At 45.1% G+C, this 114439-nt stretch carries 112 protein-coding genes (2 of these 112 cut by a window edge); 65 read left to right on the top strand and 47 right to left on the bottom strand.

The genetic code is table 11. The annotated features are described in order from the left end of the window. Positions 1-83: the 5' end (the start) of an isopenicillin N synthase family dioxygenase gene (locus tag V6M43_RS08055; protein ID WP_332734114.1), read on the bottom strand. Its footprint begins 862 nt before the window's first position; only the first 83 of its 945 coding nucleotides appear in the window; the start codon lies at positions 81-83; the stop codon falls past the left edge of the window. Positions 84-124: 41 nt separating this feature from the next. Between V6M43_RS08055 and V6M43_RS08050 the strand changes: the two genes are divergently transcribed. The 6 genes from V6M43_RS08050 to V6M43_RS08025 are packed head-to-tail and all read left to right on the top strand — an operon-like array spanning position 125 to position 6613. Next, positions 125-1165, top strand: a complete 1041-nt coding sequence (locus V6M43_RS08050; protein ID WP_332734112.1) for a DUF3089 domain-containing protein — start codon at positions 125-127, stop codon at positions 1163-1165. Continuing rightward, on the top strand, positions 1162-2811 hold the full coding sequence (locus V6M43_RS08045) for a glycosyltransferase family 39 protein (protein WP_332734110.1): 1650 nt from the start codon (positions 1162-1164) through the stop codon (positions 2809-2811). Before V6M43_RS08050 ends, V6M43_RS08045 begins: the two co-directional genes overlap by 4 nt. Continuing rightward, positions 2804-3481 (top strand): glycosyltransferase family 2 protein, encoded by a 678-nt coding sequence (locus V6M43_RS08040; protein ID WP_332734108.1) that lies wholly within the window; start codon positions 2804-2806, stop codon positions 3479-3481. The genes V6M43_RS08045 and V6M43_RS08040 overlap by 8 nt, the downstream gene beginning before the upstream one ends. Then, a complete protein-coding gene (locus V6M43_RS08035; protein WP_332734106.1) occupies positions 3478-3834 on the top strand; it encodes a DUF2304 domain-containing protein in 357 nt (118 codons plus the stop codon). The genes V6M43_RS08040 and V6M43_RS08035 overlap by 4 nt, the downstream gene beginning before the upstream one ends. Further along, positions 3831-5015, top strand: coding sequence for a glycosyltransferase family 2 protein (locus V6M43_RS08030; protein ID WP_332734104.1), 1185 nt, complete (start codon positions 3831-3833; stop codon positions 5013-5015). Before V6M43_RS08035 ends, V6M43_RS08030 begins: the two co-directional genes overlap by 4 nt. Continuing rightward, positions 5012-6613: a hypothetical protein gene (locus V6M43_RS08025; protein WP_332734102.1), complete on the top strand. Its 1602-nt coding sequence runs from the start codon at positions 5012-5014 to the stop codon at positions 6611-6613. Before V6M43_RS08030 ends, V6M43_RS08025 begins: the two co-directional genes overlap by 4 nt. A 30-nt stretch (positions 6614-6643) precedes the next feature. On the opposite strand, the gene asnS is transcribed toward V6M43_RS08025, so the two are convergent. Then, complete coding sequence (gene asnS, locus V6M43_RS08020) at positions 6644-8080, bottom strand: asparagine--tRNA ligase (RefSeq protein ID WP_332734100.1); 1437 nt, start codon at positions 8078-8080, stop codon at positions 6644-6646. Positions 8081-8162: 82 nt separating this feature from the next. Between asnS and V6M43_RS08015 the strand changes: the two genes are divergently transcribed. The 4 genes from V6M43_RS08015 (at position 8163) to selD (ending at position 13253) form a co-directional block, all read left to right on the top strand. Next, a complete protein-coding gene (locus V6M43_RS08015; RefSeq protein WP_332734098.1) occupies positions 8163-9146 on the top strand; it encodes a 2-hydroxyacid dehydrogenase in 984 nt (327 codons plus the stop codon). Positions 9147-9339: 193 nt separating this feature from the next. Beyond that, positions 9340-11037, top strand: coding sequence for a transcription termination factor Rho (gene rho, locus V6M43_RS08010; RefSeq protein WP_332734096.1), 1698 nt, complete (start codon positions 9340-9342; stop codon positions 11035-11037). Positions 11038-11095: 58 nt separating this feature from the next. Continuing rightward, positions 11096-12196 (top strand): tRNA 2-selenouridine(34) synthase MnmH, encoded by a 1101-nt coding sequence (gene mnmH / locus V6M43_RS08005; protein ID WP_332734094.1) that lies wholly within the window; start codon positions 11096-11098, stop codon positions 12194-12196. Position 12197: 1 nt separating this feature from the next. Then, positions 12198-13253 carry a selenide, water dikinase SelD gene (selD, locus tag V6M43_RS08000; RefSeq protein ID WP_332734092.1) on the top strand — a complete coding sequence of 352 codons (1056 nt, stop codon included), beginning with the start codon at positions 12198-12200 and terminating at the stop codon, positions 13251-13253. Positions 13254-13256: 3 nt separating this feature from the next. On the opposite strand, the gene V6M43_RS07995 is transcribed toward selD, so the two are convergent. The 4 genes from V6M43_RS07995 to V6M43_RS07980 are packed head-to-tail and all read right to left on the bottom strand — an operon-like array spanning position 13257 to position 16264. Further along, the gene (locus tag V6M43_RS07995) at positions 13257-13496 is read right to left on the bottom strand and encodes a 4a-hydroxytetrahydrobiopterin dehydratase (RefSeq protein ID WP_039130101.1); all 240 of its coding nucleotides are present in this window, start codon (positions 13494-13496) and stop codon (positions 13257-13259) included. Between the two features lie 9 nt (positions 13497-13505). Further along, entirely contained in the window at positions 13506-14147 is a 642-nt protein-coding gene (locus tag V6M43_RS07990; protein ID WP_332734047.1) for a GNAT family N-acetyltransferase, read from the bottom strand. 27 nt (positions 14148-14174) lie between these two features. Continuing rightward, positions 14175-14609, bottom strand: a complete 435-nt coding sequence (locus V6M43_RS07985; protein WP_332734045.1) for an IPExxxVDY family protein — start codon at positions 14607-14609, stop codon at positions 14175-14177. Positions 14610-14623: 14 nt separating this feature from the next. Continuing rightward, a complete protein-coding gene (locus tag V6M43_RS07980; RefSeq protein ID WP_332734043.1) occupies positions 14624-16264 on the bottom strand; it encodes a M20/M25/M40 family metallo-hydrolase in 1641 nt (546 codons plus the stop codon). Between the two features lie 154 nt (positions 16265-16418). Between V6M43_RS07980 and V6M43_RS07975 the strand changes: the two genes are divergently transcribed. Further along, positions 16419-20180 (top strand): SNF2-related protein, encoded by a 3762-nt coding sequence (locus V6M43_RS07975; RefSeq protein WP_332734041.1) that lies wholly within the window; start codon positions 16419-16421, stop codon positions 20178-20180. Between the two features lie 81 nt (positions 20181-20261). On the opposite strand, the gene V6M43_RS07970 is transcribed toward V6M43_RS07975, so the two are convergent. Beyond that, complete coding sequence (locus V6M43_RS07970) at positions 20262-20435, bottom strand: hypothetical protein (RefSeq protein ID WP_332734039.1); 174 nt, start codon at positions 20433-20435, stop codon at positions 20262-20264. Between the two features lie 86 nt (positions 20436-20521). On the opposite strand from V6M43_RS07970, the gene tatC reads away from it, so the two are divergent. From tatC to V6M43_RS07950, 4 genes are all read left to right on the top strand, one after another. After that, positions 20522-21376 (top strand): twin-arginine translocase subunit TatC, encoded by an 855-nt coding sequence (gene tatC / locus V6M43_RS07965; RefSeq protein WP_332734037.1) that lies wholly within the window; start codon positions 20522-20524, stop codon positions 21374-21376. Then, a complete protein-coding gene (gene rpiB, locus V6M43_RS07960; protein WP_332734035.1) occupies positions 21342-21878 on the top strand; it encodes a ribose 5-phosphate isomerase B in 537 nt (178 codons plus the stop codon). Before tatC ends, rpiB begins: the two co-directional genes overlap by 35 nt. A gap of 33 nt (positions 21879-21911) precedes the next feature. Next, positions 21912-23468, top strand: a complete 1557-nt coding sequence (locus V6M43_RS07955) for a M28 family peptidase (RefSeq protein ID WP_332734033.1) — start codon at positions 21912-21914, stop codon at positions 23466-23468. A 100-nt stretch (positions 23469-23568) separates the two neighbouring features. Next, complete coding sequence (locus tag V6M43_RS07950; protein ID WP_332734031.1) at positions 23569-23943, top strand: hypothetical protein; 375 nt, start codon at positions 23569-23571, stop codon at positions 23941-23943. An 89-nt stretch (positions 23944-24032) separates the two neighbouring features. Here V6M43_RS07950 and V6M43_RS07945 read toward each other — a convergent pair whose 3' ends face one another. The 3 genes from V6M43_RS07945 to V6M43_RS07935 form a co-directional block, all read right to left on the bottom strand. Next, a complete protein-coding gene (locus V6M43_RS07945; protein ID WP_332734029.1) occupies positions 24033-25007 on the bottom strand; it encodes a deoxyhypusine synthase family protein in 975 nt (324 codons plus the stop codon). Between the two features lie 103 nt (positions 25008-25110). Further along, positions 25111-25563, bottom strand: coding sequence for a hypothetical protein (locus V6M43_RS07940; RefSeq protein ID WP_332734027.1), 453 nt, complete (start codon positions 25561-25563; stop codon positions 25111-25113). 53 nt (positions 25564-25616) lie between these two features. After that, positions 25617-26063, bottom strand: coding sequence for a hypothetical protein (locus V6M43_RS07935; protein WP_332734025.1), 447 nt, complete (start codon positions 26061-26063; stop codon positions 25617-25619). Positions 26064-26401: 338 nt separating this feature from the next. Here V6M43_RS07935 and V6M43_RS07930 point away from each other — a divergent pair, with 338 nt between their 5' ends. Then, positions 26402-27013, top strand: a complete 612-nt coding sequence (locus V6M43_RS07930; RefSeq protein ID WP_332734024.1) for an acyl carrier protein phosphodiesterase — start codon at positions 26402-26404, stop codon at positions 27011-27013. On the opposite strand, the gene V6M43_RS07925 is transcribed toward V6M43_RS07930, so the two are convergent. Then, positions 27014-28309 (bottom strand): acetyl-CoA hydrolase/transferase family protein, encoded by a 1296-nt coding sequence (locus tag V6M43_RS07925; RefSeq protein ID WP_332734022.1) that lies wholly within the window; start codon positions 28307-28309, stop codon positions 27014-27016. A 119-nt stretch (positions 28310-28428) separates the two neighbouring features. Between V6M43_RS07925 and V6M43_RS07920 the strand changes: the two genes are divergently transcribed. From V6M43_RS07920 to V6M43_RS07900, 5 genes are all read left to right on the top strand, one after another. Next, entirely contained in the window at positions 28429-28992 is a 564-nt protein-coding gene (locus V6M43_RS07920) for a DUF2911 domain-containing protein (protein ID WP_332734020.1), read from the top strand. Next, positions 28955-30874, top strand: coding sequence for an asparagine synthase (glutamine-hydrolyzing) (asnB, locus tag V6M43_RS07915; RefSeq protein WP_332734018.1), 1920 nt, complete (start codon positions 28955-28957; stop codon positions 30872-30874). Before V6M43_RS07920 ends, asnB begins: the two co-directional genes overlap by 38 nt. 72 nt (positions 30875-30946) lie before the next feature. Continuing rightward, positions 30947-32086, top strand: coding sequence for a cystathionine gamma-synthase (locus tag V6M43_RS07910; protein ID WP_332734016.1), 1140 nt, complete (start codon positions 30947-30949; stop codon positions 32084-32086). Beyond that, on the top strand, positions 32067-32903 hold the full coding sequence (locus V6M43_RS07905) for a TIGR02757 family protein (RefSeq protein WP_332734014.1): 837 nt from the start codon (positions 32067-32069) through the stop codon (positions 32901-32903). Before V6M43_RS07910 ends, V6M43_RS07905 begins: the two co-directional genes overlap by 20 nt. A 9-nt stretch (positions 32904-32912) precedes the next feature. After that, positions 32913-33344 (top strand): hypothetical protein, encoded by a 432-nt coding sequence (locus V6M43_RS07900; protein ID WP_332734012.1) that lies wholly within the window; start codon positions 32913-32915, stop codon positions 33342-33344. Between the two features lie 4 nt (positions 33345-33348). On the opposite strand, the gene V6M43_RS07895 is transcribed toward V6M43_RS07900, so the two are convergent. Both V6M43_RS07895 and paaZ read right to left on the bottom strand, forming a co-directional pair. Continuing rightward, positions 33349-34128, bottom strand: coding sequence for an enoyl-CoA hydratase/isomerase family protein (locus tag V6M43_RS07895; RefSeq protein ID WP_332734010.1), 780 nt, complete (start codon positions 34126-34128; stop codon positions 33349-33351). A 25-nt stretch (positions 34129-34153) separates the two neighbouring features. Continuing rightward, a complete protein-coding gene (paaZ, locus tag V6M43_RS07890; RefSeq protein ID WP_332734008.1) occupies positions 34154-36199 on the bottom strand; it encodes a phenylacetic acid degradation bifunctional protein PaaZ in 2046 nt (681 codons plus the stop codon). A 101-nt stretch (positions 36200-36300) separates the two neighbouring features. On the opposite strand from paaZ, the gene V6M43_RS07885 reads away from it, so the two are divergent. Further along, positions 36301-36765, top strand: coding sequence for a hypothetical protein (locus V6M43_RS07885; protein ID WP_332734006.1), 465 nt, complete (start codon positions 36301-36303; stop codon positions 36763-36765). A 20-nt stretch (positions 36766-36785) separates the two neighbouring features. Here the strand turns inward: V6M43_RS07885 and V6M43_RS07880 are convergent, their stop codons facing one another. Both V6M43_RS07880 and V6M43_RS07875 read right to left on the bottom strand, forming a co-directional pair. Then, positions 36786-37250: a DinB family protein gene (locus V6M43_RS07880; protein WP_332734005.1), complete on the bottom strand. Its 465-nt coding sequence runs from the start codon at positions 37248-37250 to the stop codon at positions 36786-36788. A gap of 5 nt (positions 37251-37255) precedes the next feature. Beyond that, positions 37256-37837: an adenylate kinase gene (locus tag V6M43_RS07875; protein ID WP_332734003.1), complete on the bottom strand. Its 582-nt coding sequence runs from the start codon at positions 37835-37837 to the stop codon at positions 37256-37258. Between the two features lie 134 nt (positions 37838-37971). Here V6M43_RS07875 and msrB point away from each other — a divergent pair, with 134 nt between their 5' ends. Both msrB and V6M43_RS07865 read left to right on the top strand, forming a co-directional pair. Beyond that, positions 37972-38535 carry a peptide-methionine (R)-S-oxide reductase MsrB gene (msrB, locus tag V6M43_RS07870; RefSeq protein ID WP_332734001.1) on the top strand — a complete coding sequence of 188 codons (564 nt, stop codon included), beginning with the start codon at positions 37972-37974 and terminating at the stop codon, positions 38533-38535. 104 nt (positions 38536-38639) lie between these two features. Continuing rightward, on the top strand, positions 38640-40571 hold the full coding sequence (locus V6M43_RS07865) for a S9 family peptidase (protein WP_332733999.1): 1932 nt from the start codon (positions 38640-38642) through the stop codon (positions 40569-40571). A gap of 261 nt (positions 40572-40832) precedes the next feature. Here V6M43_RS07865 and V6M43_RS07860 read toward each other — a convergent pair whose 3' ends face one another. Continuing rightward, positions 40833-41420 carry a YceI family protein gene (locus tag V6M43_RS07860; protein WP_332733997.1) on the bottom strand — a complete coding sequence of 196 codons (588 nt, stop codon included), beginning with the start codon at positions 41418-41420 and terminating at the stop codon, positions 40833-40835. Positions 41421-41525: 105 nt separating this feature from the next. Here V6M43_RS07860 and V6M43_RS07855 point away from each other — a divergent pair, with 105 nt between their 5' ends. Further along, on the top strand, positions 41526-44717 hold the full coding sequence (locus V6M43_RS07855) for a VPS10 domain-containing protein (RefSeq protein ID WP_332733995.1): 3192 nt from the start codon (positions 41526-41528) through the stop codon (positions 44715-44717). 53 nt (positions 44718-44770) lie between these two features. Here the strand turns inward: V6M43_RS07855 and V6M43_RS07850 are convergent, their stop codons facing one another. Beyond that, positions 44771-45109, bottom strand: a complete 339-nt coding sequence (locus tag V6M43_RS07850) for a response regulator (protein ID WP_332733993.1) — start codon at positions 45107-45109, stop codon at positions 44771-44773. A gap of 206 nt (positions 45110-45315) precedes the next feature. On the opposite strand from V6M43_RS07850, the gene V6M43_RS07845 reads away from it, so the two are divergent. From V6M43_RS07845 to V6M43_RS07835, 3 genes are all read left to right on the top strand, one after another. Then, positions 45316-45585, top strand: a complete 270-nt coding sequence (locus V6M43_RS07845) for a YtxH domain-containing protein (protein WP_332733991.1) — start codon at positions 45316-45318, stop codon at positions 45583-45585. Positions 45586-45651: 66 nt separating this feature from the next. Next, positions 45652-45993 (top strand): phage holin family protein, encoded by a 342-nt coding sequence (locus V6M43_RS07840; protein ID WP_332733989.1) that lies wholly within the window; start codon positions 45652-45654, stop codon positions 45991-45993. Then, the gene (locus tag V6M43_RS07835; protein WP_332733987.1) at positions 45986-46360 is read left to right on the top strand and encodes a hypothetical protein; all 375 of its coding nucleotides are present in this window, start codon (positions 45986-45988) and stop codon (positions 46358-46360) included. The genes V6M43_RS07840 and V6M43_RS07835 overlap by 8 nt, the downstream gene beginning before the upstream one ends. A gap of 12 nt (positions 46361-46372) precedes the next feature. On the opposite strand, the gene V6M43_RS07830 is transcribed toward V6M43_RS07835, so the two are convergent. Both V6M43_RS07830 and V6M43_RS07825 read right to left on the bottom strand, forming a co-directional pair. Further along, positions 46373-46810 (bottom strand): response regulator, encoded by a 438-nt coding sequence (locus V6M43_RS07830; RefSeq protein WP_332733985.1) that lies wholly within the window; start codon positions 46808-46810, stop codon positions 46373-46375. An 82-nt stretch (positions 46811-46892) separates the two neighbouring features. After that, complete coding sequence (locus V6M43_RS07825; protein ID WP_332733983.1) at positions 46893-47057, bottom strand: DUF1328 domain-containing protein; 165 nt, start codon at positions 47055-47057, stop codon at positions 46893-46895. A 121-nt stretch (positions 47058-47178) separates the two neighbouring features. On the opposite strand from V6M43_RS07825, the gene V6M43_RS07820 reads away from it, so the two are divergent. Next, complete coding sequence (locus V6M43_RS07820) at positions 47179-47502, top strand: hypothetical protein (protein WP_332733981.1); 324 nt, start codon at positions 47179-47181, stop codon at positions 47500-47502. Here the strand turns inward: V6M43_RS07820 and V6M43_RS07815 are convergent. Beyond that, positions 47477-48868, bottom strand: a complete 1392-nt coding sequence (locus V6M43_RS07815) for a sensor histidine kinase (RefSeq protein WP_332733979.1) — start codon at positions 48866-48868, stop codon at positions 47477-47479. The two genes, V6M43_RS07820 and V6M43_RS07815, sit on opposite strands and share 26 nt — an antisense overlap. Positions 48869-49071: 203 nt before the next feature. On the opposite strand from V6M43_RS07815, the gene rpoN reads away from it, so the two are divergent. The 4 genes from rpoN to V6M43_RS07795 are packed head-to-tail and all read left to right on the top strand — an operon-like array spanning position 49072 to position 55435. Then, positions 49072-50481: an RNA polymerase factor sigma-54 gene (gene rpoN / locus V6M43_RS07810; RefSeq protein WP_332733977.1), complete on the top strand. Its 1410-nt coding sequence runs from the start codon at positions 49072-49074 to the stop codon at positions 50479-50481. A 36-nt stretch (positions 50482-50517) separates the two neighbouring features. Beyond that, positions 50518-52005, top strand: coding sequence for a sigma-54-dependent transcriptional regulator (locus V6M43_RS07805; protein ID WP_332733975.1), 1488 nt, complete (start codon positions 50518-50520; stop codon positions 52003-52005). Continuing rightward, positions 52005-53975, top strand: coding sequence for a PAS domain-containing sensor histidine kinase (locus V6M43_RS07800; protein ID WP_332733973.1), 1971 nt, complete (start codon positions 52005-52007; stop codon positions 53973-53975). The genes V6M43_RS07805 and V6M43_RS07800 overlap by 1 nt, the downstream gene beginning before the upstream one ends. An 8-nt stretch (positions 53976-53983) precedes the next feature. Further along, on the top strand, positions 53984-55435 hold the full coding sequence (locus V6M43_RS07795; RefSeq protein WP_332733971.1) for a hybrid sensor histidine kinase/response regulator: 1452 nt from the start codon (positions 53984-53986) through the stop codon (positions 55433-55435). 3 nt (positions 55436-55438) lie between these two features. Here V6M43_RS07795 and amyA read toward each other — a convergent pair whose 3' ends face one another. Genes amyA through V6M43_RS07780 form a run of 3 tightly spaced genes read right to left on the bottom strand, consistent with a single transcriptional unit; the run spans position 55439 to position 59045 of the window. Continuing rightward, positions 55439-56917: an alpha-amylase gene (amyA, locus tag V6M43_RS07790; RefSeq protein WP_332733969.1), complete on the bottom strand. Its 1479-nt coding sequence runs from the start codon at positions 56915-56917 to the stop codon at positions 55439-55441. 9 nt (positions 56918-56926) lie between these two features. After that, on the bottom strand, positions 56927-58129 hold the full coding sequence (locus V6M43_RS07785; RefSeq protein WP_332733967.1) for an NAD(P)/FAD-dependent oxidoreductase: 1203 nt from the start codon (positions 58127-58129) through the stop codon (positions 56927-56929). 4 nt (positions 58130-58133) lie between these two features. Next, positions 58134-59045, bottom strand: a complete 912-nt coding sequence (locus tag V6M43_RS07780; protein WP_332733965.1) for a YihY/virulence factor BrkB family protein — start codon at positions 59043-59045, stop codon at positions 58134-58136. Between the two features lie 182 nt (positions 59046-59227). On the opposite strand from V6M43_RS07780, the gene V6M43_RS07775 reads away from it, so the two are divergent. Both V6M43_RS07775 and V6M43_RS07770 read left to right on the top strand, forming a co-directional pair. Further along, positions 59228-59377 carry a lmo0937 family membrane protein gene (locus tag V6M43_RS07775; protein ID WP_156123609.1) on the top strand — a complete coding sequence of 50 codons (150 nt, stop codon included), beginning with the start codon at positions 59228-59230 and terminating at the stop codon, positions 59375-59377. Positions 59378-59450: 73 nt separating this feature from the next. Next, complete coding sequence (locus V6M43_RS07770) at positions 59451-59975, top strand: lipocalin family protein (protein WP_332733962.1); 525 nt, start codon at positions 59451-59453, stop codon at positions 59973-59975. 54 nt (positions 59976-60029) lie between these two features. Here the strand turns inward: V6M43_RS07770 and V6M43_RS07765 are convergent, their stop codons facing one another. Both V6M43_RS07765 and V6M43_RS07760 read right to left on the bottom strand, forming a co-directional pair. Then, positions 60030-60371, bottom strand: coding sequence for a hypothetical protein (locus V6M43_RS07765; RefSeq protein ID WP_332733960.1), 342 nt, complete (start codon positions 60369-60371; stop codon positions 60030-60032). Between the two features lie 18 nt (positions 60372-60389). Beyond that, positions 60390-60848 (bottom strand): ferritin-like domain-containing protein, encoded by a 459-nt coding sequence (locus V6M43_RS07760; protein WP_332733958.1) that lies wholly within the window; start codon positions 60846-60848, stop codon positions 60390-60392. 190 nt (positions 60849-61038) lie between these two features. Between V6M43_RS07760 and V6M43_RS07755 the strand changes: the two genes are divergently transcribed. Then, positions 61039-61530 carry a hypothetical protein gene (locus V6M43_RS07755; protein ID WP_332733956.1) on the top strand — a complete coding sequence of 164 codons (492 nt, stop codon included), beginning with the start codon at positions 61039-61041 and terminating at the stop codon, positions 61528-61530. A gap of 12 nt (positions 61531-61542) precedes the next feature. Then, positions 61543-62109 (top strand): hypothetical protein, encoded by a 567-nt coding sequence (locus V6M43_RS07750; protein ID WP_332733954.1) that lies wholly within the window; start codon positions 61543-61545, stop codon positions 62107-62109. Between the two features lie 88 nt (positions 62110-62197). Here the strand turns inward: V6M43_RS07750 and V6M43_RS07745 are convergent, their stop codons facing one another. Beyond that, complete coding sequence (locus V6M43_RS07745) at positions 62198-62911, bottom strand: hypothetical protein (RefSeq protein ID WP_332733952.1); 714 nt, start codon at positions 62909-62911, stop codon at positions 62198-62200. A 96-nt stretch (positions 62912-63007) separates the two neighbouring features. On the opposite strand from V6M43_RS07745, the gene V6M43_RS07740 reads away from it, so the two are divergent. Then, positions 63008-63340: a hypothetical protein gene (locus V6M43_RS07740; RefSeq protein WP_332733950.1), complete on the top strand. Its 333-nt coding sequence runs from the start codon at positions 63008-63010 to the stop codon at positions 63338-63340. 11 nt (positions 63341-63351) lie between these two features. Here the strand turns inward: V6M43_RS07740 and V6M43_RS07735 are convergent, their stop codons facing one another. Then, positions 63352-63696, bottom strand: a complete 345-nt coding sequence (locus V6M43_RS07735) for a DUF3127 domain-containing protein (RefSeq protein ID WP_332733948.1) — start codon at positions 63694-63696, stop codon at positions 63352-63354. A 128-nt stretch (positions 63697-63824) separates the two neighbouring features. Here V6M43_RS07735 and V6M43_RS07730 point away from each other — a divergent pair, with 128 nt between their 5' ends. Further along, the gene (locus V6M43_RS07730) at positions 63825-64289 is read left to right on the top strand and encodes a hypothetical protein (protein ID WP_332733946.1); all 465 of its coding nucleotides are present in this window, start codon (positions 63825-63827) and stop codon (positions 64287-64289) included. Positions 64290-64324: 35 nt separating this feature from the next. Here V6M43_RS07730 and V6M43_RS07725 read toward each other — a convergent pair whose 3' ends face one another. Then, entirely contained in the window at positions 64325-65428 is a 1104-nt protein-coding gene (locus V6M43_RS07725; RefSeq protein ID WP_332733944.1) for a hypothetical protein, read from the bottom strand. A gap of 92 nt (positions 65429-65520) precedes the next feature. Between V6M43_RS07725 and V6M43_RS07720 the strand changes: the two genes are divergently transcribed. Then, the gene (locus tag V6M43_RS07720; protein WP_332733942.1) at positions 65521-67368 is read left to right on the top strand and encodes an amidophosphoribosyltransferase; all 1848 of its coding nucleotides are present in this window, start codon (positions 65521-65523) and stop codon (positions 67366-67368) included. A 155-nt stretch (positions 67369-67523) separates the two neighbouring features. Further along, the gene (locus V6M43_RS07715; protein ID WP_332733940.1) at positions 67524-68021 is read left to right on the top strand and encodes a SixA phosphatase family protein; all 498 of its coding nucleotides are present in this window, start codon (positions 67524-67526) and stop codon (positions 68019-68021) included. On the opposite strand, the gene V6M43_RS07710 is transcribed toward V6M43_RS07715, so the two are convergent. Both V6M43_RS07710 and V6M43_RS07705 read right to left on the bottom strand, forming a co-directional pair. After that, complete coding sequence (locus V6M43_RS07710) at positions 68002-68919, bottom strand: DMT family transporter (RefSeq protein ID WP_332733938.1); 918 nt, start codon at positions 68917-68919, stop codon at positions 68002-68004. The genes V6M43_RS07715 and V6M43_RS07710 overlap by 20 nt on opposite strands. A 13-nt stretch (positions 68920-68932) precedes the next feature. Next, on the bottom strand, positions 68933-69973 hold the full coding sequence (locus tag V6M43_RS07705) for a glycosyltransferase (protein ID WP_332733936.1): 1041 nt from the start codon (positions 69971-69973) through the stop codon (positions 68933-68935). Between the two features lie 192 nt (positions 69974-70165). Between V6M43_RS07705 and V6M43_RS07700 the strand changes: the two genes are divergently transcribed. Then, positions 70166-70411 (top strand): hypothetical protein, encoded by a 246-nt coding sequence (locus V6M43_RS07700; protein ID WP_332733933.1) that lies wholly within the window; start codon positions 70166-70168, stop codon positions 70409-70411. 171 nt (positions 70412-70582) lie between these two features. Beyond that, positions 70583-71764, top strand: coding sequence for an NAD(P)-dependent malic enzyme (locus V6M43_RS07695; RefSeq protein ID WP_332733931.1), 1182 nt, complete (start codon positions 70583-70585; stop codon positions 71762-71764). Between the two features lie 51 nt (positions 71765-71815). Here the strand turns inward: V6M43_RS07695 and V6M43_RS07690 are convergent, their stop codons facing one another. Next, positions 71816-73072 (bottom strand): pyridoxal phosphate-dependent aminotransferase, encoded by a 1257-nt coding sequence (locus tag V6M43_RS07690; RefSeq protein WP_332733929.1) that lies wholly within the window; start codon positions 73070-73072, stop codon positions 71816-71818. 81 nt (positions 73073-73153) lie between these two features. Next, on the bottom strand, positions 73154-74074 hold the full coding sequence (locus V6M43_RS07685) for a pirin family protein (protein ID WP_332733927.1): 921 nt from the start codon (positions 74072-74074) through the stop codon (positions 73154-73156). A gap of 111 nt (positions 74075-74185) precedes the next feature. Between V6M43_RS07685 and V6M43_RS07680 the strand changes: the two genes are divergently transcribed. Together V6M43_RS07680 and V6M43_RS07675 are read left to right on the top strand one after the other, a co-directional pair. Next, positions 74186-77083, top strand: a complete 2898-nt coding sequence (locus tag V6M43_RS07680) for a DEAD/DEAH box helicase (protein ID WP_332733925.1) — start codon at positions 74186-74188, stop codon at positions 77081-77083. A gap of 105 nt (positions 77084-77188) precedes the next feature. Then, positions 77189-78538 carry a cystathionine gamma-synthase family protein gene (locus V6M43_RS07675; protein WP_332733921.1) on the top strand — a complete coding sequence of 450 codons (1350 nt, stop codon included), beginning with the start codon at positions 77189-77191 and terminating at the stop codon, positions 78536-78538. A 126-nt stretch (positions 78539-78664) separates the two neighbouring features. On the opposite strand, the gene V6M43_RS07670 is transcribed toward V6M43_RS07675, so the two are convergent. The 4 genes from V6M43_RS07670 to V6M43_RS07655 are packed head-to-tail and all read right to left on the bottom strand — an operon-like array spanning position 78665 to position 84905. Continuing rightward, the gene (locus V6M43_RS07670; RefSeq protein WP_332733919.1) at positions 78665-81793 is read right to left on the bottom strand and encodes an efflux RND transporter permease subunit; all 3129 of its coding nucleotides are present in this window, start codon (positions 81791-81793) and stop codon (positions 78665-78667) included. An 8-nt stretch (positions 81794-81801) separates the two neighbouring features. After that, positions 81802-82869 carry an efflux RND transporter periplasmic adaptor subunit gene (locus V6M43_RS07665; protein ID WP_332733917.1) on the bottom strand — a complete coding sequence of 356 codons (1068 nt, stop codon included), beginning with the start codon at positions 82867-82869 and terminating at the stop codon, positions 81802-81804. Between the two features lie 12 nt (positions 82870-82881). Continuing rightward, positions 82882-84246: a TolC family protein gene (locus tag V6M43_RS07660; RefSeq protein ID WP_332733915.1), complete on the bottom strand. Its 1365-nt coding sequence runs from the start codon at positions 84244-84246 to the stop codon at positions 82882-82884. Continuing rightward, positions 84243-84905, bottom strand: coding sequence for a TetR/AcrR family transcriptional regulator (locus V6M43_RS07655; RefSeq protein WP_332733913.1), 663 nt, complete (start codon positions 84903-84905; stop codon positions 84243-84245). The genes V6M43_RS07660 and V6M43_RS07655 overlap by 4 nt, the downstream gene beginning before the upstream one ends. A 282-nt stretch (positions 84906-85187) precedes the next feature. Between V6M43_RS07655 and V6M43_RS07650 the strand changes: the two genes are divergently transcribed. Further along, positions 85188-85793: a TetR/AcrR family transcriptional regulator gene (locus tag V6M43_RS07650; protein WP_332733911.1), complete on the top strand. Its 606-nt coding sequence runs from the start codon at positions 85188-85190 to the stop codon at positions 85791-85793. A gap of 66 nt (positions 85794-85859) precedes the next feature. Continuing rightward, positions 85860-86225 (top strand): thioredoxin, encoded by a 366-nt coding sequence (trxA, locus tag V6M43_RS07645; protein ID WP_332733909.1) that lies wholly within the window; start codon positions 85860-85862, stop codon positions 86223-86225. Between the two features lie 20 nt (positions 86226-86245). On the opposite strand, the gene V6M43_RS07640 is transcribed toward trxA, so the two are convergent. The 4 genes from V6M43_RS07640 to V6M43_RS07625 form a co-directional block, all read right to left on the bottom strand. Next, positions 86246-86725 (bottom strand): GNAT family N-acetyltransferase, encoded by a 480-nt coding sequence (locus tag V6M43_RS07640; RefSeq protein ID WP_332733907.1) that lies wholly within the window; start codon positions 86723-86725, stop codon positions 86246-86248. Positions 86726-86823: 98 nt separating this feature from the next. Continuing rightward, positions 86824-87081, bottom strand: coding sequence for a hypothetical protein (locus V6M43_RS07635; protein ID WP_332733905.1), 258 nt, complete (start codon positions 87079-87081; stop codon positions 86824-86826). Between the two features lie 120 nt (positions 87082-87201). Next, on the bottom strand, positions 87202-87846 hold the full coding sequence (locus V6M43_RS07630; protein ID WP_332733903.1) for a hypothetical protein: 645 nt from the start codon (positions 87844-87846) through the stop codon (positions 87202-87204). Positions 87847-87918: 72 nt separating this feature from the next. Continuing rightward, the gene (locus V6M43_RS07625; RefSeq protein WP_039129966.1) at positions 87919-88371 is read right to left on the bottom strand and encodes an Hsp20/alpha crystallin family protein; all 453 of its coding nucleotides are present in this window, start codon (positions 88369-88371) and stop codon (positions 87919-87921) included. Positions 88372-88634: 263 nt separating this feature from the next. On the opposite strand from V6M43_RS07625, the gene V6M43_RS07620 reads away from it, so the two are divergent. From V6M43_RS07620 to V6M43_RS07610, 3 genes are read left to right on the top strand one after another with little or no spacing between them, the layout of a single operon-like run. Beyond that, positions 88635-89738, top strand: a complete 1104-nt coding sequence (locus tag V6M43_RS07620) for a lipase family protein (protein ID WP_332733898.1) — start codon at positions 88635-88637, stop codon at positions 89736-89738. 9 nt (positions 89739-89747) lie between these two features. Further along, positions 89748-90380 carry a phosphoribosyltransferase gene (locus tag V6M43_RS07615; RefSeq protein WP_332733896.1) on the top strand — a complete coding sequence of 211 codons (633 nt, stop codon included), beginning with the start codon at positions 89748-89750 and terminating at the stop codon, positions 90378-90380. An 18-nt stretch (positions 90381-90398) separates the two neighbouring features. Beyond that, complete coding sequence (locus V6M43_RS07610; protein ID WP_332733894.1) at positions 90399-91304, top strand: helix-turn-helix transcriptional regulator; 906 nt, start codon at positions 90399-90401, stop codon at positions 91302-91304. A 31-nt stretch (positions 91305-91335) separates the two neighbouring features. Here the strand turns inward: V6M43_RS07610 and V6M43_RS07605 are convergent, their stop codons facing one another. Beyond that, complete coding sequence (locus V6M43_RS07605) at positions 91336-91923, bottom strand: RteC domain-containing protein (protein WP_332733892.1); 588 nt, start codon at positions 91921-91923, stop codon at positions 91336-91338. A gap of 255 nt (positions 91924-92178) precedes the next feature. On the opposite strand from V6M43_RS07605, the gene V6M43_RS07600 reads away from it, so the two are divergent. After that, positions 92179-92358, top strand: a complete 180-nt coding sequence (locus V6M43_RS07600) for a hypothetical protein (protein WP_332733890.1) — start codon at positions 92179-92181, stop codon at positions 92356-92358. 54 nt (positions 92359-92412) lie between these two features. On the opposite strand, the gene V6M43_RS07595 is transcribed toward V6M43_RS07600, so the two are convergent. Together V6M43_RS07595 and V6M43_RS07590 are read right to left on the bottom strand one after the other, a co-directional pair. Then, positions 92413-93810: a vanadium-dependent haloperoxidase gene (locus V6M43_RS07595; protein WP_332733888.1), complete on the bottom strand. Its 1398-nt coding sequence runs from the start codon at positions 93808-93810 to the stop codon at positions 92413-92415. Positions 93811-93921: 111 nt separating this feature from the next. Further along, entirely contained in the window at positions 93922-94797 is an 876-nt protein-coding gene (locus V6M43_RS07590) for an alpha/beta hydrolase (protein ID WP_332733886.1), read from the bottom strand. 498 nt (positions 94798-95295) lie between these two features. Here V6M43_RS07590 and V6M43_RS07585 point away from each other — a divergent pair, with 498 nt between their 5' ends. From V6M43_RS07585 to V6M43_RS07570, 4 genes are read left to right on the top strand one after another with little or no spacing between them, the layout of a single operon-like run. Further along, positions 95296-96144, top strand: coding sequence for a sensor histidine kinase (locus V6M43_RS07585; RefSeq protein ID WP_332733884.1), 849 nt, complete (start codon positions 95296-95298; stop codon positions 96142-96144). After that, positions 96137-96865, top strand: a complete 729-nt coding sequence (locus V6M43_RS07580) for a LytR/AlgR family response regulator transcription factor (protein WP_332733882.1) — start codon at positions 96137-96139, stop codon at positions 96863-96865. The genes V6M43_RS07585 and V6M43_RS07580 overlap by 8 nt, the downstream gene beginning before the upstream one ends. A gap of 27 nt (positions 96866-96892) precedes the next feature. Continuing rightward, the gene (locus V6M43_RS07575; protein WP_332733880.1) at positions 96893-100027 is read left to right on the top strand and encodes a SusC/RagA family TonB-linked outer membrane protein; all 3135 of its coding nucleotides are present in this window, start codon (positions 96893-96895) and stop codon (positions 100025-100027) included. A gap of 57 nt (positions 100028-100084) precedes the next feature. After that, positions 100085-101566: a SusD/RagB family nutrient-binding outer membrane lipoprotein gene (locus tag V6M43_RS07570; RefSeq protein ID WP_332733879.1), complete on the top strand. Its 1482-nt coding sequence runs from the start codon at positions 100085-100087 to the stop codon at positions 101564-101566. A gap of 149 nt (positions 101567-101715) precedes the next feature. Here the strand turns inward: V6M43_RS07570 and V6M43_RS07565 are convergent, their stop codons facing one another. The 3 genes from V6M43_RS07565 to V6M43_RS07555 all read right to left on the bottom strand — a co-directional run bounded on the left by V6M43_RS07565 (position 101716) and on the right by V6M43_RS07555 (position 106373). Then, complete coding sequence (locus V6M43_RS07565) at positions 101716-102825, bottom strand: EamA family transporter (protein WP_332733878.1); 1110 nt, start codon at positions 102823-102825, stop codon at positions 101716-101718. A gap of 4 nt (positions 102826-102829) precedes the next feature. Further along, positions 102830-103300 (bottom strand): Lrp/AsnC family transcriptional regulator, encoded by a 471-nt coding sequence (locus tag V6M43_RS07560; RefSeq protein ID WP_332733876.1) that lies wholly within the window; start codon positions 103298-103300, stop codon positions 102830-102832. Between the two features lie 175 nt (positions 103301-103475). Further along, positions 103476-106373 carry a gliding motility-associated C-terminal domain-containing protein gene (locus V6M43_RS07555; protein ID WP_332733875.1) on the bottom strand — a complete coding sequence of 966 codons (2898 nt, stop codon included), beginning with the start codon at positions 106371-106373 and terminating at the stop codon, positions 103476-103478. 341 nt (positions 106374-106714) lie between these two features. On the opposite strand from V6M43_RS07555, the gene V6M43_RS07550 reads away from it, so the two are divergent. From V6M43_RS07550 to V6M43_RS07520, 7 genes are all read left to right on the top strand, one after another. Next, on the top strand, positions 106715-107290 hold the full coding sequence (locus V6M43_RS07550; protein ID WP_332733873.1) for an HD domain-containing protein: 576 nt from the start codon (positions 106715-106717) through the stop codon (positions 107288-107290). A 74-nt stretch (positions 107291-107364) separates the two neighbouring features. After that, positions 107365-107994: a class I SAM-dependent methyltransferase gene (locus V6M43_RS07545; RefSeq protein WP_332733871.1), complete on the top strand. Its 630-nt coding sequence runs from the start codon at positions 107365-107367 to the stop codon at positions 107992-107994. Between the two features lie 140 nt (positions 107995-108134). Beyond that, positions 108135-108989: a hypothetical protein gene (locus tag V6M43_RS07540; protein WP_332733869.1), complete on the top strand. Its 855-nt coding sequence runs from the start codon at positions 108135-108137 to the stop codon at positions 108987-108989. Between the two features lie 104 nt (positions 108990-109093). Beyond that, positions 109094-110107, top strand: a complete 1014-nt coding sequence (locus V6M43_RS07535; protein WP_332733867.1) for a type IV toxin-antitoxin system AbiEi family antitoxin — start codon at positions 109094-109096, stop codon at positions 110105-110107. 1 nt (position 110108) lies between these two features. After that, positions 110109-110867: a nucleotidyl transferase AbiEii/AbiGii toxin family protein gene (locus V6M43_RS07530; protein WP_332733865.1), complete on the top strand. Its 759-nt coding sequence runs from the start codon at positions 110109-110111 to the stop codon at positions 110865-110867. 77 nt (positions 110868-110944) lie between these two features. Beyond that, positions 110945-111469, top strand: a complete 525-nt coding sequence (locus tag V6M43_RS07525) for a CHRD domain-containing protein (protein WP_332733864.1) — start codon at positions 110945-110947, stop codon at positions 111467-111469. Positions 111470-111566: 97 nt separating this feature from the next. Further along, on the top strand, positions 111567-111851 hold the full coding sequence (locus tag V6M43_RS07520) for a hypothetical protein (RefSeq protein WP_332733863.1): 285 nt from the start codon (positions 111567-111569) through the stop codon (positions 111849-111851). Here V6M43_RS07520 and V6M43_RS07515 read toward each other — a convergent pair. Next, positions 111841-112188, bottom strand: coding sequence for a DUF3024 domain-containing protein (locus V6M43_RS07515; protein ID WP_332733861.1), 348 nt, complete (start codon positions 112186-112188; stop codon positions 111841-111843). The genes V6M43_RS07520 and V6M43_RS07515 overlap by 11 nt on opposite strands. A gap of 95 nt (positions 112189-112283) precedes the next feature. On the opposite strand from V6M43_RS07515, the gene V6M43_RS07510 reads away from it, so the two are divergent. The 3 genes from V6M43_RS07510 to V6M43_RS07500 all read left to right on the top strand — a co-directional run. After that, positions 112284-112703: a hypothetical protein gene (locus tag V6M43_RS07510; protein ID WP_332733859.1), complete on the top strand. Its 420-nt coding sequence runs from the start codon at positions 112284-112286 to the stop codon at positions 112701-112703. Between the two features lie 127 nt (positions 112704-112830). Continuing rightward, entirely contained in the window at positions 112831-113475 is a 645-nt protein-coding gene (locus V6M43_RS07505; RefSeq protein WP_332733858.1) for a vWA domain-containing protein, read from the top strand. A 73-nt stretch (positions 113476-113548) separates the two neighbouring features. Beyond that, positions 113549-114439, top strand: the 5' portion of a protein-coding gene (locus tag V6M43_RS07500) for a helix-turn-helix transcriptional regulator (protein ID WP_332733857.1). It continues 111 nt past the right edge of the window; the window shows 891 of its 1002 coding nt (coding positions 1-891); the start codon lies at positions 113549-113551; its stop codon lies beyond the right edge, outside the window.

The raw sequence follows: 114439 nt of genomic DNA, 5'->3' as shown, positions 1-114439 counted from the left end.
TTGCCCAATTGCTGAACAAATTGCTGCTTTAATTGAGGGTCGCCGCTGAGGAAATCAGCGAGGTTTACAACAGGAATGGCCATATGCATCGTTTTTACGGTTAGAAATGTGCTTATTTTGGGGAGTGAAAATAGTTAAATCCTTTTTAAATACAGGCAAAGTAGTTGCGGCCATACTATTGCTGAATGGCTGCTCACCAAGATTTAAAGTTGCAAAATCCGAACCCGCAGAAACCCGGTCGGAAGTAAATTACAGCAATCTTGATTCATGGGCTGCCCACCCCTCCAAGACCGACCATTCAGATAGTGTACCGCAGCCCTTACAGGATCGTTTTAATCGTGATACTACTGTGGATGTTTTTTTTGTGCATCCTACCTCCTATAGCGATAAGAAAGTAATTGCGTGGAACGCAAATATTGCTGATGTTGAATTGAATAAAAAAACTGACAGGAGCAGTATTCTTTACCAGGCATCGGTCTTTAACCGATACAATGTTTATGCACCCCGCTATCGCCAGGCACATATATTCAGTTACTATACAAAAGATACCGTCCATGCGCGCAAGGCTCTTGAGCTGGCATATGAGGATGTGAAGAAGGCATTTGAGTATTACCTGAAGTTTGAGAATAAAGGGAAACCCCTGATCATAGCATCTCATAGTCAGGGTACCACCCATACAAAGCGATTGCTGAAGGAGTTTTTTGAAGGGCAAGCGCTCAGGCATCAATTGGTAGCAGCTTATATCATTGGCATCCAGGTTGAGCCCGGTTATTTCAGTGAGTTAAAGCCCTGTGCCGATTCAATTGAAACGGGATGTTTTGTATCCTGGCGTACCTTCCGAAGGGGCTATGAACCCGAATATGCAGCCGCGGCAAGGCAGTCAGTGGTAACCAATCCTCTTACCTGGACTACCGACACCGCCTATGCGCCTGATACCTTGCACCGTGGAGCTGTGTTGTATAAGTTTAATGAAATCTTCCCCCGGGTTAATGATGCACAGATCTATAAAGACCTGCTCTGGGTGAGCTGGCCTGATTTTCCGGGAAGTCGCTTATTCCGCAGGAAAAATTATCATGTGGGGGATATTAACCTGTTCTATATGAATATCCGCACCAATGTTGATCAGCGGGTGGACGCATTTAAAAAACGCATCACTGAAAGATGAGAAACTCGATCAACACCCCATCGCGGTTTCAGGAATATTTTGATAATAAATGGCTGTTGTGGACTTTATTCCTGCTTGCGGTTATATTGAAATCAGTTCTGCTAAGGAGCTATCTCTATATTGATGGTGACCGTGGCTTGCAGGTAGTTGCGGCCCTTGAACTTGCAAAGGGGAATGGTTATACTATACCGTTAGTAGACTTGAATAATATCAACCAGGTAACGAATCGTGTGTTACTGGAGTGGCCACCACTTTACAGTATTATTCTTGCCGCATTATTGAAAATTACGGGCGGTGATCTGATAACCAGTTCAATGGTAATAGAAACAACCGGTGTGATTCTTTACCTCGGAGCAATATGGTGGCTGGCAAAATTCATTGGCCTTCCCCGAATGGTGCAAATGATGCTTGTTTGGTTCAAGGCCACCGAAGTGTATGAAGGCATGTACTATTCCTTTCCCACAGATATCATTGCAACAGCCTGTCTTCTATGGGCAGTCTATTACTTCATGAAATGGCTCGATCAGCCTACTGATCATTATATCATTATTGTGGCAGTGTTTCTTTCCACTGCATTTCTTTTCAGGTACATCTACATCACTTCATTATTTGTTTTACCTGTTTTACTGATATGGAATGGCTGGAGAAAAAAAGAAAATAAGTATGTTGGGGCGGGCCTTGTGATGGCATTATTGGTGAGCCTTACTATTCTAATATATCTTGGTTTCAATAAGATCAATACGGGTTCTTTTACTTATCTGGAAGAATGGAAAAAAGGGTTTTACCCGGCTAAAGCATTCAACCTGGTTCCGTTATTCTGGCAGGCTATTACGCATGTAACATTTTTATGCATGCAGTTTTCAATACTATTTGATACCGCCTTTTCATTATTTCATTCCTTTCTCAAAAGGAGCTCGGAAATTATTCTTGTTTTGATGATCATCTCCTGGATAATCCGTACCAGATCTTACGACCTTCTGTTACAGAGAAGCAATGAACAGCAATATTTTCTTTCATCCGGACTAATATGCATCCCCTTTATGGTGGTACTGATAATATTGAGTATCCGTATTGATTTCAGTACTGAAGATGGCGGCGGTTGGTCATACCTGATAGAAGATCGTTATTTTCTTTTCCCGCTTACGCTAATTCTATTTGCCATTGCCTGGAGGCTTTATATGCGTCAGTGGAACCGCCCTGGAGTGCAGATGGTACTTAAGATTGCCTTTGTTTCGGCTCTTGCTTTCCAGGTAACGCATACTGTTTATATTGTTGCTAAAAGGGCAGCGCTGATTAAAACAGAAGATCCTTTCTTCCCAGACGGGGCAGCCGCTGGATGGTCATCTTATAAGGCATTGTTGAACGAGGGACGCACTAATGGGAATGATGTTGTATTGTTCTCACTTGGTTACGGCGATGCCTTCTTTGCCGCTCAGGAGAAGGTTAAAGTATTCCGACTTATTCGCGACCTGAGACCAGATTCCAGAATCAAACTAATAAGGCCAACAACTGTGGTATTATCATTGCCATCAAGGGATATAAAATCCTTAGCCCCATTCCTTGATCGCTATGGCTTTCAGCCCAGGAAAGCATTTTCTAATACCGTACATTTTATCACCCATCTTAAACCAGCGGTAAATGAATAGGGTATTCATCGTCATACCAGCTTATAACGAACAGCAAACGCTGTCCGAGGTCATCGATGGTATAAGAATCGCTGGTGAATACGTATTGGTTATAGTAGATGACGGATCAGATCCCCCGCTTAACAGCTTTATTCAGCAACACGGTTGCCATATAATAAGGCATGCGGTAAATCTTGGACAGGGAGCAGCATTACAAACAGGAATATCGTATTCATTACAGAAGGGTGCAGATATTATTGTAAGTTTTGATGCCGATGGTCAACATGATCCCCGTGATATTAAACCATTGGTGTCAGCAGTATTGGAAGGGAAGGCAGATGTAGTGATGGGATCAAGATTTGCCGGTGAGGCACCGCAAATGCCATTCACAAGAAAAGTTCTGATCCATTTCGCCAGGATATTTCATTTTATGCTAACCGGACTATGGATGAGTGATGCGCATAATGGTATCCGTGCGCTAAGCCGAAAGGCGGCCAGCAAGATCCAATTAAAAGAGAATAGGATGGCACACGCTACCGAGCTTATTCTTGAAATTAAAAGGCATAGTCTGAAATGGATGGAGTTACCCGTAACAGTACACTATTCAGCCTATAGCAGGAAAAAGGGCCAGTCATCCGCCAACAGCATACGTATCTTATTTGATGTAGTTTTACACAAACTATTCCGATGACGGGTATCCAGATTTTGTTGATCACAGGTGTGCTGATGATTACACTATATTTCTTTCAGCGTATGAAGAAAGCAGTATTTAGTGTTGTTCTGGTAACCCTGATGGGTATAGTTGCGATCTTGTTAATACTGCAACCGGAGCTTACAAATCAGATAGCCCACAAAATTGGTGTGGGAAGAGGGGCAGACCTTGTTTTCTATATATGCATACTCATATTCTGGTATGTGGTTATGCGTTTATATGCCAGGATAAGGAAACTGGAAGAACATATTACCGAGTTGATCAGGCACCAGGCTATTGCCAATGCAAAAGTTGATCCAACTGATTCTTTGGAAACAAAACAGGTAAGATGATACCAGTCTCCATTTCCATTGTTATGCCCTGCCTGAACGAAGAATTGACGCTGGCAACCTGTATTAGAAGAGCTAAGGAATTTTTATCAACTTTACCGGTACCATCAGAAATTATCATTGCCGACAATGGGAGCACCGACCGATCTATTGAGATATGCCGCGAAGAAGGTGTCAAATGCCTGCAAGTTCCGGTGAAAGGATATGGCGCTGCTTTACATTATGGTATTATGGCATCATCAGGATCGCACATAATTTTCGGTGATTCGGATGATAGTTATCATTTCGATGAATGCAAACCTTTCTATGATAAGTTGATGGAAGGCGCCGACCTCGTTGTTGGAAACAGGTTCACTGGGGGTGTAGAGAAAGACGCAATGCCATTTTTGCATCGGTACCTCGGCACGCCGGTTATTTCCTATATGGGTAGAAAATCTTTTGCTGTTCCTTTTCGCGACTTTAATTGCGGGCTCCGTGGCATTACTCGTGCCGCCTATCTTTCCCTTGGGATGCAGGCCCGGGGTATGGATTTCATCACAGAAATGCTGGCAAGGGCAGGGTATCGGAAAATGATCATAGCAGAAGTTCCTGTGAAACTTTATAAGGATGGCAGAAACAGAGCCCCACACCTCAAAACCTGGCAGGATGGATGGAGACAATTCAGGCAGATAATTATGCTTTCGCCAAAATGGCTCATGCTAATGCCGGGACTTCTCTTTCTTGTGACAGGTATATTTTTATTTTTCGCGCTTCTCTTTTCCAGAATTACTATTGCCTCAATCAACCTCGACATACATACTTTCTTTTTCGGATCAGTTTTTATATTGCTGGGTTTACAACTCCTTCAGTTCTATCTCCTTCTTCGTTTTTATGGAAATCGAATGCAGTTTCATTATCTCTCCATGCTCGAGGAGAAAATGATCAGGGCATTCAGGTTTGAAAGAGGACTTATAATAGGCGGATTTGTTTTTTTGATTGGCCTTGCACTCTCTCTTATTGCAGTTATTGAATGGGCCAGGCAGAACTATGGTGATCTTGATCCCATGCATACATTTCGGCTTATTATACCCGGCGGTCTCGGTATAATGGCTGGAATGCAGATCATGATATTTGCAATTCTCCTGAATGCTCTGGTTACGTTTAATGTAAAATTTGAAGACATCAAGCAAAACTGGATCCATTGAAGAAACTAATTTTTCAAGATAGCATTCCCTTATACCTGAAATGGATACTTGCTGGTTACCTGTCAATCGCCATAATTTTCTTTTTCCCCCTCAGGTACATGATGAATCTGGATGCGGTCTCCTATCTCAGCATTGCCAAAAGCTATGGGATGGGGCATATTTATGATGCCGTTAATGCCTATTGGTCGCCCATGCTTTCCTGGGTAATTGCGCCATTCACACACTCAGAATTTGAACTGCTTTTTGTTTTCAAGATCTATAATATACTGGTTGGTTTCGCGGGCATGATTGCCTGCTGGATCTTATTGAATTTTCTCGGCGTACATGAAAATACGAAGGCCGTCTTCCTTTCAGTTATTGCAACTATTATACTTCGCTTTGTATATGATGTCACCTCACCTGATCTGAGCTCTGCCGTCCTATTATTGTTTTTTGCGTACTACTGGTTGAAAGGTTATACTCTTCAGAAGCCTTTGATCACGGCTATTTGGTTAGGTGTACTATACCTGGTGAAGTCCTATAATTTTTATTTTATTAGTGGAGTGATTCTATGGTCATTATTGGAGTCAGTTTTTTCAGAGCCTGATAATTACCGGAATGCCATAAAAAAATATCTGCTTGTATATGTCTGTTTTTTCCTCCTTGTTTCACCATGGTTATATGCACTGTATTCCAAGTATGGTTATCTCATGCTAACCGGTTCCGGTGGATTTAATCATGGAGGGATGATGTACGACAATTGGAAGTTCTTACTGGAGTTTGTAGCACCAGTTAATAATAACGAAGCAGTAACAGCATGGCAGGATCCTATACTGGCTTCGGGGTTCAGAGATTATAATGCTTTCGGCTCATGGAATAACTTTCTATTCCAGGTCAATGTAATATGGCATAATCTTTTATCAATAATAATCACAAGATCCAGTACAAGGTTATTATGCATAGCTGGCGCCGTTTCATTAGTGTTAGCATGCTACCGCGCTTATAAAAATCCCAGTTTGGATTTTTTAAGAAGCAGTTTTTTGAAGCTCCTTTTCTTTTTTTTGTTAAATATTGCCGGCTACCTTTTTTTGTTCATTGAAGACCGGTACTTGTGGGTCAACGTATTGATTTCATTTATAGTATTCGCCCATCTGGGTGATCAAATGATTACCCAATGGTTGGAAAATTCGAACCAATCATTTATTAACTGGAAACTGGTTTTTACGGTAGTTGCAATTAGTATTGTTTTCCTCAGATATTTAAATCAAGCGAACTTCTTTGTACCACAGCCCTATTACAAGTTTTATTCCATGAAGGAGTATAAGCTAGGAAAGGAGCTATCAGCAGGGCGTTATAAGAATAGCCGTATGGCAAAATGGCCAGATAGTTCCGATTATCAATTCTTCGGATCGGTTTATGTAGCGTATTTCGCAGAAGGGAAGCATTATTTGTCATTACCTGCCCAAGTGGAAGTGGCAAACCAGCTGATCACTCAAAATCAGATAACAATTGTATTTGTTCCAGCTTCTGTGGCTGTTCCGGAGAGTCATGTTATTTCAAGTTGGAACAGACTCAGGGAGCCAATAATGGATTGCGATGTTTACCTTAAGCCGCTCTAATTTACCGTAATGATATCTAGCCAGGCAGTATTAAAATTCAGCACTCTTGGGTGTACGCGGGAAAGCAATTACATCCCGGATATTACCCATTCCGGTAACAAAGAGCACCATACGTTCAAAACCAAGTCCGAAGCCTGCATGCGGCACTGTTCCGAATCTTCGTGTGTCGAGATACCACCAGAGTTCATCCGCAGGTATGTGCATCTCTTTCATGCGCGCCTCGAGCTTTTCCATCCGCTCTTCCCTTTGTGATCCCCCAACAATTTCCCCAATGCCCGGTGCCAGAATATCCATTGCGGCTACCGTTTTGCCATCATCGTTCTGGCGCATGTAAAATGCTTTGATATCCTTTGGATAATTGGTGACGATAACAGGTTTTTTGAAATGCTTTTCCACCAGGTAACGCTCATGCTCACTCTGCATATCAATACCCCATTTCACCTCATACTGAAACTTCTTCTTTTTATATGCTGGTGATTGTAGCAGAATGTCAATTGCCTCTGTATATGTGATGCGTTCGAAATTATTGTTAAGAACAAATTCCAATTTTTCCAGAAGTGGCATGTCAGTACGCTTGTCGGCAGGAAGTTGTTTTTCTTCTTCAGCAAGTCGGCTGGCAAGAAACTCCAGGTCTTCCCGGTTATTCTCCATCACAAAGCCAATGATGTATTTGATGAATTCCTCTGCCAGGTTCATGTTGTCTTCCAGATCAGAGAAGGCCATCTCTGGTTCAACCATCCAGAACTCAGCCAGGTGGCGCGTAGTATTTGAATTTTCAGCACGGAATGTTGGACCGAAAGTATAGATATCCCCAAAAGCAGTGGCACCAAGCTCTCCCTCCAACTGACCGCTGACAGTAAGGTTTGTGCTCTTTCCGAAAAAATCTTCCCGGAAATTAATGCTGCCATCATCATTGCGTGGTGGATTGTCAAATGGAAGAGTGCTCACCCGAAACATTTCACCCGCACCCTCAGCGTCACTGGCGGTAATGATAGGCGTGTGCAAATACAGAAAGCCTTTCTCGTGAAAGAATTTATGGATGGCGAAAGCTATTGAATGACGAACCCGGAAAATTGATCCGAATGTATTTGTTCGGAAACGCAGGTGCGCCTTCTCACGTAAAAATTCCAGACTATGTTTTTTGGGTTGAAGGGGATACTTTTCAGGATCGCTATCGCCGAGTATTTCAACTGCTGACGCCTTAAGCTCCATGTTTTGTCCCTTGCCCTGTGATGGTATTACAGTGCCTGTAACCTTTAAAGAGGCGCTGGTGGTAATGCGTTTCAGAATTTCATCATCAAATTCTCCAAGGGCGACCACTACCTGTAAATTGGTATTGGTTGACCCGTCATTTAGTGCAATGAACTGGTTGTTGCGAAAGGTTCTTACCCATCCCATTACTGTAACTTCCTGACCCGAAGGATTCCAGGTAAGCAGCTCTTTTATCTTTACACGCTTGTTGAACATATCCTTTGTTTAAGGAGGGCAAAGATAAGCCGATTCGTAGTTTGGGGAGTTCATATGTATTTTTATCATCAATATTTTTATCATGAGAATAGCTTTTTTTTCAACCCAATTATATGACAGGCAGTTTTTCAATCGCTTTAATGACCTGCATGAAATAGTATATTTAGACGCACCCCTGAATGCCCAAACGGCTGCCCTGGCGGCGGGAACAGATGCCGTATGTGTTTTCGTCAATGATAAACTTCAAGCCGATACTCTTGAAATTCTGAACCTCCATGGCATAAGACTTATCGCTTTACGTTGTGCGGGTTATAATAATATTGACCTTGAGGCCGCACAAAGATTAGGGATAACCATCGTGCGGGTACCAGCCTATTCACCCCATGCTGTTGCCGAACATGCCGTTGCACTGATCATGACACTTAACAGGAAAACGCATAAGGCATATAACAGGATCAGGGAGGGCAATTTTTCACTTGAGAAATTGGATGGCTTCGACCTTTACGGTAAAACAGTTGGTGTGATTGGAACAGGGAGAATAGGGGAGGCATTTGCCAACATCATGATTGGCTTTGGTTGTAGGGTGTTGGCTTTTGACATTATGCCTAATAAAGATTTGCAAGCAAGGGGAGTGGAATACTTGCCTCTTATTGACCTGCTTTCACAAAGCAGGATCATTTCTTTGCATTGTCCGCTTAATAACCAAACACATCACCTTATTAACGCGGAAACCCTATCAGTAATGCAACGCGGCTCAATGCTCATCAATACCAGCCGCGGCGGCCTCATAAATACTGCCGATGTTATTGAAGCTTTAAAGAAAGGTCATTTGGGCTATCTGGGCATTGATGTATATGAGCAGGAGGAAAAGCTTTTTTTCTATGACCGCAGCGGCGAATTGATTGATGATGATGATATACTTCGATTGATAAGCTTTCCTAATGTATTAATAACCTCGCACCAGGGCTTTTTCACGGAAGAGGCACTCACCCAAATTGCGATTACCACGCTGGGTAATATCACGGATTTTGAAGCTGGAAAGCCTTTGGAGAATGTGGTAAGATGATCGTGGCGGCAAAAAATATCAGGATTTTTTTTTGGATATGGCCTTTTTAGCCTAAAATTGCAATTGGAACCAAGCTGATCAGTTCATCTTCCAGCTCACCAACTCGTCACTTGTAGTACACCCAATCAATAATTCATTCCATTTTTCAAGAAGTAAGGCTGATTGAAATCTCACAAAACGCACAAGTCTTAGTATGTATGACATTCTGCAACTGAACGACATGCTCGTTCCTGAGTTGCTCGATATTGCGGAGCAACTTAAAATTCCCGGTGCAAAAAAACTCGATAAACAGGAACTCGTTTACAAGATCCTGGATAAGCAGGCAGTTACTGCCAGTGAAGGGAAAGGCACAGATTCCGGAGCTTCCAATAAGAGAAAACGTATCGTTAAAGCAACTACAGCTAATTCTACGGAAGAGGCAGAAGTTATGAGCGAGGAAGAGCCCAAACCAAGGCCGGAAGCTAAAAAGGTTATAGCCAAAAAGGAAGATGTTGTTGCTGATGCAGCCCCTGCACGCGCGGCAGAAAAACCCGTAGCTAAAAGAGGGCGTAAAAAGGCAGAAGAACCAACCCCGGAACCTGTATTCAACGAAAAGCAGGATTCGCAGGAAGCAGCTACTGTTGCTGCCGAACCAGAGGCTACTGAGATAACACGTAAACCTGCTGAACCTGCCCCCGTGGCGGCTCCCGCTGAACAACAACAGAACCGACCCCACCAGTCGCAGCCTCAGCAAATGCAGCAACAACGCCGCGACAGAGATTTCTTCAATATTGAATTCGATGGTGTGATACCAGCCGAAGGCGTATTAGAAATGATGCCCGACGGTTATGGTTTCCTTCGCAGCAGTGATTATAATTACCTCTCCTCTCCCGATGATATTTATGTATCTCCTTCTCAGATAAAATTATTCGGTCTGAAAACAGGCGATACCGTAAATGGATCTGTTCGCCCACCGAAAGAAGGAGAGAAATATTTTGCCCTGCTAAAGGTTGAAACAATTAACGGACGTACGCCTGAAGAAGTGCGCGATCGCGTTCCGTTTGATTACCTCACACCGCTGTTCCCATTTGAAAAGATGAATCTTTTCACTGAACCAAATGGTTATAGTACAAGGATGATAGATCTTTTCACTCCTATTGGTAAAGGCCAGAGAGGATTAATTGTTGCACAACCTAAAACCGGTAAAACAGTTCTTCTTAAAGAAGTTGCCAACGCCATCTCCGCTAATCACCCTGAATGTTACCTGATGGTTGTTCTTATTGATGAGCGACCTGAAGAAGTAACCGATATGGAACGAAGCGTTAAAGCGGAAGTTATCGCCTCAACATTTGATGAGCCAGCGGAGAAGCACGTAAAAGTTTCTACTATGGCATTGCAGAAAGCAAAGCGATTGGTAGAGTGCGGACATGATGTTGTGATCCTCCTTGACTCAATTACCCGTCTGGCGCGTGCACATAATACTGTAGCACCCTCCTCCGGAAAAGTATTAAGTGGTGGTGTTGAAGCCAACGCTATGCAAAAGCCTAAACAATTTTTCGGTGCGGCTCGTAAAATCGAGAATGGCGGATCACTCACTATTCTGGCAACAGCATTGATCGATACTGGTTCCAAGATGGATGAAGTGATTTTCGAAGAGTTTAAAGGTACCGGTAACATGGAACTACAACTTGATCGTCGCCTGGCCAATCGCCGTGTTTATCCGGCCATTGACCTTGTTGCATCTTCAACCAGGAGAGATGATCTGCTTCTTGACCGCGATGTGCTGCAACGCATGAACTTGTTGAGACTTTATCTCAATGATATGAATACGGAAGAAGCTATGTCAGAATTGCTTAAACGTATGAGAGGAACAAAAAGCAATGAAGAATTCCTCGCAAGCATGAACAGATAATCATGATCTTTTAAATATTCAAAGCTGGCCTTCTGAAGGTCAGCTTTGTTGTTTAGCCATGGCAGTAAAACCTATTGTAATTGAATCGTTTCTTGAATTGGCAGCCAGTCATCCTGTTCTGGATGTACGCAGCCCATCAGAATTTAACCATGCACATATACCGGGCGCATATTCCTTACCGTTGTTTACAGATGAAGAGCGTAAGGTTGTTGGCACTGCCTATAAACAGCAAAGTCGCGAACAGGCGATAAAGATTGGACTGGATTATTTTGGCCCTAAGATGCGTCCCATGCTTGAGGAAGTGGAGAAACTCCTGCAAGCTCATCATGTTCAGCAGGCAAATAGCAATCCCATAATTAATTCAAATGATGTTCCTCAAACCATACTTGTCCACTGCTGGCGTGGCGGAATGAGATCAGGCGGTGTAGCCTGGTTGCTTGATCTTTATGGTTTCAGGGTTTATACCCTTATAGGTGGTTATAAATCATACAGGCATCACATACTTGAACAATTTGAAGCACCCGTTGATTTGAAGATTCTTGGCGGATACACAGGTACCGGCAAAACAGAAATTCTTCAGAAGTTGGAAAGGCTTGGAGAGCCCATTATAGATCTGGAGGCTCTTGCCATGCACAAGGGTTCTGCATTCGGGCATTTGGGGCAACCCGAACAACCTTCCCAGGAAATGTTTGAGAACCTGCTGGGCATGAAGTTGCGTCAATGGCATAATACAAAAGAAACAGCGGACAAAGCGATCTGGGCAGAGGATGAAAGCCTCCGGATTGGGAACCTTTTGATACCCCAGCCTTTTTACAAACAAATGCGAAGCTCTCCCTGTTATTTTCTTGATGTTCCTTTTGAAGAGCGGCTTGATTTTATCGTTAAAGATTATGGCAAAGCAGATCGTGATAAACTTATTGGTGCTATCCTGAGGATCCAGAAAAGGCTTGGCGGACTGGAAACAAAAACTGCCATCAACAGCCTGATAGAAAATGATATCAGGTCCTCATTTGCAATCCTTCTGAAATACTACGACAAATGGTACCTGAAAGGCCTCGATAGCCGGGAGCCTGGTACACCCGTAATAACAGTTAAGGGATTTGCTGTGGATCATGTTCGTAATGCGCAATTATTATTGAATCAACTGAAACAGAATTGATATGTCTGAAACCAATTATTCTCTTACACAATATTCTCATGGTGCTGGCTGTGGATGTAAAATATCACCCCAGGTATTAGAACAGATTCTTCACTCAGAACAACCCGATCAAAAATTCCCCTCATTATTAGTGGGCAACCATTCCAAAGATGATGCTGCTGTTTATGACCTTGGAAATGACCAGGCATTGATATCGACAACCGATTTTTTTATGCCAATTGTTGATGATGCATTTGATTTCGGACGCATCGCTGCCGCCAATGCTATCAGTGATGTTTATGCGATGGGGGGAAAACCAATCATGGCCATAGCCATTCTTGGATGGCCGGTAGAAAAATTACCCGCTTCACTCGCGCAAAAGGTTTTGGAAGGCGCAAGGTCGATATGTTCAGAAGCAGGAATACCATTGGCCGGCGGACATAGCATTGATTCGCCCGAACCACTTTTTGGATTGTCTGTGAATGGACTTGCCAACCATAAAGATCTTAAGCAGAACAATACTGCCCGTGCCGGCGATCTGTTATTCCTTACTAAAGCGCTGGGTACCGGTGTACTTTCTACCGCAATGAAACGAAATGTGCTTGAGCCTGAACATTTCCAACCATTTATTGACCAGTTGGTATTACTGAATAAACTGGGTGCAACAATCGGGAAAATTGAAGGTGTTCATGCCATGACCGATGTTACGGGGTTTGGACTACTGGGTCACTTACTGGAAATGGCAGAAGGCAGTGGGCTGTCGGCAGAAATTAATTACGCTGCAATTCCCACCCTGCCAGGCGTTAAAGAATATATTTCCAAACGAATTATTCCGGATGCCACCTTCAGAAACTGGAACAGTTACAGTACCCATGTGGGTTTTGCTAAAGGGGTGAATGTTATGGAGGCATTCAGTCTGTTACCCGACCCGCAAACCAATGGGGGTTTACTCATTTCTGTTGATCCGGCCATGGCTCACAAAGTGCGTGAAGAGTTGTCAGAAGCCGGTCTCATTCAGTACCTGGAACCCATAGGGAGAATGACATTAGCCGGAGACAAAAGGATAATGGTGCAGTAACGATCAAGACGACTTGTATATTTTATCAATTGCAGCAGCAAGCTTTTTGTCCTTTTCTGTTACAATATTACCAGCACTATGGGTGCGCAGCCATACTTCCACAATGTTCCAAACATTTGTCCATTTTGGATGATGGTCCATCTTCTCTGCTTCAAGCGCAACCCTTGTCATAAAGGCGAATGCTTCTGAAAAATCTTTGAACTCAAATTTTCTGTAGAGTTGATCATCTGTTTCGTTCCACATAAAATATTTTTATTGATTAAAAGAACTGACTGACTTCTGTAGAAATTGTTGGTTATTTCCTATTCTTCGGAATATTAATTTTCTTTCAGCCCTGAACCCACTCTTCAGAATTGCTGTACGCGATGAGAGGTTTTCCTTTCTAACTATGGTTATCACTTTCCCCTTTCCTTCCTGGTAAACCTTATTCATTCTCGCTGTAAGCAATACTTTCTGCAATCCATTCCCCCTGTGTTCAGGAAGGCAAAATGCATCGAGCAGATAGGCTTCATCTTCATCAGGAACAAGCCCGTGGTTCCTAATAAAACCGGGTAATTCAATTGATTCCATTGACATCCATGCATAAGCAACCAGGTCGTCCCCTTTATATGCCCCAAAAACAGAATATCCCCCGCTGTTGATACGTTCGGTAAACCTGCTGATATTACTATCATTAAAATGCATGGAACCAGCATTCTTCAGGGCTTCCAGATCAATTTCGCGGATCAGGTAACCAGTGGGACTATTCAATGACCGGATGCTATTCAGCTTTTTTCCATAAACAATGAATGATTCTATATAAATGGAAAATTTCTGTAAAGCGGATTTCAACAACACTACCGGAAAGTTAAGAGCCCCGTATTGCTTGAAACTATTACGGAATTTTTGAAGCATCCCTCAATTTCGGCAAATTAAGTTGGACTAGAAAATCAGGTGTTCTTTATGCCTGATCTTTTCATTGGTAAGTTCGGTTACCAGTTGAACCGCATTGATTGCACGGATATTCTGGATGATCTCTGCTATGAATGTTGCAGTTACATCATCACCTTTGATCAGCCATAAAAAATCCAGGTGTCTGAACTCAGGCAACAGATACTCGCCATCATGATGATTCTTGTACAGGTAGTGGGTTAAATATTGGTTGGGTTCTGCATACTGGTAAATTGGAAAATAGTAGTTGCGGTTCTTTTTGTTCATCTGTATCTCGATGTCATTATTAACCCTGAACTGAAAACGAAACCGTTGGTTTAGCTGCCAGCAGAATTGATAGTCCCGGATTGGTGCAACGATGCCCAGCAAATGAGCATCGCAGAAAAAATCATCTGCCGCACCGGACATATCAAGTTTCAATTTCATATTTATCCCGGTTGTCAAAAACGAATATCGGCAGAAAGCTCGTTATCTCCCCTTTTATAACGCACATTAGTGCTGTCGCCTTTTTTGAATTTGGAAAGAGCCTGCATATATGATTCCACACTGCTGGTCAGGTGTTCACCTAATTGAAGAATAATATCCCCGGTTTGAATGCCAGCCTTCATTGCAGGTCTGCCATCGCTAACGCCGTCAACCCTTACACCGTTTCCGCTATAGCTGTAATCGGGCATGATGCCAAGGCTCACACTGAATCTTGCAGATGTACCCGTTTGCTGTTCACGTGTTTTTGTAAATACAAGTTTGTTCTGGCCAGTTGTTTTCTTTACTACATTTTCAACGAGCTGGAGAATTCTGAACTGGCCTTCATAGTTGATCCTTTCGGCATCATCGCCGGGCTTGTGGTAATCGGTATGTAGTCCGGTGAAGAAAAATAATACAGGAAGATCTTTCCGATAGAAAGATGAATGATCGCTGGGGCCTGTACCACTACTGTCGAATTTGATCTTGAAATGCCGGGTATCACTGATAGAGCTAAAGGTTGAGGCCCATGAGGGTGATGTGCCTATTCCACCAACTGTAAGCGTTCGGGAACTATCATTCAGCCGTCCAACCATATCCATATTTATCATATAGCTCACCTGGTTTAGAGGAATCGTAGCATTTTCGGTAAAATATTTTGATCCAAAAAGCCCAAGCTCTTCAGCAGAAAAGGCAATGAATAAATAATTAGCACTACTTTTCTTCTCCATTTTCAACTTCCGCGCAAGTTCAATAAGCGCTGCCGTTCCGCTGGCATTATCATCGGCACCATTATGGATTAAACGTTCATTGGTGCGAAGCATGGAATTGCCATCTTCACCATAACCAAGATGATCATAATGAGCTCCTATAATCACGGTATAAGTTGCATTGTTGTTAATGTAGCCAATTACATTATTACCCGTCCGCTCAATATTCCGGAAACCTGTTTTCATTTTGATTTCAAGTGTAGCTGTCTCATCATCAAAATATTTTTTGGATACATTCTCAGATACAAAGATCACGGGAATGGGTAGTTGATCACCTTTTTGCTTGGGGTTGAAAACCTGGCTGCTGTCATTATAGAGCAATAATGCCGTAGCTCCCTTTTCAGCAGCATCCTTCGCCTTCAGGAGAATATTTGCCTCTGGGTCAAAATGCGGGTTATGTTTGTTTGCTTCCCTCTCGGCCCCCAGATCCAGAAACCATGGAACACCCTCTTCCCTTAATGCAATGGAAGGCATCGCTTCAATGATTTTTTCGGGAGATAATGCATAGGGGAAGAAATCTTTCTTATTGATCTCGTGCTCATCAATGAAGAGGTAACTATCAGCCGAATAATCCTTTCCATCATTTATGGGGAATGACTGAAACCAGCCATCCTTGTCACCTTTTGGCATTAATCCGATTTTCTGGAATTCGTTACTAATATATGTTCTTGCCAATTCCTCCCCGGGAGTGCCGGCTCTGCGGCCTTCCAACTTGTCGTCTGACAGGTATTTAACATGTTTTTGTAAGTGGCTGATCACAAGCTTATCTGATTTTTTCAGCTTCTGTGCCTGTGTCTGGTAAGTGCTCAATATGCTAGCTGCAATGGCAACTCGGAGAAAAAGATTCATAGAGATCAATTCTTTAGTAACAAAGGTATCATTGCGAAGGCGAATACCATGCCGTAAAAACAATAATTAATATGGTTATCTGCCACTCTTTCCGTTACTTTTGCAGATTGGCCTGCCCGCAACCAAGCTGCAGTCCGGATAAAAGAATAAACGAATGGCTTTACCGCACCTTATTAAATATGTTTATACCAATGGAACCGATGAAGTTATCAGGAGAGGAAAAAAAATCCATGCCATCGGCTATGTTGAACTGGTAGAATATGATGAATTATTAGGCTCTGTTACCTTCAGGGTAAAGGATGACAGCTATGCTACATTCTATAAGGTGTATGTTCAGAAATTCTCCGACCCCAAAAGTTTATCCGTAAGATGCAGCTGCCCTTATAACCTGGGCGATATCTGTCGCCATGAAGCCGCAGCATTAATACAGTTACAGGAACTGCTTGATAAAAACCTTTTATTGGCCGAAGAAGTTGTTTATGACCAACGCCATACGGTCATAAAGATGAAGTCCATCGATTTAAAAACTATCCGGCTCCTGAGTGGACAGGAAACATATAATGAAGCGGAACAATATTTACGCACTTCAAAGGCAAATATTGAATCGGCCGCTGACGAAGTGGTGAAGGCTACAGTTGACCTGGATGGCCGGCAATATAAAGTGGTGATCCGTAAGAATGAGGAACGCAATTTCGATACCAGTTGTGATTATGTAGATACAAAACATCCACTCTGCCTGCCAAAGGTTATTGTATTTCTTCAGCTGCTAAACTCATTTGGCCCTAACTATTTTGATTCGATCCGGAACTGGGATAAAGAGAAGAATAAATTACTGGAAGCCTACGGATATAGCCTTAATGACGACCTGAAAGGTAAATTTGAGTTTGCATATAAGGAAGGTAAACCATTTCTCAGGGTGCTTGATAATGCTATTAAACGGATCAATCCTTTACAGGCTAACAAACCTAAACCGGTAGAAGTTGCTGTTCTGACTGAAGAAGCTGAGCAGGAACAAAATGATAAGGAAGAAGCTACTGCACAACGAATCGGCATTGTTTTAAATCTTCAGCCTCGTTCATATCCTGGATTTTTATTGGAGGCTGTACAGGGAGAAGCAGATGAACAACAGCAAAAGCTACTCGGGAAAGTTGAAAAAATAGACCTGACCAAATATGTAAATGCTGAAATATACCCGGAGTCGGATCGTGCCCTTATTCCGGCGCTGCGCAGGATGCAGGAAACAGAACTTACCAAATATCTGAACAGGAATTCCCCTTTTAGCGGTATCTGGGAAAATATTATTCATCATGAAAGTGATGATCTTCCCGCAGAAACCAAACACCTGGTGGTTGAGTATATGCAGCCGAAATTGCGGAAACTAATGAATGAGGTGGCAGATAGCCCATTTATTTATATGCTTCCGCCCAACAAGGTTTTCAAGACCGATAACCTGCAGTCTATCGGAATAGTGACTGAGCCACTTGTTCCTTATTTCCGGGTACAACAGAAGAAGACCCAATATGAGATTACCTGTTATGTAAAGATCAATGGAAAGGAACTGAAACTTACCGATAACCAGATCAACAGTAACCTTCTTTTCCTGTTTAACGAAAATCTTTACTGCTGGCGTAATGAGGAAGATGTGAACCGCGTGGAAACCTTCATGCCGAAGGGAAGTATCACAATTACGAAAAGCACCTGGCAGATGCAGCTCAAACAACTTGTTCTGCCGCTGGCAAAACATTATCATGTTGAATTTGATGCTGCCATTATATCATCTTATAAAGATGGAGACCCGGAGCGTATCCTGATGCTACAGGAAAAGGGCGATTACCTTGTGTTCCAGCCCATATTCTCCTATAAAGGCTTTGAAACCAAACCAGGCGATAAGGATGAGATCATTGTTCCGGACGGCGATAAGGTAATGATCGTACATAGAAACAAAGAAGTTGAGTCTCAATTTCTGCAGAAGCTTGAGGCCTTACATTCCAATTTTATCCGTCCCGATGGCTCACAGAACCTTGTCCTGAAGGGTGCAGATGTACTCCGCAATAACTGGTTTTTCTTGTTTGTGGATGCCATGAAAGATATGAAAGTGCCTGTATTCGGATTTGAAGCACTCCGCAATTTTCGATTTAATACAGCAAAGCCACAAACCAGGATACAGATCAGCAGCAATACTGACTGGTTTGATGCTAAAGTGGATATTGTTTTTGGCGACCTGAAAGTGACTGTTGCAGAAGTGAAGAGGGCGCTGGCTAACAAGCAGCAGTTCGTTCAACTGGAAGACGGGTCTCTTGGAATTTTACCGGAAGAGTGGATCAAGAAGTATTCATTATTGTTTCGTATCGGTGAAGGGAAAGCTCAGAGTCTGCGTCTCTCCAAATACCATATGAGCGTCATTGATGAACTCTACAATGAGCGCAATGAAGAAGAGTTGTTCATACAACTGGAAGAGAAATATGATCGGCTGCGCGGCTTCAAAAGTATCCGCGAAGTGATGCCGCCAGAGCACCTGCTGCCCATTTTACGGCCTTACCAGGCCTTCGGCTTCCAGTGGATCAATTACCTGAGTGAAGTGAATTGGGGGGGAATCCTGGCTGATGATATGGGTCTTGGTAAAACAGTGCAGGCATTGAGCTTCCTGCAGCACTACCGCGATACACACCATGAATTGAAAGCACTGGTTGTTTGTCCCACCACCCTAATGTTCAACTGGGAAAACGAGATCCGGAAATTTACTCCAACCCTTACCTGGCATATACATCATGGTGGCGAGCGCTCTCGTAATAAAGCGATGCTCGCTGAAAAGAATGTTATCATCACCACCTATGGTACACTGAGAAGTGATATTAAAATGCTGGTGGAAATGGATTTTGACTATGTGGTTCTTGATGAATCACAGGCTATCAAGAACCCGGCAAGCAAGGTTACAAAAGCAGCTTCTCTGCTGAAGGCCAAACATCGTTTGTGCATGAGCGGTACTCCGTTGCAGAATAATACTTTCGACATATACGCCCAGATGAACTTCCTGAATCCGGGTATGCTGGGAAGTATGGAGTTTTTCAGACAGGAATTTGCTATCCCCATTGATAAATTTGGCGAGCCCGACCGGAAGGACCATCTCCGCAAAATACTTTTCCCTTTTATTCTGCGCCGTACAAAGGAACAGGTGGCAAAAGATCTTCCCGAGAAAGTGGAAACCATTCTCTGGTGTGAAATGGAAGATGAGCAGCGTAAAATCTATGATGCATATCGTAATGATTACCGCGATAAGATCCTTGGCACCATTGAAGCACAGGGAATGCAGAAATCTCAGCTTACCATTTTACAGGGATTGATGAAACTTCGCCAGATCTGTGATTCTCCCGCCATACTGAATGAACAGGATAAGTTTGAAAACCATTCTATCAAGCTGGAAGAACTGGGTCGCGAGATCAGTGAGAATATCAGTAACCACAAGGCCCTCGTATTCTCCCAATTCCTGGGAATGCTGGCGCTTATACGGAAAAAACTGGAAGAGCTTGGGGTTGATTATGAATATTTCGACGGGAGCACATCTGCCATCGATCGCGAAAAGGCTATCCAGCGGTTCCAGAAAGATGATAACTGCCGTGTTTTCCTTATTTCACTTAAAGCTGGTGGGGTTGGTTTGAACCTTACGGCAGCCGATTACGTATATATTGTTGACCCCTGGTGGAATCCTGCCGTTGAGCAACAGGCTATCGACAGAACTCACCGCATTGGGCAAACGAAAAACATCTTTGCCTACAGGATGATCTGCAAGGATACCATTGAGGATAAGATATTGCAATTGCAAGACAGGAAAAGAGTATTGGCGCGCGACCTGATTGCCGATGACGAGGGATTTGTGAAGAACCTCACACGAGAGGATGTAGAGTACCTGTTCAGCTAATAAAAAAGCCCCGCCGGTGCAGGCGGGGACGGGCACATACAAAAAGTGGTTTCAGAGGTAAGTGCCAGATATGTATTTGGGTTAGTATCTTGCCGACCGTCTGGCATAACCTGGCCTGTTCTCAATGGGTGATTCACCCTTAAATAGAACGCACCAGATGTATCTGATAAAACGGAAAAGATGTATGCCGGGTCGATAGCTATCCTTGTTGATCTTGATAGCGTGAGTATCGTAGTACATTGTATTACGTTTCATTGATACAGGTTTTTTGGTGTGGAATTACGATTAAAACGAATATACGCTTATTTTATTGCTGATAATTAGTACAGAACACTTAAAGTATGGCCAAATCATTGTTCAGAAGAAAGTCGGGAACCGAAGCTGAGATGTCTTTTGTTGATCACCTGGAAGCACTACGGTGGCACATAATGCGCTCCTTACTTGCCATCATGGTAGGAGCAATTATAGTATTTGTTTACATGGATTTTTTCTTCGGACGGGTTGTGATGGGCCCAACAAATAAAGATTTCATTACATACAAAGCTCTCTGCTGGTTTAGTCACAAAGTTGGACTTGGCGATGCCATGTGCCTGGCCGAAATCAACCTGAAGCTGATCAGTACAGAAATGAGCAGCCAGTTCATGATGAGCTTTACTATTTCTTTTGTGGGCGGACTGATAGTGGCTTTCCCATATGTATTCTGGGAGTTCTGGCGTTTTATCAGGCCCGCGCTTACCGATAAGGAATTAAGTAGAACACGCGGAGTTATCTTCTGGGTTTCATTGCTATTCTTTACAGGTGTTGCCTTCGGATATTTCCTGATTGCTCCCTACACCGTCAACTTTTTTGCCGCATATACATTAAGTCCTGATATCCAGAACACATTTACAGTTAGTAATTATATCGACAATATAGTATCCCTTGTTTTAGGCACCGGCATTGTATTTCAATTACCATTGGTAGTTTATTTCCTTGCCAAGGTGGGTATTGTGACTGCTTCCTTCTTACGTACATATCGCAAGTTTGCTGTATTGATAATACTGATTATTGCCGCGGTAATTACTCCTCCTGATGTCATCAGCCAGCTGATAGTAACAGTTCCACTCTGGTTTCTATATGAAATAAGCATAAGCATTGCTGCAAGGGTAAACAAAGAAGATCTTGCTGAACAAAACCTTCCTGAGGAATGGAGTTGAAACGCCGGCAATAAATCCGAAATTTGAATCCACCAAAATATTCATCCTGATGTCAGATTTCTCTAAGCAGTTACCAGTTGCCATTGGAAGCGATCATGCCGGCTTCGAGTATAAGGAAGCCATTAAGAAGCACCTTGAATTGGCGGGATGGCAGGTTAGGGACTTTGGTACCCGTAGTACCGATTCCGTAGATTATCCTGATTATGCACACCCCACTGCAGCCGCTGTTGAAGCCGGCGAAGTTGCATTTGGAGTGCTGATCTGCGGTAGTGCAAATGGTGTTGCCATTACTGCAAATAAGCACCAGGGCGTGCGTGCAGGCCTCTGCTGGGATCATGAAGTCGCTAAACTGGTACGCTTGCACAATGATGCTAATATAATTTGCCTTCCCGCTCGTTTCGTTGCATTGCAATATGCCATTCAAATGGTTGAGACTTTTGTCAATACCTCATTTGAAGGTGGCCGTCATGGAACAAGGGTTGGTAAGATGGCCTGCATGTAATCATTCCATAACAGATAATTCATTTTAAAACACATGAGAAAATTTTTTCTACTGCTGGCGCTGTTTCCGGCCACAATGGGCTTTGCTCAGAAAAAGGCAAAGTCGCCAAAAAAGGTAAAGGTTGAGAAAATTGCAGCAACCATAACAGAGGCAGAGCTTAAAGCACATCTTTACGTTATTGCTGGTGCAGAAATGGAGGGTCGCGAAACCGCCACCGAAGGCCAGCGTAAAGCAGCTGCATACATCGAGCAGCATTTTAAAAGCATAGGTCTGCTCCCTGGCAATAATGGAAGTTACCAACAAACTTTTCCGGTATTTCGTGATTCACTGATCAATGCATCGCTAACTGTGAACGGCAAAGCATTTGATCTGAACAAGGATTTTCAGCCAACTCTGCAACTTACAAGACCGGGAAGCCAATATTTTTCTGAAGTTGTATTTGCGGGCCATGGCATCGTTGATTCCGATGCAGGTATTGATGATTACGGATCAATAGATGTAAAAGGGAAGGCAGTTCTTCTGCTTGACGGTGCACCCTCAAGTTACAAAACAACGAAGCGTGGATGGCGTGCTCCTAATGGTCTTTATGGAAAATATAATAATGCCATGAGTAAAGGCGCCTCAGCTATTATCATTATTGGTAATGGTTTTCCGCGACAGGCTTTACAGCCCAACGGCAATATGTATACGAATCTGTATGCTGACAAACAACCCGCAAGTCTGTTTACTGTTTCAACAGACCTTGCAACAGCAATTGTAGGTGAAGGCCTGAAAGACATGATCGCAAAGGGAAAAGATGCAGCCATTGCACCTGCTGTATTTAAGGCTAATACAATGCTTGAGTTGCAAAAGAAGGTTAGCCAGCTTGAAAGCACTAATGTGCTCGGATATATTGAGGGCTCTGACAAAAAAGATGAATGGCTGATCCTGACGGCACATTATGATCATCTCGGTAAAAGAGGTGACGTCATTTACTATGGTGCCGACGATGATGGTTCCGGTACGGTTGGTATAATGGAAATCGCCGAAGCTTTTGCCATGGCCAGGGCCGGTGGCAACGGTCCACGCAGGAATGTTCTGGTAATGGCTGTAAGTGGAGAGGAGAAGGGTCTCTGGGGTTCTGAATATTTCAGTGAAAATTCACCAGTACCGATGGATAAGGTTACTGCAGACCTGAATATTGACATGATCGGAAGAGTTGATACCGAGAGAAAGTCAGCTGATACCCTGAACTATATCTATGTGGTTGGGGATGATAAGCTTAGTACTGAATTAAAGCCTATAAGCGAAATGGTGAATAAGAAGTATGTGAAATTAAGCCTCGATTACAAATACAATGACCCCGCCGATCCCAACCAGATCTATTTCAGGAGCGACCATTTCAACTTTGCAAGAAAAGGTGTACCTGTTATATTTTATTATGATGGAATGCTTCAGGCCGATTACCATAAACCAACTGATACGCCAGACAAGATCAATTACAAATTATTGAAGAAGCGCGCCGACCTCGTTTTTTATACAGCATGGGAAATGGCTAATCGCGATAATATGATCAAACGCGACCTTGAACTGCCTGCCATGGCGCGATAGTTCACTTTAACATTCTTTTGCCTTATATGGGTTAAACCAGGTTCTTCAGGCATGGTCCTAGCTTAGTATAAACATTCCATATACTAAAAACACAATGACTATGACCAGAAAACCATTATTAAAAAGAATTATGCTGATGGGTTTAACCCTCGGTGCCCTGGTGATTGCCGGTTCCAGCTTTGCCCATGAAGGAAATGGTCCCGGTCATGATAAGTGGAAGAACGGAAAAGGAAAAAAGAAAGGACATTATAAGGATAACCATAACCATAATGCCCGGTATGAAGATGGCAGAAACGGGCGTGGTTCATGTGATGGCCGTCGTGATGACCGCCGTTACGGAAAGAATGACCGCCGCTACGAACGTCGGGATGATGGCAGGTATGAGCGTCGCGACGACCGTCGGGTCGACCAGCGAACAGACCGCAGAACTGACACCCGTCGCCCTTTCCCAGGCATTTTCGATAAAAGATCTTAAGTTGATCCGTACCCTCTACAACAAAAGGCCGTCTCATTCATTTGAGACGGCCTTTTTATTTTCACCCTGACGGCACCCTGAGACCATAATTACCATCCAAGGATATACGCAAAAATCAGCGGCGCAACAATGGTTGCATCACTTTCAACAATATACTTAGGCGTATCAATGCTTAATTTACCCCAGGTGATCTTTTCATTTGGAACAGCACCTGAGTAAGATCCATAAGAAGTTGTTGAATCACTAACCTGGCAGAAATAACTCCAGAATGGAACATCATGCCATTCCAGGTCCTGGTACATCATGGGAACAACACATATCGGGAAATCTCCTGCAATTCCACCGCCCAGCTGGAAAAAACCAACACCCTTTCCCCCGCTGTTATGCCTGTACCAATCGGCCAGCCAAACCATATATTCAATACCACTCTTCATGGTAGTGGCTTTCATTTCCTGTTTAATAATATAGGAAGCGAAAATATTTCCCATTGTACTGTCTTCCCATCCGCCCACTATGATCGGAAGATTTTTTTCTGCCGCAGCAATCATCCAGCTGTCCTTCGGATCAATTTCATAATCATCTTTCATAACACCACTGTTAAGAAGCTTGTACATGTATTCATGCGGAAAATATCGTTCTCCTGCTGCATCTGCATCCTTCCAAAGCTTAGCAACATGATGCTGTATCTTCCTGAAAGCTTCCTCTTCAGGAATGCAGGTATCAGTTACCCTGTTCAGGCCCTTTTCCAGCAGCTCCCACTCTTGCTGTGGTGTGAGATCGCGGTAGTTGGGGATTCTCCTGTAATGAGAATGTGCTACCAGATTCATGATATCTTCTTCAAGGTTGGCACCTGTACATGATATAATATGGACTTTATCCTGGCGAATCATTTCAGCCAGTGAAACACCCAGCTCAGCAGTGCTCATCGCCCCCGCCAGCGTAATCATCATTTTTCCACCTTCCAACAGGTGTTGCTCATAGCCTTTCGCAGCATCTACAAGTGCCGCCGCGTTGAAATGGCGATAATGATGCTGAATAAACTGCGAAACAGGACCTTTACTCATGATTATATATTTATGGACAGCAAAGGTAAGGGAGATGGCACACAAAATGGCCCCGCCTTACGGGGCGGGGCCAGACTTTCCAACAAAACCTCAGAGAAAAAACTTATTTCTTTATTCTTGAATATTCGGTCCATTCACCTGCATTCTCACTTTTCAAGATCAACTGATGGGTCGCATTATGCATGGTAATGAAATAACGAGTTCCATCATTGGTAGCCATCTCAAACAGGCTGGTGATCCAATAGTCCGAATAGGAATTTTTGATTTCATTCATCAGCTGGATGGGCAGCTGGGTGGACAGGATGTTACGATATACTCCTATCAGTTCTCCCTCATCATTGAGGTAGGCAAACATGACCTGACCATTGAGCGTGAATTGCGCTTTGTTAAGGTCATTTGTCCGGGACCACTTGATCTGCTCTGCTCCTGAAAACTCTTTCTTAAAAGATTCTGTTACTCTCCAGTTTGTTTTTATAACTGGATCTGAAATACTGCCAGCAAAGCTGGTTGTTGCGATCATTAAGGTAAATACCACAACGGCTGTGATACGTTTCATTGTTATAAGGTTTAATAGTTTGTTACCTATGGGACGCATTGCCCATTAAAAGGTTACAATTTGTTTTTAATTTTTTTGAATACACTAAGATTTCCACTTCCATTAGCTGATACAATCATGCTTGATTTTTCACCGTTCAGTGTTACATGATAGGTAGTGCTTCCGTTGGAGATATGCTCAATTACATTTCCAACTACATGCTCAGGATAACGCTCACCAATTGCTTTGGTTACCATGATAGGAAGATTCTCTTTGCTGATGTAACGCGCTGTGGCAACGAGTTCGCCATCAACATTGTAAAATGCACTGAGTTCGGTATCACGGAAGTTGAATGTTGCCTGGTACAAACCAGCATCATCAAGTGATTTCCACTGAACGTTCTTTGCATCTGAAAATTCAGAACGAAATGCCTGGAGAACTTTTCCTGTAATAGGATCTACATTTGCAAAGCTTGATAATGTAACGAAAGCTGTTGCTGCGATTACGATGATCTTTTTCATAACTTAAAAATTGAAAGGTTTAATGATTAATGTCGTTTGATTGTTTGACGATGTAAAAGTAATTAGGTTACACACTGAGGTCAAGCAAATAGTGATTGGTGGCATCGATCATCAAAGAATTCAAAAGAGCCTGATAAGATTAGCTGATTCAGGTACTGCAAAATCTGTTTGAATCAATGGCATTTAAGCACACTGATAAAATTTGTTAAGTAAAAAATAAATCCCGGTTAAGCGATGGTTAAATTAGAGAAGTGGAAATCAGATTTTTAAAAATGACCACAATTGTTCTGGTTTTTACTTCCCTATTCCCAATAATTTGATTTATAAATAAGTATTTAATGAACCTATTGGCACATGCATATCTATCATTTCGTCAACCGGAATTACTGGTTGGCAATATGATCAGCGATTTCGTCAAAGGCCGGAAACGTTTTGATTTCCCACACGGAATTCAAAAGGGGATAGCGCTACACCGCGCCATTGATACGTTCACTGATGAGCACCCGGTCAATATCGAGGCGAAGAAAATATTCAAACCAGCAGTAGGTTTATATGGAGCAGCCTTTTTAGACGTTGCATATGACCATTTCCTGGCCGCGGACAATCTGGCCTTTCCGACGGGTTCTCTACCTGATTTTACTCAATGGGTTTATAACACGATAGGAGATTATGAGCACCATTTTCCTGCTTCATTTGCCGGAATGTACCCTTATATGAAGGAACAGGATTGGCTATGCAATTATCAATTCAGGTGGGGAATCGAGAAAAGTATGCAGGGGCTGGTACGCCGCGCCCGTTACCTTGAAAATGCAAAACCCGCCTTTGATGCCTTTGAGTCAAATATTGATCAACTTCAAAATGCCTATCACCGTTTTTTCCCCGAACTCCTGCTTTTTGTTACCAATTACTACAGAAATCACCTGATTAGTTCCCCGGGAACGGCTTCTTGATTAGAAACCAGGGAAAACCCTGAATCGTTCATGGCACGACCTCTCCAGTAATTCCCGGTCGTCAGGATGCGAAATGCCGATAAGTGCTTCTGCCCGCTGCCGCAGGTTTTTCCCATATAAATAGGCCACCCCGTACTCGGTCACTACATAATGTATATGTCCACGGGTGGTCACAACTCCGGCCCCCTGTCTAATGAAGGGTACAATTCTTGGCTCCCCATGTGCCGTCCGCGATGGAAGGGCTATAATGGGTTTGCCACCCTCACTAAGTGCTGAGCCCCGCATAAAATCCATCTGCCCCCCAATGCCTGAATATTGATAAGTTCCAATGGAGTCGGCGCATACCTGGCCAGTAAGATCTATTTCCACAGCGCTGTTGATTGCTACCATTTTGGGATTACGCCTAATCACAGCAGTATCATTCACATAATCAATATCGAGAAAAGCAAATGCGGGATTATCATCTATATAGTCATACAGCCTCCTGGTTCCTAATGCAAAACCAGCGACCGATTTATTTGGATGGATAAGCTTGTACCGGTTATTCACGATGTCTTTCTCGATCAGGTCTATTATTCCATCACTACACATCTCGGTATGTATGCCAAGGTCGCGATGATTGCCAAGGCATTTCAGAACGGCATCGGGAATTGCACCAATACCCATTTGCAGAGTGCTCCGGTCGTCAATCATTTCAGCTATATATTTCCCGATTTGTAATTCTGCCTCTCCTCCTTTCTCCCCAAAAATTGCCTCATGAAGCGGGTCCTCAGAATAGACCATCGCCGAAAAACGATTAACATGAATCATCCCGTCACCATGAGTTCTGGGAACATTCGGATTCACTTGTGCTATCACATGCCTGGCCGTATTAACCGCCGAACGGGCTACATCCACAGAGGCGCCTAGGGAACAATAACCGTGCTTGTCGGGCACCGAAACATGTACCATGGCCACATCAATTGGCAGGATACCCTGCTTGAATAGTTCAGGTATCTCACTGAGGAAAACAGGTACATAGTCTGCCCGGCCTTCCTTAACAGCTTCCCTTATACTCGCAGAAACAAAAAGTGAATTGATATGGAAATGCCCGCTGTATTCGGGCTTGTCAACCACCATGTCACCATAAACACTAATATTGACCAGCTCAACATCCCGCAGCCTGTGCTTTTGGGCGGCAAGCTCACGCATCAGGAATGATGGTGTTTGCGCGCTTCCATGAACAAAAACCCGGTGGCCCGATTGTATGACAGCTAAAGCCTCAGCAGCAGAAACATAATGAATGGGAGGAAGCATTAAAAGTTTTGGACAAAATTAAACTTTAGCTTCCATCAACATTCTTGACTTATATCATATGATGATATGCAGATTATTAGCTTACTGCTTTATTTTTGACACTCAATCAAGTTGTGAACATGAAAAGAATGATGCTGGTTTTAAGCCTTACTCTTATATCTATGACTATATTGGCACAGTCGCGCTTTCCTGCTGTTGATAAATCTCCCATGGATATGAGCTACTATCCGGCCAATTATCCCATCCTCAAAATACAGGACAAAGCCTCGGAACCCCTGCTGGCAAGAGTGGTGTATAGCAGGCCGCAGAAAAATGGAAGGCAGGTTTTTGGTGAGCTTGTTGAAAATGGTTCAATATGGAGGTTGGGGGCAAATGAAGCCACCGAACTTGAGCTCTTCCGCGATGCCAAAATAGGCACACACCGCGTAAAGAAGGGCCGGTATACCCTTTACGCTATCCCCACGCAAAACCGGTGGACGCTAATCATCAATAAGGAAAATGATGTTTGGGGCGCTTTTAAATATGACCCTAAAAAAGATGTTGCAAGAGTAGATCTTCCCGTAGTTCGTAATGGTGATGTGCTGGAGTCTTTCAGCATGTATTTCGAAAAAGCCAGTAATAATATTAACCTGGTTATCGGCTGGGATGATGAATCGGTACGAATGCCGATCAGCTTTTTCTGATATTTACAATATGTGTGGAATTGCTGGTATTATAACAATGGCAGGTTCTCCCGGCTACGAGGCTGATCATTACCGTGATATCAGGAAAATGACCCTGTCATTGGAACACCGTGGACCCGATGGCGAGTCTTACTGGACCGATACCGCCCACCAGATCTGGCTTGGGCATCGGCGACTTGCAATTATCGACCGCACCGAAGCAGCCGCTCAGCCAATGCACTACGGCGGCCGCTATTCAATTGTTTATAATGGGGAACTGTATAATTACCTTGAACTGAAGAAGGAACTGCAGGGGGCGGGACAAACATTTAACACTGCCTCAGATACAGAAGTCATACTTGCGGCCTTTGATCATTATGGCGAAGATTGCGTTCGGTATTTCGATGGTATGTTCGCTTTTGCCATCTGGGATGCGGTTGACCAATATCTCTTTATGGCGCGTGACCGTTTTGGGGAAAAGCCATTGTTCTTCCACCAGGCTGCCGATGGCAGGTTCCTTTTTGCTTCAGAAATGAAAGCGCTTTGGGCAATAGGAGTACCCAAAATACCCCGCGATGACCTTAGCATTCTATTCCTTGCAACCGGAATGAACAGTTTCCCATTAGATAATTCCGGCAGTTTCTATCAAGAAATCCACCAGGTGCCCCCCGCACATTCTTTATCGATAAAACTTGTCTCAGGTCATATATCTGAACCTGTTGCTACCCGCTATTGGGATATTGATACTACTTATAAGGCAACACTATCTGAAGCAGAAGCAATAGATAAAATAAAAGAACTTCTCCGGCAATCAGTACAGATGCGACTTCGGTCAGACGTTCCCGTTGGAACCTCTTTAAGCGGAGGCATCGATAGTAGTTCTATTGCCACAATGGTGGCCGGTGAAAAAGGTCAGCACTTCAAATCGTTCTCAGCAGTTTTCCCCGGATTTGAAAAAGATGAAAAGAGCCTGATTGATCTTGCCAGCAATTATCTGCAAATCGAAAACTACCAGGTATCTCCCAACGCCGGCTCACTTTCAGGCCATTTTGACAAACTCCTGTATCACCAGGAACAACCGGTCTCTTCTGCTAGCGTATTAGTACAGTATCAGGTTTTTGCCCTGGCAAAACAACATGGTATTAAGGTATTACTGGATGGGCAGGGTGCCGATGAACTTTTGGGAGGATATGAAAATTATATCCACTGGTTTCTACAAGAGCAGTTCAGAAGTGGCAACTGGAATAAAATGCGAAGAGAGCATTTGTTATTCCGTAATCATGGATCAAAGCATGGATGGGGACTGGGTAATTATATCGCCGCTTTATTTCCGCAAGGCGCGCAGCACCAATTGTTGGCTGCACAAAAACGAGAGATTCTAGGTATCAGCAACCTGAATCCGGCTTATGCAGACGCACATTTTTCTTCAGAGGAATTGTATAAACCGCTGGCAACAACGCTGGAGGATATTCTATATTTTGACATTACAATGGGTCGGCTTCCTGAATTACTTCGATATGCTGATAGAAATAGCATGGCAAATGGTTGCGAAGTAAGATTGCCCTTTCTTCAGCCGGGTCTTGTTGAATTGGTTTTTTCATTGCCATCTCATTATAAAATGCGGAACGGATTTACAAAATGGTTACTTCGTACAGCCATGAGCGATAGACTGCCGCCCCAAGTGTGCTGGCAAACAAAAAAGATCGGTTTTGAACCACCCCAGCGTCAATGGATGCAGGATCCTCAGATGCAGGAAAGAGTTCATGAGTCAAGGAAAAAGCTGGTAGCCCGGGGTATAATGCAAAAAAAATTACTTACTCAGCCGCTAAATCCCATGGCCGCCAATACAAGGAATGACCCCGACTGGAGGGGCCTGGTGTTAGCCACTCTGTATGATTCATGAAGAGCAGAATGATGGTTCTGCGTTTTGTTCTAACTTTCCTGCCCATTGACCTACATTAACAACAAGGATATTATGAAGATTGCTACAAAGTTCATTCATGCGGGTATGGAACCCGACCCTTCCACCGGGGCTATCATGACACCAATTTACCAGACCTCAACCTATGTTCAGGAAGCCCCCGGCATCAATAAGGGGTTTGAATATGCCCGTTCCCAGAACCCAACCCGTAAGGCATTGGAAGAGGCATATGCACAAATTGAAAATGGCCGGTTCGGACTCGCCTTCAGTAGTGGAGTTGCTGCTACTGACGCGGTATTAAAACTTTTGGTTCCGGGTGATGAAGTGATCGCAGGAAATGATATGTATGGTGGAACCTACCGCTTGTTCACAAAGATCTTTGAACCATTCGGCATCCGTTTCAGGTATATTGATATGAGTAACCTGCAAGAGGTGAAAAACAGCATCACCTCAAGCACAAAACTGGTTTGGGTTGAAACTCCTACTAACCCCTTGATGAATATTGCTGATATAGCAGCCATTGCCGAGATTTCAAAGGCGGCAAAAGCTCTTCTCTGCGTTGACAATACTTTCGCATCTCCATACCTCCAGAACCCACTTGACCTCGGTGCCGATATTGTTATGCATTCAGCAACAAAATACCTTGGCGGACATAGCGATGTGATACAGGGAGCCCTGATGATGAATGACACTGCTTTGCGCGAAAGGCTATATTTTATCCAGAAAAGTTGTGGAGCGGTTCCAGGACCGATGGATTGTTTCCTGGTGCTGCGAGGCATCAAAACCCTTCACCTTCGTATGCAACGCCATTGTGAAAATGGTGAAAAAATTGCTACATGGTTACGCCAACACCCAAAGGTGGGAAAGGTTTTCTGGTGTGGATTTGAAGATCATCCCGGCTATGCAATAGCCAGCAGGCAAATGCGTGGCTTCGGTGGCATGATGAGCTTTGAATTAAAAGACGACAGCATGGAAGCAGCAAAGAAGGTTCTTTCAGGAACCCATCTTTTCTCTCTCGCAGAAAGCCTTGGTGGCGTTGAATCGTTAATTAATCACCCCGCATCAATGACACACGCCTCCATACCCAGGGAAGAACGTATTAAGAATGGCCTCTCTGATTCACTTATAAGACTCAGCGTAGGCGTTGAAGATGCAGATGACCTCATCGAAGACCTTGAAAAAGCAATCGGATAACAACCCGAACAATCCAGGAAACCCGTCTGACGCCTGTCAGGACAGGCGTCAGACGGGTTTCCTGGATTTCCTTAACCGGAAGGTGGAAGAATACAACCAGCCAGCTTTTATCAAGGATGACCCCATTTCTGTGCCCCACATGTTCAGCAGCAAGGCTGATATTGAAATCGCAGGACTGTTTGCAGCCGTATTTGCCTGGGGAAACAGAACCACAATCATCAATAAATCAAAAGAGCTGATGCGGCTTATGGACAATTCGCCACATGAATTTGTGCTGCATCATAAGGATTCAGACCTGAAAACACTCCTTTCCTTTAAACACCGCACGTTCAATGCTACCGATCTTCTTTATTTTATTGATTTCCTGCATAATCATTTCAAGAACCATGATTCGCTGGAACCTGCATTCCTGAAAGGGTTTTCTCCAACAGACAAAGACACAACCGGCGCGCTGAATGGATTCTATACATATTTTTTCGGGGGAACCGACGTACCCCAGCGAACCCGGAAACATATTGCAGCACCATTCAGGCACTCTTCCTGTAAACGCATTAGTATGTACCTGCGCTGGATGGTACGAAACGATAAAAAGGGTGTGGATTTTGGATTGTGGACGGGTATATCGCCAGCTCAACTTGTTTGCCCGATTGACCTTCATGTTGCACGGGTAGCATATAGGTTCGGGATTCTTCATCGGCAACAGATCGACTGGCAGGCTGCATTGGAACTAACCAGCTGCCTACGCAACTACGATCCTGAGGATCCTGTGAAATATGATTTCGCTCTTTTTGCACTAGGCGTAGTAGAGAAGTTCTAACTTTAAGATATGATTGACGATCAGGATATGTTGGCCAAATTGGAACAGTTTTCAGACGAGAATCCCAATCGTAGGGAGTCTGATGGCTCAGAAGCTTTCCCAGCTGATGCTGACACACTGGCTGAAATATTACAGGAACTTGAGCTTACCACCAATCACGAGGCGATCAGCATGGATAAAATTACATCATGGTCCGATTTAAGGAATAGCCTGGCGTTGTGGGTATCAGGAATGATCAACCGAAGTTTCGAGGAACTTATTTTTACCTTATACCGGATAGATATAAACGAAAACAAACTAAAATATCTGCTCAGCGAAAAAGTAGGGGAAGATGCTGATTATATTATAGCAGATCTCATTATAGAGCGACAGTTGCAGAAATTGCAAACACGTAAACAGTTCCGGCAACCGCCACCCGAAAATGAAGAAGATGGCTGGTAGCCACTCAAGCTTTTACCTTTGTTTTGAATTTTTCAATGGCCGCTCTTGAAAATTCTCCCAGTATGAGTCTGCCACTGATAGCTGCACGCTCGGTGAGCAATTGATCCCAGTGATCAGTGCCCTTCCAGAATATTTTTTTCAATTCCTGCATTGCATCGGGTGAGGATGCAGCCAGTGTAGATGCCAGGCGCGCAATGGATTCATCCATGCTTTCCAAATTGGGATGGAGTTCGGCATAAAGTCCTTTTCGCCTTGCCCAGTCTGCATTTCGCCACATGGTGGCATCAATCGCAAGCTGGGAAAAAGCAGAAGTACCAATTTTTCTCTCTACAGCGGGACCAACAACAAATGGCCCTATTCCCACTGCAAGTTCACTAAGTTTTATTTCAGCACCTTCGGCAGCAATGGCATAGTCAACCGCTGCAGCTAATCCAACTCCACCTCCCACACATTTTCCATGAATCCTTCCAATTACCAGCTTGGGACATTTGCGTAGCGTATTTATCACCTGGGCAAAGCCGCTGAAAAATGCGAATCCCTGCTCCGGTGTACTAATAGCATTAAGTTCATCAAAGGAAGCGCCTGAACAGAAAACAGTATCGCCCCCCGACCGCAAAACAATTACGCGTGTACTATCGTCATTACCCGCCGCGTGTATCTCCAGGGCTAGTTCCTGTAATAATTTCCCCGGCATTGAGTTGCTCTGGGGATGATAAAACTCAATTGTTGTAATGTCTTTTCTTGTATCGCTTTTAACGTAACCGCCCTTTATTTCATGGATCATATAGCAATATTTAGGGGTGCTAAAGTTAATTTTTTTTCTGCACCATTGTTAGTATGGTAGCAATGGCAACCTGTTCACCGGTTTGGTCCATAACCTCTACCAACCATTTAACGATGCCTTTGGGTATATCAGTATCCAGTTTTTGCTCCTGTTCAATTTTTTCTTTACAGGTGAATCGCACCATGATTGTAGCACCCGCATAAACAGGCTTCACAAAGCGCAGCTCATCCAGGCCATAATTCAATAATACCGGCCCCTTCGCACTACTGTCAACAAACAATCCTGCAGCTGCACTAAGAATAAAATAACCATGTGCCACAGGCTTTTCAAAAAGCGTTCCCTCAAGTGATGTATGATCTGTATGGGCATAAAAATGATCCCAGCTCAGGTTGGCAAAATTTGCGATATCCGCTTCAGTGATGGTTCGTCTCCCGGTTAGCAATTGCTCTCCAACATTCAGGTCCTCAAAATACTTACGGAATGGATGCACATCGTCATGATGCCCGCCCGCGCCAGCCTGGTATTGATTGGTGATGGCTGTTATCATGTCGGGCGAGCCCTGTATTGCCACCCGCTGCATATAATGCTTCACGCCCCTTATACCACCCATTTCTTCTCCTCCTCCCGCACGCCCCGGACCTCCATGAACCAGCAGCGGTAGCGGCGAACCATGTCCGGTAGATTCCTTAGCGCAATTTCTATCAAGTACCAATATCCGGCCATGCCAGGCTCCGGCACCCATAACATATTTACGGGCAACAGCAGTATCGGCGGTCACAATCGAACTTACCAGCGAACCTTTACCCATTCGGGAAAGTTCAATGGCTTCATCATCATTTTTATAGGGCATGATAGTGCTTACCGGACCAAATGCTTCCACATCATGTGAGGCAGTGTTTACAAATGGTTTGTCGTTTAAGATGAGCAGGGGACTTATGAACGCGCCTTTGGTTGCATCCGCATCTACCACCTCCACACTGTCAAGTGATCCGTAAACAAGCTGTGAACCCGCAAGTAATTTTGTTACCTGTTCAATTACTTCCTGCTTCTGTGTTTGTCCAGCCAAACTACCCATCCGAACGTTTTTGTTCAATGGGTTTCCAATTGTGGTTTGTTGTAATGCCGTGGCAATGCCTTTCCAAACATCTTCCATTTTATTTTCCGGCACAAATATGCGACGGATGGCGGTGCATTTTTGTCCCGCCTTTACTGTCATCTCTTTACGCACCTCCTTGATGAATATATCCCACTCTGGTGATCCTGGCAATACATCATTACCCAGGATAATACAATTAAGTGAGTCTGCTTCCATATTGAATGGCACACTCTCTCTCAATATCGCGGGATGTGATCTCAGCATTAATCCCGTTGTTGCAGATCCTGTAAACGTTACCACATCCTGGCTTTGAACATGATCCAGTATATCGCCAGCACTACCACAGATAAGCTGCAAAGCCCCATCAGGCAGTATGCCGGAATTGATTATCTCCCTAACAACAGCTTCAGTAAGATAAGAGGTAACAGTTGCCGGTTTAACAATGGCAGGCATACCCGCCAGCCAGTTGACTGCAACTTTTTCAAGCATCCCCCATACCGGGAAATTGAATGCGTTGATATGTATTGCAACACCCTCTTTTGGAACAAGTATATGTGTTCCCATAAAACTATTCTCTTTGCTGAGATTATGTGATTCACCATCCACCGCAAAGCTTTCATTAGGGAATCGCCTTCTTAAGGAAGCATAAGAAAACAGGTTTCCTATTCCCCCCTCAATATCTATCCAGCTATCGGCCTTGGTAGCGCCGGAGCGATAACTGATATCATAAAATTCCGGTAAGTGCTGCTGCAGGTGCAGGGCAACTGCCCTTAACATTCTTCCTCTTTCGTGGAAGCTCATCTTCCGTAAAGCGGGATTACCAACCTTGCGGGCATATTCAGTCATGGATTTAAAATCCAGACCCTTTGAACTGGCAGCTGCAAAGGCCTCGCCAGTAACCGCATTGTACAGCAACTGACCATCACCATCGCCGGTGATCCAATTGCCACCAACATAATTCCCCAGTTTATTCATAAAGCAAGCATTTAATGGTGCAAATTAGCTGAAAAAGAATTTAGCCGTTGGTGGGTGAACACAAAACATCCCCCATATTTGCATTAACAAATAACCGGTATATGAAGCAACTGACCATTCTTTTAGCCTGTTGCTGCCTCCTGGCAGCGTGTAATGATGGTGCAAACGAATCAGAGGAAAGAAAAGATGGTTTTTCAGAAACAGCAAAAACGCCTGAAGACAGCTTGTATAAATTGGTTATGGAAGGCCATGATATCGGCATGGCAAAAATGGGAAAGTTGAGAGGCCTTCAGCAACAGGCGCAACGCAGCCTTGATAGCCTTAATAAATTGTCATCTTCCGAAAATAAGGCACAATGGCAACAAACGCTTATGGATATCCAGGAAGATCTCAACTATGCAGAATACAGTATGAATACCTGGATGGAAGAATTCAACTCTGACTCTGCAAAAGATAATCCGGAACTCCGGTTAGAGTACCTCAAGACCGAACAGGATAAAGTTGAGAAAGTAAAAAATAATATTCTCTCGAGCATTCAACGCGCCGACTCCATCTTCAAAAAATAGGTGAACTATTCAATGAGACTTTAGGCATCAATCCCAAATTGCCTGAGATGATGCAGGGCATGCTTATGCAGCAGTTGTTGCTGGCCATTAAAATCAAGAGGCCCAAAAAACGGGTTGATAATTTCTTTTGCCGGATCCTCTTTATATGATTCAATAAATGCTTTGAATGCACGTCTTAACTCGCTTACAGCCGTTTCCATATCTGCCAGCCGGGGAGCAGGTGGAATATCTTTTATCAATGGATTCTTAGTGTTTTCCTGGAATGGCATATCACTGAACAGAAATGCCTTCATCTTAGGAAGCTTATCTTCCGGGGTCAGTTGGGGTACAGGGATCTTTCCCGCCGCCACCAGCACAGCATCAATAAAATGCTCCACCATCTGATGTGCGTTCATGAGTCCCCATTTGCCAGGTGCATCAGGAGGCAAGGTCAGCAACAGCCGGGGGAATTCCTCAAGAAGGAATTCCAGTTTTGAATTATGCATAGGCCTTAGGCTACTTTGCGTTTTTCTATCTCCTCGCACAATGCATCGAAGATCTCATCAACCGTACCCTCTCCCTTCACACCAACAACCTTATCAAATTCACGGTAATGATCTGCCACCGAAGATGTCTTTTTATGGTACTCGGCAATGCGGGCCCTGATCACCGATTCATTAACATCATCGGTCCTTCCACTCGTTAGTCCGCGGTTCAAAAGTCTTTTAATTAGCTCCTCTTCTGTTACTTCCAGTGCCAGTACTACATTGATGCCCTCCCCCTTTTCTGAGAGCAGGGTATCCAATGCCACACTTTGGGCCTTGGTACGCGGGAAGCCATCAAAAAGAAACCCTTTAGCCTCCGGATTATTATCCAATGCCGACCTGATCATTCCTATCACCACTTCATCGGGTACCAGTTCACCGCGATCCATTAAAGTTTTAGCCTCCATTCCAAGCCTTGTTTGATTGGCTATTTCACTACGCAGGATATCACCCGTTGAAAGGTGCTTCAATCCATAACGGGCTATCAGTCTTTCTGACTGTGTGCCCTTTCCACTTCCGGGAGGGCCAAATAGAATTAAGTTGAACATGCTTGCTTTGTCCTGATGAGGTTCAAATTTAAGGCTTGTGTGTTAAAAATACCCCATAAAATGATTTCAATCGATTGACAAAGCAATCCGATGCAACTTTGCCTGCGTAGGTTTGTTATTAAAATATGTCAATTATGATGCGATATTGTGCCCTCTTATTATGCCTTGTTGTATTCCAGCAATGCAGCTTCTCGCAGTCATCACCTAATAAAGAAAAAAAGACTATGGATAGCACCCGCAATAATCCTGTGTATGACAGGAACGCCACAGAAAAATTGAATCTGAGCGAAGAGGAGTGGAAAAAAATCTTGCCCCAGGAAGTATACCAGATCGCCCGCCAGAAAGGCACTGAAAGGCCCTGGACCAGCAAATTCGAAGACTTCAAAGAAGTTGGAACTTATTATTGTGCTGCTTGCGGCAATGCCCTGTTCAAGAGCGATACCAAATTTGACAGCGGTTGCGGATGGCCGAGTTTTTACCAGCCCATCTCCAAAACCAGTATCATCTATACTCCCGACAACTCACATGGAATGCAACGTACAGAGGTAACATGCGGGCGCTGCAAAAGCCATCTTGGCCATGTGTTTGAAGACGGCCCTCCTCCAACAGGACTACGCTATTGTATAAATGGAGTTATTCTCGACTTTGAAAAAGCGAAAGATGCCGAGAAGACTTATAAAGGGAACAAAGGCGAGTAAAAACCAACGGCTCCTATTATGACAACCGGCCTATTTAAATGATGGGTAAACTTAATATGATTAAGATTGTGGCGTAACTTAAGGGTCTTAAAACACCTTAGCTTATGCGGAATTATATTTTACTTCCGGCACTGGTTGCCGCACAGTTCTTCTGCTTTTCCCTTGCTGCCCAACAAAAGGCCTCCCGGTCTGCCAAAGTGAAGCAGTATACAATTGAACAGTTTTACAAAACAGTCAATTATAACAGCGCCTCTTTCCATGATGATGAAAAACAAATTGTTCTCAGTGAAAACAGCACTGGAATTTTCAACGTTTACAAAATGGACCTGGCCGCTAAAGCACTTAGTCCGGTGACCAAATCTGAAAAAGAATCTTATTTCTCACTCGGATTTGTTCCGGGTACCAATGATCTCCTTTATACTGCCGACCAGGGCGGGAATGAAAACAATCATATTTATCTGCTTAAGGCCGATGGAACCACAAAAGACCTTACCCCCGGCGATAAAGTTAAAGCCGGCTTCGACGGTTGGAATAAAAGTCGAGATGCTTTTTACTTCAGCACCAACCAACGCGATCCTAAAACCTTTGATCTTTATAAAATGCAAAAGGGTAGTTGGGAACCCACTCTTATCTACAAGAATGACTCGGCACTTAACACAGGTGATATCAGTAAGGATGAAAAATGGCTTACTCTAGTAAAAGCAATTACCACCGACCAGTCCGAACTATACCTGGCAGAACTCGCATCGGGTAAACTCACAAAAATTTCTGCCGATACCGGCATTGCAAATTATTCTCCAACAGGATTTGATCCTGATAACAGTGCATTTTACTATACTACCAATGATGGAAATGAATTCACTTACCTGGTAAAATATGACCTCGCAACAGGAAATCGTTCTAAACTACTGGCTACCAATTGGGATATCGAGGGAATGAATATCAGCCGTAATGGAAAATACCGGGCTGTTTACCTTAATGAAGATGGCCGGATGAATTGCCGTTTGTTTGACCATGCTTCAGGTAAGGAAATAAAACTTCCTAACGTACCCGATGGAAGTGTCCGCTACGTCAGCTTTTCACCATCGGAAGAAAGAATGCTGCTGGGAGTAGCCGGTGACCGCAATCCGCTTAATATATGGTTCTATGAACCGGCATCAAATAAGCTTGAGCGACTCACCCGCTCCCTTAACCCTGAAATTGATCCTGCCGACCTGGTAGATGCCGAAGTTGTAAGGTTCAAGTCATTTGACGGACTTGATATACCTGCCATTTTTTACAAACCTCATGGCGCTTCTGCCACTAATAAAGTGCCGGCATTGGTTTGGGTTCATGGTGGGCCAGGCGGACAAAGCATGGCGGGCTATTCGCAATCAATCCAGTATTTCGTAAACCATGGTTATGCGATCCTTGCAGTCAACAACCGCGGCAGTAGTGGATATGGTAAATCATTTTTCGCGATGGATAATCAGAATCATGGTGACAAAGACCTAAAAGATGTAGTATGGGGTAAGAAATGGCTTGCCCAACAATCCTATATCGATCCATCCAAGATTGGAATCTATGGTGGTAGCTATGGTGGCTTCATGACCCTGGCCGGATTGATCCAGTACCCACAGGAGTTTGCTGTTGGAGTGAATCTTTATGGTGTTACCAACTGGCTTAGAACCCTGCGCAGTATACCACCTTACTGGGAAAGTTTCCGGAAAGCACTGTACCAGGAAATGGGTGATCCATCAACAGCAGACAGTGTTCGTCTTCGTAATATTTCACCGCTTTTCAATACCGAAAAGATCAAAACACCCTTGCTGGTATTACAGGGATCCAATGACCCCAGGGTATTACAGGTTGAAAGTGATGAGATCGTTGCTGGTGCAAGAAAGAATGGTCAACCCGTGGAATATGTGCTCTTCCCTGATGAGGGACACGGCTTTATGAAGAAGGCAAACCAGATGAAGGCAGCGGAGGTTACGCTTGATTTCCTCGAAAAACACCTCAATAAAAAAGGAAAGACAGGTGATAAAAAAGCGTTTTAATACCGTTTATCGACAAATTAATCCGGTTGAGCGAATGCGTTCTTTTGCTTAAAAAAGAGTTTGCATCTTTGTTTCAGCAAGCAGGCAACCAGCCGCCTGCAAGCTGAAAAGAGGAAGCCCCTAAACCCTAAATAAAGAGATTTTTCGTACGGTTGTTAATATTTGATTTGGACATTATCTGGAAAATTTTACGGTTAGCGTGAAAGAGAAAGCCCCTCCTGGACGAGGGGCTTTTCTTATTTCTTATATCAGACACTTAGTTTACTTCACTTCATCAAGCTCCACCTTTACACTTACCTCCACATCCTTCCCAACAACCAGACCACCGGTTTCTGTAGCACGATCCCATTTCAGACCATAATCAAAACGATTGATGGTAGTAGTTGCCTTGAAACCAGCCTTGGTACCACGCGCGCCGGCAAGTTGTCCTCCATAGGTCACATCAAAAGTTACCGGCTTGGTAACATCGCGGATGGTAAGATTTCCGTTCAGTTTGTATTTGTTGCCACTCACAAGTTGCATAGAAGTGCTTTCAAACTTAATGGTGGGAAATTTTTCTGCATTGAAAAAATCATCACTCTTCAAATGACCATCGCGACGCTCATTATCCGTATTGATGGAATTCACATCAATTGTAAAATTAACCTTGGCATCAGTGAAATCAGGCTTGGTATGCTCAACAGTACCATCCCACATTTTAAAAGTTCCTTCCGCTTCGGCTACAACCATATGGCTAACCGAAAATCGAACTACAGAATGACCTTTGTCGAGTTTCCACTTGGTTTGCGCCATTGAGCTGCTCACAAAAAATAAGCCGGCCATTGCCAGCAGTAAATTCATTTTCTTCATGTAAACGGGTTTTATTATTGTTTCAACACTAAGATATGCCATTCATAAAAATTACAGTGGTAAAAACCCAATATCAAGTAAATTTCCCCTTACAAAACTTTGCACATGACACTCATGAGAAAATCTGTACTGGCAGGATGCCTGCTGGTAGCCACCGCTTTTTCTGCTGACGCACAGCGGAAGAAGCCTTCTGAACCTGTTCAGCAGGCAGGATTTGATATAAACCAGTTTAAAAACTGGAAACCACGAAATATCGGTCCGTCTGGAATGAGCGGTCGTATCACCGCCATTGATGCCGTCATTGACAACCCTTCAACTATTTATATCGGCGCTGCATCTGGTGGCGTATGGAAAACTGATAATGGAGGAGCGGGATGGAAGCCGGTTTTTGATGAGCAACCCATACTTAATATTGGATCTATTGCTATCCAACAGAGCAACCCCAACGTGGTTTGGGTGGGCACAGGTGAGGGTAATCCAAGGAACTCCATTAATATAGGCGAAGGAATGTATAAAACCCTCGATGCGGGTAAAAGCTGGCAGAAAATGGGCCTGGAGAAAACAAGGAATATCCACCGCGTTATAATTGACCCGGTTAATCCTAATACCGTTTATGCAGGGGCCATTGGAAATCCTTATGCCCCTAACCCCGATCGGGGAGTTTTTAAAACTACCGATGGTGGTGCAAGCTGGAACAAAATCCTCTTTACCAATGATAGTACAGGTATCGGCGACATGATCATGGACCCTTCTAATCCTAATAAATTGTTTGCCGCAATGTGGCATCATTACCGCACACCATGGAGTTTTCACAGCGGCGGCAGCGGCAGCGGTCTTTATATGACATTGGATGGTGGAGGCAAATGGAAAAAACTGGGTAAGGAGAATGGTCTTCCCGAAGGTGATTACGGACGCATTGGACTGGCTATATCACGCAGCAATCCTGACGTTGTGTATGCTTTGATCGAGGCTACCAAAAACGGATTGTATCGAAGCGATGATGGTGGTTACAATTGGAAGCTTATTAATAGTGACCCCCAATGGGTTACAAACCGTCCTTTCTATTTCCAGGAAATTGCCGTAGATCCCCTGAATGAAAACAGGCTCTGGCTCATTTACCAGATGATCGGGGTTAGTGAAGATGGTGGTAAGGACTTCAAAGTGGTCATTCCTTATAATGGAATTCATCCCGACCACCATGCATTCTGGATCCACCCAAAAGACAATAAGTTTATCATTGATGGAAATGACGGTGGAATAGGAATCAGTCGCGACCTCGGTAAGACATGGATCTTTGATGAAAAAATTCCGGTGGGACAATTCTACCATATAAATGTTGACAACGAAATTCCGTACAATGTAATGGGCGGTATGCAGGACAATGGCTCCTGGCGCGGCCCGGCATATACATGGATCAATGGCGGTATCCGAAATTATTATTGGGAAAGTATCTGGGGTGGTGATGGTTTTGATATGATGCCCGATCCCGACGATGCAAGTTGGGTTTATGCCATGAGCCAGGGCGGAAACGTTGGCCGGTACAATACCAAAACTGGAGAAAGCTGGTTTGTAAAACCTGCTAACCCTAACCTGCAGACGCAATTAAGGTTTAACTGGAATGCAGCAATTGCACAGGATCCATTTGATAATAACACGATCTATTTCGGTAGCCAGTATCTGCATCGAAGTGCCAATAAAGGCAATACCTGGGAAACAATTTCAGGCGACCTCAGCACCAATGATTCCGCTAAGATCGACCAGAATAAAAACGGGGGATTAAGTCTAGATATCACCGGTGCAGAGAACCACTGCACAATCCTGACAATTGCTCCCTCCGCCAAAGAGAAAGGAATTATCTGGGTGGGCACCGATGATGGAAATGTTCAACTTACCAGAGATGGCGGAAAAACCTGGACTAATTTCAGTAATAAGATCCCCGGCCTGCCGCAAGGGGCATGGATACCACAAATACAGGCAGGACGACATAATGCCGGTGAAGCCTTCGTTGTAGCCAACGATTATCGCAGAGGCGATTTCCGCCCTTATATATTCCGCACCACCGATTTTGGAAAAACCTGGACAAAACTGCTGGATGAAAAAAAGGTGACCGGTTATGCATTATGTGTTTTGCAGGATCCCGTACAGCCAAACCTCATCTTTGCCGGTACCGAGCAGGGCCTTTGGGTAAGTCTTAATAATGGTAATAGCTGGCAGCAGTGGAAAAATGGATATCCCTCCGTTTCAACTTATGACCTTGCCATCCAGGAAAGAGAGGCCGACCTGGTAATTGCTACTTTCGGCCGAGCCCTTTGGGTGCTTGATGATATCCGGCCACTACGTTCTCTGGCAGCTGGTAATGGATTGCCAGTAAAAAAGGCGCTTACAGTATTTGAAGCCCCTCTGGCCTACCAGGCAGAATTCCGTAATGCTCCCGGCTATGAGTGGAGTACATGGGGACTTTGGGACGCAGAAAACAGAAGGAGGGGAGCAGCCATAACTTATCATGTTGATAAACGAATGCTCGATACCACAGCCCGCAAAAAGGCGGATACAGTGCTGGTTAAGATTTATGATGAGAATAATGACCTTATCCGAAATCTGAAATGGAAAGCCGATTCTGGGTATAACAGGAGCTACTGGGGTATGGAAAGAAAAGGCAGCCGCAGACTGGGCTCACTTAAACCCCGACCCAATGCACCTGAGCAGGGAGGCGATGATGTTCTTCCGGGAACATATAAGATAGTTGTAGAACTGGCTGGGCAAAAAGACAGCACAATGGTGAGGGTAAACGCTGATCCGAGAATGGGTGACAGAAAAGAAATTTTGCTGGCGCAACAAAATCTGAAACAAAGATTGCAACGAAGTGCCGATAAATTAATAGAAGGGATGGACAGACTAACGGAGGCTGAGGAAATCACCAAAAAAATGGATGCCCAATTAAAAGATATTACAGGAAAAGATGCCGACACTCTAAAAAAAGCAGGTAAAAAGATACAGGATGATATAAAGAAATTAAGGGAATTCGTTAATGGAAAGTCAATTGAAAGACAGGGATACGGTCGTCCGCAGCAGCCTCCAACACCCATGTCGGTATATCAACAGGCAAACAGGTATATCAGTGCCAAAGCGTTGAAACCTGGAGCCGATGAAGAAAGAATGGTAACAGAAGCGGAGCAGGAAATAGGAAATGCAGTAGAAAAAATCAACCTGTTTTTCAACAATGATTGGAAGAACTACCGGAAACTGGCAGAAGACAATCCGGTTAAATTATTTAAAGACTATAGTGAGATAAAGTAAGCTTTCTTGCTTAAAGTAAAAGGGAAGTGTCTGGTTCGCCAGGCACTTTTTTTTTAAAGATTCAGTGCGTTTAGTTGTTGCTGGGAGAAAGGCTTTTCAATAACTCTTAGACGGTCGGGATGAGAGTTGTCAGGTACAGTGGGATGAAATGCGCTGATGAGGAGAATATTCAGTTTGGGATTTTCATCCAGAAGCATCGGAGCCTTCTCCCACCCCAATCCATCAGGCAGGTTATTATCAAGAAATAAAATATCCGGGTTCCACCTATTCACCTGTTGTAGACCCTCCGATAAGGTGTTTGCAACAGAGACTTCGTATTTTTTTTTGGTAAAATAGATCTTGAGTAACATGCACAGATCTTCCTCATCATCAACGATCAATATCTTTTTCAAAATATCCATATTTAATATAGTCTAAATACAATGCCATTCATTTTAAAGGGAAGATCCTGTTTTACAGCACCTTATTGGGAAATTTATTGCCCGCTAAGTTGCCCTGGTCTGAGATTGTAAATTCTAAGATAATAACAATTACCGTGGCACGAAGTTTTAACCCCTTTTATAAAGGATTAAAATTTTCACTATTAAAATTTATCACTATGACTACTACATCAAAAATTGTACTTGGAGTATTGGGAGCTGCGGCTGCCGGAGTTGCTATCGGAATGCTTGTTGCACCTGAAAAAGGTTGTGACATGAGAGAGAAAATCGCCTCAGGTGCCCGCGATTGGGCAAGCGAATTCACTGATTGGCTTACTGCACGTCAGAAAGATCTTAAAGACATCAAGAACACTGTTGCCGCTCACGCGGAAGATGTTGCTGACCAGGCTGGTGCAGAGTGGAACAAGGCGAAGAACACAATGAGCTGATAACATAATACCGCACAGAGAATAATAAATTCTGTGCGGTACTTTTTCCATTCAAACACTATCGATATGGAAGCAATTAAATCTACTGCCGAAGATCTGCTGGATCACGCCGGCGATCTGTTGGAGTCTTACTATAAACTTACCGTGGTCAATGCCACAGAAAAAGCCACTAAAGCAGCTTCAGCAGGTTTCGTTGCGCTGGCTGTTGCATTTTTTGGCCTGATCGTATTCTTCTTCCTGGGAATTGGATTGGCATGGTGGATTGGTGAAACCATGCAAAATATGAAAGCAGGGTTCTTTATAGTGGGTGGTGCATACGCACTCATCCTTATGATCTTTATCCTGTTGCGCAAGCAAATGGTATTTCCCATGATACGAAACACCATTATAAGAAATGTATATGACTAATAATATTACAGATTATAATTCCCTGCAAGAGGAAAAACAAAGGCTTCAGGCACTTGTTTTACATCAGCGGGGCCAAATCAAATCAGATCTTGCATTGATTCGTGAACAGGCCCAGCCTGTAACAAATCTTTTCAGTTCCATTGCGTCTGTAACTAATAAACCCGCAGCCCAACCACTCCTTAAGTTGGGAGTTGAAATGGGAATAGATGTACTTCTTAGAAAAACATTATTTAGAAATGCGGGCATGGTAAGTAAGTTACTAATGCCCATAGCCATGAGAGTTATGTCATCAAACATCCTCTCGGGGAAAGCCAGGATTTGGGCCCAGGCAATTACTGACAAGATCTCAGAGAAATTCCGGAAATGATTCCGGAATTTTTTATTGTGGCCTTCTGGCAGTTTTAAACCAATAAGTTCGTATGTCCTCAATGGTTTGAAGTAATGATTCAAACCCCACTGGTTTTACTACATAGGTATTAGCCCCTAACTCATAGCATCTGCTTATCTCCTGTTCATTCTTGGTAGTGGTAAAAATGATAACAGGTATTTTTTTATAGCGGGGATCTTCCTTGATCTCTTTCAAAACTTCTCTGCCATCTTTCTTTGGCATATTGAGATCCAACATGATAAAACAAGGTAGGGGGCCTTCCGTTGAACTGGCTCCTGGATGAATCCGCTTCAAATGATCCATAAGTTCAACTCCGTTTTCTACAAATGTGAGCTTCTCCTTGAATCCCTTCTCTGCAAATGCAGTCTCCAGCAGATAACGATCATCCGCATCATCCTCAGCTACCAGTATATAGATCTTGTCTGTCATAAAATTTAAAAAAGGCACCGCAGCGCCTTTTTTACGTTAATACTTTAATTCCAGTGCAGGCGCAGCCTGAATTGGGTATAATTTACCCCTTTTTTAGCATTCCCATGATCAATGATACCAGGAATATTACTATGAAAATGTAGAACAGGATCTTAGCAACACCTGCAGCTCCTGCAGCAATTCCTGTAAATCCAAAAACAGCTGCTATCAAAGCGATCACGAGAAAAATAAGTGTCCAGCGTAACATAACTTATAGCTTTAAGGTGAATGAATAAATATTTTCCTATATGTTAAAGAACCGTGCCAGTTGGGCATTGTTAATAATGGTACGGTTTTTCTATTTGTAATACACACCTAAAACAGTTGCAATGGAAAACAACATCCATGTGAAATTAGAATGCAGTATTACAGACCCTCGCGCACTTTGTTCCCTGATGGAATTAATGATTGAAAAAATGAAAATGATTCAATCACTTACCAGTTCAATACAAAGAATGGAGCTTAACCTATTTGATGATAAGAATGCGAATACCCAGGAACCGGACAAGGTTGCAATGTTCCGTCTTGTCAGTAATGAAGGACATATTACAGAGTCATCCAGATCAGCGCGATGGGATGATGCAGTGTTGAATACAATCGACAAAATCAGGGAGAGGGTTTCGAAGCTCAGTCCCTGGGAAATAGCAAAGTAAAAGTTGCTCCTTCCCCTGGTTTCGCATCTGCAATTATAACACCATTGTGGTTGGCCATTACCCGCTGGCAAATGGCCAACCCAATTCCTTTACCACTAAAATTTTCCTGGGTATGTAAACGTCTGAAAATCTGGAAAATTTTGTCCCGGAATTCATTATCAAAACCAATTCCGTTATCCTGAATTGTTATTGCATTATAGGTTTTATCAAGATGTGGAACCGCATTTCCCAGCCGCCGGCCTTCTATTTGTTCACTATAAATGGTTATGGCAGGCAATTGACCCGTTTTTGAATATTTTAATGCATTATCTATAAGTGCCCTGAACATACTTCTTACCTGCGCCGGATAAACCCACAATTCAGGCATATTCCCGATTGTTATCGTTGCATTTTTTTGTGAAATACTCTCCCTGAAATTATCCCTCACCTCCTCTATTATTTTCTTAAGTGATACAAGTTTCTTTTTCTCTCTTGAATCTATGAGATTCATATAACCTGAAACATCTTCTAACATTCCCTGTAACCTCCGTGCGGAAACATCTATGCGCTGAATGATCTTTTTACTATCGTCATCCAGCATGTCCTTTTGTTTGATGATGAGCCTGTCTGAGAAAGTGCGTATTTTTCTGACCGGCTCCTGCAGGTCATGTGAAGCGGCAAAGGCCAATTGGGTTAGTTCAGCATGACTTTGTTTCAGCGCCATCAGCTGCAGCTGTAATTCTTCCTGGTATTTTAACCGCTTAAAAAATTCACGCAGCAAAAGGATGAACAGGATCAGAAATGCCAACCCAACCAACCCGAAAACCCAACGGAACATGGTAGGTGCCATGCGCTGGTAAATATCTTTTTGCTGGTAATTATCAACCAAATGTTTCCGCTCATACTCCATCATCTTATTCATGCCCAACTTATAGCTCTCCATAAGATTGCGCCCCTGCATCATGTGATCATTCTTAACCGAATCATAGCTTCCTTCATTCACCATATGCACGGAAGATTCTAATACCTGGATCCTCATCCTGGCCGCATTTTGTACCAGCCCCATTCTCGTTCGCTGTACGTCATTATCCGCCACTAACATTTTGACCTCCTCAAATGTGGCTGGAATTTCATTTTTGGCAAGAGTAAGAGGCTCCAGGTAAATACTATCCCGGGTAATGATATAACCGCGTACCGCCGTTTCTGCCTCTTTCATCAGGCTGTTTAAACCCTCCATTTTATTCATGACCCTGAACGTTTTTTCTACCTGGTCTGAATAGGAGATCATGGTATTCAACCGCTCATAGCTCGAAATAGTAAAAAATATCAATACCGTGAGGGTAAGAATGAACCCAATAAGAAGATATAGAAAGCTCGGTTTCTTCATTTTTGATTAATAATCCCCGTATTGGGGAATTAATTACGCTTATTATTTATCTTTATGTTGTAACAATTTGGGGTAAATTTTTAATTTAATTTTTTAATTGATGATATTCAGATAGTTATAAATTTTCTCAATTTGGGGAGCCATATTCGGGTTTTTGGCGTCTGGATTGTTTTATAAATCAGGTAACCTTCAAATGAACGTTTATGATCCGCCAGCAACAAAACCAACATCAGACATTAAAGATATTGCCTCAGCAGATTCAGTTGCTGAATCTTTTTCAATTGAATACACAGGAACTCCAAATGCATATTCGCCAGGAAATGGACCAGAATCCATACCTGGAAGAAACCCTGGATCATACCGACGAGCGGTTGGGTGATACTTATGACAGGGAGGCGGCACAGGATTATAAAGACTGGGATGAATATGCTTATAATGACGTTCCTGATTATAGCGTTGAATACGCCAATTATTTCAATGCAGAAGCCATGCCCGAAAGGCCAATGGCAGATGTGGTTGATTTCAGGGAAGAAGCACGCAGACAATTATCTATGCGCGTGGTTGATGACAGACTGCTGAGTTTGGCTCATTACCTGATTGACTGCCTTGAAGAAACAGGGTTACTCCAAAAAGACCTGGAAGCCATTGCTGATGATTTCAGCTTCTCCCATTTCATGACAACGGAGGAAGAAGTGGAAGCAGCTCTTAAGCTCATCCAGGAATTGGAACCTGCAGGTATTGGTGCCCGTGATATAAGGGAATGCTGGCTGCTGCAATTAGCCCGCATGAACCAGAAAAGACCTGATGTAAAAGTTTCTACCGCGCTTTTACAACGTTATTATGATGACTTTAAAGGCCGCCGGTTTGAAAAGATCATGGACGCACTTAACCTTGATGAAGAAGAGTTTCGCATGATCGTACAATTTCTTGGGGATCTTTCCATGCGGCCTGTTGCAGAAACAGTTACCTCCATTTCTCCTAAAGACAATATCGTTCCTGACATACAAATTAGTTTAGATGGCGACAGCTTCACAATCACGGTTTGTGGTATTACAGCAGAAAATTTCAGAGTGAGCGATGCGCTCCAGGAAACCATGCAGGCTACTAAAGACAAAGGCGCCCTCCAATATCTTCGCAGCAAACTCCAGTCAGCAAACTGGCTACTGTATGCTATCAGGCAGCGCAACGAAAGCATGATGAAAATTACCAAAGCAATCATCCAATACCAGAAAGCATATTTCGAAGATGGTGATGTTAATAAGCTTCAGCCAATGATTCTGAAGAATATAGCTGACCAGGTTGGACTCGATATTTCAACTGTATCCCGACTTACCAGCAATAAATATGCTGACACCCATTTTGGAACAATTCACCTGAAAGACCTCTTTACTGAAGGCATTATAAACAAAACTGGTGAAGTTATCAGTAACAGGGTTATTCGTCATGCTCTGGAAGAAGTGATAAGCAATGAAGACAAAAGCAATCCATATACCGACCAGCAATTGGTAGCAATCCTTATGAACAAAGGCTATAAAGTAGCCAGGAGAACTGTTGCCAAATACCGCGACCTGTTGCAGATCCCGGTAGCACAGGTTCGGGCCATGTGGGCATAAGATTCGCATTACCATCAGATAATATATAAATCAATCATGCAGAAAATATTGGTGATAGACGATGACCGGGATATGTGTATGTTGCTGAACAGATTTCTGACAAGGCAGCATTTCGAAGTAACGGAGATGTACAACGGCAAAAAAGCGCTTGAATTCATGAGCCAGCAGAAACCTGATCTCGTACTCTGCGATTTCAGGCTGGAGGACATGGATGGAAAACAGGTTCTAACAAAAACCCGGGAAATGTACCCGGGCATTCCATTTATTGTCATCACCGGCTATAGCGATGTAAAACTGGCTGTCGAAATCCTGAAAATGGGTGCCTATGATTATGTCACCAAACCGGTTTTCCCGGATGAAATATTAATTACCATCCGCAAAGCCCTTGATGCGGCATCAAGAATTCATGTTCCTCAGTCGTCAGAAGATTCAAAATCACCAATACCAGGCGCCCCGGCGCGTCGGCAGGGTATTGAACCACCAAAAGAAAAATACATTTTCGGGAATACCCCGGAAATGAAAAATATATTGAAGCAGATCGAACTGGTATCGCCTACAAATTACAGTGTTATCATTTATGGGGAGAGCGGTAGTGGTAAGGAAGCCATCGCCAGTAAGATACACGAACAAAGCAAAAGAAAAGATAAACCCTTCATCGCAATCGACTGTGGTGCCATGTCAAAAGAACTGGCGGCAAGTGAATTATTCGGCCACGAAAAAGGTTCCTTTACAGGTGCATTAAACCAGAAAGTGGGAAGCCTTGAACTCGCAAATGGCGGAACAGTATTTCTTGATGAGATCGCCAATCTTCCCTATGATATCCAGGTTTCATTACTGCGGGTTGTACAGGAGAGAAAGATCCGGAGAGTTGGGGGCAATAAGGATATAGAACTTGACCTCCGCATAATCGTTGCAAGTAATGAAAAACTATGGGATGCTGCGCGTAACGGAAAATTCCGGGAAGACCTCTACCATCGCTTTAATGAATTCAGCATTAACCTGCCACCACTTCGCGAACGTGCAGAAGATATACTGCTTTATGCCCGGCATTTTCTTGCACTCACGAATGCAGAACTGGGAAAGGGTATCTCTGATTTCAGCAGGGAAGTACAACAGGTATTTATTCAATATCCATGGTTCGGAAACCTGCGTGAATTAAAGAATGTTGTAAAACGTGCGGCATTGCTCACCGATGGTGAATTTGTAGAAGTTCAGGCGCTACCATTCGAAATCATCTATCACGATAAACTGAATTTCTCTTCGCAGGTGCCCGATAGCCCATCTAATTTCAATATGTACCAGGCTACACCTGAAGTGGCAGCCCCTGTACAAACCGCTCCTTTAAAACCTGTACTGAATGACCTTTCCCTTAAATCCGCCAGTATAGATGCTGAATATGAAATGATCGTAGAAGCGTTGAAGCAATCCAACTTCAACAAAACAAAAGCTGCAAGATTGCTCAATATTGACAGGAAGACACTGTACAATAAAATGAAGCAATACCAGCAATTCAACAATCTGTAATGCAAAATGAAAATGGCAATATCTCCATCAGGCAACTGAGAGATCTGCTTACAGCTGATGAAAATAGTGAGGGATTGGTGCAACAGATAACGGACCTTTTTCCAGCCCTTATATATGTTTTTGACGCTGAGAGCCGCAAACTCAGGTATATCAACAGGCATATCACTGACCTGCTGGGATACGCATGGGAAGATATAAGCGAGTGGGATAATGATTTCACCAAGATGATCTTTGATGATGATCTTACCCTGGTACAGGAGGAACTGGAGAAATATTATAAGCTGGAAGATAATTCCAGCTATTCTTATAATTGCCGGTTAAAGCATAAAGAAAGGAATTTCCGCTATTTCCGGACTGTCGGAACCGTGCTTCGTCGAAACGATAAGGGTAGTCCCTCCTCTATGTTATTCATGGCGCAGGATATAACCGAACAAATAGAAGTTGATAAGGAACGTGCCGCCGCCCGCAAACTTATTGAAGATGCAGAGCGTATGCTGAATGTGGGAACCTGGAGCTGGGATATCCAAACTGATAAAATGGAATGGTCAGAAGGGATGTATAACCTTCTGGGGTACTCAAAAGAAGAGAGGCCGGAAATTACCGGTGAGCTTCTTTATAGTCATATTTGTGAGAGGGACAGAGATGATATCCGCTCTAAAATTACTACAGCCTCCAATCTTAAAGAGGAATTTAAATTAGAGTTTTCCCTTGGTCGAAAAGATGGGAAACGTATATTCATAACATCTGTCGCAAAGCCAGTTCTGAATAATAAAGGCGAGGTCGAAAAACTTACTGGTTTCTTTCGTGACATCTCCGATCAATATTCCCAGAATATTGAGAGCAAAGCAAGCCTCGAATTGCAGAAACAAACAGAACTTCTTTTGAATTATGGCGTATTTGTTTGGGATCTGAAAACAAATTCTGTTTCACGATCTGAGGGATTAAGAGCCGTTTATGAGGATGATAGCGATGGAAGAGAGCTTAAATTTGAGGACTTCCTTAAATCAATTCACGATGAAGATCGGGAGAGAGTAGAAACGGTAGTAATGGAAGCAATCGAAAATCGATCTGACTTCGAAATTGAATTTGCTGCTTACACAAAAAAGGGACACCTGATAACGGTAAATAGCCGCGGGCGCGTAGTTGTTGATAATGCCAATGTTCCCATAAAAGTTATTGGTAAAACCCGGGATGTTACCCGTGTAAAGCATGTGGAAAATGAATTGCAACGGAATGTACGTGAATTGAACCGTTCTAATAAAGAGCTGGAGGAATTTGCCTATGCAGCTTCACACGATCTCCAGGAACCTCTCCGGAAGATCACCACCTTTGGGTCGAGGCTCCGCGAAAAATTTGGAGATATTTTAGGTACAGAAGGGCAGATGTATCTAGACAGGATGGAAGCAGCGTCCGACAATATGCGCAACCTCATTGAAAACCTGCTGGAACTTTCCCGTGTATCAAGAAGTAATCATGCTTTTGAATATATAGATCTTTCGCTGGTGGCACGTGAAGCTATCCTCGATCTGGAAATACCTATAGAGGAATCAGGTGCCATAGTTAAAGTAGAAACCCTGCCGGAACTTGAAGCCATCCCATCGCTTATCCGGCAAATGTTTATAAACCTGCTGGGTAATGCACTGAAATTCCGTAAGCCCGATATGGTCCCGCAAATCAGAATCAGTGCTTTTAAGATAAGTCGAAAAGATAAAGAATTACATCTTTTACCTACCGATAAAAACTATTACCAGATTGATGTGGAAGATAATGGTATTGGTTTTGACCAGGACTATGAACATCGTATCTTCCAGATCTTTCAGCGGCTGCATGGTAAATCAGAATATCCCGGATCAGGGATTGGTCTTTCTATTTGCAAACGAATTGCAGAAAGGCATAATGGTCAGATCTTCGCCACTGGAAGGCCTGGCGAAGGAGCCACCTTTAGTTTTATCATACCAGACAAACAATAAGATTCTGAATGCCCTTTACTAAAATGAACACCAGGATATTGATCGTGGATGATGATGAGGATGACTTTTTTATTACAAGTGATTATCTCAACGGTATTCCTGAGGCCAATATGGAAATTAAATGGGCAAGCCAGTATAACGTGGCGCTCCAGATGATGGTCAATCACGAATATGATCTCTATTTTGTGGATTACCGGCTTGGTGCAAAAACCGGTGTCGATCTTTTAAAAGAGGCCATTGCAAGGAAATGCGAGGAGCCGATCATCCTGCTTACAGGAAAGGGCAACCGGGATATCGACCGCGAAGCAATGCGTATAGGGGCATTTGATTACCTGGTAAAATCTGAACTGAACAGTGAAAAACTGGAAAGAACAATTCGTTATGCGCTGGAGAGATATTCCTATATCAAAGCCATCAAACGCAACGAACGGAAATTCAGAAATATTTTTGAGCAATCCATGGATGCTGTATTTATTGCAGGTATGGATCTGCGTTTCCGCGACGTCAACAAAGCCGCCACTGATCTCCTGGGATATTCGATGGAAAATCTGCTCAATACGCCATTGCAGGAGATGTTGTACGAGCCTCAATCAGGTGAAAAAATTATCCAGTTATTACAGGCAGGGCATACCATAAATGGCCATGAAGTAGATGTTGTAACGGGAACGGGCGACCGCAAAAGCTGCATTCTGTCAGCTTCTGTAGAAGCCGATATTAATGAAGGGAAATATATTCATGGTATCCTGCATGACATAACCAACCTGAAGAAGGCAGAATGGCTCACACTTCAGGCCGAAAAGCTTGCTGCCACCGGACGCCTGATCAGAACCCTGGCGCATGAAGTACGTAATCCCCTTAATAATATAACCCTGTCTGCCGAACAACTTCAACAGGAAAATTGCGACGACAGTTCTAAGATTTACCTTGATGTAATCAGACGTAACAGCACCAGGATAAGCAATATTATTTCCGAATTGCTCAACAGTTCAAGGCCATCGGAAATTGATCTTCGCGTGGGAAGTTTACAGCTACTGGTAGACGAAGTGCTGGCAGATGCGGCCGACAGTATTAAATTAAAACAGGTAAAGGTAAGTTCCGAAATTGAAGAAAAGCCTTTGCTTGTTCTAACGGATAAGGATAAGCTAAAGATCGCGTTCATGAATATAATCGTTAACGCCATTGAAGCCATGGAAGAAAGAACTGCCGACCGGCAGATATTTATTCGCATCTACCACAAGGATAAATATGTAATTACTGAGATCACTGATAACGGTTGCGGCATGTCACAGGAAAGCCTTAGCAGGTTATTTGAACCCTACTATACTTCAAAGCGTAATGGCATGGGATTGGGCCTCGCTTCCACTATGAACATTATACAAAGTCATAAAGGTTTTATTGAGGTCAAATCCGTGGAAGGAAGGGGAACAACCTTTGTTGTTAACCTTCCAATCCAGGATTAATTTCTATACCCACACGGAAACAGATCCGGCCAGGCAATGGAATTCTGCACCACCTTTTTCATTTAAGACGATTTCCTGCGGGCATTTACCCAGCATATCTTTCATCTTCCTTCCTGCATGCTGTTCGCCCAGTTCCATATACTTATAACCATCGCTTCCATTAGAAAGCACCACTGCCAATCCTGAAGTTTTATCCTCAGCAATACCTGTACGTATCCAGCCAATGCAATTGGGATGATCGAAATAATCGCGTTGTTCTCCAAAAGCGATCTTCTCTCTCAAAGGCAGCATCGCTGCCAGCTCCTCAACGCGGGCCAGCCATATCTCATAATCATTGCCATCATCTCCTTTATCAACATAATGCGCACCAAAAAAGGCAGGGTAGAAGAGACAGGGGATACCATCTTTTCGTAGCAGTATCAAAGCATAAGCAATGGGTTTGAACCATGCCTCCACTGGGCTCTCCAGCTCCTGCAGCGGTTGAGTGTCATGATTGTCCACCAGCGTAATGGCCAGGTGTGGAATTTCCTTTACCAGCGTATTATCGAAGATATGACGCATGTCAAACTTATTGCCCAGCTGTGAAGCCACGAAAAAGTTATGATGCAAGGGAGCATCAAATAACTGTACTTTACCATGCGTCGCATCAATATATTGCTTGAGCGCCTGTACATTATGAACGTTCCAGTATTCACCAATCACCAGTAGCTCTTTTGGACTTACTGTTTGTACATGCTCTACCCACTCATTGATGATTTTCGGGGTCATATGCTTAACTGCATCCAGTCTGAATCCATCGGCATGCGTCAATTCCAGGAACCATTTTCCCCAGTATTTCAATTCTTCACGTACTGCCGGATTGCGGAATTCAATATCCGCACTCATCAGGTAATCATAATTACCAAGTTCGTTTTCCGTTAGATCCTCCCAGCCCTCACCATATTCATTCTGGATTGTATACACACCATCTTCATTAATATCATGAGCCCAGTCAATGCCAGTGAAACATCTGTGATCCCAGATGAATTCAGAATATTTACCTCCTCTGCCGGGGAATGTGAATTTGGTCCAGGCTTCTATTTCAAAAGGGTCACTGATAAATTCGGTTCGATTGGCAGGATCCACTTTTCTAACAGTAAGTTTTTCCAAATGGTCGGCCCCGGCCTTGTGGTTGAAAACTACATCTGCAATTACAGCAATGCCATTATCATGGCAAACCTTTATAGCGTTAAGAAGCTCTTCTTTTGTTCCATACTTCGTTCTTACAGAACCCTTCTGGTCAAATTCTCCAAGATCAAACAGGTCGTAAGTATCATATCCAACTGAGTAACCACCAGAGGCACCTTTATATGGGGGAGGTATCCAAACGGCATTAATGCCTTTTGCCCTTAGTTCAGGCGCCTGCTCAGCAAGATGATTCCAGAGTGATCCATCAGTGGGATAATACCAATGGAAATATTGCAGTAATGTTATTGGCTGCATGGTAGAGGTTTATCGGTTAAATGAAAAAATTGAAAGGTCGGGGTGTGGATTTCCCTTTATGGCTGCTGTGATCTGTTCAGCGGCTATCTGGCTGAATGTAATTCCATTTCCGCCAAATCCAAGTGCGAAATATGTATTGGGTCGCTGACGTATACTCCCTATATAAGGTAGCCCGTCTTTAGTGGAAGCAAATGTACCTGCCCACTGAAAATCCGGAACAATTGGTATATCGGGAAATTTCTTATTGAAGTCTTTTACCAGCTTTTTTGTTTTTGCCGCAATTCGGGCATCTCGTTTATCAGGCGCATAAAAATCATCATCAAGGCCTCCTACAAGAATCCGGTTATCTGTTGTTGTACGCATGTAGAGATAAGGCGTTGCCGTTTCCCATATCAGGCAGTTGCGATACCAGAGTTCCCGGTCAGGCATAGGCTCACTCACCATTGCATAAGTAGAATGCAGGGTCTCAACTTTCTGTGGAATGTATTGCTGCGATTCATAACCGCAGGCTATTATTAAATGCCGGCATTCGATCTTCATTCCATTCTCCGTTTTCAACGTCACCGTTTTCTTATGATGCACTATCGATTCAACCTTTGTATTATCATAGATGGCGGCCCCCTTCTTAATGCAGTCTCCCAAAAGATGATGTGCCAATCGATAGGCATCCATTTCAGCTCCCTGGCTTGAATACAATGCCGCGGGGGCTTTAAATCCCATGGTATCTTCTACTTTCTTATCGTCCCAGTATTGTAAACGAAAACCATTGTTCTTCCTTAACGCATACTCTTTTTTAAGATCGCTTACATCTTTTTTTGCAGAAGCATATTGCAGGCTGGGCCTCTTTCTGAAACCTGCTTTACCCTCAAAGCGGTTGCATATATTTTCCAACGCATCAATTGCTTCAGAACAATACTCGTAACTCCTTACTGCATTCTTCTCACCCACTTTTTCTATGAGTTCATAAAGTGGCGTATCAATCTCATATTGTAAAAGGGCAGTGCTGGCAGCAGTACTTCCCATGCCCGCATGCCGCTTATCAATTATTGCAACTTTGAAACCGGCCCGGCATAAATGCCATGCTACAAGTGCACCGGTAATACCGGCACCCATTACCGCTATTTCTGTTTTTTCGTTGTGCTGCAGGGAAGGATAGCTGCTTATCAGGCCGTTCTTCATCAGCCAGTAAGCACTGTGTGATCGCAGGTCCATCGGTTTAGGTTTTGTTGATCTCTTTGGTTTCGCTTTTTATAATAAATACCGCAGTTTCATCGGGTATGATCCCGGAGCCATAATTCAATGCATATAATTTTGTGAACGTGGCCCCGAAATACAGGATCATCGATGAATAATAAACCCATGCCAGTATGATCATGATGGAGGCTGCAGTACCATAGGTGATCCCAAAATTTGAATTCCCCAGATATAGCCCGATCAATGATTTGCCTGCCAGGAATAATATTGACGTAAATCCGGCTCCCAGCAGCGCATCCTTCCACGATATAGTTGCATCAGGCAAAACCCTGTATATGATGGCAAACATGGCGCTTATCACCACGAAAATGGTGACGTTATTAAAAATGTAAAATACTACCAGCGCCGTTTCAGGAAATATGGAAGCAAGCTTTTCATTGAAAAGATCGAGGACTGCATTTACAATAAGGGCAACCAGTAAAATAAAACTCGTGGCTACAACTAAAGAAAAAGAGGTAAGACGGTTGATCAATAGTCTTACCCAACCCTTTTTGGGTTTTGCCTTGATTGACCAGATATAATTGATAGATCCCTGTATCTCCGTAAACACACCTGTGGCACCAAATATCAGGATTACAAATCCAATTATAGCTCCTGTTACACTGTTATCATTCTTCTCAATACTGCTGATTATATGCTGGATCTGGTAAGCGGCCGAATTGCCCACCAACCCTTTGATCTCCCCGAATATCTTACCCTGCACCGCTTCCTTGCCATAAAATATTCCCGCAAAAGAGATCACCAGTAATAATACCGGACCCAGGGCAAAAATGGTATAATAGGATAGAGATGCGCTTAATTTTAGTGCATCATCTTCAATAAATGATTTGCCAGACGAAACAAGAAGTTTGAAAAAATTGCGGATTCTTTTCATCAGAAATTGTTAAGAAGAAATTGTGCCGTCAAACCCTATATAATATACACATAATATTTCCCCTTTATGGGGAAACTTATAACCAATGATGAGCCTTTTTTGATAATACCCCGATAGTTTATGGCAGGGCATTGTTTTTTTCATGAAAGGGTAAACAATCTTTTCACCTAAATTTTTTTGTTATGAACAACATACTATATCTGATCGCTGTCATCCTCATTATCGGATGGTTACTTGGAATCTTTGTTTACAGTGCTACTGGTGTAATTCACATTTTGTTGGTACTGGCTGTAGTGTCAATCCTTCTGACGCTTATCCGCCGGGGAGCATAGCGCTTCGGCTCCATATATCACACGCATAAGGCCATTCTATGGCCTTTTTTTTATTAAAACACAATCAACAATTATGAAATCGATACTCATATTGGCGGGGATTATCACCATAGGTAGTAATGTATCTGCCCAAAAAGTACTCCCTGTTGCAGATAGCACAAACCTTCCTCAACTACAAGGTAAATGGTATGAAATTGCCAGCATTCCTAAAATTGGAAAAAAGGATTGCAGCTGTACTACTTCAGAGTATGCCTATCGCAATGGTGAACTTTTAATCACCAACACCTGCGTTGCCAAAGATGACGGTGAAACAGAGAAGCGTGAAATGATAGCCAAACCGGTTAGAGGATCAAACAATAGTAAACTCAAGGTTAAACGTGGTATTTTCGGAACCAGGCTTTGGGTACTTGAAATGGATCCTGCCAACCAATGGGTGATGCTGGGCCATCCTAATAGAAAATCATTACAGATTCTTACCCGCGAACCTTCAATAACTGAGAATGGTTATCAGGAATTACTTAAAGGTCTGGCTGATAAATTCAGTTATGATACCTCCCGAATAAAAAGAACCACACTTACCTGCCCTGCAAATAACTAAACTAAAAGGCCGTCTCCTGAGAGACGGCCTTTTAGTATTTTAAAGGGTGACAATCTACTCTTCTGTAGCTGTCTTTTTCTGAATGTCCTCAACCTTAGTAAAAAAGGCGCCGAATTCCTCACTGGCATAAGTGCCATATGCATCTGATATAGTGCCCTTCCTGCCATCATTGGTTTCAATGATGTACAGGATGGAATTATCCTCGGGATCACTTTCTCCCTCAAACCTGAAAAAGTTCACAATATGTACCTGCTCTGGTTCGTAGGATTGTCCACTGTCTGCATGTTGCAGTAATCCATCCACTACCTGGAAATTTGCACTATATCCATCTTCTATGGCCTTCTCCATGCAATAGCTAAGACTACGCATTGGAACTGAGGCTGAATCTGTTTTCATTTAGTTATGCTTTAATGATTAAGAGATAACCTTATGAAGATCGCGGTACTTCTTGATCACATCATGTGAAGTACGTAGATTCTGCTGCTGGCTGGTGATCATCTGACGTACATCAGTACTCATGTCAGCATCCGAAGCCAGGGCTTCTTCATAAGCTTTCTGTGCTGCATCTTCGCCAAATTCGCAAAGCTCCAGAACAGATTTACGCTCCTCTGTACTAAAGGCACTCTTTACATCCATCCATGCGCGATATACCTTACCTGATACAGTAGTACCATCAGCAGGCCTTTCACCTAGCTGTGATACAGCAACGGTAAGTTCTCTTACATAATCGCGGCTCTGGTTGGCCATCTTCGTAAAGATCGCCTTAAGATCCACATCAATACCATCAGTTTCTGTCATCGCTTTTTCATATCCTTCTACCCTGTCATTGTTGATGAGGATCAGGTCATTTAATACTTCTGCTAAGTTTGCCATAATAACAATTTTAATAGTAATTGAATAGTAGTCAGTTTATCTATTAAAAAGCCGTTCCACTGTGTATCCAGTCGGTACACCCTCCTGTAGTTGGGGCGTATTTGAGGCGCATTTTCCACGATACAAAGCACTTATTAAAAGAATCCCGCATTGGTATTCTTTTTTTATGCACTTATCAAAATTAATCACCATGACCAACTATACTACTCTCCAACAACTGATGAATAGTTTCCGCCAGGGACTCTTCTTCAACCTCAGTAATTCTGAGTGGAAACTTCCCAACGGTATTGCGCGGTTGTTGGAAGTAGATGAAACAGGTTGCTGCTGGTTCCTGTTTCATGTTAATGCTGAACAGGCAGTTAACTATGACCAGGAATTTCCCGCACGTATCCGCCTCTATGAAAAAGGTCGTGATTGTTATGTGGAAGCAAATGGTAAAGGAGTAATTCTCACTGATCCTGAAGATTGGGCTGCCTGCTCCAAAATATCATATGGTATGGCACAGGCATTGCGTTATCATGGATTGATAGTTAGATTCAGGATCCAGCACGCAACAGTAACAGAAACAGGCAGAAGCTCAAGAAGGAATTTCCTGCAAAAGATCATGGACGAGATCAATGTTTGGGCTTCAGGCAGAAGCATCGCGGAAAAAGTTTACCCTGCCTCTGTACTGTCGCACTAAAACAACACAATCATGTCAGCAAATATTATCAAACACCTCGAAGCATATATGGGAACTGCTATACATAATGTAGATCCAAATACGCAAACGGTGAATAAAGAAAAGGTTGATAGCAATTTTGACCTCATTGCGCAGGCTGCAATTCCTGCAGTGCTGGCGGCTTTTTATAAATACAGCAGGAGCGAGGAGGGTGCAGAATATCTGGCTAAAGACACAGCAATAACTCCTTCCAGGATTTTTGCTGACCAGGATGATGAAATTGCTTCAAGAATTGCGTCATTCTCAAAAATTGAGAATGGTTTTGCTGCGAGGATCGTGAATGATCTCACTGCAGAAACCGTTCGCTATTACCGTAGTGAATTGAAAGATGATATCAGTGCTGATAAGGTGCAATTATTTTTCGGATCAATTCGGGAAAACATCTTAGGCGCATTACCTGCCGATCTTCAACTGGGTAATCTTCTCAATGACGATACACTCGATGATAATACAAATAAAATGAAAGGTCCGGCAAGCGGACTTGCTCAATCTATTCAAAACGCATTTTCCTCTGTTGGCACAAAGCGGGAGGAATCATAAAATTCATAAGGACGGTCGGTTTATATGGTTTGGTTGTTTGGTTGCGCTTCGGCGTATACAGCCCGGGGATGAACCGGGCTGTTATTTTTTAGTCCTCCTTAGTCCACACTTCATAGATAGGATCTCCCTTTGAACTCTTACCTCTATGGTGCCAGGCATTTCCTTTTACCTCTCCTTCAAAACTAAGCTGCATCCCAACCCGGCTGCTGTCTCTTGAAAAGAATTCTATGGATTCTGTATACTTGCCATCTTTGAATGTATAGGTTCCACCCCCGGTTCCAAAAAATTCACCCGTAGCAGTATTGATCGCTGCCCATTGAAATCTCGTTCCGGTCAATATCTTAATGGTCTTACGCGCACTCGGTGGAATATCATGCAACTGTCCATTCTGCTCTCTTCCGCTGATCCTCCAGGTGGCATTTAAAGCTCCACCTCCTGCATCGATCCTTTGCCATGCAGCAGGCATAGAAGATCCGGTTAGTTGAAGTTTATCATCAGCAATCGTTACCTTAATCTTTGAGCTGCTACCTACACTTGCTTTATCGGTTGTATTGAATTCAGCTTTTAGCTCAACATCATTTACCCCGCTCCAGGTTCCTCCATTCGATTGTATAAATTTCTTTCCGGCAAGATCATACTCCGTATGTGTATAATGTTTGTTGGTTATCAGCAGTATATGCGTTTTACCATTCAATTCTGCCTTCCATGCACCTCTCAGGCCGGGCATTTCCTGCGCTGATGAGGTTGCTACAATAAATATCATGCAGGCCAATGCCAGTAAGCTTTTTGCAAAAAGTTTCATGACAAACAATTTTATTAAATCTACGAATAATATAAAGACACTAACTTTATAAGACTGACAACGGGATTGATTTTTTGCACCACAAATCAAAAAATTATGACGATAGAAATTCACACCCCACATGAGGGGTTGCAGGAAGCGATTGTGAAGCAGGCAAAGCAGGCCATGATTCGCTTATCCAACAAGTTTAAATCTATTGCCCGCATGGAGTGTGTGTGGAGAGAAGACAACCTGATTACCCCTCCCGATAATAAAGTTTGTGAGATCAGAGCAAGCGCATTCGGCGAAAATCTTTTCACCCATGCGCGTGCTGATCAATATGAATTGGCTACAAATGAGGCTATGGAACATATAAGTCAGCAGGTGATTCTGCTGGCCTCTAAAGAGAACGAACTTCCAGATAAAATAACAACTACGGTTAAGGTATGAACCTATGCTGATCAAAAGGGTAGATCATCATCCGGCATAGGATCGATGGTGCCGGTAAATGGCGGTGGCGCCGTAGCACTGTTATCTGCAGTTCCCTGGCCTACAACTTTCCATGCTTTCACATCTGTATACCATTTGCCATTGTATTCACGGCTTTCAACATCAAAGCATACCTGAACGGGGTCGCCTATGCGAAACTGGCTCATATCGATCTTGTCGCCCCATACTGCAATGCATACTTTTTTAGGATATGCATCTCCTGTTTCAAGAATAAACTCCTGCTTCTTCCAGGGACCATTTTTCCCCTGCCCTGTTTGTGTTCCGAGTAGCTGTATTATTTTGCCGTTGAGATCCATCTTTATTTTTGGGCAAAGAAAAGGAAAAGTTCCCTGATAACCCCGTCATAGAATTCCTTCTGGCGAATAAAATTACTGATGCCCTGCATCAGCGTAAATGTTGTAAATTCAAAGGAAGAACCTGCACCATGAACCGAGAATTGTTATTACAGCAATTGCTGGATGCAACCTACGAGAAAGGAAGTATTTCCTTATATGATTATATAGCAGGTAAATGGCCCGACGATAATGAGCTCTTTAAATCAGCAAAGTCTTTCGGCGACCAACTCGTCACTGAAAAACTTGCACATTTCACCGATGAACAAAGAACCATCCTTGCCATTTCTAATTTCGGCAGATACTGGATCCTGATGGGGGGATACCCGGCCTTTCTGAAAGACAATGAACATAAATTAAAGGAACATCACCCTCACCTCCACAATGGCAACCACGATCACGATATTGAAAACAATCATCTCAAAGAAGACCTTCGCGTAGCAAGACTACGCTTTACCAAATACCGAATTATCACCTACTGGTGGAGCTTTGCCTTTTCTATTATCAGTTTTTTCCTCTCGGTGATCAGCCTCTACCTCATTCTTTCCCGCACCTGAATTTCTCTTTATTTAAAACCTTCCTCATGAAGGCCTCAGTCTTCCCTTAATCCCTTTATAATTATTTTGCCAGTCCCTTCTGGCCAGCAGGGATACAGAAAGGCCGTCTCAGCCTTTTTAGGGTTATCCAGCAGATCATAAAACTGGTCAATAAACCGCAGGGCAAATTTTCTATAGTCGGCCGACAATCCCGGAAATTCCCGGTATAGCTTTTCTATCTCCATGCGCTGGCTTCGGAATATCTCGAATGCAGGTTTAAGTTGATCTATTGAAGAAAGGCAGGTTCCCCGATAGATCCTAACCCTTACAGAACTGAGATTCAACTCTTCCGGAGGTTTGGCATAAGGGGCATCCACCATACCACTATGATCAAAATCATAGGCGATAGGAATGGGGGAGATATCGGGGGCCGGACTCACCAGTTCAATATTATGCCGGTATTGTACACCCCAATCGGCATTGGAAGCAAAATACTGGAAAAGGGCCATCAGGTTAAAATCAGTTGGCATCAGGAATTGGGGGGATAATCCATTCTGTTCCACCATCTTCATCCCATTCCGCTTAGCCGCCTGTTCTGCAGGCTCAAGCAAAAAGCCTGTTAGCGGATTGGCCGGTTTCAGGAATTTGATCTTATCGTCTGGTCCCCTGAAGGTTACCTTAACCAGCCGCGCCCGCAGGCTATAAGGTGTCAGCAGATTATATACCCGGTATAATAGGTATTCGCGCAGAATCAGCTCCTCACTGGTACAGGTTATTACAAGTTTTAGTTTGTTCTGTCCCGCCATCAATGTGCCCTTGGTCTTGGTATCCTTATCAATATTCAGCAGTAACGGCGGATTATAACAGATATTCTTCATTTTCCTGAAATGCCCCCGAACCCTTACCCGGGCTGGAAAACTTGCCGGCGGCTGTCCCGGAATCGCATATTTCAACGTGATCTTATGATAGGCAGGCTCCTCCCCGCGGTCGCGCCAGATGGCATCAATATCACCGGTAATAACGAGGTCAAGTATAGAATCTGAGCGGAATAATTGTTTCGGCAGACTATCCTTTTGTTGAAGGGTATCGGCATACACAGGCAGCATGAAAAATGCTGCCGCGAAAACAGCCAGGGTTGCCGTTATGAGGTTGCGCCGCAAGGTAAAGGGTTGTTAAAGTAAGGTACAACAAAAGCATAAGATGCCCTGCCCCTCCCCTAAATTTCCCTAACTTTGCGGCCTCAAATCTTCCCATGAGCGATGCAATTAAACACGAGTGCGGATTAGCCTTCATTCGTTTGCGAAAGCCCTTCTCTTATTACCTTCAGCAGCACGGTACTGTGATGTATGGCCTTAACAAGCTCTACCTGCTGATGGAAAAACAGCATAACCGCGGTCAGGATGGTGCAGGTATCGCAGCGGTTAAGCTGAACGTGGAGCCGGGCTATCCTTTTCTGCATCGCCTTCGGAGTAGCGCCACACAGGCCATTGCCGACCTCTTCCGTCAAATAGGCGAAGAAGTGGCTGATCTCGAAAAATACCAGCCCGATATCCGCAAGCATCCCGGCCTCCTTAAAGGACATGTCCGCTTCCTTGGCGAATTGATGCTGGGCCACCTCAGATACGGTACACAGGGAAAAAACAATGTGGAATTCTGCCACCCCTTTATCAAACGACATACAATCCAAAGCAGGAACCTGGCCCTCGCCGGTAACTTCAACCTGGTTAATACAGAAGAACTTTTTGGACTGGTAAATATTGACCCGGGCGTTTTTCAGAAGCAGAGTGACCTGGCCGCCATGATGGAAGTGGTTCACCATTTCCTCGTTCAGGAAGATGAACAAACTCCCGGTAACCCCGATATCAGCACCGTCCTCAAAAAAGCAACCAAACTATTTGATGGAGGATACCATATTGGTGGATTGGTAGGCAATGGCGACAGTTTTGTTATGCGTGATGCACACGGCATCCGTCCATCTTATTATTATATCTCTGATGACCTCATCGTTGCCGCTTCTGAACGCGCAGCTATACGCACCACCTTCAACGTGGCCGAGAATGAAGTGAAAGAACTGATGCCCGGCCAGGCATTGATCGTTAAGTCTGATGGCAGCTATACCATCGATCAGATCCTCGAACCTAAAGAACGCAAGGCCTGTAGCTTTGAACGTATTTATTTCTCCCGCGGTAACGACGAAAAGATCTACCGCGAACGCAGCCAGCTCGGCTATAACCTGAGCGATAAAGTACTTCACGCAATCGACCACGATCTCAAGAATACCATCTTCTCCTTCATTCCCAATACCGCCGAAGTTGCCTTCTATGGTATGGTGAAAGGGATGGAGCACTACCTCAATAAGATCAAGGTGCAACGAATCATGTCGTGGGATAAAGACTTTGACGAGGACAAACTCACGGAGATGATCAACCGTAAGATCCGGATGGAAAAGATCGCCATCAAGGATGTGAAAATGCGCACCTTCATCACCGAAGATTCCAACAGGAATGAAATGGTGCAGCACGTGTATGATATCACCTATGGCACAGTGCGACCTAATGAAGATACCCTTGTTGTAATTGATGATTCTATCGTAAGGGGTACCACCCTTAAAGAAAGTATTGTGAGGATGCTGGCAAGGCTCAACCCCAAAAAGATCATTGTGGTCTCTTCTTCGCCACAAATCAGGTACCCCGACTGCTATGGTATAGACATGAGTAAGCTGGGTGATTTTATTGCCTTCCGCGCAGCCATCGCACTGCTGAAAGACAGGGGTAAGGAGGGATTGCTGACCCAACTCCATGATGAAGCCCGCGAGCTGGCACGTACAGGCGAACTCCATACTAAGAATATCGTGAAGGAGATCTACCACCCCTTCAGCGCAGAAGAAATAGCCGCCAAAGTTGCCCAACTGATCACACCGCCGGAGATCGAATTCCCGGTTGAAGTGATCTTCCAGACCATTGAAAGCCTTCATGCTGCCTGTCCAACCAACACGGGCGACTGGTATTTCACGGGTAACTATCCCACCCCCGGTGGAAACAGGGTGGTTAATAAGGCATTTTTAAATTATATGGAAGGAAAAAACGAAAGGGGCTATTGATTAGCGTCAACGTTTAGACGAGATCGCTCTATATTATTGAACTTACCATGATTTTGGCAATGTTTTTGTTGCTAAAACGCAACCGACCGTTTTTAATATCCAACCTATGACGAGCCAGGGCTTGTCCCAGTCACAAAACCCAGCTACTTTTGATTATGAAAACACTTTACGTAGTGCGCCATGCCAAAAGTAGTTGGGGTGACTTAACCCTCTCTGATTTTAATCGTCCTTTGAATGATCGTGGGCAGCGTAATGCGCCGGAAATGGCGCAGCGCCTGCTTAAAAAGAAGATCCACATCGATGCTTTTGTCACCTCCACGGCAAAACGCGCGCTCCAGACCGCTTCCCATTTTATTAAGGCCTATGGCCGCTCCGTGGAAGAACTTCAGTTACAGGAATCATTATACCATGCTCCGGCAAGTGAATACTTTGCGGTGATATCGGCTGTAGATGATCGTTATGATTCAATTGCAGTGTTCGGCCACAACCCAGGTATCACCGAATTTGTGAACCAGCTTACTGATTCCCGTATTGACAATATGCCCACCTGCTCCATATTTGCAGTGGATATTGATACAAAACACTGGGCTGATTTTGAAGCGGCCAAGAAGAAATTCCTCTTCTTCGATTCCCCTAAGCAGGGCGAGGATTGAGAACAGGGCGCTTCTTTCCTACCAGCCAAACACCAGCAAATATTAATATCGCTGCTGCAATTTTGGTTGCAGTCAATTGCTCTCCCATAAGCCATACGGAAAGTATTGTAGCGAATACCGGCTGCGTATAAATATAGGCTCCCGTTACACCGGCCCCCAGTTGATTTATTCCATACAAATTAAATAGGTAGGCAAGGAAAGTGGCGGCAACCACCACCATGATTATTGAGGCCCACTCCAACTCTCCGAATTGCTTCCAATCCACTTCTGTTAATGAACTCCACCCAAAGGCAATCATGAAGGGTAGGCCGAGTGTGAAGATCCAGCGCAGTACATGCAGCGGCTTGTATTCTTTCATCAGCGGCTTCACCAGGCTGAAATAAAACGCATAGGAAATGGCATTGATGATCACCAGTATATTTCCCAGCACAATATCTTTTGCTTCTCCCGATCCCTCCCTTCCCGTTACCAGTATCAGTGCCCCGCCCACTCCCAATGCCAGACCTATGATCTTTAAAAAGCTGAGCGATTCTTTGTCGAGCCATGCTGCCACAAAAGTTATAAAGATGGGAGTACCCAAAGCCAACAGGGCTGCATGGATAGGAAGTGTTAGCGAAAGCCCCTTTATGAAAAGTATCTGGTTGATCACCACCCCGGTGAGGGCGCAAAGCAAAAAACGCGGAAGGTCTTTTCTCTTTATCCCCGCATAGGATGGTTTGAACAACAACAAGCTCCAGAAAAGTAAAACACTGATTCCAACCCTAAGCAGGTTGATGGCTGCGGGTGCAATAAAACCATTGGTGAGATGGGGTACCGCTATGAAATTGATCGCAAAAAATATATTGGCGGCCAATACAGCAAGGTGGGGTTGAATACTTCGCGAAGCTGATGCGGTCATGGCCGCAAAGATATTACCTGCCCGGCTCAAGGATACTGGCCAGGTCAAAATCTTTCTGTAACATCATGCGCACCCTTCCTTCAGCGGCGAGAAAGCTGGCAAGATATTCCTGCTCTGTTTGTCCTGGCGTTGGTACCACCACACAATCCTTACCCAATGGCAGCAGGTCCATTAATGAACTGTATCCACTCCTGCATACTATCCTGGAGGCATTGGCCACCAGTTGTGATAGCGCCTCGCCGTTTACATGGCTATATATAGTAAGATTATTTTGCTGGCAGGTCCTTGTTTCCCCTCCTGGCAAACCCTGCACCATTACCATTGACTCACCCGGGTTCCTATCCCACTGGTCCCTGATCTTCTTTTCCAGCAGGCTGCGCTGGGGCTCCGGACCAGAAAGTATAGCCAGCAATTCAATTTTTCCATCGGCCGTAACCGCCTTTAACCGACTTAGCGGGCCCAGGTAGCGGACAGTGATCGCCGGCATCTTCTTGGGGTGAGACAGCTCTCCGGCGAGCGATGGCTCTGCTTCATAATCAGGCACCCAGCATTCTGTAAAGCGGTTGATCCATTTGTAAAGTCGCTGCTGCACCAGCCTGTCTGCGATGGCACCAAATGCTGTTTTAACAAGCAACTGGTGTGTCAGCAGGTAAGAAGGAATGGAGGGATGGTATAACCCATATCGGTTATCACTGATTATTATATCAAATTTTTCATGCCGCAGAAGGTCAGCCAGCCACTGCCGCTCCAGCTCTATAGTGCGCACAATACGGGGTAATGAAAACACCAATCCGGCTATAGTTGCGGCTCGGTTTTTGTGATATTTTATTTTGTATCCGGGTATGGAGAGAAAGGGTAATGCAGGGAAAGCTTCCTGGATCACAGCCCTCTGGGCACCTTCCGCCGCCACTGTAATGCGGGCATTATACCGGCTTATAAGGGTATCAATTAATGGTATGCACCGTGTGGCGTGACCCAGCCCCCAATCCAGCGGTGAAATCAGGATCCGGGCATTTTGTGTAATATTTGAAGGAAAATTTGAAAATTGACTCAATACAACATACTATTTTCTTTAGAAATTAGTTTAAATTGAAAATCTAAAATATGAAGAAGACGCTGTTTTACGTCGTTCTCGTTATTCTGATCAGTAGTGTTGCAGTAAGCTGCACCAGTGGAGCCAAGATAGGTGGTAAAGGCTGCGGTTGCAACATGAACAAAGGTTATGTTGGTTATTAAATCTGATGAAATGAAAACACCTAACCGTGATTTGCTTGTTTTGGTTAAGCATGCTCTCGATGACAACGAAGCCATGGAACGGGAATTGAACCGACTGAATGGCTTATTGATGGATGTTGAAACATCTGCAACATTCTCCCGTGTTTTTGAAGTGATCGATTGTAATAAACTCAAAGTTTTTTGCGATACCAAACGCATCATGCAAACCATCACACAAGGTGAAAAAGGTTTTGTTTTTCTATCTAACAAGAATTGATTCCATATTACTTGAAATATTGAGGCCGTCCTGCGACGGCCTTTTTTATTGGCTCCATCTTCACACCCCCTTTATTCTCTTTCCCTTTCGGTATTGCTTAAGTGAAGTATCAAACGCTTAACTACCTTTGCAGTGGCAGGCAATCTTCATCGGCTCAAAAAATGACTCACCATGAAAGATTATTTTGAAGCATCCCTCCAACTGCACCAACAACTCAAAGGCAAGATCGCTATACAGAACAAGATGGAAATAGAGACCATCGACCAGCTTTCGATGGCCTACTCGCCGGGCGTGGCACAACCCTGTCTTGCTATTGCACGTAACCCTTCTGACGTTTATACCTATACGCTGAAAGGCAATATGGTGGCTGTTATCAGCGATGGTTCTGCTGTACTTGGATTAGGAAATATAGGTCCGCTCGCTGCCATTCCCGTAATGGAAGGCAAGGCTATGCTCTTTAAAAAATTCGCCGGCATCAACGCGTTTCCCATCTGTCTCAATACCCAGGATACAGAAGAGATCATTCGCACCATCCGCAATATTGCTCCCGTGTTTGGCGCCATCAACCTCGAAGATATTTCAGCTCCCCGATGCTTTGAGATTGAAGAAAGTCTGCAGGACCTTGGCATTCCCGTTTTTCATGACGACCAGCATGGAACGGCAATTGTTGTGCTGGCTGGATTGATAAATGCGGCTAAGCATATCGGTAAGAAACTCGAAGATCTTCGTGTAGTCATCAATGGGGCAGGAGCGGCAGGCACTGCCATCGGCAAAATGCTCAAATGTATTGGTTCGGGTCCCGATGAAGATTGTACGCCGGTAAGTGATATTATACTCTGTGATAGTAAAGGAATCATCCATCGGTCAAGGCCCGACCTTAATAAAGAAAAAATGGCCCTCCTTCAGTTTTCCAATCTGGGGGATCTCAAAGGCGGCCTTCACGATGCGTTGCAAAAAGCTGATGTATTTATTGGTGTAAGCAAACCTGCACTCCTTCATGCCGACGATATCAGGATCATGGCGAAGGATCCTATCATCTTTGCGCTGGCCAATCCCACTCCCGAAATCTTCCCCGAAGAAGCCTTCCAGGGTGGTGCCGCTGTTGTTGCAACCGGCCGCAGCGATTTCCCCAACCAGGTGAATAACGTGCTTTGTTTCCCGGGAATATTCCGCGGCGCCCTCGATGCCGGCGCATCGCGAATAACGATGGCAATGAAACTGGCCGCGGCACATGCCATCGCCTCCTGCGTGGAAGACCCGATGCACGACACCATCATCCCTTCCCCCCTCGACCCCTCCGTGGCGGCAAGGGTAGCCGAGGCCGTCAAAGCCGCCAGCCTTTTACGTGTCTGACACATGTTAAGAACATGTTCGAACATGTTCTTAACATGTGTCAGACACCTATCACCTAAGCTTTTGTAACGCGTCCTTCAGCAGTCCGAGCATGCCGTCGATCTCTTCCTTGCGGCAGGTGCCTACACTTAGACGGTACCATGGGGAGGTCTTGGCAGCACCGAAAGCATAAAAGGGTACCACCGCCAACTTTGCTTCATTCAGCAGGTAATCCGATACATCAGCTTGCCTCTCCAGCAACTTACCCGCTGCCGTGGTCTTGCCAACCAGGTCCACCTTTATAGTGAGATAGATGGCCGCCTGCGGAGTGATGGCATCAACGCCAAAACCTTCCGCCTTCAGAGCCTGCAATCCCTCATAGATCCTTCTCAGTCGCTCTTCCACTTCCCCCTTAAAATGAGAAAGATACTGGTCGATCTCAGCAGTCCGCCCCAAGAATTTCGCCATGGCTTTCTGTTCAGCCATCGGAGCCCAGGCACCCACATGGGTAAGGATCGCCTTCATTTTAGAAATGACGGTAGCCGGACCAAAACTCCATCCCACCCTTACGCCCGTTGCGGCGAACACCTTTGAAATAGCATCGATATAGATGGTATAGTCGCGCATTTCGGGTCGCAGACCAACCGGATTATAATGTTGGATATCTCCATAAGTGAGATGCCAGTACATCTGGTCATACATCACGTAGAGTTTTTTCTCCTCGGGCTTGCGCGATGCATTTTCTGCCAGCACCAGGTCACAAATCTTTTCCAGTTCTTCCTTGCTGAAAACTGTGCCGGTAGGATTCTGCGGCGAACAAAGCGCCAGCAGGCTGGCACCCTTAAGAAGCGGCGCCAGTGAATCGGCCGTAGGCATGAAGTTATTCTCAGGCCCCGCCTCCACCACCACATGCTCGGCTCCCACGAAATGCGTGTAATGATTGTTGTTCCAGGAGGGAACAGCGTAAACAACCTTATCACCCTGGTCGAGGATTGCCCTGAAAAGTGCATAGATCAATGGCCTTCCACCCGCTGCCACCAGGTATTCTGCCGGCGTATAATCAAGTCCCTCTCTTTCTTTAGTGAATTGTGCGATGGCCTCCCTCAGGTCGAGGTTGCCTTCGGCGGCGGGGTAGTTGGTGAGATGGGCACGGTATGCTTCCACGATCTCGTCTTCCAGGGCCTTGGGAATAGGAAACACCTGCGGGTCAAAATCCCCGACGGTAAAATTGAAGATCTTCTCTCCGAGGCGGATCTTCTCGCGGATCTCACCACCAAGCTTCACGATCTCGGAGCCGATCAAGGTCTCCGACAGGTAACTAAGTTTCATTGCAGGCGTTTTTTATGCGCTGCGAAGGTAGGAACAGAAAACGTAAGAAATATGCCGCCAACCAGATTTTACAAACAACTGTTAGTTCGAATCTATAAGGGGCACATCGCCAAAAGCTCCGGCCTGGTAATCAATGTAGGCCTGCCTGATCTCCTCGTCGGTATTCATTACAAATGGGCCCTGCGATACCACCGGCTCATGCAGCGGCTCAGCATGACCAAATATTACAACTGCCTCGGTTTCCCCATCAGGGTTACTCACCACCAGATCCCTTCCCCCGTAATTGAATTCAACCAGGTGGCGTGCACTCACTTCGGCTCCATTCACATTCACCCCACCACGAACTACATAAAAGAAAATGGTATGTGATTCAGGAACATCCAGCTCCAGCTTCGCCCCCGGCTTCATCCACCATGTTTGGAGGGTGATACCCCCGGGCGATGCAAAGGCTGGCTGAAGCGGAACCTGCGCATTTTCTTTCAGCGCCGGCATAGAGGTTTCAGGTTCCAATACCGGTCCGCTCACAAGCTGGATCCTCACCTTTCCATTATCATACAACTCTTCAGGGATCTCCTCCTTCTGTTTGCCCTCATACCATGGACTGGTCATTTTTCGCTTCGCGGGAAGGTTCACCCAGAGCTGCAGAATCTCCAGCGGACCGCCATCGCGCTTGAAATCCCTTGATGACACCTCTGCATGGATCAGTCCCCTGCCTGCCGTCATCCACTGAACCCCACCGGCATTGATGACGCTTTCATGCCCCCCGCTATCATAATGGGTGATATCACCGTCTAGTATGAACGTTACCGTTTCCATGCCCCGGTGCGGATGTGGACCAAAGGGGAGACCCCGGTTATTCGGCTTATACACCTGCGGACCATGGTGATTAAGGAATAAAAAGGGATCAAGGTAATCGACGGAGGCTGTTGGCAGCGCCCTGAAAGTTATAAGGTCACCAATAGGCGATGCAACCGCCCGGTGGATCTGTTTAATGCTTCTCATAAACCTTAAACAATTCCCCCCACGAGATGGTTCTCTCCATCTCTCCATCCCTCCATCCCTCCATCTCTCCATCCCTCCACATCCCTCCACATCCCTATCTTCGCGTTCCTTATGTCAAAACCGGAAACCAGAACAGCACTATTCCTGAAGCCCCAACGGCTGCGGAACCGATGGTCGCCCCTGGAAGCTTTCCATATTACACGCACCGTTCGCGGGTCCGATTATGCCAAAGATGCCCTCGATAAACAGGTAGTACAAAAACACTTTACTTCCTTACCCGCCGCCCTGCGCGATGCATTGATTGCCCTCGGCGATGAATCACTGAAACAAACCATCCAGGAGTATACGCGTACCCACGCCCGCCAAAAAGCAGGCATGTCATTAACCGCCTATATTGAACGAACCTTTATCAGGCATGTTCACCAGCTTTTTTCGGTGCTGCTTTCATCAGTAGAGCCGCTGAAGTTCTATCACCAGAGCATCAATCCCGATACTGGCAACCCGCTCATTGTTTCCTGTTCGTTATCAACCCTGAAACCTCAGCTTTCGTTTAGGGTTGACCGTGATAGTGAAGGCAATCTGGCACTACACACTATTATTACTATCGGAGAAGAAGCATTTAGCCTCGAAGATTTTACCCGCGAATATTTTTTCCTCTTTAAAGAGAAAACATACTATCTCCTTTCCATGCAGGACTACCAGACCCTGCAATGGCTTGCGGCTAATGATCCATCCCTATATGCAGATGATGCAGCCTCCTTTTCCGAACATGTTTTGAAAAGATTACAGTCCGATTATAGTATTGAGATGGGATCACTTCTCAACAAACACCTTGTAGAAGTGGAGCCCGCCAACGCGATCTACCTTAGCGAGATCAGTGGTAGCTTCCTGATGCTTACGCCCCGCTGGAACTATGAAGGTTTCTGGGTGGAGGGCCCATGGCAGCACAGCGAAGAATTCACCCGTAACGGTGATGTATATGTGGTGATGCGGAACCGCGAAAAGGAACAGGCATTCCACGATAGCATCCAGGCCCTGCATCCTAATTTCAGTCGACAGCTCAACGGTGTTTTTAACCTGCCCTTTGCCGAGGCAAAGAAAAAACACTGGTTCCTGAAAGTCTATCATAAACTCCTCGAAGAGGACGTGACCTTATTGGGAATGGAACTGCTCCGCCACTTCCGCTATTCCCCCTTTGCAGTAGAAACAGATCTTCGCATAAGCAGTACTGTTGGAACAACACTTCATCTTGAAATGAAGGTGAGGTTTGGAAAGGAAGAAGTGCCCCTGGCAGAACTCCAGAAGCTATTACTCTCGGGCGTTAAGAGCCTGCTCCTGAAGGACCATTCTATCGGCGTTCTCGATGATGAATGGATGAAACGATACAGCACCATTATCAAACACGGAAAGATAAACCGCAATGAACTGGTGGTGCCTCAGTGGATCGTGTTGGGAATAGGCAACCCGCTCAATGATACGGTTGATGAAAGCAACACCAACCTGGCGCAGAAAGCAATTCCTGAAGCCTGGTGGAAGAAATGGCGCCAATGGCAGCAGTCCAACGATAATGTATACACGCTCCCGGCAATTATCCGGGCATCCTTACGTCCATACCAGCAGAAAGGATTTGAATGGATCTGCCTTCTCTCGGAGATCGGCGCCGGCGCCTGCCTGGCCGATGATATGGGACTTGGAAAAACACTGCAGACAATCTGCTTCCTTGCCTGGCGCGCAACATTGAACCCGCCCGCCAATCCCGGTACGGTTTCACTCATCGTTTGTCCCGCAACCCTGCTTCACAACTGGCGCCTCGAGCTAGAAAAATTCGCCCCTGAATTAAGTTCCTACATATACCATGGTGGCAGTCGCAGTCTCGATGTTTTTTTTGAAAGCGGCGCGAAGGTCATGATCACTTCCTATGGAACGCTAAGGTCCGACAGCGAACGTTTTTCCGCCATCCAATGGGATACCGTGGTTCTGGATGAAAGCCATACCATCAAGAACCCAACGGCGCAGGTTACACGAGCTGTTTACCAGCTACCTGCTGCCGCCCGCATAGCGCTGAGCGGTACACCGGTGATGAATAATACCTTCGACTTGTATGCGCAGTTGCATTTCCTGGTGCCAACACTTTTTGGCGCACAGGAATTCTTCCGAAAGGAATATGCGCATCCTATCGACCGCGACCATGATGAAGAAAAGATCAGGGCCCTGCAACAGATCACCGATCCATTTATTCTCCGCCGCACCAAACAGCAGGTGGCAACGGACCTGCCTCCAAAAACAGAATCGGTTCTTTGGTGTACGATGGGGCCCGACCAGAAAGCCCTCTATGAAGAGACCTGCTCACAGATCCGCGATAGCATTTTCCTGAATATCAAATCAGAGGGACTCGGTAAAAGCAAGTTGTCGATACTCCAGGGCATGCAAAAACTCCGGCAGATATGTGCATCGCCACACCTGCTCAAGGATGAGCCCGGTAGTTCACATCTGAGCTCGGTAAAGCTGGATCTGCTGATCGATGAACTGCAGTATAATCTCCGGTCAAACAAGGTGCTTGTATTTTCCCAGTTCAAAGGGATGCTCCACCTTATTGGTGATGCCTGCCGGAAAGCAGGCCTCTCATATTATCATTTTGATGGCGACACTCCCCCGGCAAAACGAAGTGACCTCGTAGCCCAATTTCAGGCTGAAGGAAATGAGGTTAATATTTTCCTGATCAGCCTCAAAGCCGGCAACACCGGACTCACCCTTACGGCGGCCGATTATGTTTTCCTCGTTGACCCCTGGTGGAATACGGCAGTGGAGCAGCAGGCCGTTGACCGGGCATACCGGATCGGGCAAACAAAAAATGTATTCGCCTACCAGATGATCTGCAAAGACAGCATCGAGGAAAAGATCGTGGCCCTCCAGCAGCGCAAACGCAGCTTGTCGAATGCACTGGTAACAGAAGAAGAAGGTTTCATCAAACAACTAACCGAAGAAGATCTCGCCTACCTCTTCTCCTAACTCTTACTTCTTACCTCTTACGTCTTACCTGTTATCACTTCCCCGTGTGACTTAAGTCATCGTTTATTTCCCTCCAAAGCAAGAAGTTTGTACAAACTCCCGATCATGGATCATAGAAGAATTCCGCCTGTTCAGGGCGAGGAAAATATGGCACCTGAAACCGCGATGCTTGGATATGGATATTATCCCGAATGGAGTGAAGGCGCAGTGAAATGCCCCAACTTCCAAACATCAACTTTTGTATTCCCCACCGCTGAGGCAGGCAAGACTTATTTCGAGATGGCCATGGGAAAACCAGGTCATGAAAACGATAGGATGGGACTCATCTACAGCAGGATCAACAACCCAACTGTCGAGATCCTGGAGAACAGGTTAAAACTCTGGGATAAAGCAGAAGCTGCTGCCGTTTTCTCCAGTGGCATGAGCGCCATCTCCACCACACTATTGACCTTTCTTCGTCCCGGTGATCTCCTTCTATACAGTAATCCCCTTTATGGTGGAACACATAAATTTATTCACAGCATATTACCCGCTTTTGGAGTGGAGATATTGGGATTTCATCCCAACCAGACCCGCGATGAGATCATGGCTATGATAGATGCTTCAGGTCTCGGCAAAAGACTTCGCATGATCTATGTAGAAACGCCTGCCAATCCTACCAACCACCTTATCGATATTCGGATGGCTTCGGATATTGCTGCCAGTTATACAGCCAAAAATCTCGCCGCAGCGGCAAAGCCTGAAGATGTAAAGCGCATACTCACTGTGGTCGACAATACCTATATGGGACCCATATGGCAACACCCGCTGGAGCTCGGTGCTGATATGGTTTTGTATTCTGCTACCAAATATATAGGGGGACATAGTGACCTGATAGCAGGTGCTGCAACAGGAACTGCATCCCTTATGACAGCAGTAAAAAGGATGCGAACCGTTATGGGTACCAATACCGATTCCCATACAGCCTGGTTATTGCTCAGGAGCCTGGAAACACTCATGATTCGTATGAATGCTGCAGAGGCAAATGCTAAAGAAGTGGCAGCATGGCTGGTGAAACATCCGGCTGTTGAAAGGGTCATCTACCTGGGCCATTTGGATGAAAGGGACGGAAACCAATATGCGATATATAAATCGCAGTGCAAAGGTGCTGGCGCCATGATCAGTTTTGTTGTAAGAGGCGGCGAAAAGGGAGCTTTCCGTTTCCTTAACCATCTTCATCATATTAAACTGGCGGTGAGTCTAGGCGGAACAGAAAGCCTTGCTGAACATCCCGGCACTATGACCCATTCTGATGTTCCTGAAGAGGAGAAGTTGTCACTGGGTATTGTACCCGGACTCGTCAGGCTTAGCGTTGGCGTTGAAAGGGCGGCTGATCTGATCGCCGACCTCCAACAGGCCCTTGAACCTGAGCATACACATTTACATACAGATCCCGCTTTCGGACATATTCTTTAAGGTCCGTACCTATAGGTTTATTAATGATAAGGTCGATTGATTGAAAAAAGCCGTGCGTATTTCCATACGTCACGGCTTTCATTTTTCGCGGCATTTTCTCCATCCCTCCATCTCTCCATCCAATTCTTACGTCACCATGAGCGTCTCCACATCCTCGCTCTTCCTCCCCCTATTGATTCTTGCCATAAACTTATCCGCCATCAGGTAAACCACCGGCACCACAATAAGTGTCAGGAACATGGAACTTACCAGGCCCCCGATGATCACCCAGGCCAGACCATTCTTAAAACTTGCTCCCGCACTGGCAGCCAGTGCCAGTGGCAACATTCCTATCACCATCGCAATGGTGGTCATCAGGATGGGTCTTAACCTTGCATTGTTCGCAAGGATAACAGCCTCTCGGGTACTATGTCCTTCCGCCTTGCTCTGGTTGATAAAGTCAACCAGGATAATAGCGTTCTTCGCCACCAATCCGATCAACATGATGATACCCAGAATAGAAAATATATTCAGTGTATTGTTGGTGAGTGCCAGTGCAAGCAAGGCACCAATGATGGATAATGGAATAGAGAACATCACCACCAGCGGGTAGATATAGTTGTCATACAATGCCACCATGATCAGGTATACCATGATAATAGAGATCAGCAATGCCACTCCCAGTGTGGAGAATGAATCACCCTGGTTCTCTACATCACCTCCCATTACATAGCTAACCCCTGCCGGCCTTGGTAGTGCTGCGATCTTTTCAGTGATCTCCGTTGCAACAGTTCCTACCGATTTACCGATTACCTGGCCCTGTACCGAGACAGAACTGTTTTTGTCTCGGCGCTCCAGCCTGCTGGGACCGGATTTCTCCGAGATCGATGCAAACTGGTAAAGCTTCACCTGCTGACCGCGGTTATTGATAAACGTGAGATTGGAAACATCGTTGATATTCTTCCTGTCAAAATCATCTAGTCCTACCCGGATATCATATTCATAGGCACCCTGCCTGAATTTGCCATCATCATTTCCGGCAAAGGCGGTTTGCATGGTGATACCAACCTGGTCGAGACTCAATCCCAATGCAGCCATCTTATCACGATCCACCGATACGTTGATCTCTGGATTTCCGTCTTCCACACTCAGCTTTACTTCCTTGGTTCCTTCTGTTGATTCCACTACTGTCCTGATCGATTTTGCATAGGCCATTACACTATCATAATCTGCTCCAAGCGCAATGATCTCCAGCGGCGCTCTCTGTGCCGTACCTAATATGCTAACAGGAATGGTCTTCACTTTAACCCCCGGCACAACTTTTTCGAGTGCCAGTTTTGTTTTAGCAGCATATACATCAGAAGCATCTTCGCGCTGGTCAATTGGTACCAGTTTGATAGTGATCTCCGATTTGTAGGCTGTTGCATTGCTCGCCCCAAATCCATCTTCACTGCTTTGTCCAACTGTTGTGATCAATGATGTGATATCAGGATTCTTACTCAGATATTCTTCCGCTTTCTGTGTGGCATAGTTGCTCTGTTCAACAGATGCATCTTTGGGAAGTTCGAGCTGCACGATGAATTCACCTCGGTCGCCCTGCGGTATGAACTCACCACCGATATATCCTTTTCCCACCAGCATAAAGGAAGCCACCAGCATGGCAATCACTACAGAAAGTGTGATGGCCTTATGATCGAGCGACCAGTTAAGTATACCGGTTATCCATTTGGTAAAATTCTCCAGTTGCTTCTCAAACCAGAGAATGAACCTTCCAAAAATATTCTTACCGCTGATATGCTCCAGCTTACCAAAACGCGATGCCAGCCATGGCACCAGTGTAAAGGATGCGAGCAAGCTCATAAGCGTGGAGATGATCACCACCACGGTAAATTCGCGGAGGATATTCGACACCAGTTCATTGGTTAAACTGATCGGGAAAAACACCACCACAATTACCAGGGTAATGGATGTAACGGTAAAGCCTATCTCTTTCACCCCTTCAAAGGCAGCACGCACGCGGTTCTTACCCATCTCCATATGTCGCTGTATATTTTCCAGCACCACGATGGCATCATCCACGAGGATACCCACCACCAGTGAGAGTCCCATCAGTGACATCAGGTTTAGGGAGAAGCCCATCAGTTTCATCCCGATAAAAGTTGCGATCAGTGATGCGGGGATAGAAATCATTACGATCAGTGCATTCCGGATGCTGTGAAGGAATAATAACATCACCAATGCTACCAGTATAACCGCCAGAAAAAGGTCATGTATAACCGCATCTGCAGCTTCCAGTGTAAACAGCGATGTATCATTCGCCACCTTCATGTGCAGGTCATTCGATGCATATTCTTTTTCCAGTTGCGCAATGGTCGCCTTCACTTCTTCACTCACATTTACCGCATTCGCATCACTCTGTTTTTGTATCATCATGGCCACAGCAGTTTGCTGATCAACCCTTGCGAGCTGCGATGTTTCTTTAACGGCCTCCTGTATATCGGCCACATCTTTCAGGCGTATAGGCGCACCGGCAGTACTGGTTGCCACCACTGCCTCACGGAGTGATTCAATTGATTCATATTTTCCCGCCAACCGTATCAGCACCTGGTTCTCTTCTGTTTTCACCTTACCGGTTGGGAAGTCGAGATTCGATTGCATGATCGCCTGCTGCACCTGCAACAACGATAGATTATAGGCTGCCAGTTTATCGGAACTGATATCAACTTTCACTTCTCTTTCCTGTCCACCGATCAGCGTGATCTGCGCAACACCATCAATACGCGAAAGACCTGGCGCTACCTTATTATCAAGCAGGTCATAGAGATCCTTGCCATCCATCTTCGCCGTGGCAGAGAGGGTCATAATAGGAAGGTCCTCCAGTGAAAATTTATTGAGGGATGGTGGTTTAACATCATCGGGCAACTCACTCAATACGCTGTTCACCTTTCGTTGTGCATCCTGTAATGCGATATCCGGATTCGCACTGCTGTTAAGCTCTACTGTTACCAGGCTCAGCCCTTCCGATGAGCGCGCCGTGAGTTTCTTGATCTTCTCCATGGATGCCACCGCATCTTCGATCTTCTTGGTGACGGTGTTTTCCACTTCTCCCGGTGAAGCACCCGGATAGATGGTTACTATGGTAACCACTGGTGGCGAGAACTTTGGAAGCAGCTCATAATTGAGCGATTTATAACTGATGATTCCCAGCAGCGTGAGTACTGTAAACAGCACCACCACAATGGTGGGTCTTTTGATAGATATTTCTGTGATCTTCATGATAGTGCTTATTGAATGATGATGGCTGTTCCGTTCTTCAGGTTGATCTGTCCGCCGCTGATCACCTGCTCACCTTCCTTAAGCCCTTCCAATATCTCAACCTGTTCGCCAAGGATGCGGCCGGGCTTTACCTTGCGCAGTTCAGCCTTGCCATTGCTGGCAACATATACTTCGTTGCTGTTAACACTTCCTATAAATGCGGTACGCGGAATCAGCAGCGCAGAATTGTTTTCGGCAAACCGGAATTTTGCTCTTCCATACATGCCGGCGCGGATCGCATTGCCATTGATATTGGTGAGCTCCAGCTCCACGGGGAAGTTGAGGGATGCATCTCCCATCGGCGCGATATAACTAACGGTTGCGTATAACTGCTTATCAGGAAATACATCCGACATAACAGGAACCTTGTCTTTTACTTTCAGTTTCACCACCTGGTACTCAGGTACATTGATGCGAAGCTTTAGTTTGGATATATCCACTATCTGGAACATTTTGGTTCCGGGTTGTACATAGGCTCCTTTCTCTACAAACTTACTCTGGATGATTCCACTGATGGGTGCCTTTAGGTAGCTGTCGCGAAGCTTTCGTTGCTGTATCGCGAGTTGCGTATTGCTCTGTGTTGCCTGTAATTTCAGGTCCTGCAATTGCTGATAGGTGATGCCTCCATTCTGGTAAGCGCTGTCATAACGGGCAAGGTCATTCTGTAACTTGGCCCTGTTATTGGCACTGATCTGAACATCGTTGTTTACCTGCTCATTATCCAGTACGGCAAGCAATTGTCCCTGCCTTACATAAGAACCTATATCCACTTTGAGGGATGATATTCTGCCATTTGATTCCGCCGCAAAATCAAGCAGCTTATTGGGTTGAAAAATGCCATTGGCTTCAAAGTCTATCACCATTGGCTGCAGCTTTACAGAATCTGTACTTACCATAACAGAGGAATGCGTCTGCTGCACCAGTTCTGTTTTGGCCGCATTGGAGGCCTTATTGCTTTGGAGCTTTCCGATCACCAGGAATAAAGATCCCAGGATAGCAACGCTCCATATACCCGCTTTAACTAATTTCCTTTTCATATAACTGTTAGTTTATTGTTGTGTTAGTGATTTAATATTTCCATTGGATCGGAGTAACTCTATCTGCGCCAGCTTGAACTGGAGCAGCGCCTCCGCGTGGTTATTGCGCGATTGGGTTAAGGATGTTTCTGCATTCAGCAGATCAGTGAGGGTAGCAAAACCAAGGCGGTAATTGCTTTGCGTGGTCTCATATACATCATTTGCCAGCGCCACGTTCTTTTCCTGCAGGCGGATGGTATTGATGCTATTTGCGATCTGCATTTTCGCATTGCGCTGGTTCAGTGTAAGCAGGCTCTGCTTCTGCGAAAGGTCTTCCCTCAATTGCCTGATCTGGATATTGCTCTGTGCTATTCTTGCCTGCCTGGCATTGCCATCAAAAATGGGAACGGAAAGCCTGATACCTACCGCTGCTACATCATACCAGGTAGCAGTACCCGAAGATTTTACCAGGTCAAATTTGTTGCTGATGCCATTATAGCTGTAGTTTCCAAAAAGCGAAAGCTTGGGATAGTATTCTGCTTTATAGGCTTTCTTCTGCAGGTGGAGCAACTCTTCCTGCTTCTCCAAAAGTTTGAAATCATTCAGTTGCTTCACATCATTGTATTCAACCTGCAATACTGAGTTGAGTTCTGATTCAATGGAATCTAATGGCGGCGTTGCAAAACTTGCTGCATCATCCATCTGCAATCCCATATAATATTTCAACTGGTTCTCTGATTGGTAGATGGCATTATTGAAGAGGTTGGCATTGCTTTCGAGGTTCGCGATATTCACGCGCAACCTGTCCACATCAATGCGCTTGGCCAGTCCGGCTTTGAACTGGGCTTCTGTTGTTTGCAGTATACGCCTTGAACTAACCAGGTTTGAGTCAACGATGCCGCGCTTTACCCTGTTCACCTGGAGCTGATAGAATGCTGCGGCTACCGATTGTATCACCTGCTCTTCCGTGAGCGCCGTCTGCATCTTGTAATACTCTTCACTTTTTTTTGCTGCCTGCAATCCGGTAAATACCGACTGGTTGAATAGCTCCTGCTTGACTTCACCGGTTACTCCCACATTATGGGTGGTACCCATCTCAATGGTGGATACAGTTCCTGGTGCACCTGTCAGTTCGCCGGGCAGAACTATGATGGGCTTAATGAAATTGTTGGAATAGCTGCCGTTCAGGTTTACCTGTGGCAGGGCCTGTGCCTTCACTTCACGGGTCTTCTGGCGGCCGCCCTCTTCGCCCAGCACTGCTTTCTTAAGCTGCTGGTTATGCTGCAGGGCCAGGTTGATAGTGGCCTGCAGGGTTAGTGGTGCCGGCTCCTGTGCCTGCGCGGCAGTGGTGCCGAGCAGTGCTATGAACAGGGCCGTAGTGGTCAATAGAGATCTCATACGATTGCTTGATTTATATATTGAGGTGTGTAAAAAGAAGTGGATTGATTGGCCTGGAGCTGGTAGTCGAGCATCAGCTTTTCCAGGGCAGGGATCTTTGACGGAAGGATGATGCCATAGAGAAACAAGAGGCAGCTCTGCCGGAATACTTCCTCCTTGGAATAGTCGGTACTGAGTTGTTCGCAATAGCGGAAGTCGTTGTAAAAATGCTGCTGCCAGAGCGTTACCAGCAAGCCGGGATGGATATTACCCCGGTAGATTCCCTGCTGTATGCCGGATTCCAGGTTACGGCGGAGCAGGTTGAGCAATAGCTGCCTTACCTCGGTGCTGATGCTGGTCCAGAGAGAGGGATAATGCTTCTGCAGGTCAGCAAAAAACACGGGCGACCATTTCTTGTAGAATGTTGCCATGGTGGTGATATAGCTGGTGAGCTGCTTGAGGCTATTGGTTTCTGATAAGCTAACCTCCCTCAGTTGATGGGTCAGTGTTTCGCCCATTTCCGCCACCACCCGCTCCACCAGTTGCTCCCGCGAAGGAAAGAAGCGGTAAAGGGTTTTTTTCGATACGCCCATATGCTGGGCCAGGTCGGCCATCCGGAGCTGCTGAATCCCCATCAGGGAGAACAGGCTGGAGGTAGTGCTGAGTATTTTCTGTTCCATGACCTTTCGACTAAATTGATTTAAAAGTCAAAAGTACTAGACATTTCGACTAAAACGATTAAATGGTCGAATATTTATTGTTAAGGAACTGTAAAACTGAATGATTCCGGTTCTTACTATCATGGAACCATTTCCACAAAATATATTTCAATAGTATGTTTATCAATAAGATAGATGCAGAAACTTCGTGAACATTCAGAACCCCATAAGTTTCCCTGGCCTGGCTTCCCCCAGTCCGGCTTTAAAATTGTATTTTGCACCTAAGTACAAATTCGACCAGATATGTCAGTTAGTCAAGTAGAAAGAGACCCGGTTATAATGGCGGAGATCCTCACCGAGGGGCGTGAGTTATTCAAGCGCTATGGCTTTAAGAAAACCACCATGGAGGATATCGCCAAAATGGTGGGTAAGTCCAAAAGCGCCCTCTACTACTATTTCAAAACCAAGGAAGAGATCTTTGAGGCCATCATCATGCACGACATGAAGCAGCAGCACCAGAAAGTTGCTGCCGCAGTAAAAGAGGCCAGTACTGCCCGCGAAAAGTTCCGCTCTTTTGTAAAGGGGATGTTTGAGAACGTGAAGGAAAAGGCAGAAGTATATTCCGTTTACCGCGCCGAATTATTCGAAAGTGCCAAACGCATCCTGGAACTCACCGAAGAAAAAGACCGCTTCGTGGAGCACCAGCTAAAGGATATCCTACTCTTTGGTATCAGCAACGGCGAAGTGAAGCACCTGCAGTCAATGGAAATGGAAACATGGGTTAATATGATTCACTGGGGATTGAAACAGGTTGGCATGAAAATTTTTATGAATAATGAGAACGACTATATCCTGGACAATCTCGATTTCCTTGCAGATAGCCTGTTTGATGGTGTAAGCACAAGATGAGTAAAGGTGACTTTACGCACATAGTATCGCTTTCACTTAAACTAATTTTGACACAAAATATTAGCGATGGCAACAGTTAAACTCACAACAGAAGAGTTCAAGAAAAAGGTGTTTGATTATGAAAATGCTACAGAATGGAGCTATGCGGGTGAATTACCTGCCATTGTAGATTTCTACGCCGACTGGTGTGGTCCCTGTAAAATGGTTGCACCCATTCTGGAAGACCTGTCTAAAGAATATGATGGCAAGCTGATCATCTATAAAGTGGATACAGAAGTTGAACAGGAACTCTCCGCCGTTTTCGGCATCCAGAGTATCCCCACTATACTTTTTATACCGGTTAACGGACAGCCAATGATGCAGCCTGGTGCCCTTCCAAAGAATGCCTTTAAGCAGGTGATAGAAGAAGAACTATTGGTGCAACAATTATAAAGCGCTATCGTCTTTAAATACTAGTTGATCCGGCTCATAAGGACTTCGTCTACAAAACGATTCTCGGATTTCAGGTAGGTATATTTTCTCATGATACCTTCTTTTTCAAATCCGACTCCTTCATAGAGCCGGATCGCTTTTTCATTAGTTACTGCTGTTGACAATTCTATTCTGCGTATACCGTTGCGGTCGCACAGGGCTATGATCTCTTCCAGCATTTTTCGTCCATGTCCCTTGCCCATCTGATCAGGATGGATTGCCACACCTCCCAGATAAACAATATGATCATTGCGATATTCCTGGTGAACGAGCTTGCACATGCCGATAGCTGTTCCCTCCACTTCATATATGAACACAATATTTTTCAGCATCAATGCATCATACACCGATTGAAAGGCAGCCAGGCTCATCTGTTCATATAAGAGGTAAGGATTGATATCGGGGTGCATATACAATCCGAAAACAAATTGCAGGTCCTCGTACTTGGCATGTCTAAGCATACCCTAAATCTCGGCTAAAATTTTCACAGCAATAAATAAGAAAAGCCACCTGTTTAAAGGTGGCTTTTGCTACACAAACTATCAAAAGAGAAATTGATCTATGCCGCTATTGTTTTCAACAGCATTCTACCAATGGCATCTTCAATTTTTGGATGTATATCTTCTGATGCGCTATCCATCACTATAACTTTACCCATTTCAGGCTCGTATCCGAAGATATGAACCGGACTACCGTCATAGCTTACGCGAAATCGTGGCTGCTCATTGGCAGCTATATATGGCTTAGCAACAATTTCTATAGGTGTTCCGTCAACTACCAGTTCAAAATTCAGTGCTTCCGTTCTTTGCTTTCTCATATTCTACTTTTTAAATGAAACAAATAATTACACAGTGATAATTCAAGAACGGTGCCATGGGAAGCCATAAATGTTAAAGCAGCCGTAAAACAGCTGCTTCATTGGGAATACTTTAACGGGTCAGTTTGCCGGTTTCAATACATTTTTTGAGGCCAAATCATTGATGATCAGCTTGCCATACTCATGGCCGAGCCGCTCTGAGGATTCGGGGTCAAAACTCTCCGTTTGTGTGGAATAGATCAGACTCATATCTGATAGATCGTAAAGATTTGTCTCCCAGAAATATTTGGTTGTACTGGTATAATATCCCGGCGTATATACACGGTCATAAATGGTGCGATAGTATCCCCAGAATCGATTCTGGTAAATGATATAAGGAGAATACCTGACCCGCGAAGGAACATAATACCGCTCCCTTTCCTTATCGAGCAATACAACTGTCAACACCGCTTCCACTCCATCAGCCTTTAGTTTTTCCAGCGATGTTTTTTCATCTGATCCTTCAAATTCTTTTGGTCCATAGGTTGCAAATGCCGACACAGCCTTAAATCCTCTTGTTTGCAAATCATCTACAATATGCTGCTCCATTTTTTGCCTGAAATCACGTTCTGAAGAACCCGTTAATCCCAGCACCATGATCTTGCTGAACTGCCTTGGTGTTATATCGGCAGGCGTCCAGGAACTGGTGATCCTTGAAGTAGAGCAGGCAAATAATAAAATCATCATCATTACAGATGATAATGCTATATATAGGATCCGTTTCATAAAAATTTTTTAGAAAAAAAAGCCCCTCAGCAATGGCTGAAGGGCCTTAAGCAATTCACCATTACACCAAAACTATTTAACATCGATGTGCTTTCCGATTTGAGGCTTTTTAGCTTCCTCTTTTTTTGGTAGAACCAGTTTCAATAAACCATTTTCATAAGTCGCATCGATCTTCTCAATGAGGACTTCCTCAGGAATGGTGAAACTTCTGCTAAAACTACTGTAGCTGTATTCCCTGCGGGAATAGCGTGTTTCCTTCTCTTCTTTGTTTTCTTCTTTCTCCGCGCTGATGGTGAGAAGGTTTCCATCAATGTCGATGTTGAAATCTTTCTTATCCATTCCGGGTACTGCCAGTGATACGAGGTAATTGTCCTTGTTGTCAGTAATGTTTACTGCAGGAACTTTCATCATCTTTCCCCATAGGTTACTGCCAGAATTGTCGAACCACTCGTTCCATGGCTTAAACAGATCTTCAAAAATGGATGGGACATTCTCTGTGCGGCGCATCAAAGATTTTGTTGTCATAACAACCCTCCTTTTTTATTGTGATATGGAATAAATTTCCTTCTAAAGGTAGCCTTTGATAATAGCCTGAAAAATGACTGCTGTCAACACAGTTTATAATTCTGGTCAGTTGTTTAATGATGCCACATCGAGTAAGCGCCGTTTTTAAACAGGAGCAATTATTATTTCAAGCTCTTTCCTTTTTGCAATAAATTTATTGTTGGTTAATGCAATGGTGCTGTAGTATTCTTTTCGCTTTACTAATTAACAGCAGCAAGCAATTCATGAAATACACATCTATTCTCTCTTGCCTATTGCCTTTCATCTTTCTTTTACTGACCGGCTCCCCTGCGCGCGCCCAGCTTCTTCAACCAGGTTTCGACAAATCCGAATACCTCGAGTTGATGAAGATCAGCGCCCGCAGTACTAATTCACCTGCCTATTATGATACCTTCCCCGCCCCGCTGGAGTTTACACAGGTTTATAAATCGCCTACCATGGGGCTCGACAATTACTGGGATCTCTGGTCAAACGGAAAGGGGAAGGCAGTCATCAGCATAAGGGGTACCACTACCAATGCCGTGAGCTGGCTCGCGAATGTTTATGCAGCGATGGTACCGGCAAAAGGTGAACTTCAACTGGAAGATGATTTTCGCTTCAACTATTCACTGGCCGATAATCCGCGTGCTGCCGTGCATGTTGGCTGGCTGGTGAGTACGGCCTATCTCGCGCGTGATATCATTCCGAAAATTGACAGCGCCGTTAAAAGCGGCACCTCCGATTTTATCATTGTTGGCCATAGCCAGGGTGGTGCCATCGCCTATCTGCTTACCTCATATCTGTATGGCCTCCAGCGCCAATCTGCCATCCCCTCAAACATCCGTTTTAAAACTTATTGCAGTGCGGCTCCCAAGCCCGGCAATCTCTATTATGCATATGATTATGAAGCGATGACTTTTGGGGGATGGGCTTTCAATGTGGTGAACGCGGCCGACTGGGTACCCGAATCTCCCATCTCCATCCAGACACTGCAGGATTTTAATAACACCAACCCGTTTGCCGACAAAAAAGCCCTTGTCAAAAAACAAAAATTCCCCAATAACCTGGTGCTGAAGCACGTGTACAACCAGCTTAATAATCCATCACGAAGGGCAGGCCGCCGCTACCAGAAATACCTGGGTAAGATGGCCTCAGGATTTGTGAAGAAGCAGATTCCCGGCTACCAGCCTCCGGCCTATATCAACAGCAACAATTATGTTCGAACCGGGCATATGATCGCCCTGGCTGCCGATGCCGATTATTACCAGCGCTTCCCCGATTCAAAAGAGAATATTTTCGCGCATCATTTACACAATGCATATATGTATCTGGCGGCGAAGTTGCCCTAACTTTATGCCATGATATTTTCTAACCGCACGGAAGCAGGTCGACTGCTTGCCCGCAAACTGAAGAGGTATGCAGGCGCAGATGCAGTAGTGCTGGGCGTTCCCCGCGGTGGGGTACCCGTTGCGGGGGCGGTAGCTGCTGACCTGGGGCTGCCCCTTGATGTGGTGATGGTGAAGAAGATCGGTCATCCCTACCAGCCCGAATATGCCATCGGGGCGGTGAGTCTTAGTGATCGCATCATTGTTCCCCATGATGAAGTATCTGATGAATACATCGAAGAAAGGACAGCAGCCATCCGGCAGAAAATGGCCGGTCAATACCAGTATTGGCGGGGTGATAGACCTGCACCTTCACTGCAGGCGAAGATTGTGATTGTGGTAGATGATGGTATCGCTACCGGCAATACCCTGATGGCAGCGGTGAAGCTTCTTCGCAAACAAATGCCCGCCAAAATAGTGATCGCCGCTCCTGTTTCCTCCGGGCAGGCTGCCAGCCAGTTGGCAGAGATGGCTGATGAGCTGGTAACCGTTTTTATCCCCCCACAGTTCAGGGGGGTAGGGGCCTGGTATGAGCAATTTGAGCAGCTTTCGGATGAAGATGTGCGCCAATACCTGGCGGCGTTTGAAAAGGGTTCCTTATCTTAAAGGATAAAACCTAAACCCATGTTGCTCCAGGGAAAGATCCGGCAATACAAGACCATCGTAGAAGCCTTGCAGCCCGGCAAGGGAAAGAGCAGGAAACAATTGATGCTTCGGCTGGAGGCAGAAGGGTTTCTGATCAGTCCCCGCACCTACGACCGTCTCATGGAAGATCTCCGCTTTGAATTCGGGATCGCCATCCACTATGATCCAACAAAAAATCAGTACCTGATAGCCAACGAAAGTCTGCCCGCCATTGACGCCTTCCTCCAGTTCTGCAAAGCCGGCGAAGTGGCAGAATTCACGCAATCGCTCCTGCAATCCCCCTCCGAAACATTGAAACATATTTCTTTCGGCAACGGTTCCGAACTGCGCGGTATTCACCTCCTGCAGCCACTACTGCAGTCCATCACCAACCGCCAGCCCATCCGCTTTATGGCGGAAAACCAGAAAGGAACCGTGATAGAGGTAGTGCTGGAACCTTATATGCTCCGCGAATATGGCTACCGCTGGTTTGTGGTGGGATACCTGCGCGGTGAGGCTGGTGCCGGCGATCTGCGCTGTTTTGCGGTGGATAAGATCACGGAGTTGGAGGCCCTGGGCGATCGCTTTAAACCCCGACCTGAATTTCCCTACGGCGATCTCTTCCGCGACCTGGTAGGCGTGGGCTTTGAAGGGGAAAAAGAAAAGCTGGTACTCCGCGTTTACCCGCCCCTCGACCGGCACTTGCTGGCCTTTCCGCTGCACCCATCCCAGAAGGTACTGAAGGAGGGGAAGGAATTTACTGAGCTGGAAATGAAACTGGTGGTGAATGAAGAACTGGAACAGAAGCTGCTTCAGCTTGGTGCAGCAGTGGAAGTGCTGGAACCCAAAGGCCTCCGAAAATCGATCCGCAACCAGCTCCGGGAGACGTTGAAGTACTATAAGTAGGCTACCCATCTGACATGTGTCAGGACAGGCGTCAGACGGGTTTAAGAACCTCAAGTTGCTTATTGGCAAATTCATGGTACTGTTCCAACGCCATCAGGGCAGCGAGTAGGGGATCGTGGGAGCTCGAAAAATGATCTTCCACATCATAAGCCGTGCGCCATGAAACCGGCACATCGGCCGCCGCAGCAGCAGTAAACCAGCTCTCATCTTTGTCTTCCCTTCCTTCGCGTATATAGGCAACAAATTCAGGATACTGTCTTTCGAAAACCGCAAGCCGACCAGCCTCCTGCTCCCAATAATCCTGCGCATCCACCGGATCGGGCGGAGCAAAGACCATCCCCTTGAATTGCAGGGTATACAATTCAATACGCGAAGTGAAAAACGGTTTTATTTTTTTGAAGAAGTAGATCTCTTCTTCCAGCGAGGCCAGGGGATGTTTAGCCAGGCATTCCTGGAGCAGACTGAAATGCTGTACCGTGATCATAAAACGTTGGGCGATCCTCTCTGAAAGGGGCAGCGAGTTATTCACCTCTTTGCCGAGGGCCCGAACATATTGCTCCATAACCCCGCGCTGGTGCTCGTTGGGCGCGAGAAAAAAGATCTCGTTCGGGTCGTTCATCTGCTGCTTGCTTTAACCTTTAACTAAATGCCTGATACCAAATCTATTAATCAGGTTGCGAAGCTAAGGTTAAAGCTGCAGGTTTATGCAGAGCTTCCAAAAATTCCAGAATTATACCGCAGTTTTCAGCGGTTTTTACCAGCCAATTACCGCAATCTGCCATCATCTCTATTATTGTTACGCCATTAATGGGCGTAGAGGCATCCCTTCCACAGGTACAAAGATTGCACACCTTCTTTATTAAAATAGCAGATTATGAAAACACAGAATCAGCCAACGGCAAGGCCCAACGATCCCGTTCCGGATAAGGGCCGCCCACAGAACAAGGAGAACCTCGATAGCAGGAAAAACGAAGAACAGGAATTCAAGGGGGATGATATTACCCACAACGAGAAACCTGTAAAAAGCGAGAAGAAACAGGAGAAAAAAAGCTAAGAAAACATACCCGTCTGACGCCTGTCAGGACAGGCGTCAGACGGGTAATAAAAATCAATCCTCGGACTCCCCGAAGTGGTTATTGAAAATATATTCAGCTACTTCCATCCCCTGGTTTTCGCCATCAAGTACCCCCTTGCGAAAATACCAACCTGCATATACCTTACCCATGGCATTATCGCGGGACGCCTGCAGTATACTTGTGTAGTGCCTGGTAACACCTGGTAAAGCTGCACTCGTCAGTTCCACATCTGCTGCATCGGAACCGAAAACCAATTTCAGGGCCTGTGCACCTGCTCCAGACATTGCAGCAAAACTGGAAGGGTATTCCGGTAGAGGAGGTGTTATGAAGTTGAAGAGGTGATTAATAGCATTGGGTGCATCAATCAAACTGGGTAGCCAACCCTCTAAAGAACCGGTTGCCGCATTATTATCAGTCTCTGCCATCCGGATCGCTGTTTCGGGCCTCCAGGTGTAAAAATGATATTTTGATTCAATAGCAGCAGTAATTCCATCTTTCATAGATGTATGCATCAAGGCAAAAACACGGGCAGTTTTCCAGGCATCCAATTTATGATCACTGATCATGGCCCTGGCAAAACGATTCCATATATGTGATGTCAGGTCTTTCCAAAATACACTTATCTCTTCTTCCTCTGCAGTACGTGTATGTCCAACCCTTGCTCCTTTGGTCTTTACTTCATTAAAGTCGGCCGCATATTCCGCTGATTGCACCGAATAAGGTCCATCGGGACGGAACTGGTCATTACTTTCAACTGCAAATGGTTTCATAACAACTCCCCAGTTTGGAATTGATTTGTTCGGGGGAATAAAAATGGCCGGGTTCTGATAAGGTAGTGTGGAACGGTATTCACCCGGCTCATCACCATCGGCTGGAATGGTTGAAGTAAAAATCACCTGGCCTAGACCATCATTTGCCCGCAGGGCTATAATTGCATCGGCAGCCTTTTTGCCCAATGCCTTTCCCAACTCCTTACTTTCTCCATCGGGAATAGTTGCCAAACTTTCATTATACCAGTCCCCCACCGGTTGAAGTCTTTGTTGGTTGAGACCTATGATCACATGGTAGGCAGCACTCGCTACAGCAGCATCGGGTGAAGCATGCGGCTCACGCACATCAGTAAGCGCATATCGCTGGTATTTTGGCTTGATACTGTTCAGGGCATCATGCACAGCAATTTCCATTATCGCAAATAACCTTGCCCTGAAAGGCATCGGCATTGGGGCCACCAAAACGGTCGACACTTTTTCATTCCAGTACATCACCATATCATTCTCGGCAAAGCCCGGATCAACCGGAACCTTACTGTTTGCCGACTGTGAATTTTCAGGTGTTGCCGACACCAATTCCTCTTTCTGGCAGGAAACAAAACCAAACGCTACCAATAGAGCCAGTAGCACGGTGGGAAGAAAAGATATTCTCTTTTTCATAGCCTAAGTTTTAGATGAAGCCTAAAACTAATTTTCTGAAAAGAGATTTTCTTTCTAATGCGACAGGGTCATTGCATCTATTGACAGACCCCTGTTTTTATGCGATAAGATCTATTTGTCTTTTTTTATCATCCACTGCACCTCAAGCCAGTCGGTAAATCTATTGATCCATGAACTTGCAGGAAAGCCATTCAAACCATGCCCTCCATTTGAATACAAATGCAATTCTGCAGGATGCTTTTCCTTTACCCATGCAGAATAAAGGCTCACTATACTATTTACAGGCACCAACTGGTCATCCGTTGCCCCTGCAATAAATAATGGCGGTGCGTCAGCCGGTAAAACTTTATTATTCATATTGGATAGCCCCATATATATTATACCCAGGAAATCGGGACGCGTATGCTCCTTATAATTAAAAGCAACCTCTGAACTTAAAGCCCCTCCCGCCGAAAATCCCATAATGCCGATTTTATTTGGATCAAGCTTATATTCATCCGCATGCTGCCGAACATATTTCAAAGCTGCAAAAGCATCCTCCAGGGCCAATCTTTTTACTGACTCAACAGTTTCACGAAACCTATTCATGTCCTTCATTTTCCCCATCATTTCCTGCCAGGGGTCGTCCGTAATGCTTTGAGCCAACCGATATTTCAAAACAAATACCGTCAGCCCTTTTTTAGTCAACTCATTGGCAACAGCCGTTCCCTCTTTATCAATCAGCAATATGTGAAATCCACCACCTGGACAAACAATTACTCCCGCCCCATTGGCCACGGCAGGCTGAGGCAGGTATACCGTTAAAGTGGGACTACTCACATTGTAGACAATTCTTGTATTAAGGGGATTTTTGTTGGTCTCCTTTTCTTTCCATGTCCAGCTCTCCGAACCAGGCGCGGTAGAAGTATATAATGGAACCACAGAAGGCTGTGCCTGCAGCACTGTAAGGAGCCCCATCATCAAAACCAGTTGTATTGTCTTTTTCATCTGAAAGGGTTTAGTCTAAGTTAAACCATTTAGTAGTTCTCCTCTTACACTAAACCCGTCTGCCCAAATGCGTATGTCGTCGACTAAATCCTTTTGTCGCATAAGCATAACTGCTCGTCTTATTTTGCTGCGCTTATTTCGGGTTGTTGGTAAAATGGGTTAAATTTAAAGAGGCCCCATTTTATGCTCAACCAAAACCTTATATTTTCTGAGAAGTGGTCAGCTCGCATCAAGCGACATCTGCTTTTCTGGTTAGTATGGGGATTTTATTTTGGAATCTTACATGCAGCAAATCCATTCGGTCAAGCCGAGATCTCTTTTTTCAAAAACCTCCCCTTTACAATTACCGAAAGTATTCTGTTTTTAATTCCCCAGATTATACTTGCTTACACAGTACTGTATTTAGCATTACCACTCTATCTTGAAAAGAATAAAATAATCGAACCGATACTGATTGCGCTGTTCTTCTGGTTTATTTGTGGCTGGATTAATCTCTTCATGGTAAATACCATTAACCCTGCTGTAATCCCCTGGTTGCTTCCAGAACGTTATTTAGAGAACACCAGCAGAACTCCGGGAACAAGTAATTTCATGGCATTGATGGCAAATTTTAAAGGCGCACTAACACCCACTGCCGGCGCTGTATCTCTCAAATTCTTTAAACACTGGTATCTCAAAGAGCAACGTAACCTTCAATTACAAAAAGAAAAGGCAGAAGCACAGCTCCAACTCCTGACCGCACAGGTACATCCTCATTTCCTCTTCAATACACTCAACAATATTTACTCCCAAACACAAATCACTTCACCCGAAGGATCAAAAATGATTCTTGAACTTTCTGATATGCTACGCTATATACTTGATGAAGGCAGTAAATCGCAAGTGCCATTGAAGAAAGAACTCACCATGCTGCAGGACTATGTTAACCTCGAAAAAGTGAGATATGGTAATAAACTCGATCTGCATATTTCCATTCCATCTGAAACAGGTGAGTTGCAAATTGCTCCGCTTATGCTTCTACCTTTTCTCGAGAATTGTTTCAAACATGGCGCAAGCAAATTTTTGCGTTTCCCCTGGATCAATATGGTAATTGAGTTGAAGGATAATATTCTTCTGATGAAACTCATGAATGGAAAAGACCTCGAACAAACCGCACAGCTGCCAAAATCAGGTTTGGGAATAATGAACGTAAAGAAAAGACTCGAACTGCTCTATGCCGATAAATATGAATTGAAGATAACAGACGAAGCCGATGTATTTATTGTAGACCTCAGGCTGGAGTTGGCCGCCGGCAATGAGGAAAAAGTTCCGATCGTGGAAACAACACCAACCCTGCGCTATGCCTAACGGTAACAATACAACATCTAAATGCCTGATCGTAGACGACGAACCCATGGCCCGTGATGTGATCCGCCGTTATATTGAAAAGATTCCCACTCTTCAACTGATAGGTGAATGTGGTAACGCGATTGATGCCACCGTATTCCTGCAAAACGAACAAGCCGATATTATTTTTCTCGATATAAGGATGCCATACCTGAGTGGCACTGATTTTATCAAATCTCTGCATCATGTTCCCAAAGTCATTATCACAACTGCTTTCAAAGAATATGCAATAGATGGATTTGAACTTGATGTGATTGATTATCTGCTCAAACCCATTCGCTTCGACAGATTCCTCCGCGCAGTTAATAAAGCATTGTCGCCCCGCAGCAATGAAGAAATTCTACCTAAAGAGGAACTGCAGGCAAAAAAACAGAACTCAGGATTTATATACCTCAAGGCCGATCGTAAAATGATAAAAGTGATGTTGCAGGATATCCTTTACATCGAAAGCGCCCGCGACTATCTCAAGATCTTTACCCGATGTGGCTCAATCATAACCCGTCAAACCATCTCTTCCATCGAAGCCATGTTGTCTGACAGTGAGTTCATTCGCATACACCGGTCATTTATCGTTTCCATCAATAAGATCAATTCGTTTACCCACGAAGCAGTGGAGATTGAAAAGAAGCAACTACCCATTGGAAAGTATTACCTGAATAATTTCCTGAAACTGCAGGAATAGCAGTTCTAACCATAAAAACACTGGGTTATGATGAAAAATCGTATCTGCCTATGCCTGCTTCAATTGCTGTGCATGCTATCGTTTGCGCAGCAGAGAGTAATTACCGGGCAGGTTACTGACAGTAATGGATACCCGATTGAAGCGGTATCCGTTACACCCGATGGCATGCTCTCCGGCACCTTCACCAGCGCCGATGGAACATATACCATTACAATCCCTTCCGGTAAATCGAGACTGAATTTTTCGCATGTTGCTTACCGTTCGCTGTCCATGGAAATAGGCGATAATGCAACCCTGGATGCCCGGCTGCAGGCACAGTCCAACCCGCTTGAACAGGTGATCGTTACCGCCGGAGGTATCCAGAAGAACCGCAAAAGCATCGGCTACTCAGTTGGTGTTTTGAACAATGAAGAACTCACCATGGCCCGCACAACCAATATCGTAAATGCATTGTCGGGTAAAGTGGCGGGACTCAGAGTTGGCGCATCCAATGGTATGGCCGGCAGTGGTGCTTCTGTTATGATAAGAGGATTCAATACCATCAATCGAAGTAACCAGCCATTGTTTGTACTTGATGGTATTCCTATAGATAATGATGGAGGTCGTAATATACTCGCGGGAGGCGTCACCAATAGTAACAGGGGCATTGATCTGAATGCTGATGATATCGAAAGTATAAGCGTGTTAAAAGGCCCGGCCGCCGCAGTTTTATATGGTAGCAGGGCCACTGGCGGCGTTATTCTGATCACTTCAAAAAAGGGAAGACCACGCAATAAAAATTCAATCCAGTTTAACAGCAGCACCCAGTTTGTAACAGTAAACCGGATACCCGATCACCAGAATGAATATGCGCAGGGTTCATCCACCAATACAGATTACGCGGCATTCAATGCTAAGAGCAACCTGAGTTGGGGTCCTCGCATCACAGGACAAACGGTCACAAATTTTTTGGGTGAAGAGGAAACACTTAATGCATATCCTGATAATGTAAAGGATCTTTTCAGGACGGGCCTCAATCTGCAGAATAATCTTAGCTTCCAGGGAGGCGGAAATAAATTCGTGTATCGTATCGGGTTAGGAAACCTTATTGAGAAGGGTGTGGTAAAGAACAGCGATCTCGTCCGCAATAATATCAGCTTCAACGGATCAGCACCTATAGCCGAAAAACTTAGCGCCGGCATACAGTTGCAGTATATCAATACAAGAAGTAAAAGGATTCAGCAGGGCAACCAGGCTTCTAATCCTTTTTTTGGTGCCTGGTGGCTTCCCCGTAACATAAACCTTAATGCCTACCCATATCAGCAGGCCAATGGAGCACAGGTATACTATGATGAAACAATGGATAATCCATTATGGTCCATCCGCAAAAATTTATGGAACGACAATATTAACCGCATCATCGGCAATATCAATTTCAAATATGTATTTAATCCCGATATCAATATTTCGTATAAGGCCGGGGGTGATTTTTATAACCAGTATATCTCTGCATTTGATGAAATTGGTGCGCGTGGACAGGCCAATACCAATTCCGGCGGGGCAGGTGGTGTGCTGGAATCAAATGCAAGCTTTGAAAATTTCTATTCATACCTGAACCTCAACATACATAAGAAATTAAGCAGTGATATTGATCTGAATTTAGTTGTGGGAAATGAATTCGTTTCGCGCGGCGACCGGTTTAACCGAACCATAGGAAGAGGCATCACTATCCCCGGTTTTCGTAACTTAAGTAATGCATCTGTTTTTAGTCCCTCCAGTGCCCGCAGCCGGCAACTGCTGACAGGTTTATATGCCGATCTCGTTGCCGATTACAAAGGAATTCTGGCGCTGAACTTAACCGGCCGCAACGACTGGTCCAGCACTTTCAGCGAAAGCCGTCGCAGTTATTTTTATCCATCTATTGCAGCATCGGTAAACCTCACACAGGCCATTCCGTCATGGCGAAATCACGCCTGGATAAATTACGTTAAGCTCTACTCCAATTATGCCCAGGTGGGAAAGGAAGCGGAACCTTATGCCAACAACAGTTATTTTGTAACCGGCACTACCTATGATGGATTGCAGGGCACGGGACCAATCATCAACTTTCCCTACAACGGTATCAACGCCTATACATTTTCTGATCTCATTGGTGACCCTAACCTCGCCCCTGAATTCACCAACAGCGTTGAGGTTGGGGCGGAGCTCAGCCTGCTTGATAACCGCGTGAGGCTCGAAGCCTCCTGGTATAGGAACAAAAGCAGGGATATCATATTCAATGCCTTATTCCCTAGCTCAACGGGCGTCAATATCTTCACCCTCAATTCGGGAATACTGGAAACGAAGGGGTTTGATATTCTTCTTGCCATCACCCCCGTTCGAAATAAATTCCTGAGCTGGACGAGCACTTTTAACTTCTCCCGATATAAAACGCTTTGTCTCTTTTTAACGGAGGGAGTACAACTTCTACCACTGGGCGGAACATTTGCCGGGAACGGAAGGATGCAGGTAGGGATGCCTTTCGGTGTGCTCTTTGGTGGTGTATTCAGAAGGGCTGAAGGGGCCTTGCACCTGAATGATAAGGGACTACCGGTGTTGGCTACCGCAATAGGAAAAATTGGTGACCCCAATCCCGATTGGTTACTTGGTATCACCAATGAAATCAGTGCAAAGAATTTTGTGCTTCAGTTTCTGCTCGATATCCGCAAAGGGGGTGATGTCTATAGCCGGAATATCGGTGACATGCGCCGCAGTGGAGCAGCTAAAGAAACAGCAGAGTTTCCGCGCTTTGCCGAAGATGGTGTTACACCCAACAAACCTTATATCATCGAAGGGGTGGGCCCTGATGGGAAAACACCCAATAACATTCCGATTACTGCCGAACAATATTATAGCAGTCTCTACAGCATCGCGGCGGGAGAGAATTTTGTTTTTGATGGAAGCTGGTTGCGTCTTCGTGAGCTTAGTTTATCGTATCGCTTTCCCGAAAAAACATTCAAGAAATCAGTGCTCGGATCGCTGGAGCTGGGCATCCTTGGTCGTAACCTCTTTCTCTATGCGCCAAACTTCCCGCACTTCGATCCGGAGAATAATGTGCTGGGGGTTCATAGCGTTCAGGGGCTGGAATACAGTGGATTGCCCGGAAGCAGGAGCTTCGGATTTTTTATCAAGACAAGTCTTTGAATAAACCGAATCATGCATAAAATATCATGCACAATCATCATGTATAAAACATCGGCTATGAGATCATTTTCAAGTATATATATCGCTTACATTTTCTGCATCATCCTCACCATGACTTCCTGCAGAAAACAGTTTGATATCAACATTAATCCATCCGTGGTTACTAACCCGCCCATCAATACCGTGATGCCGAATGTTACGGTGAACCTTGCCTTCGCGGGAGGCAATGAGCTGCTGCGTTTTCCCGGTCTCTGGGTGCAGCAGTATGCCGCGCAGGGCAATGCAGGCAACCAGTTGCGATTGGTTGAAAATTATATTGTGCAGGGTTCCGATCTTATCAGCGTTTGGGCAACGCTGTATGCAAACCTTTTGATCGACAATGAATATATTTTGTCGAATAGTGCCGATCATCCTTATTATAACGGCATAGCACGCATCATTAAAGCGTGGACCTTTCAGCATATTGTAGATATGTGGGGAGATGTTCCTTTCACGGAAGCCTTGAATCTGTCTGCTATACCTAATCCCTCTTTCGATGATGATGCGCTCATTTATCCGGCGATTGTTATTTTGTTGGATGAGGGAATTGCACAACTAAGCAAGGAACCCACGGGGATGATTCCGGGAAGTGATGAACTCATCTACAACGGCAACCGTCAGAAATGGATAAGGCTTGCCAATACATTGAAAATGCGCATAGCCATACACTATAGTGAGATCGATCCTGGCTATACAAAATCTGTGATCAATACTTTGGTTGATGCGGGTGCACCGGTGATTGATGATAACGACTACAATTTTCAAATGCCTTTTGTTGATGCACCCAATGCACAGAACCCGATTCACCAGTTTGAATTCAGGAGGCCCAACCAGCTTTTCCCCAATGCTTTCTTGGTTGATATGATGAATGAAAGATCCGATCCGCGTCGTGCCTTTTATTTAACGCCTTACCCTTACTTATCACAGCCCGCAACTTATAAGGGCGCCGCTCCCGGCGATGCACAGGCATTTAATTACAGCAGGTTCCATACTTATTTAAGGGGATCACTGAAAAACAATCCGGCCTCCCAGCCCGATGGCTCACTATCACCCTTAGCCGCTCAATATACCGGCGCCGCTCCCATCCGACTGCTCACCGCCGCCGAATATTTCTTCATCAGGGCCGAAGCGAGTCTGCGTTTTGGTGCAACCGGCGATGCGGAAGAATTATTGCGGACCGCCATCCGCAAAAGTATGGAAGAGGTTGGAGTGGAAGAAGCATCAATCGGTGAATACCTTGCCGCCCATGGCAACCTCATCGGCACCCAGGAAGAACAGCTGGAACAAATCATCGGTGAGAAATATATAGCCCTTTATGGTGTAGCCCTCGAGCCCTATAACGACTGGCGCCGTACCGGCTACCCCGCCATCGAGAAAGTTCCCAATGGCGTGCTGGCCTCCATCCCCACCATCTTCTTGTACTCCTCCCACGAACTCAGCGGCAACCCCAAAGGCAAGCAAAAAGCCAGCCTCCTCGAAACGGTTTTTTGGGATGAGTAAACTACCCATCTGACGCCTGTCAGGACAGGCGTCAGATGGGTTCATGAAATCTTTGTGTGTGTCACCACAAGTAACAATTGAATTGCCTTTGTGCAATAACTACCCGTCTGACATGTGTCAGGACAAATGTCAGACGGGTAGTTAAACCCTCAGTAAATCTCCGCCTCGTCAAGGCAGGGGACCAGTTCATTATTCCCTTTTTGGAAACCTTTGTCCACAGGAGTTTTCTTTCTCCATATAGAAGACCGCTCGCTTTTTTCAGTGATCGTTTGAAGCGCAGATTCATCGCCTCTCACCAACTCCTTCTCACCAGAACCGGTTTCATCATTCACTTGTTGCGTCTTCCTGTATTTGGCGAGATTGATAAGTAATACACTTCCGAGTATCACTGCCAGTCCGGTTACCTGCAAAGCGCTCATGGTTTCCCCCGCAAACAGCACCCCCAGCAGAACGGCTACTACCGGGTTCACATATGCGTAAGTACTTACCTGGGTAACGGGACGTACTTTTAACAGCCATACATAAGCGCTGTATCCCGCCAGCGATCCGAAAGTGATGAGGTATGCGATCGACCACCAGGCAGTATTGCTTACGGCGGCCGGTTCAAAACCTCTCCATTCACCAGTGATACCACTGCCAAGGGTAAACGCTATTCCCGCTGCCAGCATCTGCCAGGCCGAACTCACGGTTGCGGATCCTTTTGAATTATACTTGTTGTAGATGGATCCGCCGGCCCAGCTAATGGATCCCACCATCAGAACCAGGAGTGCCACCAGTGCAGCGCTGCCCAGTGTACCGCTCACCACCCTGGCAGCCTGCTCCCAGAACAGGAGCAATACGCCCAGGAAACCGATAGCGAGGCCAACCAGTGTGCTTCTGCTGGAGAGATTTTCTTTCCATTTGGGCTTATCGAGCACCACGAACCAGAGTGGGGCAGAGGAAACCAGTACCGCCACCAGGCTGCTCGGAAGCGTCTTTTCGGCCCAGATCACCGCTCCGTTTCCCACGAGGAGGAGCAGTAAACCCGTTATGATGGCCGGTTTCATATGCTGCCAGTTGAAGATCCTTTCCTGTTTGTAAATACACCAGCCCATCAGCAGTAGTCCTGCTATGATAAACCGGATGGCGCCCATCATCAGTGCCGGGATCTCGTGTACGGCCAGCTGGATGAACAAATACGTTGAACCCCAGACCAGGTAAACCGTTAGAAAGGCGAGGGCTACGAGGACCGGGGTTGCTTTGGTGTTGCTTGCTTGCATTGGATCAGGTTTTTGGTATAACTATATCAGGTTGCTCTTTGACGGTTTCCAGCACGATGGTGGTTTTGGTGGAGGCGATATTGGGGATCTGCTGGAATTTGGTTCGCATCAGCTCCATGAGCGAGGCGGCATCGGTGGTGCGCACCTTCACCAGGAAGCAATCCTCCCCGGCAATATGATGCACTTCCTGCACCTCGGGGATCGCTGAAAGCAGGTTGCCGGTATCCGAACAGCAGGAAAATCCCTGTGAAGTGCGGATGAAAATAAAGGCTAGCAGCTTTTGTTCCAGGGCTGCGGGATTAATAGAAGTGGTGTATCGGCGGATGACATCTTTCTGCTCCAGCTTCTTCACTCTTTCGAGGATGGCGGAGGGAGCCATAGACAGATCGCGGGCCAGGTCGGCATTAGAAACGCGGGCATTGGCCTGCATTTTGTCCAGGATCTGCAGATCGATATGGTCCAGGTTGATGTTCATTCTGACGATTTAATGGCAAATTACTAAATAATCAGAATATAATTCGTTCAGAATGGAATTTTACAGAATAATAACATTACGGGAAAAGGGCCGGCGGGGAAGGTGTCTGACACATGTTAAGAGGACGTTCGAACATATGTTCGAACATATCGCGAACATGTGTCAGACACCTTACCTACCTCACCAGCAGTACCGTTCCCTGCTGCTTCCGGGCCGGCTCGCCGCGTTGCGAGTAAGTGCAGCGCCATACATAGGTCTGGCTGCCTTGTGGCCGTCCACCCAGCTTGCCATCCCAGCCCTTGCTGATATCATTGGTCGCGAAAACCTCCTGCCCAATCCGGTTATAGATCCGGAGCTCGAAATGTTGGGGAGTGCCGGGAAAGATGCCGCGGAAGAGATCGTTCTTTCCATCGCCATTGGGACTAAATGCATTCGGGAAAAATAACTCACCCATCACCGTTATACGTGCTGTGGTCATCGCCTGGCAGCCATTGACATCTTCAATACGGAGGGTAAAAACAATGTCTTTATCAAGGTTCACGGAGACAGGGTTCAATGATTGGGGATCCAGAAGTTTATCTGCCGGCTCCCAGGCCAGCACGCTGACCTCCCCCGAAACCTGTGCCCTTAATTGCAGGCTGCTTCCCCGGTTCAGGATGGTGTCGGTAGGATAGAGGGTCAATAAAGGAGGCTCATAAACCCGTACATTGATCCCCTCCGAGCCACTACCCGCACCCAGACAAAAATCGCCACCAGCCCATTCACAACTCACGATATCGCCATCACTCAAGCCCGCCGTTCTCCATTCTGAGCCCGTTGCCCCGGCAACCGCCACCCCGTTTACCAGCCACTGCACCGCGGCCACCGATCCCCCATTCTCCGCCTCCGCCCTAAAAACCATCTCCGCTCCCCGGCACACGCTGCTGCTATTGGCACTGATCAGTAACCTGCCCCCCGCGGGCCGCACCATAACAAGAATTTCGTTTGAAAATAGATCCCCCCCACCGCCACATTCCGTGTGGGCGTTTATCATAAAGCTAACCTTGTCACCATCATGGAGCGAGTCGGTCTCATAAAGGGCAGTACCCGATGCGGCCAGCACCCCGTTCACCAGCCAGCGCGAACTACCCGTATCTGCCGATCCCGAAATAAGAGCCCGAAAAGCCACCCGCTCCCCTTCGCAAACCGCTCCGGCTTGCCCCTCGATTTGCGCAACTGCCTCCTGCCCGGCTACGGTCACCACAATGCCTGCCGATTCAACAAAGCCTCCCGGCAAACAGCCCGACGCATCCAATAGCCGGTAGTGCACCCGGTCGCCATTCTGTGCCTCCCGATGCAGGTATTCCGTTCCACCAATGGCTACCAGCATATCATTGACAAACCATTGGTAGCGGGGTGCTGGTCCGGCATTTTCAACGATGGCACGATACAGCGCGGGCGAGCAAGGGCAAATAAGCTCCGGACCATCAATCGACAATACCGGCAGCGGCAGATCGGGTTTTGTTTTTAGGGTGATGCTTGCCGTTACCACTGCCTGTCCCTTATCACAAATGCCTCCCGGCGTTACCGTGCAACTGATCTGGTCGCCCGCCGTGAAATCACTGGCACCATAAGTGGCCTCGCTTCCCACCACCTGCCCGTTCCTTTTCCATTCATAACGGGGATGGCTACCCACATTGATGACGGTGGCGCTGAGCCAAACCGGACTGCCCGAACAAACAAGCTCGGGACTGATCTTCAGAGATGGCACCGGTACTGGTCCACCCGTGGGCGACAACTTCACCAGCAGCATATCAAGGCATTCTCCCGTGGGCCTGGCACTGTGATAATTTGGTAGTCCGGCTGAGCAGGTTATCCCAGCCACCATGATACTTCCATCCTTATTTTCCACTATGGAGCTACCATAATCATGACCTTCACCCCCCAACGCTTTTTGCCATACCATTTCACCGGAACCATTGATCCGGATGACCCATATATCAGTATCACCGTTGGTGCATGGCGCGGAATTATTACTCAGTCCGGTTTTGCCACAAAGCAGGAAACCCCCATCCATGGCTGGCGTCATATCAAACGCGATTTCATCCTGTGGCCCCCCAAAGCTTTTCTGCCATACAAGATTGCCGGTGGCATCTACCCTAACCACCCAGATATCTATATCATCGGGAGCACTGGTAGGACGGCTAAGATCGCCATCCCGGGAATTCGTCATTCCGGCCATTATGGCTCCTCCATCCTGTGTAGCACAAACCGCCCAGGCAAAATCATGATTGGATCCGCCAAATTTTTTCTGCCAGCGCAACTCACCATTTTCGGAAAGGTGCAGCAGCAAAAAATCCGAATCACCATAGTTGAGTCCAAAATCGAAATCTGTAGACTCAGAAGAACCAACAATAAAAAAACCTCCCCCCGGCGCAACAGCAGCAGAAACTGCCTGGTCGGTGCGACTTCCGCCAAAACTCTGCTGCCAGATAATATTCCAATTGGCGTCGGTTTTAACTATCCAGAAATCCTCCGCCCCATTATTTTTGGTAAGATCACCATCAGAAGATGTTGAATGACCTGTAAGCAGAAAACCTCCGTCAGGTAGAAGATCCAGCTCACTTAGAAATTCATTCCCCGAACCTCCATATTTTTTCTCCCACAGAAATTCACCGCTACTGCTAAGTTTCACCAGCAGAATATTGGAACTATTATCCCCCAAAAGACAGATACTCGTGCTATAGGTGGTGCCTCCTACAACAAATCCCCCATCAGGTGTCTCAACAACACTTGCAGCAAACTGGTATTGCTGGTCGCCGAGCGTTATCTCCCATTCTATGGCACCAATAGCATTGATTTTAACCACCCATATATCAGGAGAGCTTTCCAGGAAATGTGCTGACACATCGTTGCTGCTGTGACCAACGGATCCCGTCATTATATATCCCCCATCAGTGGTAGCCTTTACTTCCCTGGGTTCATCGTCATAATTACTTCCATAGCATCGGAGCCATTCCATCGCCGGCGCTTGTGCATAGCCGTTGGAGACAGTGATTGCCAGGATCAGCATCGAAACCATGCCAACACGCATGCACTTATATAAATAACGATTTATGGTTAAGAAGAAGCTGCGCATTATAAACAACTGGATTCATGATTTATTGATGCCGCGATTCATATTGAATCAGATACGAATCATTAAGATAGGGGGGATGGCATCCATAATTTACGAAAAACCCACCGCATCTGCAATCCCTCCAAGATCACCCCCGCAAATACACTGCACACATCTTCGTATATTCGCACTAGCACGCCCTGGTTCCAAACCACTGCCGTCATCCCGCTCTGCTTCCCTGTTTCCGCCTGCAGTCCACCCTGCACTCAATTCCAGATTCCGGCCCCAGAGCAACAATTAAACCATAAACCCTTTATATGAGTATTGTATCAAAAGCAATGTTATTCGCCGCCGAACACCACCAGCACCAGTTAAGAAAAGGAACCCGCATCCCCTACATGAGCCACCTGATGAATGTGTGCAAAACCCTCGCCGAGCAGGACTGTGACGATGAACTCCTCGCCGCCGGCCTCCTCCACGATGTGGTGGAAGACACGCCGGTGACCATCGAAGAAGTGGAAGAAAAATTCGGCGCCTATGTAGCCCTGCTGGTGCGTGGCGCCACCGAACTCGACAAACTGGAAAAGAAAGTCATTGACAAAGAAAGCAGCTGGCAGGACCGTAAAAGCCAGACCGTCCATTTCCTCGAACACGAAGCTACCATTGAACAACTGATCGTTACCGCCGCCGATAAGCTCGATAACCTCCGCGCCATTTATATGGATAAAAAGCGGATCGGTAAAGAGATCTGGGAACGATTCAGTGCCTCCAAAAAACAGCAGGACTGGTATTTTGGCGAGCTATCCCGTATTTTTATCAAGAGGGGAAAGGAGCATGAAGTGCTGGCACACCTAGGGAAGGAGTTGGGGAAATTGCATCTGAAAGTCTTCTAGGGGAGGCAATAGGCAATAGGGAAAAGAAAGAAGCAAGGAAACAGGGAAGATGTAAGATTTAAAAGAGCAGCAAAATGAGTATTGAGAATGCATATAATCAATGGGCGGAACAGTACGACACCAACAAGAACAGGACCCGCGATCTTGAAGCGATAGCGTTACGTGAAATGCTGGCTTGGGTGCCTGCAGGTGATTGCCTGGAGATCGGATGCGGCACGGGAAAGAACAGCCTGTGGCTGGTGGATAAATGCAGATCGCTGACGGCAGTTGACCTCTCCGAAGAGATGCTGAACCGCGCGAAGGAAAAACTTGAGGGAAAGGAAGTGCAATTCCTCCAGGCCGATATCACCCAACCATGGCCTTTTGCCGATGACAGTTTTGACCTCGTAACTTTCAGCCTGGTGCTGGAACATATAGACGATCTCAATCCAATATTCACCGAGGCCGCTCGCTGCCTTCGGAATGGGGGGATGATCTATATGGGCGAGCTCCATCCCTTCAAACAATACACCGGCACAAAGGCCCGTTTTGAAACGGAAGAAGGAACATCGGTAGTGGAATGCTATACGCATAACAGCTCCGACTTCATCCAAGCGGCAGAGCGGGCAGGCATGCGCGTTAGTACATTAAATGAATATTTTGATGAGGGAGATAGAAGCTCGATTCCGAGGATATTGGCAATTTTATTTATTAAGGTAAATTAAAATAGTTCTATCCTGTTCACGATTTTCTCATGATGATTTATGCGCGAACATCGCATATTTGTGAACAGAAGCACCCAATCTGATGCATCTGTCCCCTATGAGCCCCGGAACAATTTTTATAGTAAGAGCCGAAAGAGTATATGGAAAATATATACGTTACAAATTACAGCGCTATCCGCGAAGCACACCGCGAAAACTTCGACGCCCTTGAACGTGCACAGAAACTATTCGGGGTCGAGTTTTTCCTGATCGGTGGACAAGGTCGCGATGTGTGGATAAAGCACCATATCCTCGACGATAATCGCCTCACCAGCGATATCGATTTTTCCGTGCGAGTGCCTGATCAGAAAACATGGGATAACCTGGTTGAATACCTGCTCACAAAGGAAAGTTTCACCCGCGACAATGATATTCCCTATCGCTTCTACCATTTTGGAATGCTGCACATCATTCCCTTCGGCGGCATTGAAGAAAATGGTAAAGTGCTGCTGCAGGAACCCGACAAAATGATCACCGTCAGCGGATTCCAGGAGGCAGCCGACTATGCCGAAGATCTTGAAGGTCCATTCAGGGTGGTGACCCTACCCGGACTATGCATCATGAAACTCTTATCCTATCACGAAAATCCCGATACCCGCGCACAGGACTGGGACGATTTTGTGTTTCTGCTTTTAAACTACATGCAGATCACCGCCGGCGACCAGCTCCTCGACGACCAGGATGACCTGATCTCCGACGACATGGACCTTTCCGTGGTGGCCGCCCGTGTGCTGGGCCGCAATATGGGAGAGTTGCTGATAGATAACGAATGGCTCCGCTACAAGGTGCTGGCCATCCTCCAGAAGAAACTCAACGGCCTGAGTGCCGAGGAGATCGACCGCATGTACCAGGCCGATGAAGACGATGAACAATCCTTCATGGGCAAACTGGTCAAAGAGACCATGGATGGAATAATTGAAGAGCATGAAGATGCACAGGAAAATATAAGTCTGTAAGTAATAGAACCCCATAAAATGCCCCCGACAACATATTTGGAAAATTGATCATTGTTCATTAAATTTGATTGTTCATGATTCATGAACATTTAATATAACTGAACATGAAGGAGAAGGAAATATTGGAAACAGCCACCAGGGAGTTCACTGAGCTCACCGGCATTCCGGCCAGGATCCTTCATAAACCGCTGGACAACAAGGTCAAAGACAAGTATATATTTCTTGAATTGAAATTTCTTAACCGGAGGAAAGACTTCCGGGTAGAACTCAAAAATGAACTCCGCGAGCAGCAGATTCCCGGCCTGCTAAAACAGGTGGACAAACAAAACCGGGATTGGCTATTGATCTGCCAATACATTCCCGCCCCGCTGAAAGGAGAACTAAAAAAACTGGGCATCAATTACCTGGAAGCAGCAGGAAACTGTTTAATCAGGTATGATGATGTATTTTTTTATATCAATGATCGTCCGGTTACGCCACAACGAACGCCGGTGGAAGGAAAGCTATGGAAACAGGCAGGCCTGCGTTTCTTATTCGGTATTCTTGTGGAGCCTGGCCTTCTTAACCAGCCATATCGCAGGATGGCCGAAATAACAGGTGTGGCGCTGGGAAATATCGGGGCATTTCTGGAAGAACTAAAAGAAGAGGGCTTTCTTAAGGAAGGAGTAAAGGAGAACAAGCCTTTCTTCTTCCTGGAGAACATACCTCAGCTTCAAAACAAATGGATAGAGCTCTACAATACAGTGCTGAAGCCAAAATTAAAAAGGGGAACCTTCCGTTTTCTTGATCCGGCCCTGCAAAAAAATTGGGAGGCATTGCCTGATCAGGATTTTTATTGGGGAGCAGAACCTGCCGGGGCCAAACTAACCGGGTTCCTGAGACCGGAGATCTTCACCATTTACACAAACCAGCCCACCACAACCATTATGCGTCAACTAAAACTGGTGCCGGATAATAAAGGAAATCTTCTTCTGATGGATAAGTTCTGGCATGAAGAACTTGATTATAAACAAGGCCTCGTTCCACCTTTACTGGCCTATGCCGAGCTGGCTACAAGCCTCGATAGCAGGAATAGGGAAACTGCCGAAAGGTTAAAGAAAAAGCACCTTGAAAAATAACATGAATATCATAAGTCCCGCATTCGCGGAGCTGCTGAAAGCTATGGAACCAATATTCCAGGCCTTCGGGCACGACCATTTCCTGGTGGGTGCAGTTGCCCGTGATATTCATTTATCCCGAAATTCAAGAATGGCCTCTGGCCGCCAGACCGTTGATGTTGATATTGCAGTTCTACTGCAGAACGCAGAGCAGTTTGATGCTATCAAACAAGCATTGGTAGCAACGGGAAATTTCACCGCTGTGCCAAATTTCCCATTTCGTCTAATCTATAATGGTAAAATAGAATTAGACATACTGCCCTTCGGAGAAATTGAAAGTGATAACAGGCAATTAAAACTAAATCCCGACATCGTGTTGAATATGACGGGCTTTATGGAAATCCATCCTTTTGTAAGCATGCATCAAATTGCAGATGACCTTACCATGAATGTTTGTCCACTTGAGGGATTGATCATTTTGAAACTACTATCAAGTTCCGACAATCCCGACCGAACAAAGGATGTAGCTGATATAGAGCATATCATCAACATTTATTTTGAATGGAATAACGATGAGATTTATAATGATCATTTTGATGTGATGGATCTCTATGAAACCCGCATAAGTTTTTATCTGGAGTTGGTATCAGCGCATATATTAGGTCGTAAAATGAAGAACATACTTAGATCAGATCCTTCTACCGCAAACAAAATAGCTGACATTCTTGCGAAGCGTCCCTTGGCAACATGGCAGGCAATGCTGGCGGGATTGAATGAGTAAAAAAATAGTAATATATTTATTTAGCAGGTTATCGGTACCCTTCCCCCCATACATTTTTCACCTTTAAAGGCCTTTATATGAAATCTTCATTATTACCGTTGCTTGCTGTTATTGCAATTACAGGATCAGTAGTTTCCTGTACCAAAACAACCACCGATAAGGATTCCCTGATCACCTTATCCGATGCAGAACTCTCGATTAAATCCGGCAAGCTCAAAACGAAATACAAAACCGAAACCCTGCCCATGAGTGGATCGCAAGAAGTTCTGCCTAATCCCTCACCTGCTACAGGGGAGTTTACCGTGGTCTATAATACCAAAACCAAAGTCCTTGAATTGGATATGACCTGGCAAGGCCTCCTTGCCGACGCAACAGCCAGCCATATCCATGGTGCAGCCACACCCGGGGGTAATGCCGGGGTAGTAATACCATTGTTCAGCGCTGCTCCAGGCACACCTTCCAGCTCTTTTAGTGCCGATCTAATTACCACCAATTTTGCCAACTTCGTAGAAGCCGATTTATTGAATGGATTGTATTACATCAATATTCACACGCCTTCGTATCCTGGAGGCGAAATAAGAGGGCAGATTGTGTTTGAGTAATAAGAAACGATTTTGTGCTGCATATTTTTCAAATCATATAGAAAGGGTTGAAAAACCCTTTCTTTTTTAAATAGATAAAATTAATAAAGTAGAACAAGTGAAAAAGCAATTGCGCGCTGCTATCAATACCCGTGATTTATCCATATTGGAGGATAATAAGTATGGATTAATGCACATCAAGAAAATTGCGGAGCAAGCTGGAATAGGCGCAGTAACAGAAGCCCGAGTAGCAGGATTGGAACGCGTTTATTCAAAAGGAGGAAATTTAGTGCGTATCAATAAGAGTGGTCAGGAAACTATTATCGAAAGTAAAATTCCCGGGAAACCTCTTTACGTAAAGTATAAACCTGATACAAAGCTTTTTCCGATCCCTACCCCCTAAAACAACCATATTCATCTTTCTGCACCACCTCCAGAAATTTCTTTAATGTCTTTACTTTCGGTTTTGGGTCGTAGGGATACCACTTCAGGTTGCTCCGCATCCAGAATACTTTCCAGCAATCTTCTTTCTTGACGTAAGTAGCCTTTGCATTGGGTGATTCTATTTTTTTGCTCGGATCTCTAAAAGCTGGCCGGATCTCGTATATAATCACACTCTGTTTGTCAATAGCATAATTTATATCCAGCTTGTCCCGAATATCAGCCGGTGGACGGATACTCTCTATATAATTTTCCATCAGCTCGATAATGTCAACAGTATTCTCCAGGTTGAGTGCCATATAAGCAAAATTAATACTGGAAAAGATTCTTCCCCATTGCAAATAGGTTGCACTGCAACGTCCTAAGTTTACCTCCAACCCCAAAACCCAGTACTATGCCTGAGCAAACCCATATCGCCCAAACCCAGCTTGATCAATTCCTGGAAGCCTTCCGTAAGCTCGATCTCCTGATGATCGACCTCCTCCTCGACGAAAACATTTGCTACCAGGAAATGCCCAAAGCCGTCTTCCTGAAAAAGCTGGGCCTCGCCTTCGCCATATTCCGCGAATGCGGCAACAGCCAGCTACTCGCTTTCCCTTCCCGCTGTACCGGTACCTGCGGCTCGGGGGAGGACATGCTGAATTTTTTCTTCGTGGGCGACAGCAGCCCGCATTATATGACCCTCATTATCCAGGTAAAGGAGGGAAGGGTGGCCGACCTCTTTGAATGCAACGGCATGGCCGCCAATGCCATCATACCCCAATGTAATATTCGCGTATACATAGATGATCGCTTTAAGGACTTCCCGTTTTAATTCCGGCCTGTGCTCCCTACTCTAAACCACATCAGAACCATTAACCATTACCTTATTCCTTTTACTCAACCTGTTTCACCCTAAATCTTAACTCTTCCTTCTTACCTCACTTTAAATCCCCCACAACATGACCAAAGTATACAACTTGATCATCCTCGACGAATCCGGCTCCATGGCATCCATGAAGCTGGGAACCATTTCCGCTTTCAATGAACTGATCCAAAGCATCCGCGCCTCGCTGAAGAAGAATACGGAACTGGAGCAGTGGCTGCTCTTCTACACCTTCAACAGCAGCGGCATCAAAGAAAGGATCCCCCTCCAGGTAGTGGATCACCCCCTCGAGCTCGATGAGGATTCTTATCAGCCCGACAATATGACCCCGCTCTTCGATGCCATCGGCCATGCCTGTAATAAGTTGCGCTATGCCATCGAAAAGGAATCGGAGCCCAAAGTGCTGGTGACCATCCTGACCGACGGCGCCGAAAACGATTCCAAAGAATTCACGATGACTACCATCGCCAATATGACCACCCAACTGGAGCGGCAAGGCTGGACCTTCACCTATATGGGTGCCAACCAGGACTCTTTCAAAGTGGCCCATAGCCTCAACATTAAGAATGCCTCCAACTGGTCATTTAATGAGGAGGGATTGAAAAATATGATGCTGAAAGAGAACCATGCACGCATGCGCTACTACGACAGGGCGGTACAAAAACAAGAAAACAAGGTAGAACCAAACTATTTCGATGATGACAAAAAAGAAACAGATTAAAATCTAACGGAGGGCTATGTACGAAGCATTTCAATTTGTACATTGGCATTCCTGAAACCTTAACCACTCGCTGATGCCCCTAAACAAAGCATTCCAGCGGCGCATAGAGGTATTGGATGCCTGTTTCCGTCGCAGGCAGCGAATCTGGACCATCGATACCCTGCTGCAGGAAGTGAATGAGAAGTTGGAAGGAATGGGTAGCTCGAAGATATCCCGTCGTTCGCTGTATGATGACCTGAAAGAGCTGACCCTTGCTTACGATGCGCCCGTAGAAAAATACCCGAACGGAAAGCAGACCTGTTTCCGTTATAGCAATCCCGATTTTTCTATCCGTAACCTCCCCCTCAAACAAGAGGAAGTAGGGTACCTGCGCGATGCCCTCGATATCCTCCGCCAGGTGCAGGGCTTTCAGCTTACCAAAGAGTTGGAGACAGTTATCGCCAAGCTGGAGAATACGATTGCCACCAGTGTGGAAAAGCGACACCAGATAATACAGTTCGAGGTAGAAACCCTTGCCACCGGCAGCCAGTGGCTCGATGATCTCTTCAATGCCATCAAAGGTAAAACGGTGCTTGGCTTACGATATAAGCCATTCAATCGGGAAGATGCAACCGATTATGAATACCATCCCTATCTTTTGAAGGAATACCGCAACAGATGGTTCGTGATTGGCCGTAAGGAAGGAAGGAACAGTCCCACCATTCTGGCGCTGGATCGTATAATGAAGCTGAAGCCCATCCAGAAATTATTTGAACCCAACGACCTGTTTGATCCTGAAACCTATTTCAATAATGTAGTTGGAGTAACCCTGATGAAAGATGCGGTGATGGAGCAGGTGCGCATGCAAGTACAGCCCGACCTCGCACCCTATGTGCTTACCAAGCCTATCCATAGCAGCCAGCGATTAATAAAAACAAGTACCAAAGGAGTAATTATCCTGGAAGTAACGGTTGTGAATAATTAT

Source organism: Flavihumibacter sp., from assembly GCF_036676075.1.
Taxonomy (GTDB): domain Bacteria; phylum Bacteroidota; class Bacteroidia; order Chitinophagales; family Chitinophagaceae; genus Flavihumibacter.
The sequence above is the reverse complement of the archived record's forward strand: the minus strand, read 5'-3'. Positions and strand labels throughout refer to the sequence as shown.

What these genes read in the sequence shown, in the direction of transcription:
- V6M43_RS08045 (WP_332734110.1), top strand. Translation starts at nt 1,162, where the DNA reads ATGAGAAACTCGATCAACACCCCATCGCGGTTTCAGGAATATTTTGAT.
- V6M43_RS08040 (WP_332734108.1), top strand. Translation starts at nt 2,804, where the DNA reads ATGAATAGGGTATTCATCGTCATACCAGCTTATAACGAACAGCAAACG.
- V6M43_RS08035 (WP_332734106.1), top strand. Translation starts at nt 3,478, where the DNA reads ATGACGGGTATCCAGATTTTGTTGATCACAGGTGTGCTGATGATTACA.
- V6M43_RS08030 (WP_332734104.1), top strand. Translation starts at nt 3,831, where the DNA reads ATGATACCAGTCTCCATTTCCATTGTTATGCCCTGCCTGAACGAAGAA.
- asnS (WP_332734100.1), bottom strand. Translation starts at nt 8,080, where the DNA reads ATGTTCAACAAGCGTGTAAAGATAAAAGAGCTGCTTACCTGGAATCCT.
- V6M43_RS08015 (WP_332734098.1), top strand. Translation starts at nt 8,163, where the DNA reads ATGAGAATAGCTTTTTTTTCAACCCAATTATATGACAGGCAGTTTTTC.
- rho (WP_332734096.1), top strand. Translation starts at nt 9,340, where the DNA reads ATGTATGACATTCTGCAACTGAACGACATGCTCGTTCCTGAGTTGCTC.
- mnmH (WP_332734094.1), top strand. Translation starts at nt 11,096, where the DNA reads ATGGCAGTAAAACCTATTGTAATTGAATCGTTTCTTGAATTGGCAGCC.
- selD (WP_332734092.1), top strand. Translation starts at nt 12,198, where the DNA reads ATGTCTGAAACCAATTATTCTCTTACACAATATTCTCATGGTGCTGGC.
- V6M43_RS07995 (WP_039130101.1), bottom strand. Translation starts at nt 13,496, where the DNA reads ATGTGGAACGAAACAGATGATCAACTCTACAGAAAATTTGAGTTCAAA.
- V6M43_RS07990 (WP_332734047.1), bottom strand. Translation starts at nt 14,147, where the DNA reads ATGCTTCAAAAATTCCGTAATAGTTTCAAGCAATACGGGGCTCTTAAC.
- V6M43_RS07985 (WP_332734045.1), bottom strand. Translation starts at nt 14,609, where the DNA reads ATGAAATTGAAACTTGATATGTCCGGTGCGGCAGATGATTTTTTCTGC.
- V6M43_RS07980 (WP_332734043.1), bottom strand. Translation starts at nt 16,264, where the DNA reads ATGAATCTTTTTCTCCGAGTTGCCATTGCAGCTAGCATATTGAGCACT.
- V6M43_RS07975 (WP_332734041.1), top strand. Translation starts at nt 16,419, where the DNA reads ATGGCTTTACCGCACCTTATTAAATATGTTTATACCAATGGAACCGAT.
- V6M43_RS07970 (WP_332734039.1), bottom strand. Translation starts at nt 20,435, where the DNA reads ATGAAACGTAATACAATGTACTACGATACTCACGCTATCAAGATCAAC.
- tatC (WP_332734037.1), top strand. Translation starts at nt 20,522, where the DNA reads ATGGCCAAATCATTGTTCAGAAGAAAGTCGGGAACCGAAGCTGAGATG.
- V6M43_RS07955 (WP_332734033.1), top strand. Translation starts at nt 21,912, where the DNA reads ATGAGAAAATTTTTTCTACTGCTGGCGCTGTTTCCGGCCACAATGGGC.
- V6M43_RS07950 (WP_332734031.1), top strand. Translation starts at nt 23,569, where the DNA reads ATGACCAGAAAACCATTATTAAAAAGAATTATGCTGATGGGTTTAACC.
- V6M43_RS07945 (WP_332734029.1), bottom strand. Translation starts at nt 25,007, where the DNA reads ATGAGTAAAGGTCCTGTTTCGCAGTTTATTCAGCATCATTATCGCCAT.
- V6M43_RS07940 (WP_332734027.1), bottom strand. Translation starts at nt 25,563, where the DNA reads ATGAAACGTATCACAGCCGTTGTGGTATTTACCTTAATGATCGCAACA.
- V6M43_RS07935 (WP_332734025.1), bottom strand. Translation starts at nt 26,063, where the DNA reads ATGAAAAAGATCATCGTAATCGCAGCAACAGCTTTCGTTACATTATCA.
- V6M43_RS07930 (WP_332734024.1), top strand. Translation starts at nt 26,402, where the DNA reads ATGAACCTATTGGCACATGCATATCTATCATTTCGTCAACCGGAATTA.
- V6M43_RS07925 (WP_332734022.1), bottom strand. Translation starts at nt 28,309, where the DNA reads ATGCTTCCTCCCATTCATTATGTTTCTGCTGCTGAGGCTTTAGCTGTC.
- V6M43_RS07920 (WP_332734020.1), top strand. Translation starts at nt 28,429, where the DNA reads ATGAAAAGAATGATGCTGGTTTTAAGCCTTACTCTTATATCTATGACT.
- asnB (WP_332734018.1), top strand. Translation starts at nt 28,955, where the DNA reads ATGATGAATCGGTACGAATGCCGATCAGCTTTTTCTGATATTTACAAT.
- V6M43_RS07910 (WP_332734016.1), top strand. Translation starts at nt 30,947, where the DNA reads ATGAAGATTGCTACAAAGTTCATTCATGCGGGTATGGAACCCGACCCT.
- V6M43_RS07900 (WP_332734012.1), top strand. Translation starts at nt 32,913, where the DNA reads ATGATTGACGATCAGGATATGTTGGCCAAATTGGAACAGTTTTCAGAC.
- V6M43_RS07895 (WP_332734010.1), bottom strand. Translation starts at nt 34,128, where the DNA reads ATGATCCATGAAATAAAGGGCGGTTACGTTAAAAGCGATACAAGAAAA.
- paaZ (WP_332734008.1), bottom strand. Translation starts at nt 36,199, where the DNA reads ATGAATAAACTGGGGAATTATGTTGGTGGCAATTGGATCACCGGCGAT.
- V6M43_RS07885 (WP_332734006.1), top strand. Translation starts at nt 36,301, where the DNA reads ATGAAGCAACTGACCATTCTTTTAGCCTGTTGCTGCCTCCTGGCAGCG.
- V6M43_RS07880 (WP_332734005.1), bottom strand. Translation starts at nt 37,250, where the DNA reads ATGCATAATTCAAAACTGGAATTCCTTCTTGAGGAATTCCCCCGGCTG.
- V6M43_RS07875 (WP_332734003.1), bottom strand. Translation starts at nt 37,837, where the DNA reads ATGTTCAACTTAATTCTATTTGGCCCTCCCGGAAGTGGAAAGGGCACA.
- msrB (WP_332734001.1), top strand. Translation starts at nt 37,972, where the DNA reads ATGATGCGATATTGTGCCCTCTTATTATGCCTTGTTGTATTCCAGCAA.
- V6M43_RS07865 (WP_332733999.1), top strand. Translation starts at nt 38,640, where the DNA reads ATGCGGAATTATATTTTACTTCCGGCACTGGTTGCCGCACAGTTCTTC.
- V6M43_RS07860 (WP_332733997.1), bottom strand. Translation starts at nt 41,420, where the DNA reads ATGAAGAAAATGAATTTACTGCTGGCAATGGCCGGCTTATTTTTTGTG.
- V6M43_RS07855 (WP_332733995.1), top strand. Translation starts at nt 41,526, where the DNA reads ATGACACTCATGAGAAAATCTGTACTGGCAGGATGCCTGCTGGTAGCC.
- V6M43_RS07845 (WP_332733991.1), top strand. Translation starts at nt 45,316, where the DNA reads ATGACTACTACATCAAAAATTGTACTTGGAGTATTGGGAGCTGCGGCT.
- V6M43_RS07840 (WP_332733989.1), top strand. Translation starts at nt 45,652, where the DNA reads ATGGAAGCAATTAAATCTACTGCCGAAGATCTGCTGGATCACGCCGGC.
- V6M43_RS07835 (WP_332733987.1), top strand. Translation starts at nt 45,986, where the DNA reads ATGACTAATAATATTACAGATTATAATTCCCTGCAAGAGGAAAAACAA.
- V6M43_RS07830 (WP_332733985.1), bottom strand. Translation starts at nt 46,810, where the DNA reads ATGACAGACAAGATCTATATACTGGTAGCTGAGGATGATGCGGATGAT.
- V6M43_RS07825 (WP_332733983.1), bottom strand. Translation starts at nt 47,057, where the DNA reads ATGTTACGCTGGACACTTATTTTTCTCGTGATCGCTTTGATAGCAGCT.
- V6M43_RS07820 (WP_332733981.1), top strand. Translation starts at nt 47,179, where the DNA reads ATGGAAAACAACATCCATGTGAAATTAGAATGCAGTATTACAGACCCT.
- V6M43_RS07815 (WP_332733979.1), bottom strand. Translation starts at nt 48,868, where the DNA reads ATGAAGAAACCGAGCTTTCTATATCTTCTTATTGGGTTCATTCTTACC.
- rpoN (WP_332733977.1), top strand. Translation starts at nt 49,072, where the DNA reads ATGATCCGCCAGCAACAAAACCAACATCAGACATTAAAGATATTGCCT.
- V6M43_RS07805 (WP_332733975.1), top strand. Translation starts at nt 50,518, where the DNA reads ATGCAGAAAATATTGGTGATAGACGATGACCGGGATATGTGTATGTTG.
- V6M43_RS07800 (WP_332733973.1), top strand. Translation starts at nt 52,005, where the DNA reads ATGCAAAATGAAAATGGCAATATCTCCATCAGGCAACTGAGAGATCTG.
- V6M43_RS07795 (WP_332733971.1), top strand. Translation starts at nt 53,984, where the DNA reads ATGCCCTTTACTAAAATGAACACCAGGATATTGATCGTGGATGATGAT.
- amyA (WP_332733969.1), bottom strand. Translation starts at nt 56,917, where the DNA reads ATGCAGCCAATAACATTACTGCAATATTTCCATTGGTATTATCCCACT.
- V6M43_RS07785 (WP_332733967.1), bottom strand. Translation starts at nt 58,129, where the DNA reads ATGGACCTGCGATCACACAGTGCTTACTGGCTGATGAAGAACGGCCTG.
- V6M43_RS07780 (WP_332733965.1), bottom strand. Translation starts at nt 59,045, where the DNA reads ATGAAAAGAATCCGCAATTTTTTCAAACTTCTTGTTTCGTCTGGCAAA.
- V6M43_RS07775 (WP_156123609.1), top strand. Translation starts at nt 59,228, where the DNA reads ATGAACAACATACTATATCTGATCGCTGTCATCCTCATTATCGGATGG.
- V6M43_RS07770 (WP_332733962.1), top strand. Translation starts at nt 59,451, where the DNA reads ATGAAATCGATACTCATATTGGCGGGGATTATCACCATAGGTAGTAAT.
- V6M43_RS07765 (WP_332733960.1), bottom strand. Translation starts at nt 60,371, where the DNA reads ATGAAAACAGATTCAGCCTCAGTTCCAATGCGTAGTCTTAGCTATTGC.
- V6M43_RS07760 (WP_332733958.1), bottom strand. Translation starts at nt 60,848, where the DNA reads ATGGCAAACTTAGCAGAAGTATTAAATGACCTGATCCTCATCAACAAT.
- V6M43_RS07755 (WP_332733956.1), top strand. Translation starts at nt 61,039, where the DNA reads ATGACCAACTATACTACTCTCCAACAACTGATGAATAGTTTCCGCCAG.
- V6M43_RS07750 (WP_332733954.1), top strand. Translation starts at nt 61,543, where the DNA reads ATGTCAGCAAATATTATCAAACACCTCGAAGCATATATGGGAACTGCT.
- V6M43_RS07745 (WP_332733952.1), bottom strand. Translation starts at nt 62,911, where the DNA reads ATGAAACTTTTTGCAAAAAGCTTACTGGCATTGGCCTGCATGATATTT.
- V6M43_RS07740 (WP_332733950.1), top strand. Translation starts at nt 63,008, where the DNA reads ATGACGATAGAAATTCACACCCCACATGAGGGGTTGCAGGAAGCGATT.
- V6M43_RS07735 (WP_332733948.1), bottom strand. Translation starts at nt 63,696, where the DNA reads ATGGATCTCAACGGCAAAATAATACAGCTACTCGGAACACAAACAGGG.
- V6M43_RS07730 (WP_332733946.1), top strand. Translation starts at nt 63,825, where the DNA reads ATGAACCGAGAATTGTTATTACAGCAATTGCTGGATGCAACCTACGAG.
- V6M43_RS07720 (WP_332733942.1), top strand. Translation starts at nt 65,521, where the DNA reads ATGAGCGATGCAATTAAACACGAGTGCGGATTAGCCTTCATTCGTTTG.
- V6M43_RS07715 (WP_332733940.1), top strand. Translation starts at nt 67,524, where the DNA reads ATGAAAACACTTTACGTAGTGCGCCATGCCAAAAGTAGTTGGGGTGAC.
- V6M43_RS07710 (WP_332733938.1), bottom strand. Translation starts at nt 68,919, where the DNA reads ATGACCGCATCAGCTTCGCGAAGTATTCAACCCCACCTTGCTGTATTG.
- V6M43_RS07700 (WP_332733933.1), top strand. Translation starts at nt 70,166, where the DNA reads ATGAAAACACCTAACCGTGATTTGCTTGTTTTGGTTAAGCATGCTCTC.
- V6M43_RS07695 (WP_332733931.1), top strand. Translation starts at nt 70,583, where the DNA reads ATGAAAGATTATTTTGAAGCATCCCTCCAACTGCACCAACAACTCAAA.
- V6M43_RS07690 (WP_332733929.1), bottom strand. Translation starts at nt 73,072, where the DNA reads ATGAAACTTAGTTACCTGTCGGAGACCTTGATCGGCTCCGAGATCGTG.
- V6M43_RS07685 (WP_332733927.1), bottom strand. Translation starts at nt 74,074, where the DNA reads ATGAGAAGCATTAAACAGATCCACCGGGCGGTTGCATCGCCTATTGGT.
- V6M43_RS07680 (WP_332733925.1), top strand. Translation starts at nt 74,186, where the DNA reads ATGTCAAAACCGGAAACCAGAACAGCACTATTCCTGAAGCCCCAACGG.
- V6M43_RS07675 (WP_332733921.1), top strand. Translation starts at nt 77,189, where the DNA reads ATGGATCATAGAAGAATTCCGCCTGTTCAGGGCGAGGAAAATATGGCA.
- V6M43_RS07670 (WP_332733919.1), bottom strand. Translation starts at nt 81,793, where the DNA reads ATGAAGATCACAGAAATATCTATCAAAAGACCCACCATTGTGGTGGTG.
- V6M43_RS07665 (WP_332733917.1), bottom strand. Translation starts at nt 82,869, where the DNA reads ATGAAAAGGAAATTAGTTAAAGCGGGTATATGGAGCGTTGCTATCCTG.
- V6M43_RS07660 (WP_332733915.1), bottom strand. Translation starts at nt 84,246, where the DNA reads ATGAGATCTCTATTGACCACTACGGCCCTGTTCATAGCACTGCTCGGC.
- V6M43_RS07655 (WP_332733913.1), bottom strand. Translation starts at nt 84,905, where the DNA reads ATGGAACAGAAAATACTCAGCACTACCTCCAGCCTGTTCTCCCTGATG.
- V6M43_RS07650 (WP_332733911.1), top strand. Translation starts at nt 85,188, where the DNA reads ATGTCAGTTAGTCAAGTAGAAAGAGACCCGGTTATAATGGCGGAGATC.
- trxA (WP_332733909.1), top strand. Translation starts at nt 85,860, where the DNA reads ATGGCAACAGTTAAACTCACAACAGAAGAGTTCAAGAAAAAGGTGTTT.
- V6M43_RS07640 (WP_332733907.1), bottom strand. Translation starts at nt 86,725, where the DNA reads ATGCTTAGACATGCCAAGTACGAGGACCTGCAATTTGTTTTCGGATTG.
- V6M43_RS07635 (WP_332733905.1), bottom strand. Translation starts at nt 87,081, where the DNA reads ATGAGAAAGCAAAGAACGGAAGCACTGAATTTTGAACTGGTAGTTGAC.
- V6M43_RS07630 (WP_332733903.1), bottom strand. Translation starts at nt 87,846, where the DNA reads ATGAAACGGATCCTATATATAGCATTATCATCTGTAATGATGATGATT.
- V6M43_RS07625 (WP_039129966.1), bottom strand. Translation starts at nt 88,371, where the DNA reads ATGACAACAAAATCTTTGATGCGCCGCACAGAGAATGTCCCATCCATT.
- V6M43_RS07620 (WP_332733898.1), top strand. Translation starts at nt 88,635, where the DNA reads ATGAAATACACATCTATTCTCTCTTGCCTATTGCCTTTCATCTTTCTT.
- V6M43_RS07615 (WP_332733896.1), top strand. Translation starts at nt 89,748, where the DNA reads ATGATATTTTCTAACCGCACGGAAGCAGGTCGACTGCTTGCCCGCAAA.
- V6M43_RS07610 (WP_332733894.1), top strand. Translation starts at nt 90,399, where the DNA reads ATGTTGCTCCAGGGAAAGATCCGGCAATACAAGACCATCGTAGAAGCC.
- V6M43_RS07605 (WP_332733892.1), bottom strand. Translation starts at nt 91,923, where the DNA reads ATGAACGACCCGAACGAGATCTTTTTTCTCGCGCCCAACGAGCACCAG.
- V6M43_RS07600 (WP_332733890.1), top strand. Translation starts at nt 92,179, where the DNA reads ATGAAAACACAGAATCAGCCAACGGCAAGGCCCAACGATCCCGTTCCG.
- V6M43_RS07595 (WP_332733888.1), bottom strand. Translation starts at nt 93,810, where the DNA reads ATGAAAAAGAGAATATCTTTTCTTCCCACCGTGCTACTGGCTCTATTG.
- V6M43_RS07590 (WP_332733886.1), bottom strand. Translation starts at nt 94,797, where the DNA reads ATGAAAAAGACAATACAACTGGTTTTGATGATGGGGCTCCTTACAGTG.
- V6M43_RS07585 (WP_332733884.1), top strand. Translation starts at nt 95,296, where the DNA reads ATGGTAAATACCATTAACCCTGCTGTAATCCCCTGGTTGCTTCCAGAA.
- V6M43_RS07580 (WP_332733882.1), top strand. Translation starts at nt 96,137, where the DNA reads ATGCCTAACGGTAACAATACAACATCTAAATGCCTGATCGTAGACGAC.
- V6M43_RS07575 (WP_332733880.1), top strand. Translation starts at nt 96,893, where the DNA reads ATGATGAAAAATCGTATCTGCCTATGCCTGCTTCAATTGCTGTGCATG.
- V6M43_RS07570 (WP_332733879.1), top strand. Translation starts at nt 100,085, where the DNA reads ATGAGATCATTTTCAAGTATATATATCGCTTACATTTTCTGCATCATC.
- V6M43_RS07565 (WP_332733878.1), bottom strand. Translation starts at nt 102,825, where the DNA reads ATGCAAGCAAGCAACACCAAAGCAACCCCGGTCCTCGTAGCCCTCGCC.
- V6M43_RS07560 (WP_332733876.1), bottom strand. Translation starts at nt 103,300, where the DNA reads ATGAACATCAACCTGGACCATATCGATCTGCAGATCCTGGACAAAATG.
- V6M43_RS07555 (WP_332733875.1), bottom strand. Translation starts at nt 106,373, where the DNA reads ATGCGTGTTGGCATGGTTTCGATGCTGATCCTGGCAATCACTGTCTCC.
- V6M43_RS07550 (WP_332733873.1), top strand. Translation starts at nt 106,715, where the DNA reads ATGAGTATTGTATCAAAAGCAATGTTATTCGCCGCCGAACACCACCAG.
- V6M43_RS07545 (WP_332733871.1), top strand. Translation starts at nt 107,365, where the DNA reads ATGAGTATTGAGAATGCATATAATCAATGGGCGGAACAGTACGACACC.
- V6M43_RS07540 (WP_332733869.1), top strand. Translation starts at nt 108,135, where the DNA reads ATGGAAAATATATACGTTACAAATTACAGCGCTATCCGCGAAGCACAC.
- V6M43_RS07535 (WP_332733867.1), top strand. Translation starts at nt 109,094, where the DNA reads ATGAAGGAGAAGGAAATATTGGAAACAGCCACCAGGGAGTTCACTGAG.
- V6M43_RS07530 (WP_332733865.1), top strand. Translation starts at nt 110,109, where the DNA reads ATGAATATCATAAGTCCCGCATTCGCGGAGCTGCTGAAAGCTATGGAA.
- V6M43_RS07525 (WP_332733864.1), top strand. Translation starts at nt 110,945, where the DNA reads ATGAAATCTTCATTATTACCGTTGCTTGCTGTTATTGCAATTACAGGA.
- V6M43_RS07515 (WP_332733861.1), bottom strand. Translation starts at nt 112,188, where the DNA reads ATGGCACTCAACCTGGAGAATACTGTTGACATTATCGAGCTGATGGAA.
- V6M43_RS07510 (WP_332733859.1), top strand. Translation starts at nt 112,284, where the DNA reads ATGCCTGAGCAAACCCATATCGCCCAAACCCAGCTTGATCAATTCCTG.
- V6M43_RS07505 (WP_332733858.1), top strand. Translation starts at nt 112,831, where the DNA reads ATGACCAAAGTATACAACTTGATCATCCTCGACGAATCCGGCTCCATG.